The organism is Streptomyces sp. NPDC025793, from assembly GCF_055558375.1.
On record NZ_JBVHMR010000004.1, the window covers coordinates 1 to 112,557 of the forward strand.

Annotated in this window: 104 protein-coding genes, 5 pseudogenes and 1 riboswitch (1 of these 110 only partly in view); of the genes and pseudogenes, 46 read left to right on the forward strand and 63 right to left on the reverse strand. The window is 71.9% G+C overall.

Annotated features, from left to right (window positions below; all coding sequences use genetic code 11):
* Positions 1-89 (forward strand): annotated as a pseudogene (locus tag ACZ4MF_RS10185) (transglycosylase SLT domain-containing protein); the annotation flags it as partial.
* 379 nt (positions 90-468) lie between these two features.
* Positions 469-1,146: a class F sortase gene (locus ACZ4MF_RS10190; protein ID WP_467491580.1), complete on the forward strand. Its 678-nt coding sequence runs from the start codon at positions 469-471 to the stop codon at positions 1,144-1,146.
* A gap of 50 nt (positions 1,147-1,196) precedes the next feature.
* Here ACZ4MF_RS10190 and ACZ4MF_RS10195 read toward each other — a convergent pair whose 3' ends face one another.
* Positions 1,197-2,027, reverse strand: a complete 831-nt coding sequence (locus ACZ4MF_RS10195) for a polysaccharide deacetylase family protein (protein ID WP_467491581.1) — start codon at positions 2,025-2,027, stop codon at positions 1,197-1,199.
* Positions 2,028-2,282: 255 nt separating this feature from the next.
* Here ACZ4MF_RS10195 and ACZ4MF_RS10200 point away from each other — a divergent pair, with 255 nt between their 5' ends.
* Positions 2,283-3,716: an MFS transporter gene (locus ACZ4MF_RS10200; RefSeq protein ID WP_467491582.1), complete on the forward strand. Its 1,434-nt coding sequence runs from the start codon at positions 2,283-2,285 to the stop codon at positions 3,714-3,716.
* Here ACZ4MF_RS10200 and lysX read toward each other — a convergent pair.
* The gene (gene lysX / locus ACZ4MF_RS10205) at positions 3,652-6,930 is read right to left on the reverse strand and encodes a bifunctional lysylphosphatidylglycerol synthetase/lysine--tRNA ligase LysX (protein WP_467491583.1); all 3,279 of its coding nucleotides are present in this window, start codon (positions 6,928-6,930) and stop codon (positions 3,652-3,654) included. The two genes, ACZ4MF_RS10200 and lysX, sit on opposite strands and share 65 nt — an antisense overlap.
* A 91-nt stretch (positions 6,931-7,021) precedes the next feature.
* Here lysX and ACZ4MF_RS10210 point away from each other — a divergent pair, with 91 nt between their 5' ends.
* On the forward strand, positions 7,022-7,504 hold the full coding sequence (locus ACZ4MF_RS10210) for a universal stress protein (protein ID WP_467491584.1): 483 nt from the start codon (positions 7,022-7,024) through the stop codon (positions 7,502-7,504).
* A 627-nt stretch (positions 7,505-8,131) separates the two neighbouring features.
* Positions 8,132-9,568, forward strand: coding sequence for an amino acid permease (locus ACZ4MF_RS10215; RefSeq protein WP_467491585.1), 1,437 nt, complete (start codon positions 8,132-8,134; stop codon positions 9,566-9,568).
* Here ACZ4MF_RS10215 and ACZ4MF_RS10220 read toward each other — a convergent pair whose 3' ends face one another.
* Positions 9,569-10,726, reverse strand: a complete 1,158-nt coding sequence (locus ACZ4MF_RS10220) for a CapA family protein (RefSeq protein WP_467491586.1) — start codon at positions 10,724-10,726, stop codon at positions 9,569-9,571.
* A 214-nt stretch (positions 10,727-10,940) separates the two neighbouring features.
* Between ACZ4MF_RS10220 and ACZ4MF_RS10225 the strand changes: the two genes are divergently transcribed.
* The 3 genes from ACZ4MF_RS10225 (at position 10,941) to ACZ4MF_RS10235 (ending at position 12,987) form a co-directional block, all read left to right on the forward strand.
* Positions 10,941-11,510, forward strand: a complete 570-nt coding sequence (locus ACZ4MF_RS10225) for a sigma-70 family RNA polymerase sigma factor (RefSeq protein WP_467491587.1) — start codon at positions 10,941-10,943, stop codon at positions 11,508-11,510.
* 150 nt (positions 11,511-11,660) lie between these two features.
* Positions 11,661-12,176, forward strand: a complete 516-nt coding sequence (locus ACZ4MF_RS10230; RefSeq protein WP_467491588.1) for a hypothetical protein — start codon at positions 11,661-11,663, stop codon at positions 12,174-12,176.
* A gap of 151 nt (positions 12,177-12,327) precedes the next feature.
* Positions 12,328-12,987, forward strand: a complete 660-nt coding sequence (locus tag ACZ4MF_RS10235; protein WP_467491589.1) for a zf-HC2 domain-containing protein — start codon at positions 12,328-12,330, stop codon at positions 12,985-12,987.
* A gap of 30 nt (positions 12,988-13,017) precedes the next feature.
* Here ACZ4MF_RS10235 and ACZ4MF_RS10240 read toward each other — a convergent pair whose 3' ends face one another.
* The 3 genes from ACZ4MF_RS10240 to ACZ4MF_RS10250 all read right to left on the reverse strand — a co-directional run bounded on the left by ACZ4MF_RS10240 (position 13,018) and on the right by ACZ4MF_RS10250 (position 17,295).
* Positions 13,018-13,881, reverse strand: coding sequence for an Fpg/Nei family DNA glycosylase (locus tag ACZ4MF_RS10240; protein ID WP_467491590.1), 864 nt, complete (start codon positions 13,879-13,881; stop codon positions 13,018-13,020).
* 31 nt (positions 13,882-13,912) lie between these two features.
* Complete coding sequence (locus tag ACZ4MF_RS10245; RefSeq protein WP_467491591.1) at positions 13,913-16,000, reverse strand: SpoIIE family protein phosphatase; 2,088 nt, start codon at positions 15,998-16,000, stop codon at positions 13,913-13,915.
* Positions 16,001-16,083: 83 nt separating this feature from the next.
* Positions 16,084-17,295 carry a DUF6777 domain-containing protein gene (locus ACZ4MF_RS10250; protein WP_467491592.1) on the reverse strand — a complete coding sequence of 404 codons (1,212 nt, stop codon included), beginning with the start codon at positions 17,293-17,295 and terminating at the stop codon, positions 16,084-16,086.
* Between the two features lie 128 nt (positions 17,296-17,423).
* Here ACZ4MF_RS10250 and ACZ4MF_RS10255 point away from each other — a divergent pair, with 128 nt between their 5' ends.
* A complete protein-coding gene (locus ACZ4MF_RS10255) occupies positions 17,424-18,845 on the forward strand; it encodes a lipase maturation factor family protein (RefSeq protein WP_356033927.1) in 1,422 nt (473 codons plus the stop codon).
* On the opposite strand, the gene ACZ4MF_RS10260 is transcribed toward ACZ4MF_RS10255, so the two are convergent.
* The 8 genes from ACZ4MF_RS10260 to ACZ4MF_RS10295 are packed head-to-tail and all read right to left on the reverse strand — an operon-like array spanning position 18,833 to position 26,713.
* On the reverse strand, positions 18,833-19,666 hold the full coding sequence (locus ACZ4MF_RS10260) for an amidohydrolase family protein (protein WP_467491593.1): 834 nt from the start codon (positions 19,664-19,666) through the stop codon (positions 18,833-18,835). The two genes, ACZ4MF_RS10255 and ACZ4MF_RS10260, sit on opposite strands and share 13 nt — an antisense overlap.
* On the reverse strand, positions 19,663-20,013 hold the full coding sequence (locus ACZ4MF_RS10265; RefSeq protein ID WP_467491594.1) for an L-rhamnose mutarotase: 351 nt from the start codon (positions 20,011-20,013) through the stop codon (positions 19,663-19,665). The genes ACZ4MF_RS10260 and ACZ4MF_RS10265 overlap by 4 nt, the downstream gene beginning before the upstream one ends.
* Positions 20,010-20,981 carry an aldo/keto reductase gene (locus tag ACZ4MF_RS10270; protein ID WP_467491595.1) on the reverse strand — a complete coding sequence of 324 codons (972 nt, stop codon included), beginning with the start codon at positions 20,979-20,981 and terminating at the stop codon, positions 20,010-20,012. The genes ACZ4MF_RS10265 and ACZ4MF_RS10270 overlap by 4 nt, the downstream gene beginning before the upstream one ends.
* Entirely contained in the window at positions 20,978-21,733 is a 756-nt protein-coding gene (locus tag ACZ4MF_RS10275) for an SDR family NAD(P)-dependent oxidoreductase (RefSeq protein WP_467491596.1), read from the reverse strand. The genes ACZ4MF_RS10270 and ACZ4MF_RS10275 overlap by 4 nt, the downstream gene beginning before the upstream one ends.
* Positions 21,730-23,070 carry an L-fuconate dehydratase gene (locus ACZ4MF_RS10280; RefSeq protein ID WP_467491597.1) on the reverse strand — a complete coding sequence of 447 codons (1,341 nt, stop codon included), beginning with the start codon at positions 23,068-23,070 and terminating at the stop codon, positions 21,730-21,732. Before ACZ4MF_RS10280 ends, ACZ4MF_RS10275 begins: the two co-directional genes overlap by 4 nt.
* A 52-nt stretch (positions 23,071-23,122) precedes the next feature.
* Positions 23,123-24,151, reverse strand: a complete 1,029-nt coding sequence (locus ACZ4MF_RS10285; RefSeq protein ID WP_467491598.1) for an ABC transporter permease — start codon at positions 24,149-24,151, stop codon at positions 23,123-23,125.
* Positions 24,144-25,634, reverse strand: coding sequence for a sugar ABC transporter ATP-binding protein (locus tag ACZ4MF_RS10290; RefSeq protein WP_467491599.1), 1,491 nt, complete (start codon positions 25,632-25,634; stop codon positions 24,144-24,146). The genes ACZ4MF_RS10285 and ACZ4MF_RS10290 overlap by 8 nt, the downstream gene beginning before the upstream one ends.
* Entirely contained in the window at positions 25,631-26,713 is a 1,083-nt protein-coding gene (locus ACZ4MF_RS10295; RefSeq protein ID WP_467491600.1) for a sugar ABC transporter substrate-binding protein, read from the reverse strand. Before ACZ4MF_RS10295 ends, ACZ4MF_RS10290 begins: the two co-directional genes overlap by 4 nt.
* A gap of 163 nt (positions 26,714-26,876) precedes the next feature.
* On the opposite strand from ACZ4MF_RS10295, the gene ACZ4MF_RS10300 reads away from it, so the two are divergent.
* Positions 26,877-27,581, forward strand: coding sequence for a FadR/GntR family transcriptional regulator (locus ACZ4MF_RS10300; RefSeq protein ID WP_467491601.1), 705 nt, complete (start codon positions 26,877-26,879; stop codon positions 27,579-27,581).
* 157 nt (positions 27,582-27,738) lie between these two features.
* Here ACZ4MF_RS10300 and ACZ4MF_RS10305 read toward each other — a convergent pair whose 3' ends face one another.
* From ACZ4MF_RS10305 to ACZ4MF_RS10325, 5 genes are all read right to left on the reverse strand, one after another.
* A complete protein-coding gene (locus ACZ4MF_RS10305; protein ID WP_467491602.1) occupies positions 27,739-30,768 on the reverse strand; it encodes an alpha-mannosidase in 3,030 nt (1,009 codons plus the stop codon).
* A gap of 64 nt (positions 30,769-30,832) precedes the next feature.
* Positions 30,833-32,098, reverse strand: coding sequence for a glycoside hydrolase 5 family protein (locus tag ACZ4MF_RS10310; protein WP_467491603.1), 1,266 nt, complete (start codon positions 32,096-32,098; stop codon positions 30,833-30,835).
* Positions 32,099-32,123: 25 nt separating this feature from the next.
* Positions 32,124-33,032, reverse strand: coding sequence for a carbohydrate ABC transporter permease (locus tag ACZ4MF_RS10315; RefSeq protein ID WP_467491604.1), 909 nt, complete (start codon positions 33,030-33,032; stop codon positions 32,124-32,126).
* Entirely contained in the window at positions 33,029-33,949 is a 921-nt protein-coding gene (locus ACZ4MF_RS10320; protein ID WP_467491605.1) for a carbohydrate ABC transporter permease, read from the reverse strand. The genes ACZ4MF_RS10315 and ACZ4MF_RS10320 overlap by 4 nt, the downstream gene beginning before the upstream one ends.
* Before the next feature lie 6 nt (positions 33,950-33,955).
* The gene (locus ACZ4MF_RS10325) at positions 33,956-35,242 is read right to left on the reverse strand and encodes an ABC transporter substrate-binding protein (RefSeq protein WP_467491606.1); all 1,287 of its coding nucleotides are present in this window, start codon (positions 35,240-35,242) and stop codon (positions 33,956-33,958) included.
* Between the two features lie 259 nt (positions 35,243-35,501).
* Between ACZ4MF_RS10325 and ACZ4MF_RS10330 the strand changes: the two genes are divergently transcribed.
* Positions 35,502-36,533, forward strand: coding sequence for a LacI family DNA-binding transcriptional regulator (locus ACZ4MF_RS10330; RefSeq protein WP_467491951.1), 1,032 nt, complete (start codon positions 35,502-35,504; stop codon positions 36,531-36,533).
* A gap of 101 nt (positions 36,534-36,634) precedes the next feature.
* Here the strand turns inward: ACZ4MF_RS10330 and ACZ4MF_RS10335 are convergent, their stop codons facing one another.
* On the reverse strand, positions 36,635-38,983 hold the full coding sequence (locus tag ACZ4MF_RS10335) for an alpha-L-fucosidase (protein ID WP_467491607.1): 2,349 nt from the start codon (positions 38,981-38,983) through the stop codon (positions 36,635-36,637).
* 197 nt (positions 38,984-39,180) lie between these two features.
* On the opposite strand from ACZ4MF_RS10335, the gene ACZ4MF_RS10340 reads away from it, so the two are divergent.
* Positions 39,181-40,527 carry an amidase gene (locus tag ACZ4MF_RS10340; protein WP_467491608.1) on the forward strand — a complete coding sequence of 449 codons (1,347 nt, stop codon included), beginning with the start codon at positions 39,181-39,183 and terminating at the stop codon, positions 40,525-40,527.
* 84 nt (positions 40,528-40,611) lie between these two features.
* Here ACZ4MF_RS10340 and ACZ4MF_RS10345 read toward each other — a convergent pair whose 3' ends face one another.
* Positions 40,612-40,785 (reverse strand): hypothetical protein, encoded by a 174-nt coding sequence (locus ACZ4MF_RS10345; RefSeq protein WP_467491609.1) that lies wholly within the window; start codon positions 40,783-40,785, stop codon positions 40,612-40,614.
* A gap of 422 nt (positions 40,786-41,207) precedes the next feature.
* On the opposite strand from ACZ4MF_RS10345, the gene ACZ4MF_RS10350 reads away from it, so the two are divergent.
* Both ACZ4MF_RS10350 and ACZ4MF_RS10355 read left to right on the forward strand, forming a co-directional pair.
* On the forward strand, positions 41,208-41,606 hold the full coding sequence (locus ACZ4MF_RS10350) for a hypothetical protein (RefSeq protein WP_467491610.1): 399 nt from the start codon (positions 41,208-41,210) through the stop codon (positions 41,604-41,606).
* Positions 41,607-41,661: 55 nt separating this feature from the next.
* Entirely contained in the window at positions 41,662-42,480 is an 819-nt protein-coding gene (locus ACZ4MF_RS10355) for an SDR family oxidoreductase (RefSeq protein ID WP_467491611.1), read from the forward strand.
* A gap of 54 nt (positions 42,481-42,534) precedes the next feature.
* Here the strand turns inward: ACZ4MF_RS10355 and ACZ4MF_RS10360 are convergent, their stop codons facing one another.
* From ACZ4MF_RS10360 to ACZ4MF_RS10385, 6 genes are all read right to left on the reverse strand, one after another.
* Entirely contained in the window at positions 42,535-44,037 is a 1,503-nt protein-coding gene (locus tag ACZ4MF_RS10360; RefSeq protein ID WP_467491612.1) for an SDR family NAD(P)-dependent oxidoreductase, read from the reverse strand.
* 172 nt (positions 44,038-44,209) lie between these two features.
* On the reverse strand, positions 44,210-45,541 hold the full coding sequence (locus ACZ4MF_RS10365; protein ID WP_467491613.1) for a wax ester/triacylglycerol synthase family O-acyltransferase: 1,332 nt from the start codon (positions 45,539-45,541) through the stop codon (positions 44,210-44,212).
* Positions 45,542-45,705: 164 nt separating this feature from the next.
* Complete coding sequence (locus tag ACZ4MF_RS10370) at positions 45,706-48,027, reverse strand: GH92 family glycosyl hydrolase (protein WP_467491614.1); 2,322 nt, start codon at positions 48,025-48,027, stop codon at positions 45,706-45,708.
* A 208-nt stretch (positions 48,028-48,235) separates the two neighbouring features.
* Positions 48,236-49,456, reverse strand: coding sequence for a glucose-1-phosphate adenylyltransferase (gene glgC, locus ACZ4MF_RS10375; RefSeq protein ID WP_356033862.1), 1,221 nt, complete (start codon positions 49,454-49,456; stop codon positions 48,236-48,238).
* 51 nt (positions 49,457-49,507) lie between these two features.
* Positions 49,508-50,659 carry a glycogen synthase gene (gene glgA, locus ACZ4MF_RS10380; RefSeq protein ID WP_467491615.1) on the reverse strand — a complete coding sequence of 384 codons (1,152 nt, stop codon included), beginning with the start codon at positions 50,657-50,659 and terminating at the stop codon, positions 49,508-49,510.
* 34 nt (positions 50,660-50,693) lie between these two features.
* Positions 50,694-51,464 (reverse strand): (2Fe-2S)-binding protein, encoded by a 771-nt coding sequence (locus ACZ4MF_RS10385; RefSeq protein WP_467491952.1) that lies wholly within the window; start codon positions 51,462-51,464, stop codon positions 50,694-50,696.
* Between the two features lie 185 nt (positions 51,465-51,649).
* On the opposite strand from ACZ4MF_RS10385, the gene ACZ4MF_RS10390 reads away from it, so the two are divergent.
* Positions 51,650-52,918 (forward strand): DMT family transporter, encoded by a 1,269-nt coding sequence (locus ACZ4MF_RS10390; protein WP_467491616.1) that lies wholly within the window; start codon positions 51,650-51,652, stop codon positions 52,916-52,918.
* On the opposite strand, the gene ACZ4MF_RS10395 is transcribed toward ACZ4MF_RS10390, so the two are convergent.
* Positions 52,888-54,081 carry a transglycosylase family protein gene (locus tag ACZ4MF_RS10395; protein WP_467491617.1) on the reverse strand — a complete coding sequence of 398 codons (1,194 nt, stop codon included), beginning with the start codon at positions 54,079-54,081 and terminating at the stop codon, positions 52,888-52,890. The genes ACZ4MF_RS10390 and ACZ4MF_RS10395 overlap by 31 nt on opposite strands.
* 271 nt (positions 54,082-54,352) lie before the next feature.
* Between ACZ4MF_RS10395 and gndA the strand changes: the two genes are divergently transcribed.
* A complete protein-coding gene (gndA, locus tag ACZ4MF_RS10400; protein WP_467491618.1) occupies positions 54,353-55,795 on the forward strand; it encodes an NADP-dependent phosphogluconate dehydrogenase in 1,443 nt (480 codons plus the stop codon).
* 456 nt (positions 55,796-56,251) lie between these two features.
* Here gndA and ACZ4MF_RS10405 read toward each other — a convergent pair whose 3' ends face one another.
* Both ACZ4MF_RS10405 and panD read right to left on the reverse strand, forming a co-directional pair.
* Positions 56,252-56,596 carry a GNAT family N-acetyltransferase gene (locus ACZ4MF_RS10405; RefSeq protein ID WP_467491619.1) on the reverse strand — a complete coding sequence of 115 codons (345 nt, stop codon included), beginning with the start codon at positions 56,594-56,596 and terminating at the stop codon, positions 56,252-56,254.
* A gap of 56 nt (positions 56,597-56,652) precedes the next feature.
* Positions 56,653-57,072 carry an aspartate 1-decarboxylase gene (panD, locus tag ACZ4MF_RS10410; protein ID WP_467491620.1) on the reverse strand — a complete coding sequence of 140 codons (420 nt, stop codon included), beginning with the start codon at positions 57,070-57,072 and terminating at the stop codon, positions 56,653-56,655.
* Between the two features lie 471 nt (positions 57,073-57,543).
* Here panD and ACZ4MF_RS10415 point away from each other — a divergent pair, with 471 nt between their 5' ends.
* A complete protein-coding gene (locus ACZ4MF_RS10415; protein WP_467491621.1) occupies positions 57,544-58,506 on the forward strand; it encodes a ribonuclease BN in 963 nt (320 codons plus the stop codon).
* Between the two features lie 714 nt (positions 58,507-59,220).
* On the opposite strand, the gene ACZ4MF_RS10420 is transcribed toward ACZ4MF_RS10415, so the two are convergent.
* The 7 genes from ACZ4MF_RS10420 to ACZ4MF_RS10450 form a co-directional block, all read right to left on the reverse strand.
* Positions 59,221-61,215, reverse strand: a complete 1,995-nt coding sequence (locus tag ACZ4MF_RS10420; protein ID WP_467491622.1) for an acetoacetate--CoA ligase — start codon at positions 61,213-61,215, stop codon at positions 59,221-59,223.
* Positions 61,212-61,835 carry an RBBP9/YdeN family alpha/beta hydrolase gene (locus tag ACZ4MF_RS10425; protein WP_467491623.1) on the reverse strand — a complete coding sequence of 208 codons (624 nt, stop codon included), beginning with the start codon at positions 61,833-61,835 and terminating at the stop codon, positions 61,212-61,214. Before ACZ4MF_RS10425 ends, ACZ4MF_RS10420 begins: the two co-directional genes overlap by 4 nt.
* Complete coding sequence (locus tag ACZ4MF_RS10430; RefSeq protein ID WP_467491624.1) at positions 61,832-63,106, reverse strand: MFS transporter; 1,275 nt, start codon at positions 63,104-63,106, stop codon at positions 61,832-61,834. The genes ACZ4MF_RS10425 and ACZ4MF_RS10430 overlap by 4 nt, the downstream gene beginning before the upstream one ends.
* 91 nt (positions 63,107-63,197) lie before the next feature.
* Entirely contained in the window at positions 63,198-64,103 is a 906-nt protein-coding gene (locus ACZ4MF_RS10435) for a TauD/TfdA dioxygenase family protein (protein WP_467491625.1), read from the reverse strand.
* A gap of 62 nt (positions 64,104-64,165) precedes the next feature.
* Positions 64,166-65,140, reverse strand: a complete 975-nt coding sequence (locus ACZ4MF_RS10440; RefSeq protein WP_467491626.1) for a quinone oxidoreductase family protein — start codon at positions 65,138-65,140, stop codon at positions 64,166-64,168.
* Between the two features lie 72 nt (positions 65,141-65,212).
* A complete protein-coding gene (locus ACZ4MF_RS10445; protein WP_467491627.1) occupies positions 65,213-66,271 on the reverse strand; it encodes a beta-keto acid cleavage family enzyme in 1,059 nt (352 codons plus the stop codon).
* 300 nt (positions 66,272-66,571) lie between these two features.
* Entirely contained in the window at positions 66,572-67,594 is a 1,023-nt protein-coding gene (locus ACZ4MF_RS10450; RefSeq protein WP_467491628.1) for an AraC family transcriptional regulator, read from the reverse strand.
* A 188-nt stretch (positions 67,595-67,782) separates the two neighbouring features.
* Here ACZ4MF_RS10450 and ACZ4MF_RS10455 point away from each other — a divergent pair, with 188 nt between their 5' ends.
* The 4 genes and pseudogenes from ACZ4MF_RS10455 (at position 67,783) to ACZ4MF_RS10470 (ending at position 70,314) form a co-directional block, all read left to right on the forward strand.
* Positions 67,783-68,889: a TauD/TfdA family dioxygenase gene (locus tag ACZ4MF_RS10455; RefSeq protein ID WP_467491629.1), complete on the forward strand. Its 1,107-nt coding sequence runs from the start codon at positions 67,783-67,785 to the stop codon at positions 68,887-68,889.
* 54 nt (positions 68,890-68,943) lie between these two features.
* Positions 68,944-69,054 (forward strand): annotated as a pseudogene (locus tag ACZ4MF_RS10460) (AMP-binding protein); the annotation flags it as partial.
* A 62-nt stretch (positions 69,055-69,116) separates the two neighbouring features.
* A complete protein-coding gene (locus ACZ4MF_RS10465; protein ID WP_467491630.1) occupies positions 69,117-69,806 on the forward strand; it encodes an AMP-binding protein in 690 nt (229 codons plus the stop codon).
* Positions 69,807-70,089: 283 nt separating this feature from the next.
* On the forward strand, positions 70,090-70,314 hold the full coding sequence (locus tag ACZ4MF_RS10470; RefSeq protein ID WP_467491631.1) for an AMP-binding enzyme: 225 nt from the start codon (positions 70,090-70,092) through the stop codon (positions 70,312-70,314).
* 594 nt (positions 70,315-70,908) lie between these two features.
* Here ACZ4MF_RS10470 and ACZ4MF_RS10475 read toward each other — a convergent pair.
* Positions 70,909-72,069, reverse strand: a complete 1,161-nt coding sequence (locus ACZ4MF_RS10475; protein ID WP_467491632.1) for an Lrp/AsnC family transcriptional regulator — start codon at positions 72,067-72,069, stop codon at positions 70,909-70,911.
* A 60-nt stretch (positions 72,070-72,129) separates the two neighbouring features.
* Here ACZ4MF_RS10475 and ACZ4MF_RS10480 point away from each other — a divergent pair, with 60 nt between their 5' ends.
* Together ACZ4MF_RS10480 and ACZ4MF_RS10485 are read left to right on the forward strand one after the other, a co-directional pair.
* Entirely contained in the window at positions 72,130-72,846 is a 717-nt protein-coding gene (locus ACZ4MF_RS10480) for an SDR family NAD(P)-dependent oxidoreductase (RefSeq protein WP_467491633.1), read from the forward strand.
* A gap of 56 nt (positions 72,847-72,902) precedes the next feature.
* Positions 72,903-73,268 carry a hypothetical protein gene (locus ACZ4MF_RS10485; RefSeq protein ID WP_467491634.1) on the forward strand — a complete coding sequence of 122 codons (366 nt, stop codon included), beginning with the start codon at positions 72,903-72,905 and terminating at the stop codon, positions 73,266-73,268.
* 85 nt (positions 73,269-73,353) lie between these two features.
* On the opposite strand, the gene ACZ4MF_RS10490 is transcribed toward ACZ4MF_RS10485, so the two are convergent.
* Entirely contained in the window at positions 73,354-73,707 is a 354-nt protein-coding gene (locus ACZ4MF_RS10490; protein WP_467491635.1) for a hypothetical protein, read from the reverse strand.
* An 885-nt stretch (positions 73,708-74,592) separates the two neighbouring features.
* Here ACZ4MF_RS10490 and ACZ4MF_RS10495 point away from each other — a divergent pair.
* Positions 74,593-75,765 carry a PP2C family protein-serine/threonine phosphatase gene (locus ACZ4MF_RS10495; protein ID WP_467491953.1) on the forward strand — a complete coding sequence of 391 codons (1,173 nt, stop codon included), beginning with the start codon at positions 74,593-74,595 and terminating at the stop codon, positions 75,763-75,765.
* Positions 75,766-76,434: 669 nt separating this feature from the next.
* Positions 76,435-76,932, forward strand: coding sequence for a hypothetical protein (locus ACZ4MF_RS10500; protein ID WP_467491636.1), 498 nt, complete (start codon positions 76,435-76,437; stop codon positions 76,930-76,932).
* Positions 76,933-77,070: 138 nt separating this feature from the next.
* Here ACZ4MF_RS10500 and ACZ4MF_RS10505 read toward each other — a convergent pair whose 3' ends face one another.
* The 8 genes from ACZ4MF_RS10505 to ACZ4MF_RS10540 form a co-directional block, all read right to left on the reverse strand.
* A complete protein-coding gene (locus ACZ4MF_RS10505) occupies positions 77,071-77,205 on the reverse strand; it encodes a hypothetical protein (protein WP_467491637.1) in 135 nt (44 codons plus the stop codon).
* A gap of 51 nt (positions 77,206-77,256) precedes the next feature.
* Positions 77,257-79,167 carry an ATP-binding protein gene (locus ACZ4MF_RS10510; protein WP_467491638.1) on the reverse strand — a complete coding sequence of 637 codons (1,911 nt, stop codon included), beginning with the start codon at positions 79,165-79,167 and terminating at the stop codon, positions 77,257-77,259.
* An 80-nt stretch (positions 79,168-79,247) separates the two neighbouring features.
* Positions 79,248-79,412, reverse strand: a complete 165-nt coding sequence (locus tag ACZ4MF_RS10515) for a hypothetical protein (RefSeq protein ID WP_467491639.1) — start codon at positions 79,410-79,412, stop codon at positions 79,248-79,250.
* A 502-nt stretch (positions 79,413-79,914) separates the two neighbouring features.
* A complete protein-coding gene (locus tag ACZ4MF_RS10520) occupies positions 79,915-80,169 on the reverse strand; it encodes a hypothetical protein (RefSeq protein ID WP_467491640.1) in 255 nt (84 codons plus the stop codon).
* Positions 80,170-80,174: 5 nt separating this feature from the next.
* Complete coding sequence (locus tag ACZ4MF_RS10525; protein WP_467491641.1) at positions 80,175-81,800, reverse strand: SDR family oxidoreductase; 1,626 nt, start codon at positions 81,798-81,800, stop codon at positions 80,175-80,177.
* 95 nt (positions 81,801-81,895) lie between these two features.
* Positions 81,896-82,438, reverse strand: coding sequence for a hypothetical protein (locus ACZ4MF_RS10530; RefSeq protein ID WP_467491642.1), 543 nt, complete (start codon positions 82,436-82,438; stop codon positions 81,896-81,898).
* The gene (locus tag ACZ4MF_RS10535) at positions 82,435-82,830 is read right to left on the reverse strand and encodes an ANTAR domain-containing protein (RefSeq protein ID WP_467491643.1); all 396 of its coding nucleotides are present in this window, start codon (positions 82,828-82,830) and stop codon (positions 82,435-82,437) included. The genes ACZ4MF_RS10530 and ACZ4MF_RS10535 overlap by 4 nt, the downstream gene beginning before the upstream one ends.
* Before the next feature lie 194 nt (positions 82,831-83,024).
* Positions 83,025-84,338 carry a PP2C family protein-serine/threonine phosphatase gene (locus ACZ4MF_RS10540; protein ID WP_467491644.1) on the reverse strand — a complete coding sequence of 438 codons (1,314 nt, stop codon included), beginning with the start codon at positions 84,336-84,338 and terminating at the stop codon, positions 83,025-83,027.
* A gap of 178 nt (positions 84,339-84,516) precedes the next feature.
* On the opposite strand from ACZ4MF_RS10540, the pseudogene ACZ4MF_RS10545 reads away from it, so the two are divergent.
* Positions 84,517-84,824: pseudogene (locus tag ACZ4MF_RS10545) on the forward strand (PP2C family protein-serine/threonine phosphatase); the annotation flags it as partial.
* A gap of 93 nt (positions 84,825-84,917) precedes the next feature.
* Here the strand turns inward: ACZ4MF_RS10545 and ACZ4MF_RS10550 are convergent.
* The 4 genes and pseudogenes from ACZ4MF_RS10550 to ACZ4MF_RS10565 all read right to left on the reverse strand — a co-directional run.
* Positions 84,918-85,394 (reverse strand): annotated as a pseudogene (locus ACZ4MF_RS10550) (DUF5994 family protein); the annotation flags it as partial.
* Positions 85,395-85,601: 207 nt separating this feature from the next.
* Positions 85,602-85,967: a hypothetical protein gene (locus ACZ4MF_RS10555; protein WP_467491645.1), complete on the reverse strand. Its 366-nt coding sequence runs from the start codon at positions 85,965-85,967 to the stop codon at positions 85,602-85,604.
* Positions 85,967-86,638 (reverse strand): Asp23/Gls24 family envelope stress response protein, encoded by a 672-nt coding sequence (locus ACZ4MF_RS10560; protein ID WP_467491646.1) that lies wholly within the window; start codon positions 86,636-86,638, stop codon positions 85,967-85,969. Before ACZ4MF_RS10560 ends, ACZ4MF_RS10555 begins: the two co-directional genes overlap by 1 nt.
* Positions 86,629-87,177: an RNA polymerase sigma factor gene (locus ACZ4MF_RS10565; protein WP_467491647.1), complete on the reverse strand. Its 549-nt coding sequence runs from the start codon at positions 87,175-87,177 to the stop codon at positions 86,629-86,631. Before ACZ4MF_RS10565 ends, ACZ4MF_RS10560 begins: the two co-directional genes overlap by 10 nt.
* 197 nt (positions 87,178-87,374) lie before the next feature.
* On the opposite strand from ACZ4MF_RS10565, the gene ACZ4MF_RS10570 reads away from it, so the two are divergent.
* The 8 genes from ACZ4MF_RS10570 (at position 87,375) to ACZ4MF_RS10605 (ending at position 91,431) form a co-directional block, all read left to right on the forward strand.
* Positions 87,375-87,860 (forward strand): Asp23/Gls24 family envelope stress response protein, encoded by a 486-nt coding sequence (locus ACZ4MF_RS10570; protein ID WP_467491954.1) that lies wholly within the window; start codon positions 87,375-87,377, stop codon positions 87,858-87,860.
* A 28-nt stretch (positions 87,861-87,888) separates the two neighbouring features.
* Positions 87,889-88,104, forward strand: a complete 216-nt coding sequence (locus ACZ4MF_RS10575; RefSeq protein WP_467491648.1) for a hypothetical protein — start codon at positions 87,889-87,891, stop codon at positions 88,102-88,104.
* Positions 88,101-88,508, forward strand: a complete 408-nt coding sequence (locus tag ACZ4MF_RS10580; RefSeq protein ID WP_467491649.1) for an Asp23/Gls24 family envelope stress response protein — start codon at positions 88,101-88,103, stop codon at positions 88,506-88,508. The genes ACZ4MF_RS10575 and ACZ4MF_RS10580 overlap by 4 nt, the downstream gene beginning before the upstream one ends.
* A gap of 112 nt (positions 88,509-88,620) precedes the next feature.
* Positions 88,621-89,247 (forward strand): DUF6286 domain-containing protein, encoded by a 627-nt coding sequence (locus ACZ4MF_RS10585; RefSeq protein WP_467491650.1) that lies wholly within the window; start codon positions 88,621-88,623, stop codon positions 89,245-89,247.
* Positions 89,248-89,277: 30 nt separating this feature from the next.
* Complete coding sequence (locus ACZ4MF_RS10590) at positions 89,278-89,883, forward strand: alkaline shock response membrane anchor protein AmaP (RefSeq protein ID WP_467491651.1); 606 nt, start codon at positions 89,278-89,280, stop codon at positions 89,881-89,883.
* An 85-nt stretch (positions 89,884-89,968) separates the two neighbouring features.
* Complete coding sequence (locus ACZ4MF_RS10595) at positions 89,969-90,124, forward strand: DUF6131 family protein (protein WP_467491652.1); 156 nt, start codon at positions 89,969-89,971, stop codon at positions 90,122-90,124.
* Positions 90,125-90,790: 666 nt separating this feature from the next.
* On the forward strand, positions 90,791-91,213 hold the full coding sequence (locus ACZ4MF_RS10600; RefSeq protein ID WP_467491653.1) for a PP2C family protein-serine/threonine phosphatase: 423 nt from the start codon (positions 90,791-90,793) through the stop codon (positions 91,211-91,213).
* 95 nt (positions 91,214-91,308) lie between these two features.
* A complete protein-coding gene (locus ACZ4MF_RS10605) occupies positions 91,309-91,431 on the forward strand; it encodes a hypothetical protein (RefSeq protein ID WP_467491654.1) in 123 nt (40 codons plus the stop codon).
* A gap of 81 nt (positions 91,432-91,512) precedes the next feature.
* Here the strand turns inward: ACZ4MF_RS10605 and ACZ4MF_RS10610 are convergent, their stop codons facing one another.
* Entirely contained in the window at positions 91,513-91,713 is a 201-nt protein-coding gene (locus ACZ4MF_RS10610) for a hypothetical protein (protein ID WP_467491655.1), read from the reverse strand.
* Positions 91,698-92,324 (reverse strand): DUF5994 family protein, encoded by a 627-nt coding sequence (locus ACZ4MF_RS10615; protein WP_467491656.1) that lies wholly within the window; start codon positions 92,322-92,324, stop codon positions 91,698-91,700. The genes ACZ4MF_RS10610 and ACZ4MF_RS10615 overlap by 16 nt, the downstream gene beginning before the upstream one ends.
* A 354-nt stretch (positions 92,325-92,678) precedes the next feature.
* On the opposite strand from ACZ4MF_RS10615, the gene ACZ4MF_RS10620 reads away from it, so the two are divergent.
* The 3 genes from ACZ4MF_RS10620 to ACZ4MF_RS10630 all read left to right on the forward strand — a co-directional run bounded on the left by ACZ4MF_RS10620 (position 92,679) and on the right by ACZ4MF_RS10630 (position 96,080).
* Positions 92,679-93,368 carry a DUF5994 family protein gene (locus tag ACZ4MF_RS10620; protein WP_467491657.1) on the forward strand — a complete coding sequence of 230 codons (690 nt, stop codon included), beginning with the start codon at positions 92,679-92,681 and terminating at the stop codon, positions 93,366-93,368.
* 441 nt (positions 93,369-93,809) lie between these two features.
* A complete protein-coding gene (locus ACZ4MF_RS10625; RefSeq protein WP_467491658.1) occupies positions 93,810-94,661 on the forward strand; it encodes a slipin family protein in 852 nt (283 codons plus the stop codon).
* A gap of 150 nt (positions 94,662-94,811) precedes the next feature.
* On the forward strand, positions 94,812-96,080 hold the full coding sequence (locus tag ACZ4MF_RS10630) for an ATP-binding protein (RefSeq protein WP_467491659.1): 1,269 nt from the start codon (positions 94,812-94,814) through the stop codon (positions 96,078-96,080).
* Between the two features lie 38 nt (positions 96,081-96,118).
* Here ACZ4MF_RS10630 and ACZ4MF_RS10635 read toward each other — a convergent pair whose 3' ends face one another.
* The 7 genes from ACZ4MF_RS10635 to ACZ4MF_RS10665 form a co-directional block, all read right to left on the reverse strand.
* On the reverse strand, positions 96,119-96,604 hold the full coding sequence (locus ACZ4MF_RS10635) for a DUF5994 family protein (RefSeq protein WP_467491660.1): 486 nt from the start codon (positions 96,602-96,604) through the stop codon (positions 96,119-96,121).
* Between the two features lie 283 nt (positions 96,605-96,887).
* A complete protein-coding gene (locus ACZ4MF_RS10640) occupies positions 96,888-97,160 on the reverse strand; it encodes a hypothetical protein (protein ID WP_467491955.1) in 273 nt (90 codons plus the stop codon).
* Between the two features lie 251 nt (positions 97,161-97,411).
* Complete coding sequence (locus ACZ4MF_RS10645; protein ID WP_467491661.1) at positions 97,412-97,957, reverse strand: DUF5994 family protein; 546 nt, start codon at positions 97,955-97,957, stop codon at positions 97,412-97,414.
* Between the two features lie 188 nt (positions 97,958-98,145).
* Positions 98,146-99,123 (reverse strand): magnesium transporter CorA family protein, encoded by a 978-nt coding sequence (locus ACZ4MF_RS10650; RefSeq protein WP_467491662.1) that lies wholly within the window; start codon positions 99,121-99,123, stop codon positions 98,146-98,148.
* A 28-nt stretch (positions 99,124-99,151) separates the two neighbouring features.
* Positions 99,152-99,454, reverse strand: coding sequence for a hypothetical protein (locus ACZ4MF_RS10655; protein WP_467491663.1), 303 nt, complete (start codon positions 99,452-99,454; stop codon positions 99,152-99,154).
* Between the two features lie 205 nt (positions 99,455-99,659).
* A complete protein-coding gene (locus tag ACZ4MF_RS10660) occupies positions 99,660-100,052 on the reverse strand; it encodes a hypothetical protein (protein ID WP_467491664.1) in 393 nt (130 codons plus the stop codon).
* A gap of 94 nt (positions 100,053-100,146) precedes the next feature.
* Positions 100,147-100,599, reverse strand: a complete 453-nt coding sequence (locus ACZ4MF_RS10665; protein WP_467491665.1) for an ATP-binding protein — start codon at positions 100,597-100,599, stop codon at positions 100,147-100,149.
* A 316-nt stretch (positions 100,600-100,915) separates the two neighbouring features.
* On the opposite strand from ACZ4MF_RS10665, the gene ACZ4MF_RS10670 reads away from it, so the two are divergent.
* The 3 genes from ACZ4MF_RS10670 to ACZ4MF_RS10680 all read left to right on the forward strand — a co-directional run bounded on the left by ACZ4MF_RS10670 (position 100,916) and on the right by ACZ4MF_RS10680 (position 102,927).
* Positions 100,916-101,782, forward strand: coding sequence for a helix-turn-helix domain-containing protein (locus tag ACZ4MF_RS10670; protein WP_467491666.1), 867 nt, complete (start codon positions 100,916-100,918; stop codon positions 101,780-101,782).
* A 29-nt stretch (positions 101,783-101,811) separates the two neighbouring features.
* The gene (locus ACZ4MF_RS10675) at positions 101,812-102,030 is read left to right on the forward strand and encodes a DUF397 domain-containing protein (RefSeq protein WP_373462466.1); all 219 of its coding nucleotides are present in this window, start codon (positions 101,812-101,814) and stop codon (positions 102,028-102,030) included.
* Positions 102,031-102,111: 81 nt separating this feature from the next.
* On the forward strand, positions 102,112-102,927 hold the full coding sequence (locus ACZ4MF_RS10680) for an SAM-dependent methyltransferase (protein WP_467491667.1): 816 nt from the start codon (positions 102,112-102,114) through the stop codon (positions 102,925-102,927).
* A gap of 72 nt (positions 102,928-102,999) precedes the next feature.
* Here ACZ4MF_RS10680 and ACZ4MF_RS10685 read toward each other — a convergent pair whose 3' ends face one another.
* Positions 103,000-103,254, reverse strand: a complete 255-nt coding sequence (locus ACZ4MF_RS10685) for a hypothetical protein (RefSeq protein ID WP_356034676.1) — start codon at positions 103,252-103,254, stop codon at positions 103,000-103,002.
* Positions 103,255-103,471: 217 nt separating this feature from the next.
* Here ACZ4MF_RS10685 and ACZ4MF_RS10690 point away from each other — a divergent pair.
* The 6 genes and pseudogenes from ACZ4MF_RS10690 to ACZ4MF_RS10715 form a co-directional block, all read left to right on the forward strand.
* Positions 103,472-103,664 (forward strand): annotated as a pseudogene (locus ACZ4MF_RS10690) (DUF1684 domain-containing protein); the annotation flags it as partial.
* A gap of 54 nt (positions 103,665-103,718) precedes the next feature.
* Positions 103,719-103,832: riboswitch (SAM riboswitch) on the forward strand.
* 33 nt (positions 103,833-103,865) lie between these two features.
* Positions 103,866-103,982, forward strand: a complete 117-nt coding sequence (locus tag ACZ4MF_RS10695; protein ID WP_467491668.1) for a putative leader peptide — start codon at positions 103,866-103,868, stop codon at positions 103,980-103,982.
* Between the two features lie 195 nt (positions 103,983-104,177).
* Positions 104,178-105,797 (forward strand): ABC transporter substrate-binding protein, encoded by a 1,620-nt coding sequence (locus ACZ4MF_RS10700; RefSeq protein ID WP_467491669.1) that lies wholly within the window; start codon positions 104,178-104,180, stop codon positions 105,795-105,797.
* Positions 105,798-105,800: 3 nt separating this feature from the next.
* Entirely contained in the window at positions 105,801-106,976 is a 1,176-nt protein-coding gene (locus ACZ4MF_RS10705) for an ATP-binding cassette domain-containing protein (protein WP_467491670.1), read from the forward strand.
* Entirely contained in the window at positions 106,973-109,831 is a 2,859-nt protein-coding gene (locus ACZ4MF_RS10710) for a SpoIIE family protein phosphatase (RefSeq protein ID WP_467491671.1), read from the forward strand. The genes ACZ4MF_RS10705 and ACZ4MF_RS10710 overlap by 4 nt, the downstream gene beginning before the upstream one ends.
* Positions 109,832-109,996: 165 nt before the next feature.
* The gene (locus ACZ4MF_RS10715; protein ID WP_467491672.1) at positions 109,997-111,139 is read left to right on the forward strand and encodes an ABC transporter substrate-binding protein; all 1,143 of its coding nucleotides are present in this window, start codon (positions 109,997-109,999) and stop codon (positions 111,137-111,139) included.
* Positions 111,140-111,195: 56 nt separating this feature from the next.
* On the opposite strand, the gene ACZ4MF_RS10720 is transcribed toward ACZ4MF_RS10715, so the two are convergent.
* Both ACZ4MF_RS10720 and ACZ4MF_RS10725 read right to left on the reverse strand, forming a co-directional pair.
* Positions 111,196-111,804 carry a 2'-5' RNA ligase family protein gene (locus ACZ4MF_RS10720; protein WP_467491673.1) on the reverse strand — a complete coding sequence of 203 codons (609 nt, stop codon included), beginning with the start codon at positions 111,802-111,804 and terminating at the stop codon, positions 111,196-111,198.
* A gap of 40 nt (positions 111,805-111,844) precedes the next feature.
* On the reverse strand, positions 111,845-112,557 hold the 3' end of the coding sequence (locus ACZ4MF_RS10725; RefSeq protein ID WP_467491674.1) for a SpoIIE family protein phosphatase. The gene runs 1,357 nt beyond the window's last position; the window shows 713 of its 2,070 coding nt (coding positions 1,358-2,070); the start codon falls outside the window, past its right edge; the stop codon is at positions 111,845-111,847.

Sequence of the window (112,557 nt, forward strand, 5' to 3'; positions counted from 1 at the left end):
TCACGGACCCGGTCGCCAACATCACCGCGGCCGCCAACTACGCCGCCCACCGCTACGGCTCCATCGACCACGTCAACTCCGCCTACTGACCCCGGAGTCGGACGACCGCGAAGGCCGGTACGAGCAGCGACACCCGCTGCCGCACCGGCCTTCGCGCATGCGCAGGACCGCGGGCGTCACCTCGGCCTCCACCGCCCGGAAGCGGCCCTCGGACCCCCGGAACACGCCCGCATGCCGAGAATGGTCCGTCCTGGTGAGACAACACGCCGGACCAAAAGCACACAATCAGATATTCCCGCAGGTCACGGACCGTCAGAAAAGTCCCCGAAACGGCAACTCGGATGGCGCACCGAGGGCCCCGCGGGCCACTCGTTCGCCGCTCGCCCCGTCGTCCTCGGCCCGCGCGGGATTTAGCGTTTTCCCATACGCGACGCACGCGGCGGCGACCGCGGCGAGAAGGGAAGGCGAATGTCTGCGTCCGGTTGGTCCGAGCTTGCCGAAGAAGAGGAGCGGCGGCGTCGGCACGCCCCGTGGGGTGTGCTGGCGCTTGTTCTGCTGACCGGGCTGGCACTCGTCCGCAATGGTTCCGGGGACTTCGACGCCGGCCCGCCGCAGCCCGCTTCGGCGGCCGCCCCGGACACTCGCACCAGCACCGGCACGGGCGTCCGGGCCGCGCATGCGGCACCGCTCCCGTTCTCCGGGGCGGACCGCGTGCGGATCCCCGCGATCCGGGTCAACGCGCCGGTGGTGCCGGTCGGCCTGGACGCCGCCGGCTGGATCGGCGCGCCCCCGCCCGACGACGCCGGCCTCGCGGGCTGGTTCACCGGTGCCGCCTCCCCCGGCGAGAAGGGCACGGCCGTCATCGTCGGGCACGTCGACAACCGGCGGGGTCCCGCCGTGTTCTACGGACTCGGAACCCTCAGGAAGGGAAACCGGATCGACGTCCTGCGCAAGGACGGGAAGACCGCGGTGTTCGAGGTCTACGGCATCGAGGTGTTCCCGAAGGCCCATTTCCCCGGTGACCGGGTGTACGGCTCGAAGGGCACCGCGGAACTGCGCCTGATCACCTGCGGCGGCGGCTTCTCGAAGCGGCACGGCTACGACGGGAATCTCGTCGTCTTCGCCCGCCTGGTCGCGGTGGACTGACATCCACCACGGCCGGGCCGGCGCATCCCCGGGGACGGGCCGCGCACCCCTCACACGCGTCTGCTCGGCACGGTCAGGTGATATCCGGAGTCGAGGAGATGGGGCAGCCATTCACGGATGGCGCGGACGGTCTGCGACCGGTCGCCCCCGGCGTCGTGGGAGAGCACGACGACACCGGGGGCGGCGCCGCTCTCCACCCGGTCGACGATGGTGGAGGTGCCCGGCATCGTCCAGTCCGTGGTGTCCACGGTCCAGGCCATCGGCTCCATGCCCATCGCGGCGCCGAGCTGGAAGGCGGCCCGGTTCCAGGCGCCGTAGGGGGCCCGGAACCACTGGGGGCGTTCGCCGTAGGTGTCCTCGATGGCGTCGCTGGTGCTCGCCATCTCGTCGCGGATCTCCCTGCGGCTGAGGGCGGTCAGCAGCGGATGGGTCCAGGTGTGGTTGCCGACGACATGGCCCTCCTCGGCCATCCGGGCCACCAGTTCCCTGTTCTCGACGACGCACTCGCCGCACAGGAAGAACATGGCCCGCACGTCGTACTTGGCGAGGGTGTCCAAGATGTGCGGGGTGTAGTCCGGGTTGGGGCCGTCGTCGAAGGTCAGCATCATGTGCCGGCCGCGCCCGGAGATCCGGAGCACGGGCTCGGTGCGGACCTTCAGCCTGCGGGGTGAGGCGCGCGGCGGGCCGTAGCCGGTGAGCGGCTGGAGCCGGAAGGCGGAGGACTTGGGCACCTGACGAGCCTGCGGGCCGGGGGCGGCGGCCGGCGGGGCGGTCTCCTCGTCGCCGCCCGCGAGGACGGCCCCGGCGGCACCCGCGGCCCCCAGCGCGGCGGCCCCGGCGAGGAGCATCCGGCGCCGCGTGAGCAACTGATCCTTCTGCATGAGTCATCAGTCGCCCCGCCGGACTCCGGCGCACCACAACGACACTGGTGCGGCGGCGGGAAAGCACCCGGTCGGCCGAGCACGGGAGCCGCTGTGGCCCCGCGCGTAAGCGTCTGATAAGCAATCAGTCCACAGCGACTGCCATGACACACAGGGGGGCGAGCCGAGTTGGCCGCGCACGGGGGAACGACCGCGGGAAGTACCGGGGGAACGAACGGGGCGTCGGATCGGGGAGCACGCGGCACACCGGCCGTGGTGCTGCTGGCCGTCGCGCAGATCCTGGTCGTCTTCGACACGACCGTCTTCGCGGTGGGGCTGCCGCTGATCCAGCACGACCGGGAGCTGTCGTTCTCCGGGCTGACCTGGCTGCTGTCCGCGTACAGCGTGTGCTTCGCCGCGCTGCCGGTGCTCGCGGGGGCGCTCGGCCGGGCGTTCGGGCACCGGCGGGTGCTGATGGGCGGGCTCGCGCTGTCGAGCCTCGCCGCGGCGGCGCCCGCGCTGTCGTCCGACGCCTCGGTGCTGCTCGCCTCACGGGCGGTGCAGGGTGTCGCGGCGGCGGTCATCACGGCGGGCGCGCTCGCGCTGATCGACGCCACGCACCCCGAGGGCCGGGACCGGGACCGGGCGCTGAACGTGCACTTCGCGGTCGTCGCCTGCGCCACCCCGGCCGTACTGCTGCCGTGCACCGTGCTGCTGGACACCGTCGACACGGAGAACACGGTCTTCTGGGTCCAGGCCGCGGCCGGGCTGGCGCTCCTGGTGCTGACCCCGGTGGCGCTGGCCGAGACGGCGCCCGCGCCCGCCGCCCGGGCCCGGTTGGCCGGTGCCGCGCTGGCCGTCGTGCCGCTGGGCTTCCTGGCCTGGTTCGCGGACTGGCTCGGCGGTCGCAGCGTGTCCGTCACGACGGTCGTCCTCATCGCCGTGGGCGCCGCGGTGCTGCCCTCCGTGCTGGGCCTCGCGTGGCGCGGCGAGCGGGTGCCGGCCCTGCTGTCCCGGGAGCGGGCCGCGTTCGGTGCCTACACCGTGGTGGCGCTGCTGGCGGCGAGCCTGGCCGGGGTCGTGCTCCTGCTCACGTTCGTCCTCCAACTGATCGGCGGGCTCTCGCCGATGCGGGTCGGCTGGGCGCTGCTGCCCGCCGTGGCCGGGGTGGTGGCGGGCAGCGCGGTCCTGCCGCGCCTGGCCGCCCGTGTCGGTCTGGCGGGGACGGTGGCCGGGGCCTGTGCGGTGGCGGCCGTCGGGTTCGTGCTGCTGAGCCTGCCGGGCGCGGGCTACGGCTTCGGCGCGGTGCAACTGCCGCTGCTGCTGATCGCCTTCGGCTGCGGTGTGCTCGCCCTGCCGGCCGGTTTCGCGCGGTCGGGCAGCGGCGCGCTCCCCCGGGCCCTGAACTCCTCCCGGCAGCTCGGCGCCGGTCTCGGCACGTCGCTGTTCGCCGGCGTCATGACGGTCACCCTGCAGCACACGCCGACCACCGGGCCGCACGGTCCGGCGGAGTACCAGGCCGCCCTCGCGACCGAGGTCCGGCACTGCTTCGGCCTCGGAACGGCGCTGTGCCTGGCCGCCGCGCTGGTCGCGCTGCTGGCGCTGCCCCTGCGCACCGCCCGCACGACGGACCCGGAGCCGGGCCTCAGCGGCGGCGCACCAGCGGGAACGGCAGGGTCTCCCGGATCGTCAGCCCCGTCAGGAACATGACGAGCCGGTCGACGCCGAGGCCGAGGCCGCCGGTCGGGGGCATCGCGTACTCCAGTGCCTCCAGGAAGTCCTCGTCCAGCTCCATCGCCTCCGGATCGCCGCCGGCGGCCCGCAGCGACTGCTCGGTGAGCCGTCGGCGCTGCTCGACCGGGTCGGTCAACTCCGAGTAGGCGGTGCCGAGTTCGGTGCCGAAGGCGACGAGGTCCCAGCGCTCGGCGAGCCGCGGATCGGCGCGGTGCGGGCGGGTGAGCGGGGAGACGTCGGTCGGGAAGTCCTTGTAGAAGGTGGGCAGCCGGGTGCGTTCCTCGACGAGCCGCTCGTACATCTCCAGCACGACGTCGGCCGGGGTGTCGTCGGCGGTGTACGGCACCCCGGCGCGGTCGCACAGCCGGTGCAGCCGCAGCAGTTCGGTGCCGGGACCGATCTCCTCGCCCAGCGCCTCGGAGACCGCCCCGTACACGGTCTTGACCGGCCAGGCGCCGGAGATGTCGTACTCCCGGCCGTCCTTGCGGGCCACCGGGGAGCCGAGGGCGGCGCTCGCCGCGCCCTGGATCAGTTCGCGGGTGAGGTCGAGCATCACCGTGTAGTCGGCGTGCGCCTGGTAGGCCTCCAGCATCGTGAACTCGGGGTTGTGCTTGTAGGAGACGCCCTCGTTGCGGAAGGTGCGGCCCAGTTCGAAGACCTTCTCCAGGCCGCCGACGCACAGCCGTTTCAGATACAGCTCGGGGGCGATGCGCAGGTAGAGGTCGAGGTCGTAGGCGTTGATGTGGGTGGTGAAGGGGCGGGCGTTGGCGCCGCCGTGGATCTGCTGGAGCATCGGGGTCTCGACCTCGACGTAGCCGCGGTCCAGCAGGCCCTGGCGCAGCGCCTGTACGACGGCGGAGCGCACCCGGATCACCGTGCGCGCGGCGGGGCTGGTGGCGAGGTCGAGATAGCGGCGGCGGACCTTGGCCTCGGGGTCGGCGAGGCCGCGGCGTTTGTCGGGCAGCGGGCGCAGGCACTTGCCGGTGAGCTGCCAGGAGGTGACGAAGACGGTGGGCTCGCCCTTGTCGCTTCGTCCGGCCCGGCCGGTGACCGTGACGTGGTCGCCGATGTCGGCGTCGGCGGTGAAGCGGTCCAGCTCGGGCCCTGCCGCGCTGCGGCCGAGGGCGATCTGGTGGTCGCCGGACCAGTCGCGCAGCACCGCGAAGACGATGCCGCCGAAGTCGCGGACCAGCATGACCCGGCCGGCGACGGTGACGTCCTGGCCCTCGGGGACGTCGGCGAGGGCGTGGGTGGGGGCGGGGACGCCGACCGGGTAGGGATCGGTGCCGGCGGCGCGCAGCCGGTCGAGGGTGCGCCGGCGGACGCGGACCTGGTCGGGCAGGCCCGGGCCGCCCGCCAGGGCCCCGGCGCGGTCCCCTTCTTCGAGGCCGAGCACCGTCAGGGGCGGCAGCCCCGCGGTGGTGGCGGGCCGCTGCCCGGCCCTCGGGTGCCCCTTTCCCCAGAGTTTGCGCAGCGACGGTACGGAGACGAACCCTTCGGCGATGCCGGAGGCGAGGCCGATGCGGGCGAGGGCGGCGGTGTCGCCGTAGCAGATGAAGCGCGGGTACCACTCGGGGTGGTACTTGGCGTTGGAGCGGTAGAGGGCCTCCAGCTGCCACCAGCGGGAGAAGAACAGCAGCAGGCGGCGCCAGAGCCGCAGGACGGGTCCGGCGCCGATGCGGGCGCCCTCCTCGAAGACGGAGCGGAAGACGGCGAAGTTCAGCGAGATCCGGCGCACGCCCAGCTTGGGGGCGGCGGCACACAGCTCGGCGACCATGAACTCCATGACCCCGTTGGGGGCGGCGCGATCGCGGCGCATCAGGTCCAGGGAGATGCCGTCGCGTCCCCAGGGCACGAAGGAGAGCAGGGCGAGGAGCCGGCCGTCCTCGCAGAGGGCCTCCACGAGCAGACAGTCGCCGTCGGCGGGGTCGCCGAGCCGGTCCAGGGCCATCGAGAAGCCGCGTTCGGTCTCGGTGTCGCGCCAGGCGTCGGCCTTGTCGACGATGTCCTCCATCTCCCGTTCGCCGAGGCTGGAGTGGCGGCGGATGCGGCAGGTCGCACCGGTGCGGGCGACCCGGTGCGCGGCCTGCCGGGTGACCCGCATGTCGCGGCCGTCCAGGTCGAAGGAGGCGATGTGCACGATCGCCTCGTCGCCGAGCTGGAGGGCGCCGAGCCCGGCGCGGGCGTAGGCGCGGGCTCCGTCCTCCGAGGCGCCCATCACGGCGGGCGCCCAGGCGTAGCGGCGGGCGAGGTCGAGCCAGGCGGCGATGGCGTGCGGCCAGGCCTCCATGTCGCCGACGGGGTCGCCGCTGGCCAGGCACACCCCGGCCTCGACGCGGTAGGTGACGGCGGCCTTGCCGCTGGGCGAGAAGACGACGGCCTTGTCCCGGCGGGTGGCGAAGTAGCCGAGGGAGTCGCGCTCGCCGTAGAGCGCGAGGAGGGCGCGGATGCGGGCCTCCTCGTCGTCGTGCAGGGCGGCCTCCAGACGCTGGGAGCGGAAGAGCGTGGCGGCGGCGTTGAGCAGGGCGAGGGCGCCGAACAGGCCGAGCACGAAGCTGACCTGGCGGGGCGGGCGGCCGGTGAAGGTGCCCTCGGAGACCAGTCCGCCGCACACCCGGTCGGCCGCCCAGGCCAGATGCTCGCTCGCCGGGAGCGTGCCCGGGAACAGCAGGACCAGGCCCCAGCCCAGCAGGGTCGCCACGACGAGGCCCGCCACCAGCACGCCGAGGGCCCGGCGTACGGCGGCGCGGCGGGAGGCGGCGTAGAACTCCGCGCGGGCCACGACGAGCAGGACCAGCAGCAGGGCGGACACCACCAGGGACAGCAGCGCGTCGGTGTACATGCCGACACCCACGGCGAGCGCGTCGGTGAGGACGAGAAGGCCGAGGTAGACGACGATCAGCCACCAGGCGACCTTCTTGCGGGCGGCGGTGGCACCGGCCAGCAGGAAGAGGAAGACGGCGTAGGCGAGGTTGGCGCTGATGGGCACCAGGAGCACCTCAAGGGCCTCCGCGACCGGGCGGAACAGGCGCCGCAGGGGCTCGATGAGCGCCAGCAGGGCACACAGCAGGCCGACGGCGCCGAAGAGGGTCGCGAAGGCCTCGGGCACCCAGCCGAGGCGCCCGCCTGCGGGCGGGCGTACCGGCGCCGTGGGGTCCCTCTGTGCGGCGGGCTGCGCGCTCGCGGTCATGGTTCCGACTGTAGGAAGAGCCCGGGCGGATCGCCCGTCGAGAGCCCGCCCGTGTCCGAGCGGGAAGGACGGGTTCCGATAGCCTCGGACCGTGACGGAACAGCAGGGACAGCACTCGCATTCGCACGCGCACCAGTTCGAGCGGGGCACGGACGGGCCGAAGGTCATCGTGGTCGGTGTGGACGGCTCCGACTCCTCGATGCGCGCCGCGTCGTACGCGGGCGGGCTCGCCCGGCGTCAGCACGCGCTGCTGGCCGTGGTGTACGTGCAGCCGGTGCTCGCGGCCGGGGCGGCGCTGGGGGCGCCGGTGGCGGAGACGACCGACGAGATCGCCGAGGACCTGGTGGCGCAGATCCGGGAGGCGGCGGAGCGGGTCAAGGGGATATTCGAGGTGCGCTGGGAGTTCCACACCTTCCGCGGCGACCCCTACACCGGCCTGGTGAAGGCGGCCGACCAGCTGAAGGCGGACGCGGTGGTCGTCGGCGCCTCGGAACAGGCCGGGCACCGGATCATCGGCTCGGTGGCGGTACGCCTGGTGAAGGCCGGCCGCTGGCCGGTGACGGTCGTCCCGTAGCCCGAGCCGAACGCCACGGGGCCCTGTGCCCGGGCCGGTGCCCACCGGTCGGCGGCCCCCGCGGGACGGTGTCGGGGCCGGCTCCGCGATGGCCTCGCCGGCACCAGGCCGAGTGGCGCGCGGGTGCGGGCCGCACGGCCTGGCGGGGCGGCGCCGAGAACGGGGGCGAACACACCGGCAGGGGCGGACCAGGCCGGCGCGGGCGATCAGGCGGGCCGCTGCCACCGTCCCCACACGCGGACGCCGGTGAGCCCGAGCGGGGCCGAGAGCGCGGGGCACGCCAACGGCGAACGGATCCGACAGCATCCGCGGCGGCGCGGCCGGGAGACGATCGGCCCAGCCGCTGCCGCGATCCCCGCACGGGGAGCAGGCAAGGCCGGACGGACGCCGGTGAGCCCGAGCGGGCCGAGGGCGCGGGGTACGGCGACGGTGGGGCGGCCGGGAGGCGGTGGCTCGGCGGGGGACGGCGCGGCGAGGGGCCGCTGTCGTGGCGGGAAGGGCGGGTGGCGGTCTCCGGGGCACCCGCCCCTGCCCGACGCAGTCGTGCGTGGCGTCTTCCGTACGGGTCGTGGCTGAGCCATCATGATCCGCCGTCAGCCGTTTGCCTTCGGCGAAGAGGTGAGGCTCATGGACAGGCTCCGCGCGGGTGAAGGAATTCTCCGCCGCAAACCCATCGAGCACATCGAGGACACGGAGGTCCGGGAGGGACCGCGGCTGGACCGGTCGCTCGGGCTGTGGCAGCTCACCGCGATCGGCGTGGGCGGCATCATCGGCGCCGGCATCTTCACCCTGGCCGGCACGGTGGCCAACGGCACGGCCGGCCCCGCGGTGCTGGTGTCGTTCCTGATCGCCGGCGTGGCGAGCGCGTGCGCGGCGCTGTCGTACGCCGAGTTCGCCGGGCTGATCCCGAAGGCGGGCTCGGCGTACACCTACGGCTACGCGGTGCTCGGCGAGTTCGCCGGCTGGTTCATCGGCTGGGACCTGCTGCTGGAGTACACCGCGATCGTGGCGGTCGTGGCGATCGGCATCTCGGGCTACTTCAGCTTCCTGGTCGGGGAGACCGGCGCGCGCCTGCCGCACTGGATGCTGGGCGCGCCCGGCACGGGGGACGGGCACCGGGTCGACCTGTTCGCCGCGATCCTGTGCCTGCTGATCGCCTGGCTGCTGAACCTGGGCATCCGCAGCGCGGCCCGCTTCGAGACCCTCGTCGTCGGGCTGAAGGTGCTGGTGGTGCTGCTGGTGATCGCGGTGGGCTTCTTCCACATCGACACCGCGAACTACCACCCGTTCTTCCCGTACGGCATCGGCGGCGCCTTCACCGGCGCGGCCACGGTGTTCTTCGCCGTGTTCGGCTACGACGCCATGTCGACGGCGGCCGAGGAGTCGAAGGACGCGCAGCGGCACATGCCGAAGGCGATCCTCTACTCGCTGGCGATCTCGATGGTGCTGTACGTGGCGGCGTGCCTGGTGCTGACCGGCATGCAGAACTACCGGCACATCAACAAGGAGAGCGGCTTCGCGACCGCGTTCAAGTCGGTGGGTCTGGACCGGCTGGCGGACGTGATCGCGGTGGGCGCCATCATCGGCATCCTCACCGTGATGTTCACGTTCATGCTGGGCGTGACCCGGGTGTGGTTCTCCATGTCCCGCGACGGGCTGCTGCCGAAGTGGTTCGCCAAGACCCACCCGACCCGGCATGTGCCGACCCGGGTGACCTGGATCGTCGGGGCGGGCTCGGCGGCCATCGCCGGGTTCGTGCCGATCGGTTCGGCGGCCGAGCTGACCAACATCGGCATCCTGCTGGCGTTCGTCGTCGTGTGCACGGCCGTGATCGTGCTGCGCTACCGGCAGCCGGAGCTGCCGCGCACCTTCCGCACCCCGGGGATGCCGGTGGTGCCCGCGCTGGGCGTGGTCTTCTCGATCTGGCTGATCACGTATCTGCAGTGGGAGACCTGGGTGCGGTTCGCGGTGTGGTTCGTGATCGGGTGCGTCATCTACTTCGGCTACTCCTACCGGCGCTCGGCGCTGGCCGGGCAGCCGTCCGCCGGGGGAACGACACGCTGATCACTCCCCCATGGTCAGTCCGTCCTCGCCGGCGCCGCGGCTGAGCACCACGTCCCGGATGCGGTCGCGCACCGCCTCCAGCCGGGCGCCGTGGGCGATGGCCCGGTTCACGTCGAGCACGCGCCCGGAGTCGAGGTCGTACCACTGCGGGACGAACTCGGCCCTGGTGACCCGCCAGCGACCGCCGGGCCGGGCGGGCGGGGCGAAGGCGAAGCGGCCGAGGGTGGACGCGTTGCCGCGCGGGCTCCGGATCCCCCGGCGGTCGGCCAGCTCGCCGGCGATCTGTTCGCCCATGCCGTAGATCACCCAGGTGCCGTTGACCTTCTCGTAGGCCTGCGGGTCATGGGGATGGGTGCCGAGGATCAGGTCGATGTCCGGGCGGCCGGCGGTGGCGGAGGCGGTGAGCCGCCGGGCGAGGGCGCGCTGCTGCAGGCTCGGTTCGTGCTGCCACTCGGTGCCCCAGTACACGGAGACCACGACGACGTCGGCGCCGGCCCGCCGGGCGGCGCGGGCGTCGGCGATCATCCGGCGCTCGTCGATCACGTTGACCGCCCAGGGCTCGCCGGCCGGCCGCGGGCGGCCTTCGGTGCCGACGGCGTACGACAGGTGCGCGACCCTGGCCGGGCCGGCCCTCAGGAGCGTGACCGCGCGGGCCTCGGCCGCGCTGCGGGCGGTGCCGACGTGTTTCAGCCCGGCCGCGTCCATGGCGTCCAGGGTGCGCCGGACGCCGGCGGGGCCGTCGTCCAGGGCGTGGCTGGAGGCGGTGGAGCAGCCGGCGTAGCCGGCCGCGGCGAGGCCCCGGGCGAGCTGCGGCGGCGACGCGAAGACGGGGTAGCCGGAGTAGTGGCCGTCGGCACCGAAGGCGGTGTCCATGTGACACAGCGCCAGGTCCGCGCGGGAGAGGACGGGTTCGGTCTCGGTGAGCATGGGCCCGAAGTAGTAGCCGCGCCCGCCGGCGTAGTAGGCCGCCTGGTCGATGACGGAGGTGTGCGGCAGGATGTCCCCGGACGCGACGAGCGTGAAGCCGCGGCCGAGGGAACGGGCGGAGCCGGCCGGGGCGGGGTGCCCGGACTCCTGCCGTAGGTGGTTCGCGCCGGCGGCCGCGGCCGTGAGGGCGGCGGTGAGGGCCAGGGCCACCAGGTGTCTGCGTCCGAACATCAGCTCACCCCATAAAATCGTATTTACTGACTATCCATCACCTTCCTATGGGTACGGAGTCGGCTCCGCGGATAAACGGACCAGGGCCCTGCTTAGCCCATCCGGTTCCCTGCGCAGGCCGCCCGTCCGACCGTTCGCCGACGCGATCGACCGCCCGTCGCACGGCCGTGCCCGCCCCCTGTCCCCCGGCCGCGCGCCGCGCTGGCATACGGCCATGACGGCCGCATCCCCGCTCACCCACCGGCCGGGCGCACCGGCCCGTGGGACGACGACCGCCGAACACGAACTGGCCGCGCTCCAGCGCGAGCACGGCGGGCCCCTGTTCGCCCTGCTGCTCCGGCTCTGCGACGGGGACCGGCAGCGCGCCGAGGACCTCGTCCAGGAGACCCTGGTGCGCGCCTGGCAGCATCCGGAGGCCCTGCACGCCGACGACTTCGACTCGGTACGGCCCTGGCTGCTGACCGTCGCCCGGCGGCTCGCGATCGACGCCCGGCGGGCCCGGCAGGCCCGGCCGCCCGAGGACGGCGGCGAGGTCCCCGAGACCGCCCGGGTGACCGCCGATCATGCCGAACGGGCCGCGCAGATGCTCGATGTGCGCGAAGCTGTGAAGACACTCACGCCGGAGCACCGTGACGTCCTCGTACTGGTGTATTTCCTCGGGGCCAGTGTGGCGGAAGCGGCGCAGACCCTGGGCGTACCACCCGGTACCGTGAAATCTCGCGCGTTCTACGCGCTGCGCGCGCTGCGCCGGGTCCTGCCGGGTTACGCAGCCGACCTGCGCTGAAACCGGGGGCTGGGTCAAACTTCGGCAAAGCGCCTTGCTGAGCCCCCCATTGGGGCAATGGGCTGTCCTCATCCGCGTTTCCGGGCGGGCCGGGGCTCCGCCCCGACGGGGTCGGGCCACGCGCACGCACCAAAGGAAGGGCAGGAAGGGATGCTGCACAGAGGGCACGAGAGCACGGACGGCACCGACGGCGGTGAACTGGCCGTCCCCATGGCCTGGTTGTACGCCGAGTACATCGCCGACGAGCTGCTGCGCACCGGCGACCTCATGCCGCCGACGTCCTTCGAGTTCCGGGCCGGCCGGGACGCGCTGGCGCTGACCGTCTTCCTCTCGGACACCGACGGGGAGCTGTCCGGCATCCGCGTGATCTCCCAGCTGGAGACCTGGCTGTCGCTGACGGCGTACGACCAGCAGTGGCAGGAGTGGGTGCGCACGCGCATGGCCGAGCTGACCGCCCGGGCCGAGGGGACCGGCACCCGCTCGCCCGACCTCGCCCTCGCGGCTCAGGCCTGGCGCTGGCTGGAGGAGACCGAGCTGCTCGCACCGGACCTGGACGCGGTGCCGGGCGGCCCGGGGGCGCCAGGCGAGGACGACGGGCCGAAGGTGTGGACCGCGGCCTGGCGGCTCGGGCTGCCGCTCGGGCACCTGGCGATCCATCTGTTCTGACTTTTTTGGAAACCGGACCAATCCGGGGACCGGGCCGCTCCGAATCTCCTCTCCGGGATTCTGCGGGTGGCTTGAGTGTTTCGGCTGTCGGCTGCGTACGGGTGGGAGCACGGAGTAACCCCACCCGCACCCATCGGCACGAGGATTCGGCATGAGGTCCCAGGAAAGGCATCGCGACGTCGGCGCGTACGCGCTCGGCGTGCTGAACGAGGCGGACGCCTTCCGCTTCGAGGACCACCTCATGGAGTGCCCTCAGTGCGCGGCACAGGTGACCGAATTCGGCCCTGCCGCACGGCAGTTGATGCTGTACCGCCGGGCCACGCCGCGCTTTGTGCACCCCATGACGCAGCCCGGACCCCGGCTGCTGGAGCGGCTGCTCGGCGAGGTCGCGCGCCGGCAGCGGGTACGCCGCCGCCGCTTCCTGTACGGCCTGGCCGCCTCCGTGGTGCTGGCCACGGCCGGCTCCGGGCTCATGGCCTTCACCGCGCATGACGAGCCGGCCGCCCACGCCACCGCGGCGACCGATCCGAAGACCGGGGTGTGGGCCGAGGTCACGGCCGACGACGAGGACTCCGGCAGCCGGCTGCTGCTGAAGGTCAAGGACCGCACCGGCCCGCACACCTGCCGGTTCGTGATCGTCGGCCGGGACGGCTCCGAACAGGTCGCCGGCACCTGGACCCAGTCCGGGCGGGCCGCCGGCACCTTCACCGCGCTCGGGTCCTCCCCGCTGCATCCCGACCAGATCGCCCGCTACGACGTCCGCACCACCGACGGCCAGTCCCTGGTGAGCCTCAAGGCGCCGCAGGACTGAGGCGCCTTGAGGACCGGGGCGCCACGGGACTCACTTCAGCAACCGGGACAGCCTGCGGTCCGCCAGCGGCTTGCCGCCCGTCTGGCAGGCCGGGCAGTACTGGAGCGCGGAGTCGCTGAAGGAGACCTCGCGGATGGTGTCCCCGCACACCGGGCAGGGCTCGCCGGTACGGCCGTGGACGCGCAGCCCGCTCTTCTTCTCGGCCTTCAGGCGCCCGGCGGCAAGGCCCCGGGACCGCTCGACGGCCTCGGTGAGCGTGGTGCGCAGGGCCCCGTAGAGGTGCCGGGTCTCCTCCGGGGTGAGGGAGGAGGCGAGCTTGAACGGGGACATCTTCGCGGCGTGCAGGATCTCGTCGCTGTAGGCGTTGCCGACGCCCGCGATCAGGGACTGGTCGCGCAGGGCGCCCTTCAGCTGCCGCCGTTCGCCCGTGAGCAGGGCGGCGAAGCGCGCCTCGTCGAAGCCGTCGGCGAGCGGGTCGGGGCCGAGCCGGGCGATGCCCCCGACCTCGTGCGGGTCGCGGACGACGTACACCGCGAGGCGCTTTTGGGTGCCGGCCTCGGTGAGGTCGAAGCCCTCGCCGGTCTCCAGTGCGACGCGCAGCGCGAGCGGGCCCTTGCCCGGCTTGGGCGGACCGTCGGGGAGCCGGTCCCGCCACTGGAGCCAGCCCGCGCGGGCCAGATGGGTGACGAGGTGCAGGCCGGAGCTCCCCGCGAGGTCGAGGAACTTCCCGTGCCGGTGCACGGCGGTGATCCGGCTGCCCTCGAACGCGCCGACCGGTGGGTCGTACGTCTTCAGGACGCTGACGGCGAGGGGCAGCACCCGCACGACCTCGTGGCCGACCAGGTGCTCGGTCAGGAAGTCCCTGAGCGCTTCCACTTCGGGCAGTTCCGGCATACGTCCAGGGTGCCATCCGGGGCCCGTGGGATCACGTGTGCTCGGGCATCCGGAACTCGCACCACACCGCCTTGCCGCTGCCGCGTGCCTCCACGCCCCAGCTGTCGGCGAGCCGGTCCACGAGGAGCAGCCCGCGGCCGCAGACGCCGTCCTCACCCGCGTCGCGGCGCCGTGGCAGGGCGCTGGAGGAGTCCTCGACCTCGATGCGCAGCCGGTGGTCGCCGCCGCCCAGCGCCCGCAGGGTGACGATCGCGGAGCCCTCGGTGTGCAGCAGGGCGTTGGTGATCAGCTCGTCGGCGGCCAGCTCGATCTCGTCGGACCGGTCCCGGGCGCCCCAGGCGCGCACCGCGGCGCGGATCATGTGCCGGGCCTGGGCCAGGGCCTCCGGGCAGCCGGGGGCCACGTGCTGCTGGAGCCGCCCGCCGGCCCTCGGCGCCTCCGGGACGCGGCGGCGCAGCAGGAGCAGCGCCACGTCGTCGTCGCCGCCGCGCTCCTCGGCCAGCCGGATCAGCCGGTCGGCGAGGTCCCGCACGTCGTCCGGGCCCGCGCCGACGAGTCGGACGAGGCCGCGCATGCCGTCGTCGAGGTCGGCGCCGGGCCGCTCGACGAGGCCGTCGGTGCACAGCAGCAGGGTGTGCCCGGGGTCGAGTTCGAGGGTGGTGACGGGATACTCCAGCCGGCCGAACTCGGCGGACAGGCCGAGCGGCAGCCCGCCGTGGACCGGGACCCGGCGGCAGCTGCCGTCGCCGTCCCGGATCAGCGGGTCGATGTGCCCGGCGCGGACGACCTGGACGACCCCGCTGGCGAGGTCGGCCTCGGCGTACAGGCAGGTGGCGAAGCGGTCGGTGTCGAGTTCGTGCAGGAAGACCGAGGCGCGGGCCATCACGGTGGCCGGGGTGTGTCCCTCGGCGGCGTAGGCGCGCAGCACGATGCGGAGCTGGCCCATGACGGCCGCCGCGTGCGTGTCGTGCCCCTGGACGTCGCCGATGACCGCGCCGACCCGTCCTCCGGGCAGCGGGATCAGGTCGTACCAGTCGCCGCCGATGTCCCGGGCGAGGGCGCCCCCGGCGGTGGCGGCACGGTAGCGCACGGCGATGTCGGCGCCGCGCACGCTGGGGATGGTGCGCGGCAGCATGGCCTGCTGGAGGCCCTGGGCGAGGTCCTTCTCCTGCTCGTAGAGCATGGCCCGCTGGAGGCTCTGCGCGATGCTGCTGCCGAGGGCGACCAGGACGGCGCGTTCCTCGGCCGAGAAGCCGCGCCGGTCGTCGTAGAGCAGACCCATCGCGCCGATCGGGCGGGCCTGGGCGATCAGCGGCAGATAGGCGGCCGAGGTGATGTGCAGGTCGGTGAGGTGCGGCCAGAGGATCGGGTAGCCCTCGGCGAACTCCTCGGGGGACTCGATGAACCGCGGCTGCAGCGTGCGCACGACCTCGCTCATCGGGTACGGCTCGTCGATGCGGTTCACCTTGTCGGCCGGGACGAAGCTGCCGACGGGGGCCTCGGCGACGAGCCGTATCCGGCCCGCCTCCACCAGCCCCATCACGAGGCTGGCCGCGCCGAGCCGGCGGATGCCGTGGGTGTCCTTGAGGACGTCGATGACGTCCCGGACGGTGCGGGCGTGGGCGAGGGCGGCGGAGACGGCCTGGACGACGCCGGCCTGCTGGCGGAACGCCTCGTCCTGGGCGGCGCGCAGGCTGCGGGCGGAGCTGTCGGCGAGCTCCTCGGTGGCGTCGCGGACGATGCCGACGACCCGGCGCGGGCGGCCGGTGGCGTCGCGGCGGATGTAGCCCTGGGTGCGGGTCCAGCGCGTGGTGCCGTCACGGCGGCGGATGCGGAAGTAGGCGCCGTAGTTCTCGCTGCCGTCCTTGATGGCCCGGGCGACCACCGCGTCCAGCCGGGCGGCCTCCGGCGGGGGCACCCGGACGGCGAGCGACTCGGGGCGCCCGTCGTACTCCCCGGGCAGCAGGTCGAAGACCTCGTGGGCCTGGGCGTCCATGTGGAACAGGCCCGTGTCCAGGTCCCAGTCGAACGTCCCCATGCGGTTGAGCGCCAGAATCGGGTCCGGGTGGGCGGGCCAGTCCGCCGGGAGTGACAGGGCACGCGCTCCCCGATCAGCCATGGGGACACCTTGCCAGCATTTACCGGATTCCTCGACCTGATCGGAGAGCTTTCGGGACCTGTTCGGGCGGAGCGTGCCGCCGCTCACGCGCCGGGGCCGCCGGGCGGGTCGTCGTGCCGCGGGTCGGGGTCGTCGGGTGTGTCCAGGGTGAGGCCGAGGGACGGCGAGGGCTGCGGGCTGACCAGCCCGGGGGCCGGGGTGGCCGGGCCGGTGGGCGCCCCGGTGCTCGACGGGGAACCGGGCAGCAGGCCGTACGACGGCGCGCCGACCGTCGCAGTGGTGCCGTCGTGGTCGGGGTCGGCCGGGGGCAGCGCGGTGGCCGAGGAGGCGGGGGCGGGGACGATCCGGTCGTGGCGGACGTCGCGGCCGATCCGGCGTTCGATCCAGGTGCGTGTCAGGACGTCGACGATCGTGATGCTGGCGACCGCGCGAGGGGCCGGGGTCACGGCGACGACCTGGTCCGGCCGGTAGTCGGGCCAGGCGAGGCCGCGGGCGCCGATGCCGCCGTGGCCCGGGGCGGGCGGCCCGAGCGGGTTGCCGCAGGCGCAGCGCAGCCGGGGCATGCCCCGGTCATCCACGAGGACGGCGGTGCCGGCCTGGAGCACGGCCTGGTAGGCGGCGGCCTGCCCGTCGCGGTAGCCGTGGCCGGTGACCCGGGTGTCGGCGCGCAGCAGGACCGGGGCGAGGCCGCGCAGATAGCCGGGGAGGGCCGCCGCGGAGATCCCCTGCGCGCGGGCGAAGGCCCCGGCGCGGTCCCGGTCGGACCTCAGATAGGCGATCTGCCGTTCGATGTCGCAGCCGGAGACGCGCGCGGTGCCGCCGTAGAGGCCGGGGGTCGCCCCGGACAGTGAGCGCACCGCCCGCAGGGGCAGGACGGCGAGCACGGCGGGCAGCACCGGCTGGGGGATCGCGGCTGCGGCCGGTCCGGTGACGCTCGCACCGGGGACGGTCGGGGCGGCGGGCGCGGCGGGGACGACGACGCCGGGTGCGCGTGCGGGTGGGGCGGGAACGGCGCTCACACCCGGGTCGGCACCGCCCGCACCCGCGGACGCGCTCGGACGGCCGCTGCCCGCGCCGGGGGACGTGGCCGGGCCGGTGGTCTCCGGCCGGGCCGGGGGGATCGGTTCGGTGACCGTGGAGGCGGTGAAGGGGTCGGGACCTTGGGCGGCGGCGGGCTGGAGGTAGACCTCCACGCCCACCTGGGCCACCTTGTCGCCCGGGCGGACGCAGCCCGCCACGACGAGCATGACCGAGAGAGCCAGGGCCGTGACGATGGATCCGGCGGGTATCCGCACCGTACACTCCGCATCACTATGGGTTACTTCCCCCCTATTGTCTGCCTTGCACCCGTTTGGCTGGCAACTCGGGAGCGGTCATGATGGAGACGGCCCCGCGGTGTGGCCGCGACGAAGGGCGCGCAGCCGTGAACTGGTTCACCGCTCCCGACTACGGGATGAGCCGGCTGGTCCTCCAGCGGGCGCTGGCCGGGCTGTACCTCGTCGCCTTCCTGACGGCGGCCCGGCAGTTCCGCGCCCTGCTGGGCGAGCGGGGCATGCTGCCGATCCCCCGCTTCGTGGCGCGGGCGCCGTTCCGGCAGGCGCCCGGCTTGTTCCAACTGCACTACTCGGACCGCTTCTTCGCGGGCTGCGCCTGGACGGGCTGCGCCGTGTCCGCGGCCCTGCTGGCCGGGGCGGACTCCCTGCTGCCGCTCTGGGCCGGGATCCTGCTGTGGCTGGTGCCCTGGGCGCTGTATCTGTCGATCGTCAACGTGGGCCAGACCTGGTACGCGTTCGGCTGGGAGTCGCTGCTGCTGGAGACGGGGTTCCTGGCCGCGTTCCTCGGCAACGACGCGGTGGCGCCGCCGGTCGTGGTGCTGTTCCTGCTGCGCTGGATCCTGTTCCGGGTGGAGTTCGGCGCCGGGCTGATCAAGATGCGGGGCGACGCCTGCTGGCGGAAGCTGACCTGCCTCTACTACCACCATGAGACCCAGCCGATGCCGGGCCCGCTGAGCTGGTTCTTCCACCACCTGCCGAAGCCTCTGCACCGGGCCGAGGTCGCCGCGAACCACGTCACCCAACTGGTCGTCCCGGTGCTGCTGTTCACCCCGCAGCCGGTCGCCTCGGCCGCCGCCGCGCTGATGATCGTCACCCAACTGTGGCTGGTGCTGTCCGGCAACTTCTCCTGGCTGAACTGGATCACCATCGTGCTGGCCCTGTCGGCGCTCCGGCTCCCCGGCTCTCCGCCGTCCGCGCCCCCGGCTCCGCTCTGGTACGAGATCGTGGTGCTCGCGCTCGCCGCGCTGCTGCTCTTCCTGAGCTACCACCCGGTGACGAACATGATCTCGCGCCGCCAGGTCATGAACCGGTCCTTCGACCCGCTGCACCTGGTGAACACCTACGGCGCGTTCGGCAGTGTCAGCCGGATCCGTTACGAGGTGGTCGTCGAGGGCACGCTGGACGACGCGCTGAGCGAGGACGCGGACTGGCGGGAGTACGAGTTCCGCGGCAAGCCCGGGGACGTGCGGCACTGGCCGCGCCAGTTCGCGCCCTACCATCTGCGGCTGGACTGGCTGATGTGGTTCGCGGCGCTGTCCCCCGCCTACGCGGGCGACTGGTTCGGCGCTCTGGTGGAGCGGCTGCTGGAGAACGACCGCGACACCCTGCGGCTGCTGCGCCGCTCCCCGTTCCCGCCGGACACCCCGCCCCGCTTCGTCCGGGCCCGTCTCTTCCGCTACCGCTACACCACGTGGCGGGAGCTGCGGGAGACGGGCGCGTGCTGGGAGCGGACGTATGTGCGCGAGTACCTGCCGCCCGTCCGGCTGGCCGAACCGGCTCAGAGGCCGTAGACGCGCCGGGCCGTGCCCTCGAACACGGCCGTGTGCTCCCTCGCACCGAGTCCCGCGGTCAATTGCCTTGTCGATTCAATCACTTGGGCGTAGGTCGCCGACTGTGTACACACCGGCCAGTCCGAGCCGTACATCACGCGCTCCGGCCCGAAGGCCGCCAGGGCGGTCTCGGCGTACGGGCGCAGGTCGGCGACGGACCAGGTGGCGGGGTCGGCCTCGGTGACCAGGCCGGAGAGTTTGCAGACGGTGTTGGGCAGAGCCGCGAGGGCGCGCAGGTGCGTGGCCCAGGGTTCGAGGGCGCCGGAGGCGATGGGCGGCTTGCCCACGTGGTCGAGGACGAAGGTGAGTCCGGGGGCCGACCGGGCGGCCTCGACGCAGGCCGGGAGCTGGTGGGGCAGGACGACGAGGTCATGGACGAGACCGGCGTCCGCGAGCGCGGTCAGGCCCCGGCGTACGTCCGGGCGCAGCAGCCACCGCGGGTCGGGTTCGCCCTGCACCTGGTGCCGGATGCCCTTCAGGTGGGCGCCGCCCGGGAGCCGGCGCAGCCGGGCCAGTTCGTCGGCGATGTCGGGGCGGGTCAGGTCGGTCCAGCCGACGACGCCGGCGATCAGTTCGTGGCGGTCGGCCAGGGCCAGGAGCTCGGGGGTCTCCTCGGGCACGGTGACCGTCTGGACGAGGACGGTGCGGGTGACTCCGGCGGCGCTCGCCTCGGGTTCGAGGTCGGTGAGGGCGAAGTCCCGCCGCAGCGGGCTGTGTTCGGGGATCCAGTCCTGGTCCCGCACCGAGAGGTCCCAGACGTGGTGGTGGGCGTCGACGGTCACAGCAGCTCCCAGACGACGGGCAGCCCGGCGTCGGCGCCGCCCCGGGAGCAGTCGTGCACGGCGTCGAGCAGTTCGGCCATGCGGGCCTGCCAGGCCACGTTGACGGGCAACTGCTCCGGTTCGGCGAGCGGCCGGGCGCAGTCCTCGCATTCCAGCAGAGGGAACAGGTCGGTGCCTCCCCCACCCTCGGCTGCGCTCGCGCGGGGGGACCCCCACCGCCAGAGGGTGCACGAGGTGGCACCGGCGGCGCGGATGGCGGCGGTGAGCTCCTTCGGGACCTCGCGGTGGGCGGCCTCGTAGTCGGCGATCCGGTCGCCGCGGACCTTGGAGTGCAGGGCGACCCTCATGACGGGCCCTCCTCTCGGGGCAGCAGGCCGGACTCCCGCAGCTCCGCCCAGAGCGCGGCGGGCACGTCGGTGGCGAACTGATCGGCACCATCGTGCACCTCGGCCGCCGAGCGGGCGCCGACCAGCACGGAGGCGACGGCCGGGTGGGCGCCGGAGAAGGCGAGCGCGGCGGCCCGCAGGGTGGTGCCGTGCCGCTCGGCGATCGCCTTAAGGCGCCGGGCGCGCGCCAGCAGCTCGCCGGGCACCTGGGTGTAGTCGTACGTGGCTGTCGGCCTCGGGTCGGCCAGCAGGCCCGAGTTGAAGACGCCGCCGAGGACGACCGACACCCCGCGCTCGGCGGCCAGCGGGAGGAGTCCGGTGCCGGCGCTCTGGTCGAGCAGGGTGTACCGGCCCGCGCACAGGACCACGTCCACGTCGGTGTCGCGGACGAACCGGGTGAGCATCTCCGTCTGGTTCATGCCCGCGCCGATCGCGCCCACCATGCCCTCGGCGCGCAGCTTCTCCAGGGCCGGGTAGCCCTCGCGGAAGGCCTGTTCGGCGTGGTCGTCGGGGTCGTGCAGGTAGACGACGTCGACGCGGTCCAGACCGAGGCGGGTCAGGCTCGCCTCCAGGGAGCGGCGGACGCCGTCGGCGCTGAAGTCCCACACGCGGCGGTGGGTCGCGGGGACGGCGAAGCCGCTCGCGAGGTCGTCGCCGGTGCCGTCGGAGGGTTCGAGGAGCCGGCCGGCCTTGGTGGAGAGGGTGTAGTGGGTACGGTCGTACGCCCGCAGGGCCGCGCCGAGGCGGCGTTCGGACAGGCCGAGGCCGTAGTGCGGGGCCGTGTCGAAGTACCGGATGCCCCGCTGCCAGGCGGCCGTCACGGCCTGTTCCGCCTGCTCGTCGTCCAGCGGGGTGAAGAGGTTGCCGAGCGGCGCGGCACCGAGGCCGAGCGGGGTGACCGCGACGCCGCTGCGGCCCAGCGTGTTCACCGTCCCGCCGGGCGCAGCCGCAGGCCCTGCATGCCGCCGTCGACGGCGAGCGCGGTGCCGGTGGTGGCGCCGGACAGGGGGCCGGCCAAGTAGGCGATGGCGCCCGCGACTTCGGCAGTGGAGACGAGGCGACCGGTGGGCTGGCGGGCCGCCAGGGCGGCGCGCTCGGCGGCCGGGTCCGGGGCCGCGTCCAGCAGCCGGCCGACCCACGGGGTGTCCACCGTACCGGGGTTGACGCAGTTGACGCGGATGCCCTCGCGGACGTGGTCGGCGGCCATGGCGAGGGTCAGGGAGTACACGGCGCCCTTGGTGGCGCTGTACAGGGCGCGGTGCGGGAGTCCGGCGGTGGCCGCGATGGAGCAGGTGTTGACGATCGCGGCGTGGGAGGAGCCGCGCAGATGTGGCAGGGCGGCGCGCGTGGTGCGCACCATGCCGAGGACGTTGACGTCGAAGACGCGGTGCCACTCGGTGTCGTCGTTGTCCTCGACCGTGCCCTGGGCGCCGATGCCGGCGTTGTTGACCAGGACGTCCAGCCCGCCGAGGTCCTCGGCGGCGCGCTCGACCGCGGTGCGCACCGAGGTGTCGTCGGTGACGTCGGCGCGGTACGCCAGGAGCGGCTTGTCGACGCCGCTGAGGTCCCGGTCGAGGACGGCGACCTGGGCGCCGCGGGCGGCGAGGAGGTCGGCGGTGGCCCGGCCGATGCCGGAGGCGCCGCCCGTGACCAGGGCCTTCATACCCGCGAAGTCGCTCATGCGGCCTGTCCCTTCTGGGTGTCGGGGTCGGCGGCCCAGTAGGTGCCGCCGGGGTACGTGTAGCGTGCGACGGACTCCGGGCGCAGGGCGGCCGAGAAGCCGGGCCCGGTGGGCGCCGTGTAGTGGCCGTCGCGGATGACGACCGGGGTGACGAAGTGCTCGTGCAGGTGGTCGACGTACTCGACGACCCGGTCGTCGGTGGTGCCCGAGACGGCCAGGTAGTCGAACATCGAGAGGTGCTGGACGAGTTCGCACAGTCCGACGCCGCCCGCGTGCGGGCAGACGGGCACGCCGAACCTGGCGGCGAGCAGCAGGATCGCGAGGTTCTCGTTGACGCCGGCGACGCGCGCCGCGTCGATCTGGACGATGTCGAGGGCGCCGGCCTGGAGCAGCTGCTTGAACATGATCCGGTTGTGGACGTGTTCGCCGGTGGCGACCTTCACCGGCGCCACGGCTCGGCGGATCGCGGCGTGGCCGAGGACGTCGTCCGGGCTGGTGGGCTCCTCGATCCAGTACGGGCGGAACTCGGCGAGGGCCCGGGTCCAGCGGATCGCCTCGTCCACGTTCCAGCGCTGGTTGGCGTCGACGGCGAGCCGGATGTCGGGTCCGATCGCGGCGCGGGCGACCCGGCAGCGCCGGATGTCGTCGTCGAGGTCGGCGCCGACCTTCAGCTTGATCTGGGTGAAGCCGTCGGCGACGGCCTGCGCGGCGAGGCGGCCGAGCTTGTGGTCGTCGTAGCCGAGCCAGCCCGGAGAGGTGGTGTAGGCGGGAAAGCCGCGCTCCAGCAGCCTCGCCCGGCGCTCCTCGGCGCCTTCTCTCCCCCTTCTGAGCAGGTCGAGGGCCTCGTCGGGGGTGAGGGCGTCGGTGAGATAGCGGAAGTCGATCTGGGCGACCAGCCACTCGGGCTCGGCGTCGGCGAGCAGTTGCCACAGCGGTTTGCCGGCCCGGCGGGCGGCGAGGTCCCAGACGGCGTTGACGACGGCCCCGACCGCCATGTGCATCACGCCCTTCTCGGGGCCGAGCCAGCGCAGCTGGCTGTCGCCGATCAGGTCCCGGAAGAGCGAGCCCGGGTCGGCGCACAGCCCGGCCACGTCCCGGCCGAGCACATGGTCGCGCAGCGCGTCGATCGCGGCGACCTGGACGTCGTTGCCCCGCCCGATGGTGAAGACGAATCCGTGTCCCTCGATCCCGTCGGCGGCGTCGGTGCGCAGCACGACGTAGGCCGCCGAGTAGTCGGGGTCCGGGTTCATCGCGTCGGAGCCGTCCAGCTCGCGCGAGGTGGGGAAGCGGATGTCGTGGGTGTCGACCGCGGTGACGCGGGCGGGGGCCTGGGACACTGAAGTCCTTTCGGTCGTCGGATTCGTGACGGTCCGTCGTCTGCGGCAGGCGTCAGTCCTGGGCGCGGCCCGTCGTCACCCGGGCGATCATGAGGGCGACGAGGATGATGCCGCCGTAGATGGCCTGGATCCAGAACGAGGGGACCTGGGCGAGCGTGAGCAGGTTCTGTACGACGCCCAGCAGCAGGACGCCGGTCAGGGCGCCGAACATGGTGCCCTTGCCGCCGTCCAGGCTGATGCCGCCGATCACCGCGGCCGCGAACACGGTGAAGATCATGTTCTGGCCCTGGTTGGCACTGATCGCGCCGACGTAACCGGTCTGGAGCAGGCCGCCGATCGAGGCGAGGACACCGGCGACGACGTACACGCCGAGCATGACGCGGTCCACGCGGACGCCGGCTGCGCGGGCGGCGTCCGCGTTGCCGCCGATCGCGTAGAGGGCGCGGCCGGTGCGGTGGTACTTGAGCAGGAACCCGGTGACGGCGAAGGCGACCGCGGCGAGCCACACGGACAGCGGGACGTTGAGGAAGGTGGTGGTGGCGAGCGAGTAGAAGCTGTCGGGCATGCCGAACAGGGTCTTGCCCTTGGTGGCGCCGACGAGCAGGCCGCGCAGCACGATGAGCATCGCGAGGGTGACGATGAAGGCGTTGAGCCGGAGCTTGACGACGAGGACGCCGTTGAAGGCGCCGATGGCCGCGCCGACCACGGGGATCGCGAGGAGGGCGAGCGCGGTCGGCCACGCGGTGCCCCAGCCGGACTGGGCGGCGGGCAGCACCAGCAGGGCGCCGACGGCCGGGGCGATGCCGACCACGGACTCCAGCGACAGGTCGAACTTGCCGGTGATCAGGACGAGCGACTCGGCGAGCACGACCATCGCGAGCGCGGCGGAGGCGCCGAGGACGGAGATCAGGTTGCGCTCGGTCAGGAAGGAGTCGTTGACCATGGCGCCGAGCACCATGAGCAGCAACAGCGCGGGGACGAGAGCGAGTTCGCGGGCCCGGCGCAGCAGCACGGTGCGGGCCGACCGCGCGTCCGGGGTCTTGGTCGGCGCGAGCGGCGGGGCCGCCCGGGTCTCAGCCATGGTCAACTCCTTCGATGGAGGCGATCAGCTCGTGGTCGCGCCAGCCGGCCCGGTGCTCGGCGACGACCCGGCCGTGGAAGAGGACGAGGACGCGGTCGCAGCGGCGCAGGTCGTCGAGTTCGTCGGAGACGACGAGGACGGCGGTGCCGTCGTCACGGGCGTCGTCCATGCGCGCGAGCAGCGACTCCTTGGACTTCACGTCGACGCCGGCGGTGGGGTTGATCAGGACCAGCAGGCGGGGGTCGCAGGCGAGGGCGCGGGCCATGACGACCTTCTGCGCGTTGCCGCCGGACAGGTCGGACACGGGCTGGTCGGGACCCTCGGTGTGGATGTCGAGGCGGTCGATCAGGCCGGCGGCGAAGCGGCGCCGCCGGTCGGTGGCGACGAACCCGGCCCGGCCGAGCCGGTCCAGCACGCTGAGCGTGGCGTTGTCGCCGATGCTCATGCCGGACACCAGTCCCTGTTCGTGCCGGTCGCGCGGGACGCAGCCGATCCCGGCCCGCAGGGCCGCCCGTACGTCGCCGAACGGCAGCCGCTCGCCGTCCAGTCGGGCGGTGCCGCCGGTCGGGGTGTGCAACCCGGCGAAGGATTCGGCCAGTTCGGTCTTGCCGCTGCCGCTGGAGCCTGCGAGTCCGACGACCTCGCCGCGCCGCACGGTGAGGTCGACGTCGTCGTACGCCGGTGAGGAAAGTCCGCTCGCCTCCAGCAGGACCGGGGCGTTCTCCCCGGCCCGCCGCCGCGGTACGGCCTGTTCGGCGACGGACTCCCCCGCCATGGCCTCCACCAGGGCCGCCTTCGGCAGGTCGGCGACCGGGGCGGTGGTGATCCACCGGGCGTCGCGCAGCACGGTGACGGTCTGGCAGACCTCGTACACCTCCTGGAGGTGGTGCGAGATGAACAGGAAGGTGACGCCGGAGTCCTGGAGGGAGCGCATGCGGGTGAAGAGCCGCTCGATCTCCCGGTTGTCGAGCTGGGCGGTGGGCTCGTCCAGCACGATGAACCGGGCGCCGAGGCTCAACGCCCGTGCGATCTCGACCATTTGACGGTCCTCGACCCGGAGGTCGGCGGTGCGGGCCTCCGGGTCGACGTGCACGTCCCAGGTGCCGAGCAGCTCGGCGGCCTCGCGGCGCAGCCGGCGCCAGCTGATGAGACCGCGGCCGGTGGGCTGCCGGTTGAGGAACAGGTTCTCGGCGACGGTCAGTTCCGGGACGACCGTCGGCTTCTGGTAGACGCAGGCGACCCTGCGGCGCCAGGCGTCCCGGTCGGCGAGGGCGGGCGCGGGCGAGCCGTCGAAGCGGACGGTGCCCTCGTCCGGGGCCTGGAGTCCGGTGAGGACGCCCACCAGGGTGGACTTGCCGGCACCGTTGCGGCCGACGAGGGCGTGGGACTCGCCGGCCACGACGGTGAGGCGGCCGTCGGCGAGGGCGACGGTGGGGCCGTACCGTTTGACGATGCCCTCTGCTTGCATCAATGGCGTGGTCATTCGACGGTGTTGCCCCACAGCGCGGGGTCGTCGACGTTCGCCTTGGTGACCAGCGGCGCGGGCAGTTGGTCCTCCAGGATGCCGCTGGGCAGTCTGACGATCGTGGAGCCGTGGTCGGTGGGTCCGGGCTGGAACGCCTTCCCGGCCATGGCCGCCTTGATGTAGTACAGGCCGTAACGGGCGTAGGCGTCGGCGGGCTGGGAGACCGTGGCGTCGATCTGGCCCTTGCGGATGGCGTCGAACTCCTGCGGGATGCCGTCGTTGGAGACGATGGTGATGTGGCCCTGCTGCCCGGCCGTCCTGAGCATGTTCTTGGACTTCAGGGTCTGCAGGGTCGGCGCGAGGTAGACGCCGCCGGCCTGGAGGTAGATGCCCTTGATGTCGGGGTTGGCGTTCAGCAGGGTGTCGAGCTTGGCGGCGGCGGTGTCGGACTCCCACTTGGCGGGGATCTCCAGCACCTTGAGCTTCGGGTACTTCTTCCGCACGCAGGTCCGGAAGGCCTCGGAGCGGTCGCGGCCGTTGACCGAGGCGAGGTCGCCCATGATCTGCACGACCTTGCCGCCGCTCACATGCTGTCCGAGGTAGTCGCAGGCCTTCGTGCCGTAGGCGACGTTGTCGGCGCGCACCACCATGGCGACCTTGCCCTTGTCGGGCGCGACGTCCACGGCGACCACGGGGACGCCTCTGCGCTCGGCCTGGTCGAGCCCGGCCTGGACGGCGGCGCTGTCCAGCGGGGCGACCACCAACCCCTTGACGCCCTGGGTGAGTTCGTTGTCGATGTCGGTGATCTGCTGCGAGGGGTCGCTGTTGGAGTTGACGGTCTTCAGCACCTGGACGCCCTCGGACTTCGCCATCTTGGGCACGTAGTCGTTGTACGACTGCCAGAACGGCGAGGTCAGCAGCGGCAGGATCACCCCGACCTTGCCGGTGCCCCCGCCGCCCCCGCCGCCCGCGCCGGCCGCGCCGGCCGTGTCCTTGGTGCTGCCGCAGGCGGCGAGCATGAGCGAGGCGCCGGCGGCCAGGGCCGCCACGCCGATGATCCGTGACCGCTTGCGCTTCCTCACTGTGCTGGCGGGCATCTCGCGGCTCCTCGTTGAGGGTGTTCGAGCAGACGCCGCATACTTATCAGACCAATGAGCCGAGTCAACACCCTCGTGCACGGATAATTCGAGGATTTCGGCCGTAGTGGTCGGACCACTCGGCTGGTTAGACTGCGGCACACCGGGGGGAAGGAGGAGCGACGTGGACGCGGAAGAAGTGCCGCAGAAGGGCACGGTGACCCAGCGCGCCATCGAGGAGATCAAGGCGATGATCGCCGAGGGCCGGCTGGAGCCGGGCCAGCGGCTGCCCACGGAGCGGGACCTCGCGGCCCGGCTGGGGATCTCGCGCAGCTCGATGCGGGAGGCGATCCGCGCGCTGACGGTGCTGGGCGTCCTGGAGGCCCGGCACGGCTCCGGCATCTACGTCACCGCGCTGGAGGCCGGCGATCTGCTGGAGACCTTCGGGGTGGTCGCCGACCTGTCCCGGGGGCCGCGGCTGGTGGAGCTGCTGGAGGTGCGGCGGATCCTGGAGTCGACGGCGACGGCACTCGCGGCCGCGCGCATCACCGACAGCCAACTCACGGCAGTCGAGGAGCACTTGACGGCGATGAACGCCACCGACGACCCCGAGGAGATCCTCGCCCACGACCTCGCCTTCCACCGCGAGATCGCCGCGGCGGCGGGCAACGAGACGATGGCCGCGATCCTGGAGGGGCTGTCGTCGCGCACCTTCCGGGCCCGGGTGTGGCGGGGCTACCAGGAGGAGGGCGCGTTCGCGCGCACCCGGCGCGAGCATGCCGCCATCCACCGGGCCCTCGCCGCCCGGGACCCGGAGGCGGCGAGGGCCGCCGCGGCGGCCCACGTCGGCGAGGTGGAGGAGTGGCTGCGGGCCCAGCTCGGGAGCTGAGCGCTCCGCTGGAAGTACCGCGATGGGCCGTCGTTCGTCTGCGGCGCCGTCGTGGCCGGTCGCGCCCACGCGGCGGAGCCGCATGTTGATGGAGCCCCGGGCCCCTCGGGGCACGGTCGAACCGCAGCGGACTTCGCCGACCCCGCTGAGGAGCCGATCACGACCTGCGGAGCCGGAGCGTCACCAGTTCGAACGGCCGCAGCCGTACGGTGACGCGCGCGCCCTCGCGTGTCGGCGGCTCGCTGTCGCCGAGCGGCCGTTCCAGCAGGTCCGTCACGGTCACGTCCGCCACCTCGAAGCCCGCCGTGAGCGTGGCGCGGGCCCGGCCTCCGTGCGCCTCGTGGAAGCGGACCACCACATCGCCGCTGCCGTCGTCGGCCAGCTTCACGGCCGTGACGACCACGGCGTCGTCGTCGACCGTGACCAGCGGAGCGACCGCGTGCGCGCCGGTGATCCTCCGCTCCGGGAGGTTGAGCCGCCAGCCCTCGCGGACCGCGTCCCCGATCCCCGCGCCGGGCACGAGTGCGTGCCGGAAGCGGTGGACGCCCTGGTCGGTCTCGGGGTCGGGGAAACGCGGGGCGCGCAGGAGAGAGACGCGCACCGTGGTCGTCGTACCCCGGTCGCCGTCGGTGCGTACCGTGCGGGTCACGTCGTGGCCGTACGTCGAGTCGTTGACGACGGCGACGCCCCAGCCGGGTTCCGCCAGGTGGACGAAGCGGTGGTTGCACGCCTCGAACTTGGCGGCCTCCCAGGAGGTGTTGGTGTGGGTCGGCCGGTACACGTGGCCGAACTGGGTCTCCGACGCGTACCGTTCGGCGTGCAGGTCGAGCGGGAACGCCAGTTTGAGGAACTTCTCGGTCTCGTGCCAGTCGACCTCGGTGTCGATCACCAGCCGCCGCTCACCGGGCGGCAGGGACAGCACCTGGGTGACGCGGGAGGCACCGAAGGCGCGGGTGACCCGCACCGATACGCCGCCGTCGGCGGGCTGGACCGACTCCGCGTCCGTGAGGTCCGTGACGGTGTTCCGGTAGAACTCGTCCACGTCCCAGGCGTCCCACATGTTCGGGAAGTCCGGGTGCAGCTGGAGGAGGCCCGCGGCCCGGCCGGGGGCGACGGTCTCACGGTCGGCCTGGATGTCGTACGCGGACACGACGAGGCCGCGGGCGTCGATCTCGACGCGGAGCAGGCCGTTGTGCAGGACGTGTCCGCCTCCGGTGCGGGGCGACAGCGTCGTACACGTCGTGCCCTGCGGCAGGCCGGCCGCCCCGGCACCTCCGGCGGGCACGCCCTTGTGGCCGTGCGGCGCCGAGTTGAAGAGCAGCTCCGCGGTCCCCTCCCCCGCCAGGGCCCGCTGGGCCGCGTCGATGACGCCGTTCAGCTCCCCGGCGATCCGGCCGTACGTCGCCCGGGCCTCCCGGTGCACCCAGGCGATGGACGAGCCGGGCAGGATGTCGTGGAACTGGTGCAGCAGGACCGTCTTCCAGATGCGGTCCAACTCCTCGTAGGGATAGGGGAATCCGGTGCGGACGGCGGCCGTCGCCGCCCACAGCTCCGCCTCGCGCAGCAGGTGCTCGCTGCGCCGGTTGCCCTGCTTGGTCTGGGCCTGGCTGGTGAGGGTCGCGCGGTGCAGTTCGAGGTACAGCTCGCCGACCCAGACGGGCGGCTCGGGGTACTCGGCCTCGGCCTTCTCGAAGAAGGCACGGGGTGTCTCCCATGCGACGGTCGCGGAGCCTTCCAGGTCGCGCAGCCGGGCCGCCTTGGCGATCATCTCGCGGGTCGTGCCGCCGCCTCCGTCGCCCCAGCCGGTGGGTGCGAGGGAGTGCCGGGCGCGACCCTTGTCCTTGAAGTTCCGTGCCGCGTGGGCGATCTCGCCGCCCTTCATGGAGCAGTTGTAGGTGTCGACGGGCGGGAAGTGGGTGAAGATCCGGGTGCCGTCGATGCCCTCCCACTGGAAGGTGTGGTGCGGGAACGTGTTCGTCTGTGACCAGGAGATCTTCTGTGTCAACAGCCACTTGGAGCCGGCCGCCCTGATGATCTGCGGCAGGCCGGCGGCGAAGCCGAAGGTGTCGGGCAGCCAGGCCTCCTCGTTCTCGATGCCGAACTCGTCGAGGAAGAACCGCTTGCCGTGCACGAACTGACGGGCCATCGCCTCCGAGCCGGGCATGTTGGTGTCCGACTCCACCCACATCCCGCCGGCCGGCACGAACCGCCCGCCGGCCACGGCCTTCTTCACCCGCGCCCACACCTCGGGCCGGTGCTCCTTCACCCACGCCCACTGCTGCGCCTGGGACATGGCGAACACGAAGTCCGGCTCGTCCTCGATCAGCGCGGTCATGTTGGACGTCGTACGGGCCACCTTGCGGACCGTCTCGCGCAGCGGCCACAGCCACGCCGAGTCGATGTGCGCGTGCCCGACGGCGCTGATCCGGTGCGCGGACGGCACGGCGGGTGCCGCGAGGACTCCGGTGAGCTGCTGCCGGGCCCGGTCCGCGGTGGCGCCCACGTCCTGGAGGTCGACGGCGTCCAGGGCCCGCTCGACGGCGCGCACGATGTCGTACCGGCGCGCGGAGTCCGCCGGCAGCTCCGCCATCAGCTCGCCGAGCACCTCCAGGTCCATGACCAGCTGCCACACGGCCTCGTCGAAGACGGCGAGGTCCATGCGGGTGAGCGTGTACTGGGGCTCGCTGCCGGCGGTCTCCTTGTCGCCGAGCCGGGTCGGCAGGAAGGGGTGGTAGTCGAGGACGACGGGGTTGGAGGCGGCCTCGATGTGCAGGACCACCTCCTCCCCGCCCGCCACCGGGGCGCCGATCCGCACCCACTGGTTGCGCGGGTTGAGGCCCTTCACCGGGGTGCCGTCGGGCCGGTGGACCAGGCCCTCGCACTGGAAGCCGGGCATGTTCTCGTCGAAGCCGAGGTCGAGCAGGGCCTCGACGGTCCGCCCGGCCCACGCCTCGGGCACGGTCCCGGTCACCCGGAACCAACTCGTGCCCCATGGAGCACCCCACCGCGCGCCCACCTCGATCGGCCCGGGCTCGGCGGCGAGTCCCTCCTCGACCGGTACGGGTTCGCCGGGGGCGTGCCACACCGCGACCTGCAGCGGGATGGAATCGGGGTACACGGCGGGACGGATGCGCTCGTCGAGGACACGCCTGAGGCGGGCTTCCACCAGCGTGCGGTCGTCATGCATACGGGCTGCTCCCTGCGGGGTTCCGGGTGCGGTTTCCGGGTGGGTTGCCAGGGGTGGGTCACGGTCACGGGTTCGAGTCGTCGTACGGCTCCCCCATGGTGGGGAGTACCTGGTCGGGAGTGACGACGTCGGTGATGCCGCGCGCGGCGAGGTGGTCCTCGTCGTCCGCGCGGGTGTCCAGGACGGTGCTGGGGCGGGCGCCGTCGGCGACGAGCCGGAAGAAGGCGTCGAAGACGGGGCCGCCGGGGGCGCAGTGGGAGCGCAGGGCCGGATCGCCGGGGACGACGAGGGCGGTGGTGCGCGGCGCGGGGGCCCGGCCGGCGTCGCGCGCGGCGTCGGCCAGCACGCGGGCGATGTCCTTGGGCGCGCGGCCGTCCGTGAACAGGCCGAGTCCGTATTCGAGTTCGGGGAAATCGGCGAGGTCGCGCGAGACGTCGTACGCGCACCACCAGGTGATGCCCCACAGGTCGGGGCAGTCGAGGGCGTGGGCGATGGTGGCCTCGGCGAAGGCGGCGGCGTGCTCGGGGGGCACGAGCGGTGCGGGTGCGCCGACCTCCTGGAGCCACACCGGCCGGTGCGGCGCCTCGGCCCAGGCCTTGCTCAGCTCGACCAGGTAGGCGGCGTGGTGCTCGCTGGGCACGGAGCTACGGCCGTGGCGCTGGGCGGTGCCGTTGAACACCCAGGAGTGCACGGCCGTGACGTCGCCGAGGCGGGCCGAGTGGCCGGGGGTGAAGGGCTGGTCGTCCTGGTACCAGGCGGCGTCGTAGGACGCGTGCAGATGGAGCCGGTCCGGGGCGCCCTCGGCGCAGGCGGCCAGCATCTGCACGAGCCAGCGCCCGGCCTCGTCCGCCGTGATGCGGTCGGGGTCGGGGTGGGGGCCGGCGGCGAACTGGTTGACCTCGTTGCCGACGGTCATGCCGAGGAAGCCCGGGCGGTCGGCGAGGGCCGCGGCGAGGGTGCGCAGATAGGCGGCCTGGCCGGCCACCACGTCCGGGTCGGTGAAGAGGTTGCGCCGGTGCCAGGTGCGGGTCCAGGCCGGCAGGAAGTCGAAGCTGCTCACGTGCCCTTGCAGACCGTCCACGTTGACGTCCAGGCCGCGTTCGGCGGCCGCGTCGACGAGGGCCACGAGCTGTTCGACGGCGCGGGGGCGGATCAGGGTGCGGTTGGGCTGGAAGTACGGCCACAGCGGGAAGACGCGGATGTGGTCGAGGCCCAGCGCGGCGATGGCGTCGAGGTCGGCGCGCACGGAGTCGAGGTCGAAGTCGAGCCAGTGGTGGAACCACCCTTCGCTCGGGGTGTAGTTGACGCCGAAGCGGACGGCAGGAGGCATGGAGATCCTTGTGGCATACGGGTGTTCAGCCCTTGACGGCGCCCTCGCCGACGCCGCGGAAGAAGTACCGCTGGAGGCAGGCGAAGAGGGCGATGAGCGGGGCCACGGCGATCACGGTGCCGGCGGCGACGAGGCGTTCGTCGTTGGCGAAGGTGCCGTGCAGATAGTTGAGGCCGATGGTGAGGGTGAACTTGGAGGGGTCGCTGAGGACGATCAGCGGCCACAGGAAGTCGTCCCAGGCGCCCATGAAGGCGAAGATCGCGACGACGGCGAGCGTCCCCTTCACCGCGGGCAGCGCGACGCGCAGGAACCGCTGCCACACGTCGGCGCCGTCGACGTAGGCCGCCTCCTCGATCTCGTAGGGAAGATTACGGAACGCGCCCCGCATCAGCAGGACGTTCATGGCGCCGATCGCGCCGGGCAGGACGACGCCGATGAGCGTGTTGTTCAGGCCGAGTTCGCGCATGGTGGTGAACTGGGCGATGACGATGCCCTCGACGGGCACGAGCATGGCCAGCACGAACACGAGCGTGGTCACGCGCCGGCCGCGGAAGCGCAGCCGGGCCAGGGTGTATCCGGCGAGGGCCGAACCGACGCAGTTGGTCACGACGTTGGCGGCCGCGACCTTCAGGGAGTTCAGGGCGTAGTCCCAGACGGGGACGGTGTCGGCGACCCGCGTGTAGTTGTGCAGGGTGGGGTGGGCCGGCAGGAAGCTCGGCGGGGAGCTGTAGATGTCCTCGGTGGTGCCCTTGAGGGAGGTGGACAGCTGCCACAGGAACGGGCCGACGGTCAGGGCGAGGACGGCGAGCAACAGCAGGTAGCGCAGGGTCAGTTCGCCGACGCGGATCCGGCGGCCGTGCTCGTCGGTGACGCGCGGCGGCCTGCTCCGCGAGGCGACGGGCCGCTCGGGCCGTGCCTTCTCCAGGACGCTCACGCCTCCTCCCTGCGGTCGGCACGCAGCACGAGCAGCATGAGCGCGACGGTGACGACGAAGACGACGACGGAGAGGGCGGAGGCGTAGCCGACGCGGCCGGTCAGGCCGGTGCCGGTGCGCTGGACCAGCATGACGAGGGTGGTGTCCTCGCCGGCCGGGCCGCCGTCGGGGCCCGCCATCAGGTACACCTCGGAGAACACCTTGAACGCGGCGACCGAGGAGAGCGCGGCGACCAGCACCATGGTGGAGCGCACGGCGGGGACGGTGACCGTGAGGAAGCGGCGCACCGGTCCCGCTCCGTCCACGGCGGCGGCCTCGTGCAGCTCGCGGGGCACGTCGGCGAGCGCCGCCAGATAAATGATCATGTAGTAGCCGAGGCCCTTCCACACCGTGACGGCCATCGCGCTCAGCAGGAGCAGCCACTGGTCGCTGAGGAAGCCGACCCGGCCGATCCCGACGGTCTCCAGCAGCGAGTTGACCAGTCCGCGTTCGTCCAGCAGCCATACCCAGACCAGCCCGACGACCACCATCGAGGCGACGACCGGGGTGTAGAAGGCGGAGCGGAAGAAGGTGATGCCGGGGATGTTCTTCTGCACCAGCAGGGCGAGCAGCAGCGGCAGGACGACCAGGGCGGGTACGACGCCGAGGACGTAGAGCGTGCTGTTGCGCAGGCCGGTCCAGAACATGTCGTCGTGGAGCAGCTCGCGGAAGTTGGCGAGGCCCACGAAACGGCCCGGGAGCAGGGTGCGGCGGTCGGTGAAGGAGTTCACCAGGGTGGAGGCGAACGGGTAGAGCACGAACGCGCCGGTGACGAGCAGCCCGGGGGCCGCGAACAGCCAGGGGCTGACCGGAAGTTGTCGCCGGATCCTGGTCCCGGCCGGCGCGCGGCCCGTGACGCGGACGGGGGTGGCGGCCATGGCGGGTCAGCCCTGCTGGAGCAGCCGGTCGGCGGCCCTGACAGCGTTGTCGAGTGCTTCCCCGGGGCTCTCCTTGCCCTGGAGCGCCTTGGCGACCTCGTTGCGCAGAGCGGTCTTCATCTGGTCGCTGAACAGCACGGGGGTGTAGTTCACCGCGCTCTTCAGGGACGTGGCCGCGGCGATGCGCACCCGGGTCTCGTCGGTGCCGTCCTCCTTGGTGAAGTACGGGTCGTTCAGGGAGCCGGCGGTGCTGGGGAAGATGGCGACCTTCTTCGCGAAGGACATCTGGTTCCGCGCGTCGGTGACGAAGTGGGCGAAGGCGACGGCGGCCGGGGTGTGCCTGGTGCGGGAGTTGACCATCACGCCCATCACGTACATGTTGACGTGCCCGGTGCTGGTGATCTGGTCGGTGATGCCGATGTTCTGGTAGAGGCCGGGCGCGTTCTTCTTGAAGTTGTCCAGGTCGAGGGCGCTGCCGGGGTTCATGGCGACGGCACCGGTGAGGAACTTCTTGCCGGAGGACTCGGGGGTTGCGGTCAGCGCCTGCGGCTCGAGGGCCCTCGCGTCGTACAACTCCTTGTATTTGCCGAGGAGTTCGACACCCTTGGCGTCGTTGAAGGCGAACGCGGTGCCCTGCCGGTTCATCAGCGGGACGCCGTAGCGGCCGAAGTCCTCGATGGTGGGCACATTGGCGAGGGTGGCGACCTTGCCACCGCTCTTCCTCGCCATCTGGAGGGCGTCGGCGAAGAGTTCGCCGTACGTCCTCGGCGGCCGGCCGGGGTTCAGTCCGGCCTGGGAGAACAGGGACTTGTTGTAGAAGAGCGGGCCGGTGTTCAGGTACCAGGGGAAGGCGTACGTGCCGCTCATGCCCGGGATCCGGTGGCTGGCCCACGCCCCGGCCAGATACTCGGACCTGTACGTCGCCGCGGCCTTGTCGAGGTCCATGGCGAGCCCGGCCCTGGCGAGCGGGGCGACCAGGTCCGGGGAGACGTTGACGACGTCGGGCAGGGTGCCGCCGGCGGCGTCGGCGCTGAGTTTGTCGGCGTAGCCCTCGGCGGGCTGGTCGATCCACTTCACGTGCGTGCCCGGGTACTTCTTCTCGAAGTCGGCGATCAGGCCCTGGAAGTACGGCGTGAAGTTGGCGCGCAGGTTCCAGGTCTCGAAGGTGATGTTCCCCTCGACCTTTCCGGAGGCGTCGGTGGAGCCGCCGCCCCCGCCGCCCGAACCGCAGGCGCTCAGCGGCAGGACGAGGGCGGCGGCAGCGGCGAACAGGGCTCTGCGGGGCATGGGCACGGTGACACGGCTCCCTTGCTGTGTCGGGCTGTTGGCGGCGTGAGAGACCATGCACGGGCCGTTCGGAGAAAGTCAATGCAGTCATCCGAACTAAAGAAATCCACGCTTCATTAGTGCAGGTCGGAGGAGTTCCGCCGCAAGCTTGCCGTAGTTCGCTAATGCGCTTTAGGGTCTTGACACTCAAGCGCATTAGCCAAATCGCCCGGGAGGGAGGGGAAACGTGCCGCCGACCAGACGGTCACCCGCACGCCGGCCCACGATGAAGGACATCGCCCGGCGGGCCGGGGTCTCCGAGAGCGCCGTCTCCTTCGCGCTGAACGACCGCCCCGGCGTCTCCGAGGCCACCCGGGCCCGGGTCCGCCGGGTCGCCGAGCAGCTGGGGTGGCGGCCCAGCACGGCCGCCCGCGCGCTGTCCGGCGAGGGCGCGGCGACGGTCGGCTTCGTCCTGGCCCGCCCCGCGCACACCCTGGGCGTCGACTCGTTCTTCCTCCAGCTCGTCTCCGGCATCCAGGAGGTGCTCGCCGAACGCCATCTGGGCCTGCTGTTCCAGGTGGCCGAGGACGTGGCCGACGAGTGCGCGGTCTACCGGCGCTGGTGGGCGGAGCACCGGGTGGACGGCGTGCTGGTGGTCGACCCGCGCGCCACGGACCCGCGCCCCGCCCTGCTGGACGAACTGGGCCTGCCCGGCGTGGTGATCGGCGGGGAGCCCGACGGGTGCCACCCGGGGTTGTCCACGGTCTGGGCGGACGACGCGGGCGCGATGGCCTCCGTGGTGGACGAGCTGACGGCGCTCGGCCACCGCCGGATCGTGCACATCGCCGGCCTGCCGGACCTGGCGCACACCCAGCGCCGTACCGCCACGCTGCGCGCGGAGGCGGAGCGGCGGGGCCTGGGCGAGGTCCGGTCGGTGAGCACCGACTACTCCGACACGCAGGGCGCGGCCGTGACCCGCCGGGTGCTCGGCGCCTGCCCCGCCCCCACGGCGCTGATCTACGACAACGACGTGATGGCCGTGGCGGGCCTCGCGGCGGCGGCCGACCTGGGCTTTCGCGTCCCTCAGGACGTGTCGGTGGTCTCCTGGGAGGACTCGGCCCTGTGCCGCATGGTCACACCCCGGCTGTCCGCCCTGTCCCGCGACAGCGCCGAGTTCGGCCGCACGGCCGCCCGCGAGCTGCTGGCCCTGCTGGACGGCGGCGCGGCCCGCTCGGCGGGGGTGCCGGTGCCGAGGCTGACGGGGCGGGGCAGTACGGGGGCGGCGGCGCGGGGCGCGGCGGGCCGGTCAGGTACGTGACCGGTACAGCCCGAACTCCGCGATCCGTACGGCCGACCGCGCCGCCGTGACCCGGCGCGGCGAACAGCGCCGGCAGCGGCCGGTGCGGTCTCTGCCGGGCCTCAGCCATGCCACTCCACCTTGAACACCCACGCGTACCGCCCCGCCCTCCGGGCCGCCTCCGGCACGTCGACCACCAGCGACCCGCCGGTGACGGTCCAGGTCAGGGGCCGGTCGTGGCCGAGCATGGTCACCTTGTCGCCGGGCTGGACGGGCACCGGTGCCTCGACGGTCAGCCTGGCGCCGGGCTCGGCGAGGGAGTGGATGTAGAAGGCCTCGTCCGGGCGGACCGTGAAGCGCAGGTCGTCGCCGAGCTGGGCCGTGCGCGACCAGTACGTGGTGTCGTACACCGCCTCCCCGTTCACCTTCAGCCACTGTCCGGTCTCGCGCAGCCGGGTCTGCATGATCTCGGGGATGGTGCCGTCCGCGCGCGGGCCGATGTCGAGGAGGAAGTTGCCGTTCTTGGAGACGATGTCGACCAGGGTGTGCACGACCTCCTCGGCGGTCATGTACGCGGAGTCGGGCGTGGCCCGGTTGTAGCCGTAGCTGAAGGGGTCCAGGCCACGGCTGGCCTCCCACTTGGCGACGACGGTGTCGGCGTACGTCGTGTACTCGGGGGTCGTGAAGTCGTGGAAGGCGATGCCCGAGCGGTTGTTGACGGTCACGTCGACCGGACGGGCCCGGTTCTTGGCGTGGTTGAAGTACTCGGCGAGGACGTGCAGGCTGTCGTTGGCGCCGCCGATGTCGCACCAGATGATCTCGGGGTCGTACCCGTGGATCAGCTCCAGCAGCTGCGGGGCCTGGTAGTCGTGCACGTAGTCCTTGCCCGCGGTGTATCCGGTGTACGGCACCGGGGCGAGCGTGTAGGGGTTGCGCGGGGCGTGGCCCATCCAGGGGTTGTCGGGGTTGAACCATTCGGGCATCGAGAAGTACAGGCCCCGGTGCAGCTCGGGGGCGTAGCGGCGGCTCGCCTCGAAGAGCTCCCCGACCAGGTCCCGCTTCGGGCCCGCCTTCACGGCGTTGCGGTCCGAGACCCTGGTGTCCCACAGGGCGAAGCCCTCGTGGTGCTTGGAGGTCAGCACGTGGTACTGGGCGCCGGCGTCGCGGAAGAGCTCCACCCAGGCGCGCGGGTCGAACTTCTCGGCGGTGAAGCGGGGGATGAAGTCGTCGTAGGCGAAGTCCTCGCCGTAGGTGTCCCGGTGGTGGGCGTACACGGCGTCGGCCGGGTCCTGCATGTGGTCCCAGTACCACTCGGCGTACTCCTTGCCGACCGGCGACCAGGCGGGCACGGAGTAGACGCCCCAGTGGATGAAGATGCCGAACTTGGCGCCCTGGAACCAGTACGGCGCCCGGTGGGCGGCGAGCGAGGCCTCGGTGGGGGCGTAGTCGGCGGTGCCGAGCGTCAACGAGGCCTTGCTCGTGGCCACTTGGGTGCCCCGGCCGGTGACGGTGACGATGCCGTCCTGCCGGGTGCCCGGCGCCGTGCCCGGTCGGTTGCGGATGCCGATGCGGACCCGGGCCTGTTCGCCGGGGTCGAGGCGGCGCACGCGGGCGGGCTGGACGGTGCGGGCGCCGGGTACGTCGACGGCCACCGAGACGCCGTCGGCGGCGAGGACGGCGACGGTGCCCGCGTTGACGACGGTCGCCTCGACGCTCTGCGCGCCGGAGGGTTCGAGGAGGGAGGGCGTGGAGTGCGGCCCGCGCAGGGCCAACGCCCGCCCGTCGGCGACCGGTTGGAGGGTGAGGGCGAAGACGTGCAGGGAGGTCTGGTTCGCCTCGGCGGCGTGGGTGACGGGCAGGGTGACCGCGATCGCCTCGCGGCGGGGATCGAGCCATACCTCCGACACGCCGATGCCGACAGCGTGCTCGTCCTTGCCGCCGTCCGGCCGGTAGCGGTACGGCGCCGACAGCGGGCCGCCCGTCGCGTACCAGTCGGCGCCGCCGAGGCCTGCGGTGGTGGTCGTGCCGTCGGCGTAGTGCACGGTGGCCGTTCCGGAGGCGTCGCCGTAGCTGGCGGCGGCGAGGAAGAAGGCCGACAGGTAGCGGCCCCGGGGGAGGGCGAGGCGCTGGCCGAGGGCGACCAGGTTGTTCCTGGTGCCGGCGGCGTGGGCGGGGAAGAGGAAGGGGACGCCGTCGACCTCGACGCGGCCGGCCGGGAGTTCCTCGCCGGGGAAGGTGTAGCCGGATCCGTCGAAGTCGCCGCCGCGCGCGGAGGCGGTGCCGATGCCGTCGTTGTCGTAGCGGGCGTCCAGCGGGACGGGCACCGGGGCGGGGACCGCGGCCCAGGGACCCGGGCGTCCGGCGGCGCTCGCGGGGGTGACGGCGGTGGCCGTGGCGGCGGGCGGGAGGGCGGTCGCGGCCGCCGCTCGCGCGGCGGTGGCGAGGACCGTTCGTCTGGGATACGTGCTCATGAGCGGCTCCCATACACTTCCGATTCATCGGACGTCTGATGATTGTGTGGGCGTCACGGGACTGTCAACGGGCCTGCGGTGCACAGATTTTGAGCCATTGATCGGATGAAAGATCAGCCCCTCGACGTGCCCCGCCCGACCGTGCACAGTTCTTCCTGCACGCTCGATTCATACCGACGAGTAGCCAGGGAGTGCCCGTGACCGAGTGGGTCGGCCGGACCGCCGCGGACATCGCCGCCGCCGTACGCGCGAAGGAGGTCACGCCCCGCGAGGTGGTGGCGGAGCACCTCGCACGCATCGAGCGGCTCGACGGGCGGATCGGGGCGTTCCGCACGGTGCGGGCCGAGGCGGCGCTCGCCGAGGCCGACACCGTCGGCTCACGGGCCGATCTGGCCGAACTGCCCCTCGCGGGCGTGCCGTTGGCCGTGAAGGACAACCTGGCGGTGCGCGGCGAGTCGCACCGCGACGGCTCGGCCGCGACGGACGACACCCCGGCCGCCGAGGATCACGTCACGGTGGCACGGCTGCGCGCGGCCGGGGCGGTGGTGGTGGGTCTGACGAACGTGCCCGAGCTGTGTGTCTTCGGCACGACGGAGGGTGTGTTCGGCACCAGCCGCAATCCGTGGGACCTCTCCCGCACGGCGGGCGGCTCCTCCGGCGGCAGCGCGGCCGCCGTGGCCGCCGGGCTGGTGCCGCTCGCGCTCGGCAACGACGGCATGGGCTCGCTGCGCATCCCCGCGGCGAACTGCGGTCTGGTCACACTGAAGCCGGGGCACGGGGTGGTGCCGGCCGGGATCGGCAACGGCGACTGGTTCGGCATGTCGGAGAACGGCCCGCTGGCCACGACGGTCGAGGATCTGCGGCTGATGCTGGACGTCCTCGCGGACGGCGCCCTGCCCCTGACCCGGGAGCCGGGGTCACTGCGGGTCGCGGTGTCCCTGCGCAGTCCGCTGCCCGGGGTGGTCGTGCACCGGTCCTTCACGAGCGCGGTCCGCGAGGCGGCCGGGGCGCTGGCGCGGGGCGGGCACCAGGTGCGGCGGGCCGATCCGCCGTATCCGCCGTCCCTCGGCGCGACCGCGATACGGCACTGGACGGCGGGCACGGCCGTGGACGCCGAGGGCCTGGATCCGGCGCGGCTGACCCGGCGGACCCGGGTGCACGCCGCGCTGGGCCGGCGGTTCGTCGCCTCCGTGCGAGGCGGCGACGGCCGCGAGCGGCTGCGCGCCCGTATGACCCCGTTCTTCACCGCTCACGACGTGCTGCTCACTCCGGCCCTCGCCCGGCGCTCCCCCGCGGCGGGCCCGTGGCACGAGCGAGGCTGGCTGCGCAACATCGTCGCGAACACGTATACCCCGTTCACCCCGCCCTGGAACCTGACCGGGTGGCCCGCGATGTCGGTCCCGTGCGGCGCCCTGCCCTCGGGCGCCCCCTGTGCCGTCCAGCTCGTCGGACGCCCGGGCTCGGAGGACGTGCTGCTGGGGCTCGCCGCGGAGCTGGAGCGGCGGCGGCCGTGGCGCCGGACGGCGACGGTGGCGGGTTTCTAGCCGGGGCCGCACGGGCGTGCGTGGGCCGGGTCGGCGCCGGCGGCCACGCGCGTGCGTACGGCGATCGGGAGCGGTCCGGCCGGCTCAGTCGACGCTGGGCAGGATGTGCGGCTCGGCGAGGTCTTCCTCGTAGCCCGCGAGGCGGATCGGGGCCGAGCGGGCCCACACGTCGAGGCTGCCGAGTTCTCCGGGGCGCCGGCCCCCGCGCTGCGGGCATTCCTCGGGGCGCTGTTCGCGATTCGTCTTCTCCGGTGTCACCGCGCACTCCTTATGTGTCGGGTCACCCTCGGGGGCCTGCCGCAAAGCCTGCGCTCCGGCGCTCGACACCCGCTCGGGTCTGGATGGAAGGCCAGTTCGGACGCGGTGGCGTCGGTGCGTACGGACGGGTGGGTGTGGGTGGAACCCAGTGCTGCTGTCCGTCCCTTCCAGATTAACCAAATGAGCGGGCTCCCGCTCGATAGGGAGTGCAAACAAGGTGTAACGGCTGTGCTTCGTACAGCTCTCCAACACCCCCCAATATGCCGGTATTTACCACGGCGCGCATCACCGGCCCCGCGCCGCCGTTCACCCACATGGGCTACTTCACGACGCTGCACGGTTCAAGTGCCGTTGGCCGGGGCGCAAGCTCGCCATGATCTGCTGACCTGCGGGCAACGGCTGTCTCGCGGAAGGACTGACGCATGGAGCTGCGCAGCGTCGAGGAGCTGATGGATCTGCTGTACGCCGGCCGGCACCAGCACGCGCTGCGGACCGCGGCGCTGCTGCGCCGCAGCCGCCCCGCCGACAAGGAGCTCCAGGTGGCGGGGCTGGTGCACGGGATCGGGCCGGTGCTGTGCCCGTCCGACGAGGCGGGCCGGGCCCGCGGCGCGGCCGAGGCGGTGCGGGCCCTGCTCGGGGAGCGCGTGTTCCGGCTGGTGCGCGGGGACGCGGGCCCCGCCGCCGAGGACGACGTCCAGCGACTGCGCCTCGCGGACGAGGAGGGCCGGGTGGCGGGGTTCGACGCGGGCGTCCTGGAGGACTGGCGCACCGTACTGGAACTGGTGGCGGCCCGGCACTCCCGGCTCGGCGCCGTCGACTGACGGCCCGGCGGCCGCACCCCTGTCCTCTGACGGCCCGTCATGAGACGGTACGGCGATGACGTCGTGGTACGGACTCAGGGGCAGGGCGGCCGTCGTCACCGGCGGGACACGCGGCATCGGGCGGGCCGTGGCCGAGGGACTCGCGGCCGCCGGGGCGCTGGTGTGCGTGACCGCGCGGGACGCGGCCGGGGTGCGGCGCACGGCCGCCGAGCTGGGCGGGATCGGGCTGGCCGGGGACGTGTCCGCCCCCGGGCACCCGGAGGCGCTGACGGAGCTGGTGCTGCGCGAGTTCGGGCGGCTGGACGTCGTCGTCAACAACGCGGCGACGAATCGGCCGTACGGCCCGCTGATGGACGCCGACCCGGACGCGTGGCGGCAGGCGTTCGCCGTGAACGTCGAGGCACCGCTGCGGCTGGTGCGGTGCGCGTGGCGGGGGTGGATGCGCGCACACGGCGGGGCGGTCGTCAACGTGTGCACCGAGGGCGCCGGTCACGTGGGCCCGAACGTGGGGGCGTACGGCACGACCAAGGCGGCCCTGCTCCATCTCACCGGGCAGCTCGCGGGCGAACTCGCGCCCCGGGTGCGGGTCAACTCCGTCTCCCCCGGGCTGGTGCGCACCGAGATGGCTCGGTTCGTGTGGGCGCCGGGGAAGCCCGGGGAGCCGGGTGAGGAAGAGGTGGCCGCGGGGCTGCCGCTCGGGCGGATCGGGGAGCCTGCGGACGTGGCGCGGGCGGTGCTGTGGCTGGCGTCCGACGCGGCCGAGTGGATCACGGGCGCGGATCTGCTGGTGGACGGCGGGACGCGGGTGCGGGCCGCGTCCACGGCCGCGCCGTACGCGGTGCACCGGCGGCTGCGCGGAGCGCCCGGGGTCTAGGAGGTGTCGGGGCCCGGCCCCCGAAGGGGCCGCGGCCGCGGTCGCACGGGGCGGTCACCACTTGCCGGGTGCGTAGTCCTTCATGAAGACGCCGTACAGGTCCTCGCCCGTCTCGCCGCGCACGATCGGGTCGTAGACGCGGGCGGCGCCGTCGATCAGGTCGAGCGGGGCGTGGAAGCCCTCCTCGGCGAGGCGCAGCTTGTCGTAGTGCGGGCGCTCGTCGGTGATCCAGCCGGTGTCGACGGACGTCATGAGGATGCCGTCGGTGTCGAACATCTCCTGGGCGCTGGTCCGCGTGACCATGTTCATGGCCGCCTTGGCGGCGTTGGTGTTCGGGTGCCCCGCACCCTTGTAGCCCCGGCCGAAGACGCCCTCCATCGCCGAGACGTTGACGACGTAGGCGCGCTTGCTGGCCGCCTTCCTCGCGGCATCGGCCATGGCGGGGCGCAGGGCGCTGATCAGGATGAAGGGCGAGGTGTAGTTGCACAGCTGGGTCTCCAGCAGCTCGACCGGCGAGATCTGGTCGATGGTCTGCACCCAGGTGTTGGTGTCGACGACGTCGGGGACGAGGCCGCCGGCGTCGATGGCGGTGCCCTCGACGTGCCGGGCGATGCTGGCGTTGCCCGCGACCAGGGCGAGGTCGGCGACCTTCTGCGCGTCCAGACCGCTGGTGCCGATCGGCAGCGCGGCGATGCCGTCGACCGCGCCGGAGTTGAAGGCGCCGATGACGTGGTGGGCGGGGAGTTCACCGGCGGGCAGCGGGGCGCTCTCGCCGTCGACCAGGGCCGCGTAGGCGCTGGGCAGGCGGCGTACGGTCTGCGTCGCGTTGTTGATCAGGATGTCGAGCGGTCCCGCCTCGGTCACCTGCTCGGCCAGGGCGACGGCCTGCGCGGGGTCGCGCAGGTCGATGCCGACGACCTCCAGGCGGTGGATCCAGTCCGCCGAGTCCTCCATCGCCTTGAAGCGGCGGATGGCGTCCTTCGGGAAGCGCGTGGTGATGGTGGTGTGGGCGCCGTCGCGCAGCAGCCGCAGCGCGATGTACATGCCGATCTTGGCGCGGCCGCCGGTGAGCAGGGCGCGCTTGCCGGTGAGGTCGGCGCGGGCGTCGCGCTTGGCCCGGTTGGTGCGGGCGCAGTCGGGACAGAGCTGGTGGTAGAAGTAGTCGACCTCGACGTAGCGGCCCTTGCAGGTGTAGCAGGAGCGCGGGCGCTGGAGTATGCCCGCGATCTTGCCCTCCCCGACCCTGGAGGAGGGCAGCAGGCCCTCGGTCTCGTCGTCGATGCGCTCGGCGGAGCCGGTCGCGGTGGCCTCGGTGACGGCGCGGTCGTGCGCGGTCTTGGCGGCGCGGCGCTCCTGACGGCGGCGCTGCTTGACCGTGCGGTAGATGTGCGAGGTGGCCCGGCGCACCGCGATCGCGTCGGGGTGGTCGACCTCGATGGTGTCCAGTTCCTGGAGCACGCTCAGGCAGACGGCCAGCCGCTCGGGGTCGATACCCGGCCCGTAGACCACCTCGTCCATGGCCGCGCAGGCCATGGAGCCGTCCTCTGTCACCGTCATCGCGCTGCCGCTTCCCTGATCACCCGCACGGCGCGCCGACTCGCGCCCACTGTCGAACGAGGAATTTTACGGAGCACACGGTCCCCCCGCCAAACCCGCCCGCCCCGGCACGGACAGTGACGACCAGGCACCGCACCGGGGACTGCTGCGGAGGCGAGCGGGCGGGGGATCCTCAGACCGCGCAAGCGGTCAGCAGGGTCTCCAGTTCGGCCGAGACCGCGTGTGCGAAGCGGTCCAGGTCGGGCACCGACGCCGCGTCGGCGACCAGGCCGTAGTGCACGCGGCCGCGGTACGTCGAGATCGCCACCGCCAGGGACTGGCCGGGGGCGAGGGGGGCCAGGGGGTAGACCTCGGTCAGTTCGTGGCCGCCGAGGCGCAGGCCCAGTGACGGCATCGGCACGCTGGTGACCAGGATGTCGAACCAGAGGCGGGCGGCCTGGCCGACCAGCGGGCCGCCGAGGCGGTGGCCGAGGGCCGGGACGTGGTCGGCGAGCAGGGCGACCGCGCCGGCGCCCCGGTCGGGCCCCGCGTCCTTGTGCCGGACCATCGCCGTGCGCACCGTGTCGAGGCGGCCGAGGGGGTCGGACTCCCCCACGGGCAGCGGTATCAGATAGCCGGAGAGCCGGTTGCCCTGTGGGTGGGCGGTGCGCGGGCGGCGCCGGGAGACGGGGATGAGGGCGCGGGGCGCCACGCCCCTGGTGGACTCGCCGCGCTCCTCCAGCCAGCGGCGCAGGGCGCCGGCGACGACGGCGATGAGGACGTCGTTGACGGTGCCGCCCACGGTCTTGCGCACCCGGTGCACGTCGTCGATGTCGAGGACCACCCCGGCGGTGCGGCGCGTGCCGCTCGGGGTCGAGGTCAGCGCGGAGGAGGGCCGCATGCCGAGTGTGGAGCGGGCGAGGGAGGCGCCGATGTCCAGGGCGCGGCCCGCGTCGGACAGGGCACCCCGGACCAGCGCGGGCAGCAGCCCCGGCAGCCGACGGACGTCCGACAGCAGTCCGCGCGGCGGTTCGATGGCGCGCGGCGCCCGCGCGGGCAGGTCCACCGGGTCGAGGACACCGGCGGCGAGCTTGAGCGCGCGCAGCCCGTCGGCGAGGGCGTGGTGGAACTTGAACAGCACCGCGAAGGACATGCCGTCCTCGCCGGGCAGGACGTGCGCCTCCCAGGGCGGCCTGCCCCGTTCCAGCGGTCGTTCCATCAGCCGGCCGGCGACCGCGTGGAAGTCGGCGGTCGGGGCGTGTAGCCGTACGTGGTTCAGCGGGTCGAAGTCCGGATCGGTCTCGCGGACGGCGGCGCCGAAGGCGAGCGGTTGCCACACGTCGCGGATGCGCAGGCGGAGTCCGGGGACGGCGGCGGCGCGGGCGGCGAGCAGGTCGGCCGCGTGGGCGCCGGCGGTGGGCGAGTGGGCACCGAAGACGCCGAGCGCGCCGAGGTGCATGGGATGCCGGTCGGACTCGATGTTCCAGAACGCCAGGTCGAGGGGAGCGAGCAGATCGGAAGTCACGGGCTTGCCTCACGCATCGACGACGGGGGACGTGCGATCCATCGCACGTCAACGCAGTGAATCTCTGTCACCCGATTACGGTCAAGTACGATCAGGCTACGCTCAGTTAACGGCAGGTTAAGTCCCGCCCCTCGATCAGGGGCGGGACCATGGCTTACGCCGGATCACCTCAGGACGGGCTGCGCCGCCTCGGGTGACGTACCCCACTCAGACGGGCGCGAGCCGACCGTGAACGCGAGCGAGCGCATCGCGCGCAGTGCGTCGTTCGTCACGTAGGTCCGCCCGTGCGCGCGGCCGTCGGTGCGGACGGACTGGATGTAGCGGTCGGCCGCCGAGGTGCCGGGCGCGGTGATCGTCAGCCGGCCGCTGGGCCAGTAGCGGCGGTCCAGCGTGAGGTCGACGCGGTCGAAGACGGGGGTGGACAGGCCCCAGGTGCCGTAGCCGGGCTGGATGGGGAACAGACCGATGGACGACAGCACGTTCCAGGCGGACATCGTGCCCAGGTCGTCGTTGCCGGTGATGCCGGTGGGGCCGTCGGTGAACAGGGTCAGCGCGGCGTGCACCACGTCGGTGGTCTTCCAGGGCTGGCCGGTGGCGAGGTAGGTGTACGGCGCGATGAGGTCGGGCTCGTTCATCGGGTTGTACTTGGTGGCGTTGTAGTAGTCGTACGCGTCCCCGTGCACCCACCCCTCGCGCGCCGTCTTCGCCGGGTCGGCCAGCAGCTTGTCGTAGGCGAAGAAGGAGTCCAGACGGTCGTTGGCCACGCGCTCGCCGCCGATGAGCCGGACCATGCCGGGCACGTCCTGCGGGACGAGCCACTGGTACTGCCAGGCGGTGCCCTCGTGGAAACCGGTGCCCTTGGCCGGGTCGGCGGAGCCGTAGAAGGCGCCGGAGCCGTCGCGGGCGCGGAAGAACCCGGTCGAGGGGTCGAAGATGTTCCGGTAGTTCTGTGCGCGGGCGGCGTACCGGGCCGCGTCCGCGTCATGGCCGAGACCGCGGGCCATCTGGGCCAGCATGGCGTCGGCGAGCGCGTACTCCAGGGTGACGGAGGCCCCGTGGTGGTAGTCGGAGTCGCCCATCTTGGCCAGCGGACGGTTCCAGATGTAGGGGGCGAAGCCGTGCGCGAGGTAGTCGGCGTTGGCCTCCCGGCCGATGCCCGGGTACGCGGCGGGCGGCACGCCGTCGGCGTTCTTGCGCAGCGCGCGGTAGGCCCGCTGCTCGAAGCCCTTGAGCAGGCCCGCCTGGTACGCCGTGGTCAGGAACGGGGTGACCGGGTCGCCGCTCATGACGTTCGTCTCGACCGGGCCGTAGCCCCACTTGGGCAGCCAGCCGCCGTCCTCGTCGACCGCGACCAGCGAGCGGGCCATGTCCCGTGCCTCGCGCGGCGCGAGCAGGGCGAGCAGCTGCACCTGGGTGCGGTAGGTGTCCCACAGCGACCAGTTCTGGTAGTACGTGAACCCGTCGGCGTGGTGGATGCGGCGGTCCCAGCCGGTGTAGCGGCCGTCGGTGTCGTTGCCGATGTTCGGCGCGAGGAACGAGCGGTACAGCGAGGAGTAGAAGGTCCGGCGCAGCGTGTCCGTGCCGCCCCGGACGTGGATCGCGGCGAGCCGCCTCTCCCAGGCCGCGCGGGCCGCCTCGCGCACGGCGCCGAAGGACCGGCCGCCCTCCGCGGCGAGGTTGCCGGCCGCGCCGCGCGCGTCGACGTACGACAAGGCCGTGGTCGCCTCGACCGTACGGTCCTTGCTGGTGTCGAAGCGGACGTAGGCGCCGCCGGAGCCGGTGCGCGAGCCCGGGGTGACCTGCTTGCCGTCCCAGGTGCCGTAGGCGGTGAAGGGCCGGCTGAAGCGGGTGACGGTGTAGACGGTGTAGGGGCGGGTGTCCCGGCAGAAGCCGTGGCCGGTGATCGCGGTGCGCACGGTGTGGTCGTCCAGGATCTCGACCGTGCTGGAGACCGCCTTGTGCAGCGACTGGGCCGCGTTCAGCAGGACGTTGGCCTTGTCGGTGGCCGGGAAGGTGTAGCGCTGCACCCCGGTGCGCGCGGTCGCGGTCAGCTCGGCGCGGATGCCGGAGGCGAGGCCGACGCGGTAGTAGCCGGGGCTCGCCGCCTCGTCCCGGTGCGCGAAGCCGGTCGCGTAGGCGGTGTAGTCCGTCTGCGTCACGTCGCCGGTGGTCGGCAGCACGGGCAGGTCGCCGCCGATACCGCAGCCGACGCCCGAGAGATGGACCAGCGAGAAGCCGCGGATGCGCGCCTGCGTGTAGTCGTAGCCGGAGAAGTGCCCGGTGTCCGGGGAGAGCTGCACCATGCCGAAGGGCACGGCCGCGCCGGGGAACGTGTTGCCCTCGTCCTGGCTCCCGATGAAGGGGTTGACCAGGTCGGCGAGGTGGCCGTCGGTCCGCCCGGCGGCGCCCGCGGCGGGGGTGGCGATCAGCGTGGACGCTGCCATCACACCGGCCAGGCACAGCCGTGTGCGCCGGGTCCCTCTCATGTCGCATGACCTCCGCAGGTTCGACGTCGTTCCCTGCATCCTGAAGGGCGAACGACTCAAACCCGGGCATTCCCTGGGCGTCAGGCCCGACGCGTCGCGATCGGGGTCACACGCACGAGTGGTGACGGACCATCAGTTCGTATCCACCCCATCGTGATGCGGTCCGGCGTCCGCGATCCGCGGGCGCGCAGCGTGGCCCGAGGAAACCTCAGGACACCCGCTGTCCCTTCCCCAGCGCGATCACGCCGCCCGTCGACACCGTGTACAGCTCCGCGTCCCGCTCCGGGTTGACGCCGATCGTCGCGCCGGGCGGGACCTCCACGTTCTTGTCCAGGACCGCGCCGCGCACCACCGCGCCCCGCCCGACGCGCACGTTGTCGTGCAGGACCGAACCCTGCACCACCGCCCCGGGATCGACCCTGACGCCCGGGGACAGCACGGACCGGGTGACCTGGCCGCGGATCAGGCAGCCCGCGCTGATGATGGACTCGCTCGCGATGCCGCCCGCGCTGAAACGGGCCGGGGAGAGCTGGCCGGAGTGGGTGTAGACGGGCCACTGCCGGTTGTAGAGGTTGAAGGCGGGGCGCTCGGCGATGAGGTCCATGTGCGCCTCGTAGTAGGCGTCCAGGGTGCCCACGTCCCGCCAGTAGCCCTGGTCGCGGGTGGTCTCGCCGGGCACGTGGTTGTCACCGAAGTCGTACAGCTGAGCCTCGCCGCGCGTGGTGAGCTGGGGCAGGATCGAGCCGCCCATGTCGTGCACGGACTGCCCGTCCTCGGCGTCCCGGTGCAGCGCCTCGACCAGGGCCTTGGTGGTGAAGACGTAGTTGCCCATCGAGGCGAAGACCGTGTCCGGCGCGTCCGGGAGTCCGGGCGGGTCGGCCGGCTTCTCCAGGAAGCGGCGGATCGTACGGCCGTCCGTGCCGGGCGTGATGACGCCGAAGGCCGAGGACTGCTCGCGGGGCACCCGGATGCCGGCCACGGTCACCCCGGCGCCGCCCTCGACGTGCTGCGCGAGCATCTGCCGCGGGTCCATCCGGTACACGTGGTCGGCGCCGAACACCGCGACGTACTCGGGCTGTTCGTCGTGCACGAGGTTCAGGGACTGCAGGATCGCGTCGGCGCTGCCCAGGTACCAGCGCGGGCCGAGGCGCTGCTGGGCGGGGACCGGGGTGACGTAGTTGCCGAGCAGACTGGACATCCGCCAGGTGGTGGTGATGTGCCGGTCCAGCGAGTGCGACTTGTACTGGGTCAGTACGCAGATGCGCAGCACGTCGGCGTTGACGAGGTTGGACAGCACGAAGTCGACGAGGCGGTAGGTGCCGCCGAAGGTGACCGCGGGTTTGGCGCGGTCGGTGGTGAGCGGCATCAGGCGCTTGCCCTCCCCGCCCGCCAGCACGATCCCGAGTACGGAAGGCCCTCCACGACGCATGGCCGCTCCCCTCACCCTGGTAGAACCATGGATGCCCGCAGCCCGCCGGGCTCAAGCCCCCTTGCGGATCTCCTCGTACAGCGCGGCGGTGCGCCGGGCCACCGCGTCCCAGCCGAACTCCCCCACCGCGCGCACCCGTCCGGCCTCCCCCATCCGGCGGGCCGCCGCCGGGTCGCCGAGCACGGTGTCCAGCGCCCGGGCCAGATGCGCCTCGAAGCCGTCGTCCACGTCCACCAGCAGGCCCGTCGCGCCGTCCGCGACCACCTCGGGGATCCCCCCGACCCGGGAGGCCACGACCGGCGTGCCGCACGCCATCGCCTCCAGGTTGACGATGCCGAGCGGCTCGTACACCGACGGACACACGAACACGGCGGCCCGGGTGAGGAGTTGGATCACCTCCGTGCGCGGCACCATCTGCGGGATCCAGAACACGCCCGCGCGGGCCCGGCTCACCTCCTCGAACAGCTCCCGGAACTCGCGGTCGATCCCGGGGGTGTCGGGGGCTCCCGCGCACAGCACGACCTGGGCGCCCGGGTCGATGTCCCGTACGGCGCGCAGCAGATGGGGCACGCCCTTCTGGCGGGTGATCCGGCCGACGAACAGGACGTAGGGCCGGGCGGGGTCGATGCCGTGGCGCAGGAGGGCGTCGGTGCCGGGGTCCGGGCGGTACAGGCGGGTGTCGATCCCGTTGTGCACGACGTGGACGCGCGCCGGGTCCAGCGCCGGGTAGCAGGTGAGGATGTCCTCGCGCATGGCGCCGGACACGGCGATCACCGCGTCGGCGGCCTCGACGGCGGTGCGTTCGGCCCAGCCCGACAGCGCGTATCCGCCGCCCAGCTGCTCCGCCTTCCACGGGCGCAGCGGCTCCAGGGAGTGCGCGGTGACCACGTGCGGGATGCCGTGGAGCAGCTTGGCGACATGGCCGGCGAGGCCCGCGTACCAGGTGTGGGAGTGGACCAGCTCGCGGCCCTCCAGCGCGGCGGCCATCGACAGGTCCACGGAGAAGGTGCGCAGCGCGTCGTTGGCGCCGTCGAGCGCGGACCAGGACCGGTGGCGTACGACGCCGACCCCACGGCCCTCGCCCCAGCAGTGCACCTCCAGGTCGACCAAGGAGGCCAACTCCCGTGCCAGGAACTCCACATGGACACCGGCGCCGCCGTACACGTCCGGGGGGTACTCCCGGGTCAGCAGTCCCACTCGCACCCGACAACCCCCTTGTCCCGGCGGCAGCTTCCCCTCATGGTCGCCCGAATGCGGCCCCCGGGGAAGAGCGCGGAGGCCGCGTGAAGCAGCAGTCGCCGCAGACCCCGCCGCCGGGCACGCGGTAGTACAGACAGCAGCTGCGGCGGCGGAACGCGGTGCCGGTGCGGGTGCGGGTGCCGGTGGGGCGCAGCAGGGGGTGGGCGAAGAGCGCGTCGGTCAGCGCGTGGGCCCGCTCGGCCACGTCCCCTCGGTCGTGCGCCCGGGCCCAGCGGTCCAGTTCCCGGGCCGCTCCCGCGAGCGCCGAGCCCGCGTTGCCCCACAGCAGCCCGGTCGCGATCCCGTAGCGGGCCGTCAGGGTCCGTGCCAGGGGTTCCAGATGCCCGTGCAGGACGGCGGTGCCGAGGTCGGGGTCCCCGGGCAGCGCACGGACCTCGGCCAGCCACAGGTCGTCGGGGGCGGATCCCAGGGGGTCCCAGCGCAGCAGTCGGGGGTCGAGGTCGGGCAGCCGGCCGTACCGGGCGGCGCAGCCGAGGGCCGCCGACCACAGCCGGGCGGCCAGTCCCTGCTGCGCGACGGAGACGGCGACCCGCGCCTCGGGGGCGCGCAGCCGCCGCGCGACCAGGGCGATCCGTGCGGCGAGGGGGTCGCGGTGACCGTCCGGGGGCGGCGTCGCGTACGCGTGCGCGAGCGTCGTCGGCGGCCGGCCGGCGGGCGCCGCTCCGGCGGTGCGCAGGACGAAGAAGCCGCCGAGCGGGCGGAGGGCGGCGAGTTCGGGGTCGAGGTCCACGACAGGCAGTAGTACCAGGGACACCCGTCCCAAGGATGATCAGGTCACGGCCGTACTCCATCGGCAGTAGGACGCATTGGGTGCTCAGGTACGACGACGGGAACGGCCCGGACCGGCAGAGTGTTCGCCATGGAAGCCGACCGTACGCCGCACCGGGCTCCGGGCCCGCGCCCGCGCCCGTGCCCGCCGCAGTGGAGACGCCGATGAGCGCCCTCGCGCTGTCCGTGCTGCTGTCGGTCGTGTCCGCCCTCGCCTACGCGGGCGGCGCGATCGTGCAGGAGCAGGTGGCGGTCTCCTGCCCGGACAGTGCCTGCATGCCGCTGCGCCGCCCGAGTTGGTGGGGGGCACTGGCGCTCAACGGTCTCGGCGGCGTCCTGCACGTGGTGGCGCTGGCCTACGGTCCGCTCAGTCTCGTCCAGCCGCTCGGCGCGCTGACCATCGTCTTCGCGCTGCCGATGGCGGCACTGTTCGTCGGCCGCGGGGCCGGGGCGACCGCCTGGCGCGGCGCCCTCATGGCCACGGTGGGCCTCGCAGGTCTGCTGTCCCTCGTCGGCTCCACCGACGCCCACTCCCTCGACACGGCCCAGCGGATCGCGGTGGTGCTGGTCACCGGCGGCGCGACCGCGGGGCTGACGCTCGCGGGACTGGCCGCCCACCGGCACCCCGCGGTGCGCGGCGTGCTCCTCGCCACGGCCTCCGGCGTGGCGTTCGGCATGTCGTCGGTGTTCACCAAGGCGGTCGCCGAGGACTGGACCCGCGGCATCGACCTCCACGACCTGCCCTCGCTCGCCGTGATCGCCCTGTTCGCCGGCGCGGGCGTGGTGCTCTCCCAGGCCTCCTACCGGGGCGCCGGACTCGCCGCCCCGCTGGCCACGCTGACGGTGGTCAATCCCGTGCTGGCGGCCGCCGTCGGCATTCTGATGTTCGGCGAGACGTTTCGCTACGGCGGTGTGGGCAGCGGACTCGCCCTCAGCTGCGGCGTGGTCGCGGCGGGCGGTCTGGTCATGCTGACGACCGAACGGATCGAGCGCACGGGCCCGCCCGCGGCGGCGGACGGCCCGACGCCGGGCGCGGGCCCGGTGGCCGCGCAGCCGGAGGCGCTGCCGGGCCTGCCCCCGCAGCGCGTGCCGGCGCCGGGCGAGGCGGAGCCGCCCGCACCCGCCGAGGACGGCGGCGGGCTCGACGCGCCGGTCGTGCCCGACCTGCTGGTGCCGGCCCGGGTCCGCCCCGTCGACCCGGCCGCGGACGGGGACGGTGCCCTCGGTGTCCGCCCCGCCGCGCGTGGCGGGGCGGACACCGAGGGCACCGAGGGCACCGAGGGCACCGAGGGCACCGAGCCGCCCGGCCCGCCCGCGGGCCGCGTGTTCCCCGTGGCGTACACGGCGCAGGCCGCGGGCGCGGTCGTGTCGCTGCAGGTCCTGCGCCCGAACCGGTGCGGGGGTCAGATCGTGACGCCGCCCGCCCGCAGATAGGCGAGCGGGTCGATGTCCGTGCCGAAGTCGGGTCCGGTCCGCATCTCGAAGTGCAGATGCGGACCGGTGACGTTTCCGGTCGCCCCCGAACGGCCGATGCCCCGGCCGGCGGTGACGCTCTGCCCGATCCGCACGGTGATCGCCGACAGATGGCCGTACTGGCTGTAGCGGCCGTCGGCGTGCCGGATCACCACCAGGTAGCCGTAGGAGCCGCCCCAGCCCGCGGCCACCACCTGCCCGGCCTCCACGGCCTTCACGGAGGTGCCGGTCGGCACGAGGAAGTCGACACCGGTGTGGTAGCCCTTCGACCAGTGCGCGCCGGCCACCCGATAGCCGGTGCCGATCGGGGCGTTGACCGGGGCGACGAGCGTACGGCCCGTGCCCGTGGTCCGGTGCGGGGTGCTCGTGTGCTCCGAAGGGGCCTTGCGCTTCGGGGACTTGGTGCCGACGGCGGCCGTGCCGTGCAGGCTGAGCCGCTGGCCCGGCAGGATCAGGTCCGGGTCGGCGCCGATCGTCCCGCGGTTGCCGGCGTAGAGGCCGCGCCAGCCGCCGCGCACCTGGTGGTCCTGCGCGATGCCGGAGAGCGTGTCGCCGCGCACCACCGTGTACATCTCGGCGCGGCCGGCCCGCGACTGCGGGGTGGTCTGGGGCGTCACGTCCCGTACGGACGTCCTCCCCCCGGTGCTCCGCCGCGCGCTCTTCCCGGTGCTCTGCTCGGTGCTCTCCTTCGCCGCGGGCACCGGGCGCGTCGCGGCGCTGTCCGTGTGGGCGCCGGGCTCGGCGTCCCCGCGGTCCAGTCCGGCCCGCACCGAGCAGACCGGCCAGGCGCCGGGCCCCTGGGCGTCGAGGACCCGCTCGGCGACGGCCATCTGCTGCTCGCGGCTCGCGAGGTCGGCGCGCGGCGCGTACCGCGTGCCGCCGTACGCCTCCCAAGTGGACCGGGTGAACTGGAGTCCGCCGTAGAAGCCGTTGCCGGTGTTGATGCTCCAGTCGCCGCTGGACTCGCAGGCGGCGACCTTGTTCCAGGTGGAGGCGTCGGCCGCGTCGGCGGTGCCGGCGGCGACCAGCGGAATCGCGAGTCCGGCGCCGCCCGCCGTGACGGTGAGTGAGGCGCGGTTGATCCTGTTCGGCTGGTACCGGCGATGCCGGCCGCGTACGGCCATGTCCGAATTCCCCTCGGCATGCGTCAGGAGGGGCAAAACTAAGCGCGGCGAACAGGCCATGACAAGACGGAAATCCGGCCTCCCACGCCCCTCAAGTGGCCGGGAACGGCCCCCTCTTGGCCTGATCGGCGACGGAGTGAGGCTTCCGGCGCCGCCGCCGCGTACTCAAGCCTGGCGGGTCTCATGTGCGCTCGCCAGGTCGGCAGGTCAAGATGGGCGAGGGCCCGTACTGACGGAGCCGTAGTCACGAGGCAACCAGGAAGCAGGCGGCATGAGCACTTCAGCGCAGATCGGTGTCACGGGCCTCGCGGTCATGGGCCGCAACCTCGCCCGGAACTTCGCCCGCAACGGCTACACCGTCGCCGTGCACAACCGTACGGTGGCGCGGACCAAGGCGCTGGTGGAGGGGTTCGGCGGCGAGGGCGACTTCATCGCCGCGGAGACCGCCGAGGAATTCGTCGCGGTGCTGGAGCGTCCGCGCCGCCTGGTCATCATGGTCAAGGCGGGCGGCCCGACGGACGCGGTGATCGAGGAGTTCGCGCCGCTGCTGGAGCCCGGCGACATGATCATCGACGGTGGCAACGCGCACTTCGCGGACACCCGGCGCCGCGAGAAGGCGCTGCGCGAGCAGGGCATCCACTTCGTCGGCATGGGCGTCTCCGGCGGCGAGGAGGGCGCGCTGCACGGGCCGAGCATCATGCCGGGCGGCCCGAAGGAGTCGTACGACTCACTGGGCCCGATGCTGGAGAAGATCTCCGCGAAGGCGGAGAAGGACGGCGCGCCCTGTGTGACGCACGTGGGCCCCGACGGCGCCGGGCACTTCGTGAAGATGGTCCACAACGGCATCGAGTACGCCGACATGCAGCTGATCGGCGAGGCGTACCAGCTGCTGCGCGATGTCGCCGGGTACTCCCCCGCCGAGATCGCGGACATCTTCCGCACCTGGAACCAGGGCCGTCTCGACTCCTACCTGATCGAGATCACCGCCGAGGTGCTGTCCCACGTGGACGCGGCGACCGGCAAGCCGTTCGTGGACGTCGTGGTCGACCAGGCCGAGCAGAAGGGCACCGGCCGCTGGACGGTGCAGATCGCGCTGGACCTGGGCGTTCCGGTGTCCGGCATCGCGGAGGCGGTCTTCGCCCGCTCGCTGTCCGGGCACGCGAAGCTGCGCGCCGCCTCGCAGGGGCTGACCGGCCCGAAGGCGGCGCCGCTGGGCAAGGAGGAGGCGGCCGCCTTCGCCGACCAGGTGGAGCAGGCGCTGTACGCGTCCAAGATCGTGTCGTACACGCAGGGCTTCCACGAGATCACCGCGGGCAGCGAGGAGTACGGCTGGGACATCGACCTCGGCAAGGTCGCGTCGATCTGGCGGGGCGGCTGCATCATCCGGGCGGCGTTCCTGGACCGCATCCGCGCGGCGTACGACGCCCGCGCCGACCTGCCGAGCCTGCTGTCGGACGAGACGTTCGCCCGGGAGATCGCGGGCGCGCAGGACGACTGGCGTGACGTGGTGATCGCGGCGGTGCGGGAGGGCGTGCCGACGCCCGGCTTCTCGGCGGCGCTGGCGTACTACGACGCGTTGCGGGCGGAGCGGCTACCCGCGGCGCTCACACAGGGGCAGCGGGACTACTTCGGGGCGCACACGTACCGGCGGGTGGACCGGGACGGGGCGTTCCACACACTGTGGGGCGGGGACCGCAGCGAGGTCTCCGCGTAAGGGCGCGGGCGCTTCGTGCGGCATCGGCACAGCCCCGCGCCCCTTCGTTCCCGCCCCGGGTCTTCAGGTGAGCGGCGGTCCCGGCTCCGGGTTCGGGACCGGTTCCGGGCCCGGGGGGATCGGGGACGGCGACGGTTCCGGTGGGACCGGGGCCGGGGGCGGCGGGGGCTGTGGGGGCTGTGGTTCCGGCTCCGGCGGGGTCGGCCGGGGCGGGGGTGTCGGAGGTGGGACCGGGGTGGGGTAGGGGTCCGGGGTGGTCATGGGGGCCTCCGGGCGATCGCGGGGCATGGGCCTTGTGGACTCATCGTCCCTCCGGACCGGTCCCCCCGTCTGCCCGGCGGCCCCGGGTCACTCACCCGACAGGGCCACGGGTGTCGTCCGGATCATCCCGGCGTCGCGGGCGGCTCCCCCGCACTCGGCTCCGCTCACGCGCTGGAGACTTCCCTGGCCGTGCGCTCAGAAGCGGCCGGGGTGTTCCCGCAGCCACTGCTTCGCGGCCGACAGCAGCTCCGGATCCGCTGGCGGGGCGACCTCGGGGTGGCGTTCGGCCCACTTGACGACGTACGGGCACAGCGGGGCCACCGGGACGCCCTCGCGCTCGGCGAGGGCGTACAGCTCGCGGGCGAGCGAGCCGGCGATGCCCTTGCCCTCGTGGGCGGGCTCGACGACGGTGTGGACCGGGACCAGGGCGCGCGCGGGCGACTCCAGCACGAAGTACTCGACATGGCCGACGACCTCGCCCGCGCCGACGGCCTCCAGACGGCCCGCCGCCCGGTCGTCGCGGATCTCGATCTCGCTCATGGGCTCACACGCTCCTGGTCTCGTCCTGGTCCGGCGGACCCGTCGGGCCGGGCCCGTCAAGCCGGGCGGGCCTGCGGGCTGCGCCGCTGGTCCGAGCCGGGCACCGGCTCGGACGGGTCGGCGCCGAGGGACACGATCCGGTTGCCGCCGTCGACGTGTACCACCCGCGGCCGCAGCTGTCGTGCCTCGGCGTCGGTGACCTGAGCGTAACTGATGATGATCACCAGGTCGCCGGGGTGCACCAGATGGGCCGCGGCTCCGTTGATCCCGATGACCCCGGAACCGCGCTCGCCCTCGATGACGTACGTCTCCAGCCGGGCGCCGTTGGTGATGTCGACGATGTGCACGAGCTCGCCGGGCAGCAGGTCGGCGGCGTCGAGAAGGTCCGCGTCGATGGTCACCGATCCCACGTAGTGCAGGTCGGCCTGGGTGACGGTGGCGCGGTGGATCTTGGACTTGAACATGGTACGAAACACGAAGAAACTCCCGATTCGTCTGCTCCCTGCCTGCTTCTGCAGGTCAAGGGCGGTCTTCGGAGGCTACATCGTTTCGCACGTGTGGTCAGCTGTCCCCAGGTGTTTGAGGACTCACACTGACTCGTTGCTGACTTTTCTGACACCGCGCCAGTCGGCTACGCACGCGTCAGGAATCGAGGAACCGGCCGACGGCAGGCAGCCGAAGACCGGCGTCGTCAACTCGGCGGGCGCCGCCGACAGCTGGACTGCGAGCGACAGCAGCAGGAGCGGGCCGACACGGCAGCCGACGGGCGCCGGCCGGCCCGCCATGAGGACGCCGCCCGGACCGAATGGGCAGCTGACGTACGAGCAGTTGGACGAGGAAAGCGCCCGGCTCGCCACCCTCAGCGGGATACGGGTACGGACACCTGCAGGCCGGTGCCTCTCGGGTCTGCGCGACAACCGGCCACTCAGCGCGGTGTACTGCTTGATGTGCACCTTTGGAGGAGATCGCCCGGGAAGGGCTGCCCAACGGCCTTCTTCTGGACCCGGCTGGGCCACGCGTGGCAGGCCGCAGGCAGGCGTTTCGAGGCAAGTGCGGCAGGACGTCTGTGGGGACGCCTCAGCGCGGCGGACTTCTTCGGCCATTCGTTCCAGCTGGCGTCGCTTGCCTTCCTCTGCTTCTTCCCGTTCCTGATCCTCGTCACCGCTGGGTTCGGCCAGGACGCGGCGAAGGTCATGGCGGGATGGCTCGGACTGAACGAGCAGGCGGCCCAGGCCGTGGCCGGTCTTTTCAAACCCAATCCTGGTTCGGTCAGCCTCACGTTGACGAGCGCTCTGTTGTTGATCGCGGGCGCGGTCGCCGTGGCCGGTACCTTGCAAGGCTGGTACCAGTTCCTCATCGGCGTGCCACCACGTCGGTGGCGGGATCTGGGGGCTCAGCTCGCCTGGCTGGCGACGCTGGTCGTCTACAGCGCGTCCCGGGCCGGGATCGGCGCAGCGCTCGGATCGCGGCTGAGCAGTCTGTCCGATGTCGTCCTGGCGCTCTTCTTCTGGTGGGCGACCATGCGACTGCTGCTCACCGGAGCGGTCACCTGGCGCTTCCTCGTGCCTTCGGCTGTGGCCACCGGTGTCGCCTGGATCGGCCTCGGGTGGTTCTCCTCCCGCTTCTTCTCCGAAACGATCGTGGCCAACAATCAGAAATACGGCCCTGTGGGCGTCGTCATGGTCATCCTTTCCTGGCTGGTGGCGGCCGGGGGGATACCGGCGCATGTGACCTCCTGCGACTGCGCGCCCGGCAGGCCCCTTTCCCGGACCCCCAGGACCAGGGTTCCGGCAGCACGGCGGATGGTGCCTCACCCATCGGGGGTGAAAGCATTGTCCGGGCACAGCCGCACGGGTACGGGTCGGCGGCGGCGCGATGAGCTCCCGCACGGATGCGGGCGGCCTTGGTGATGCTGCCCGGCGGACAGGCCGCTCGGACCGCGCGGGAGACAGCCCTCCTTCGATCTCCACCAGGAAACGCTCGACCACGATCGGCGTGACCGAGTTCAGCTTCCGCGAGCCAAGACGGGGGCGGTGTGCCCGTCGATGGAGCTGTCCACGTCCCAGCCCGTGGAGTGTTCCGTCATCCTCCGCTGCCGGGGCGCCACTGCTTGGCGTACTCCGCGACCGTCCGCTGACCGGGTTTCCCGGCGGGCCGCAGGGCCTGAACCGATGGACGGGTGCGGGCAACGGGTCGGGGACGCTCCTCGACGAACAACCCCATCCCACGGGAGAGCTGTCCAGCCACGCCACGAGCCTTCCGAGCAGGGCGCCGGGCGGCGCGGCAGGCCCCTGACACGGGAACAGGTCAGCAAGCCGGGACACCGGCCGGCCTCATGCTGACCATTTGCTGACCTGGACGTGACGATCACTGCCCTGACCTGCGGAAACACCTAACGCTAGGTCTTGGACCTGACCATGGTGCGCAGCAATCAGCACTCCTAGAGGTCTGCCCCCTGCCTGCTTGGCGCAGGTCAAGGGCGTTTCCTCACTCTACAACGACACGTTTCGCCGATGGCTGGGCGACCGCTGTTCAGGGACGGATGCTGACCGATGGCTGACTTACCTGATGGTGGCTCAGCGGTGGGGTGATGCTGTTGCAGTGCCCGATCATTACGTCTGACCTCACATGTTCCCGCTCGAGTTCGGCCGTGCTCGGAATGCCGCGAACCAGTCCAGCATGTAGCCATTCGTGACGGCTCCAGGACCGGTGACCTCGGCCACACCGGCGCCTTGCAGAATCCGTTTGACCGGCACTTCGAGTTTCTTGCCGGTCAGCGTGCGGGGCAGGGCGGGCACTCGCGCGATCACATCGGGCACGTGGCGCGGGGAAAGCTGCTCTCTTATGGCCGCTGTGATCCGTTCCCGCAGGCCGTCTTCGCTTTCTCCACAACCATCGGTCACGACGAAAAGTGGCATGAAGTACTCACCGTCGGCCTGCTCGACGCCGACGACGAGGCTGTCCGAGATGCCGGGCAGTTGCTCCACCACGGCGTAGATGTCGGCGGAGCCCATCCGCACTCCCATGCGGTTGAGCGTGGAGTCGGACCGGCCGGACACGACGACCGACAGGTCCGTATCCATGGTCACCCAGTCGCCGTGTCGCCAGACGTCTGGATAGGTGTCGAAGTAGCTGGCCCTATAGCGTGCGTCACCGGGGTCGGCGACGAAGCGCAGTGGCATGGATGGCAGGGGGGCGGTCACGACCAGCTCTCCCTGCTCCCCGGTCACAGGCCGCCCCGTCTCGTCCCAGGCGGCCAGCGCCACGCCGAGTGCCGGGCACTGCATGCGGCCTGCGCGCACCGGGAGGAGCGGGGAGCCGCCTGCGAGGACGGAGCAGACGTCGGTTCCGCCGCAGATCGACTGCAGCCACACGCCGGGAGTGAGCCGGTCGTGGACCCACTGCCAGGCGCTTGGAGCCATGGCCGAACCTGTCTGCAGTACCGAGCGCAAAGCGCCGAGGTCGAGGTCTGCTGCCGGGTTCAGGCCCGACTTCTCCACGGCCGCGAGATAGGCCGCGCCCACCCCGACCATCGTCGCCCTGGTGCGTTCGGCGACCCGCAAGGCGCCAGCTGCGTCGGGAAAGGTGGGGCTGCCGTCGTAGAGGACGATCGTGCTGCCGTGCAGCAGCCCGCCGACCAGGAAGTTCCACACCATCCAACTGGTGGAGGTGACGAAAAGGTACCGGTCCTCGGGGCGCAGGTCGACACCGAGCCCCAGCGCCTTCAGCAGTTCCACGACGATGCCGCCGTGGCTCTGCACGATGCCCTTGGGGACGCCGGTGGTTCCCGATGACCAGAGGATCCAGAGTGGGTAGTCGAAGGGTACGTCGGCGAAGTCCGGTGCCTGGTCGGTGGACGGCAGCGTGGACCATGCGTGCACGGTGACGTCGGATCGTACGGGCCATGCGTCCGTCTGTGGTGGGAAGAGGTTGTCGACGGTGAGGAGGTGGCGGACGGTCGGCAGCCCGTCCAGGAGTTCAGTGACCGTGGCTCGTTTGTCGTGCTCCTTGCCCCCGTAGCGGTAGCCGTCCGCGGCGACGAGAACCGTCGGCCGGGCCTGCCGCAGCCGGGCGAGCACGCTGGGGGTGCCGAAGTCGGGTGAGCAGGCCGTCCACACGGCACCGATCGCCGCGGTCGCCAGCAGTGCCACCACCGTCTGCGGCAAGTTGGTGACGTAGCCGGCGACGCAGTCACCGGGCTTCACACCCATGCGCCGGAGGGCGGCCGACACATCGGCGACCTCGCGGCGCAGCTGCGCCCACGACGTCTCGACGGGCTCCCCGCCCTCGGTCACGCTCACCAGTGCAGGACGTGCGTCGGTGGCCTGGGCCAGGCACCGTTCGGCGAAGTTCAGCCGGGCGCCGGTAAACCAGCGGGCGCCCGGCATGGTGGCGTCGGCCAGCACCTCGTCGTATGCGGTGACGGTGTCCAGTCCGTAGTACTCCCACACCGCCGACCAGAAGGCCGCCAGTTCCGTGGAGCTCCACCGCCACAGCCCGGCGTAGTCGGCGAAGCTCCAACCGCGGGTCTCGTCCAGCCATTCCATGAACACCGCGACGTTGGAGTCCTCCAGTTCGCGGCGCCCCGGTGTCCACAGCAGTTCGGTGTCGGGACTCATGGGTGCCCTCCGGAGAGCGTCGCCCCGAGCGGTGCGCTGCAGGTGTCGGACTCCAGCACGCCGAGCAGTTCTTCGGCCTGGGGCCATTCGCCGTATCCGGAGGCCGGATTCAGGTGGCCGACTGCGCCCAGTCGCACAAGCCGGCTGCCCCAGCTGTGGGCCAGTTCGGCGACGCGTTCGGGTGCACCCAACGGGTCGTCGTCGCTGGCGGCGAGGATGCTGGGGAACGGCAGCCGTGCGCGGGGCACGGGGGTCCAGCCGTGTACCGTCAGTTCGGCGGGGGTGGGGTAGCCGTCCGGCAGCGGTGTTTCGAGGTCCGCTGGCGTGGCGAGCAGCGCGCCACGTACATCAGCGCTGTGGCGGGCGGCCCAGTGCACCGTGGTGATGACGCCGGCGCTGTGGGCGACCAGCAGGACCGACCCGTCCAAGGGCGCCAGCGTCGCGGCCAGGTTGGCAATTTGAGCGTCCAGAGGGAGTCGTTCCCCGGCCAACGGTGGAACGGTGCGGACGACTCGACCGGCCTCGGCGAGACGTCTGGCCAGCAGGGTCTGCCAGTGGTCCGCAACGTGGTCGCGCAGACCGGGGACGATGACCACGGTGGGTTCCACTGTGGCGGTCATGAGGGGACCTCCGAGGGGTGCTTGGGCTCCGCCTTCGTGGTGAGGTCGGCCAGGCGGAGGAGGTCGCGTTCGTACCAGTGCCTGCCGACCAGGAAGGCCAGGGTGGCCAGGACCGCGACGAGGGGCACGAGGCGCAGGGCGCCCAGCAGGCCGAAGCGGTCCGCGAGTGCGCCCGTGACTGCGGGGCCGGGGGCCAGTCCGAGCAGGCTGTTGGCCAGGGTGAGGGTGGCGAACGCGGTAGCCGCGATGGAGGCGGGGGTCAGGTTCGCCACCATGGCGGCTGCGGGCCCGGCGGAGCCGGCGGACAGCAGGCAGCCGACGGCCAGAGCGAGCAATTGGGCTGGTCCGCTGGGAAGTTGGAAGGCGAGGGTCAGCATGAGGAGCGCGCCGAGGCTGCAGACTGCCGCGACGGCCCATTTTCGGATGGGGGCGGTGGAGCTGATGCGGTCGGAGGCCACGCCTCCGAAGATCATCCCCAGGCCGATAATCATGGCGAAGGCGCCGGCGGCTCCGCCTGCCTCGGCCGGGGCCATGTGGTAGTAGCGGTTGAAGAAGCTGGGAAGCCAGGCCAACAGCGCGCCGGCGATGAACAGTTGCAGTCCGCTGCCGACATAGGCGCTGATGACCGAGACGGACGAGAAGAGGCGGGGCAGGTGAGTGCGCAGCCGGCCGCGCGCCTCCCCGCCGGTGGGCCGTCCGCCCGGCGCAAGTCTGCTCTCCTTGACCACGACGCCGTACACGGCGGCGAGCACCAGGCCGAAGATCCCCATCGCGGCGAACGCCCAGCGCCAGCCGGCCGCCTGGGCCACGGCGCCTCCGACGGCCACGCCCAGCACCGAGCCGAAGGCGCCACCGGCGATGAAGGCGCCGGAGAGGGTGGCCCGCAGGGTGACCGGGAAGATGCTGAGGACCACGGCGATGCCCACGCTGCCGTAGGCTGCCTCGCCGATGCCGACGAAGAGACGGCCGACGAACATCTCGCCGTAACTTGCCGATACGGCGCAGCCGAGGGTGGCCAGGCTCCACATCGTGGCGGCCAGCAGCAGGCTCCGGACCCTCCCCCACCGGTCGGCCATGAGGGACATGGGGAAGGTGAGCACGCCGACCGCCAGTGCCACGATGCCGCTGAGCGAGCCCAGGGCGGCGTCGGACAGCAGCCATTCGGCCTTCAGCATCGGGAAGACGGCGTTGAGGACCTGGCGGGACATGTAGTCGGACAGCAGCAGGCCGAAGCCGAGTGCGAAGACCGTCCAGGCATAGCCTTTGGACACGGGCCAGGCCGACGCGGACGCTGTCGGGGCCGTGGACTGCGCAGTGGTGTGAAACTCCATTGTCATCACCTCGACTGCTTGAAGGGGAAGGTCAGAACGGTCTGTCGCCGACGATTCCGGCGCGCTCCATCCTGCGGACGGCGGGCCAGTAGTCCTGGACTGCGTAGTGCTGGGTGGAGCGGTTGTCCCAGATGGCCACGCTGTTGGGAGTCCAGCGCCAGCGCACCTGGTACTCGGGGATTGCCGCCTGGCTGATCAGATAGGTGAGCAGGTGGCTCGCGCCGGGCGCGTAGTCCTGGCCGAAACGCACGTTCTCGGGTGTGTGGTAGTTGACGAAGTGCGTCGCGAACGCGTTGACGAAGAGGATCTTCTCGCCCGTCTCGGGGTGGGTCCGCACAACCGGGTGTTCGGCGTCGGGGAACCGCTCCTTCAGCGCGTGGCGCTGTTCCTCGGGCATGACGGCGCCGAAGGTGGCCTCGATGCTGTGCCGGGCGCGCAAACCGTCGATCCGGGTCTTGATGTGCTCGGGGAGCCGGCGGTAAGCCTCGACCATGTTCACCCAGATCGTGTCGCCGCCGACCGGGGGTGATTCGACGCAGCGCAGTACGGCTCCCATCGAGGGGTTCACCCGCCAGGTGCCGTCCGTGTGCAGGGCGTTCTCGTAGTGCTCCGGCGGGCTGTCCAGATCCTTGTAGATCCGGACCAGGCCGGGGTGGTCCGGGTCGCTGCCGGCTACCGGATGGTCCTCCAGTGCGCCGAAGCGGGAGGCGAAGGCGACGTGGTCGGCACGCGTGACGTCCTGGTCCCGCAGGAAGAGGACCTTGTGCTGCAGCAGCAGGTTCTTGATCTCGGCGAAGAGATCGTCGTCGCGGGCCGCGTCGGCGAGGTTCACGCCGCTGAGCTCGGCTCCGATGGTGCAGGTCAGCGGCTCGGCCTTCACGGTGGTCCGGCGCACGAGCGCCGGGGTCTGCCGCGCGGACGAGAGGGTGTCTGGCATGGGGTGCTCACTTCCTGGGGTGCAACGACGTGCCTTCCTGGGGTGGAACGAGGTGTGCCCTGTCACAGGACGAAGACGGAGGACCCAGTGGTCCGGCCGGCTTCCAGGTCGCGGTGCGCCTGCTCCGCGTCCCCGAGGGCATAGCGCTGATTGATCTCGATCTTGATGCGCCCGGAGGCGACGTGCTCGAACAGCTCGCCGGCCAGCGCGGCGCGCTCGACAGGCTCGGCGATGTAGTCGGCCAGAGCGGGCCGGGTGACGAACACCGAGCCGTGCAGGGCGAGTTGCATCGCGTCGATCTGCGGGACGGGGCCGGAGGCGGTGCCGAAGCACACGAGGAGCCCGCGGCGGGCCAGTGAGGCCAGAGAGCCCGCGAAGGTGGCCTTGCCGACGCTGTCGAACACGACCGGGACGCCTGCGCCGCCGGTCAGCTCGCGGACCCGGTCGGCGACGTTCTCGTGCCGGTAGCGGATGACGTGCTCGCATCCGTGTGCTCGGGCGATGTCAGCCTTCTCCTCGCTGGACACCGTTCCGATCACACGGATGCCGAGCAGTGCGGCCCACTGGCTCACGATCAGGCCCACTCCGCCCGCCGCGGCGTGCAGCAGCACGGTGTCGCCGGGCCTCAGGGGGTGGATCCTGCGCAGCAGATAGGCGGCGGTCAGGCCGCGCATGGTCATCGCGGCCGCCGTCTCACAGCTGATCTCGGGGGGCAGTTTGATCAGGTGCGAGGCGGGCATGACCCGCTCGGTGCTGTAGGCACCGAGCGGACTTCCGGTGTACGTCACCCGGTCGCCCTCGGCCACGTCGGTGACGCCCTCGCCCACCGCCTCCACCACGCCTGCGGCCTCGACGCCGATGCCGTCGGGCAGGCGGACCGGATAGAGCCCGTTGCGGAAGTAGGTGTCGGCGAAGTTGAGGCCGACGGCCTCGTGCCGGATGCGTACCTCGCCGGGGCCGGGGGCGCCGACGGTGACCTCCTGCCACTTCAGGACGTCGGGGCCACCGGTTTCGTGGAAGCGGACGGCGTGTGCCACAGAGTGCTCCGAAGGATTCGCGGGGGTGGGTGTTGCCTGCGTGCGGGACCGGCCTGGCTCGCCGGGTACGGGTCAGGCCGTGGCGTCGCGGAGCATGAAGCCGCGCTGTCCCGGGCGGCGGTTGGGCACCATGCCGAGCCGGGCGAGGGTCTCGTCGGCGTCGGCGTAGTACTCGCCGAGCTTGTAGATCCGCTTGGCGTCGGCACCGGTGGCGATCTCACGGCCGAGTGCCTCGGAGATCTTCACCATCTGCTCGACCTGGGCCACGGAGGACATCCGCTCGCCCTTGGCGCGCCAGAGGTTGTCCTCGTTGCCGACGCGCACGTGCTGGCCGAGGGCGATGGCGACGGCATTCATCGGGGCCACGGCGCGCATGGAGCTCTCGATGGTCAGGACGGCACCGTCCGGGACGCGGCGGATGAACTCGATCAGGTCCGCGGGGTGCCGGCCGGCGAAACCGCCGCCGATGGCCACGTAGTTCAGGATCAGCGGCCCCGTGTAGAGGCCCGCGCGGATCAGCCGCTCCTCAGTCTCCAGCTGGGCCAGGTGGGCGAGCTGGAAGTGCGGCTGGATGCCGTTCGCGTGCAGGCGCTTGAGGTGCTCCAGGTAGAACTCCGGACCGGCCTCGACGACCATGTCGCGGTAGGCCCGGTAGTAGTCCGACTTCGCGATCGACGTGCCCTCGAGGTCGTCGTCGTTCATGATCTCGACGATGTTCATCTGGCTGGTGTTGATCGCGATCGTCACCTGGTCGGGCGCCGGGGTGAGTTCGGCGAGCAGGTGCCGGGTGTCGTAGGCGAGCCACTTGGCGTCGCCGCCCTCGCCCTCGGGGGCGAAGGAGATCGACCCGCCGATCTGGAGCACCATGTCCGGCACGGCCTCGCGCAGCCGTCCGAGCAGTTCGTTGAACATGGACATCCGCTTGGAGCCCTTGCCGTCGAGCTCGCGGACGTGGATGTGGAGCACCGTCGCGCCGGCGTTGTAGCAGTCCACGGCAGCCTGTACGTGCTCGTCCATGGTCAGGGGCAGGTCGTCCGCGTCGCCGGGAAGCCACTCGGGGCCGTACGGCGCGGCCTGGATCACCAGCTTCTCCTGGTTCTCCGGGAAGAGTGAGTCGTCGTGGAAATGCACGGGGCTTCTCCTTGGCGTAGGGGTGATCGCGTCACGGAGCAGGCGGCGGACGCGACCAAGGGGTCTGCGACGGCGGAAGTCGGGACCGGTGGCCACAACTGGCCCGCCATGGCCGCGATCCGGAGGGAGTGCCCTCAGGGGAGCTGCAGAGCGCCCCCTCCGGAAGCCGACCGCCTGCGCGGTGGTGCCAAGGTAGGGCGGATGGCACGCGCTCGCTTTTCCTGCAGTGACAGGTGACTTGTCAATCGGGGACACGCGGCTGGACAGACTCGTGCCACGGCCGAAATGCGTCCCGCGGACTCAGCTGCCGCCAGGCGCTTCCGGGCCGCCCCGGCTCTTGCGCCACTCGCGCGGACCGGTGCCGAAGTGCTCGTGGAACCAGCGGGAGAAGGCGCTCAGCGACGAGAATCCCAGCAGTGTGGACACCTCGGTCAGGGAACGGTTGGGGTTGGCGACGAACTGCTCCGCGAGCGCCGTGCGGGTCGACTGGAGCAGCGAGGAGAACGTCTCTCCGGAGCGGGCCAGGTGGCGGTGAACGGTGCGCCGGTCGACGTCGAGGCTGCGTGCGATCTGCTCGATGGAGCAGCGCCCGGTGGGTAGCAGCGCCTCGATGAGGTCGCGGACCCGGTCCACCTCGGATGCTTCCCTGGGGGCGGCGATGGGCTCGAAGTACTGCCGGGTGTAGCTGCGCAGCTGAGCGTCGGCCATGGCGTTGGGGGCGTCCAGGTCCTCGGCGTAGAAGACGATGCCGTTGAAGTCGCGGTCGAACTCCACCGAGGGCCCGAACAGGCGGCGGTGGCCCGCGGCGTCGCGCGGCGCCGGGTGGGCGAAGCAGACCGCCGAGGGACGCCAGTGCGGGCCGAGGAAGCCGCTCAGCACGCGCTGGAACGCTCCCACGGCGAGTTCCGTGCCCTGCCGGGCCGGCTGCGGTTCACCGAGCCGGAGGTCCACCTTGAGCGTGGCCACCCCGTTGCCTTCCGAGAGCCGGGCGTGCAGGACCTCGTTGTAGGTGTGCTGGTGGCGGATGAGCAGGGCCAAGGCACTGCGGACGTCGGGCTCTTCACGGACGAGCAGGCTGATGGGGCCGAGATTGGAGAAGCGCCGCCACTCGGTCAGCAGCAGACCGAAGTCCTCCCGCCCGGACGCGGCGGCCGACAGCTCCAGCAACTTGACCACCGCCGTGCCGGAGATCCACCGGTCCTGCACTGCCAGGTCCGCGGTGTCCAGGCCGACGCCCTTCATCAGGGCGCGGGGGTCGAGACCGAGGGATCGGCTCAGCTCGACGTAGCCGTTCAGCGCGGCGGTGCGGGCAAGGGGCCTCATGGGCACGCTCCAGGGGCAATGAGTCCCCAGAAGTTAAGTTCCTCGTCCCCGCACGTCAAGCATGCCGGGCGAGTGATTCGTAGCATCCCCGTTCAACGCGGTCCGTACGGCGGTGCGGCTGCCGTGCCGCCCGGCCGCCGCACCGCCGGCAGAAACTGCCCGGCACACCAGACCTCGCGGAGGCGACCATGGCCAAAGCCCCAGACACGCTGACGATGCCGGTCGAACCGTTCACAGGCCCCGCCCTGTGGTACGGACCCGACCTGGCGGGCCGTGACGACTGGGTCCTGAGTCTGTCCGCCGGGGACCGTGACGAATTGCGCAGGGCGCTGCACACCGCCCGCGCCCGCGCCGCCACCCTGCTGCGGATGACCACCGCCGACTTCCCGCTGCCCACGCTCGCAGCCGAGCTGGATCGCACTGCGAGAACACTGTCCGAGGGGCGGGGCCTCCTTCTGATCAAGGGCGCCCCCGAGGATCTGCTCGGAGAAGCCGAAGCCAGCACCGTGCTGCGCGGCATCGGCCAATACCTCGGCAGACCCGTCCCGCAGACCGTCGACGGCCACACCCTCTGCCACATCCGGGACGTCGGCCCGACGTCGGACGCCCCGGCGCCGCCTGCGTGCCTTACCTCGGCCGCGGTGTCGTTCCACACATCGGAGTCCGACCTGCTCGGCCTGCTCTGCCTGCGGCCGGCCCGCTCAGGCGGCCGAACGCTGCTCGCCAGTGCCGCTGCCGTGCACAACGCCGTGCTCGAAACCCGCCCGGATCTCGTCGCGCGCCTCTACCGCCCCCACCTCTTCGACGGCCAGGAGGAGCAGGCGCCCGGCGACGGGTCTTACCTGGCCTGCCCGCTTGTCACCAGGCACGGAGACCGGCCCAGCATGCGGTACGACCGCACCCGCCTGGACAGCGGCGCACACGCTGCCCGAGGCGGTGGCCCGGACGGCGCCCAGGCCGCCGACGAAGAGCTGTACGACTTCATCGACACGACGGCAGCCTCGCCCACCCTCCGGCTCGAACTGGATCTCCAGCCCGGTGATCTGCTCCTGCTCGACAATCACGTGGTGCTGCACGCCCGCTCGGCGTACGAGGACTTCGACGCCGTGGAGCAGAAACGCCACCTGCTGCGCCTGTGGCTGGCCCGCCCCGGCGAGGCCACCCCGGCCGACCAGGCAGCCGGAGCACACGTCCGCCGGACGACACGCACCGGAGTCGTCCCACGCGATGTCGTCCGCCCCCGGAGCCTGCGCACGGCAGGCCCGGGCTGCGGCTGCCCGCTGCGCACCCACTGAGACGAATCGACGTACGAGCAGCTCGACGAGGCGAGTGCCCGGCTCGCCGGTGTTCTGCAAGACCGAGGTGTCCGGCCGGGTGACGTCGTCACGATGACCATGCCCAATGTGCCGCTCTTCCCGGTCGTGTACTACGGCATCCCGCGGGCCGGTGGCGTTGCCGTGCCGATGAATCCGCTACTCAAGGCGCGTGAGGCAGCGTTCGTGCTGCGTGACTCGGGGCCCGGATGGCGCTGGCCCATCCGATGTGCGCCGAGGAGGTGGCGAAGGCGGCCGCTGAGACCGGAGCGGCGTGCCTGGTCACGGATTCCGACAATTTCCACACGCTGCTGCTCGCTGCCCAGCCTCTGGCCGGCGTCGTCGAACGGGCCGACGACGACACCGCCTTGATGCTTTACACCTCGGGCACCACCGGCACGCCCAAGGGGGCCGAACTCACTCACCGCAACCTGCTGACCAACACGGCCACCACCGCACAGACCCTGCTTCTGCTCGGTCCGCAGGACGTCCTGCTCGGCGGTCTGCCGCTGTTCCACGCCATCGGGCAGGCCTGCGCCATGAACGCCTCCGTGGCCGCCGGCGCGACGCTCACGTTGCTGCCCCGGTTCGATGCGGGGCAGGCTCTGGATGTCATGCGCCGGGACGGGGTCACCGGCTTCCTCGGCGTGCCGACGATGTACTCCGCGCTTCTGCAGGCCCGACGCCCGGACGGGCATGCCGCCTCCCGGCTCCGGCTCGCGGTCTCGGGCGGCGCCGCCCTGCCGGTCGAGGTACTGCACGGCTTCGAGCGGACCTTCGGGGCGACCGTGCTGGAAGGCTACGGCCTGTCGGAGACCTCTCCGGTGGCCGCCTTCAATCATCCGGCCCGACCGCGCAAGGCCGGCTCGATCGGCACCCCGTGCGGGGAGTCGAAATGAAACTCGTGGCGGACGACGGTACTCCCGTGGAGCCCGGCGCTGTCGGTGAGATCGCCGTCCGCGGTGAGAACGTGATGAAGGGCTGCTTCAACTACCCCGACGCCAGCGCCCACGCCTTGCGCAACGGCTGGTTCCACACCAGCGACCTGGCACGCGTGGACGAGGACGGCTTCTACTTCATCGTGGACCGCAAGAAGGACCTGATCATCCGGGGCGGCTACAACGTCTGCCCGCGGGAGATCGAGGAGGACCTCTACGGGCCGCGATCGCCGAGGCCGCGGTCGTGGGAGTTCCGGACCCGCTGCACGGCGAGGAAGTCGCTGCGGTCGTCGTGCTGCGGACCGGCGAGGAGGCGACGCCGGAGGCGATCCGTGACTACGTCGAAGAACATGTCGCGGCCTACAAGTATCCGCGCGTCGTCACGCTCACCGCCGAACTTCCCAAGGGGCCCACCGGCAAGATCCTCAAGCGTGAGATCACCGTCCCGCCGCCGTCGGCCCGCTCGTGAGCTCATGCCTGGGCAAAGATCAGGGGGTGGGTACGGGCCGGCGGTGTGCCTCGTACTCCGCTCCCCGCACCCGCCCACCTCGCCGTAGCCCGAGGCCGGCCAACACATCCGCTTGGAGCAGTCCACAGGCCGAGGGCTGCGACGATGACAGGTATACGTGGCACTTTTCACGCAGGTCAGTGACGCGTGACACCTGTACCACCAGCAGACCAAGAACATTCTCTGTTCTTACAGCCCTCAGAAGCTTGGCTTCTTCTAGATCCCGGAGTCGGTTGCCCGGAGGCATCGTCGCGCAGGCGACCCGACACGGCAGCCACCCTCCGGGATCAACGCAATACTTCGCGCCACTGTCCGAGCTCCAAGTGAGCGTCCCGGACCAGCTCCGGACCGAATGGCGTCCCTGTCGAACCACTTCCCGGCCCGAAAGGCCGGCCAATCTGCAGGTAATGCGCTGCTGTTCGATCGTGTCCGCCGGCATCGCGTCCAACGGCAGACCGGCCGTGAGGGAGTTGCCAGCGGGCGGCGGAACCGTCGAGCTTCGCGTCGGCGACGGCGTCGTGCGGGTCGCCGAGCGGCTGGTCGCGATCCGGCCTCTCAGCGTCGCGCACGAGCGCTGGACGGCCCGACGAGGCGATCGTCGCAGAGCCGCGTGCCGGCCTGCTTGACGTGCCTCAGCACGGGTGAGACCTCCATGCTCTGCAGTCCGGTCAGGGACCCGATGCGATCCGAAGTGAACTCGAACAGTTCGTCGAGGTCCCGGCAGTGTGCGACGGCGTGGATGTTCCAGGGCCCGGAGATGGCTGCGGCGAAGGCGATCTCGGGTTCCTGCGCGAGTGTGCGGCCCGCGCTCTTCACCGCCGACGGGTGCACGCGGAGCCAGAGGTTCGCGCGAGCGTGATACCCCAAGGCCGCTGCGGCGATCTCCACGTCGATGTGGACGACGCGCTGCTGGAGCAGAGCATCAAGGCGTCGCGAGGCACGTCCCGGGGTGAGGTCGGCGGCTGCGGCGAGATCGACGAGACTGGCGCGGCCGTCTGCAGCGAGGGCATCGAGCATCTTCTCGTCCTCGGGGGTGAGGCGCAGTGGCTCGCGGGTGACGACCGGAGACTCGGTGAAGGGGGGCCCGCCGCTCCCCAGCGCTGCTTCCTCCTGCGGGGACAGTGTGCCCTGCAGGGCGGACCAGTAGTGGGCGCGGCCTCCGAGGAACTGGCGGAGCATGGCGAAGGCGTTGATGTCGATCACCGCTGCGGTGCGCGGAAGCCGCTGCCCCAGGAGGTCCTCGCGTTGTTCCCGCGTCCGGGACTGCGTCGCGCAGGTGATCTCGCAGCCCGCCGCGCTCAGCGCTACCCAGTTGATGTCGTCACGCTTGGCGAGCGCCTCGGCGATCGCCGCGACGCTGCCGGGCCGGCAGCGCAGGCGCACCAGCCACCTGCTCTGCCCCAGGGCGCCCGGGTTGACCACGCCGGCCACCCGGATGACGCCCTCGGCGCGCAGGCGGCGATACCGACGGTTGACGGCGCCCTCGGTCAGTCCGAGGACGGTCGCGATCGCGGCGAACGAAGCCCGCGGAGCGATCTGCAGCGCCCGAATGATTCGTACATCGTCAGGCTGTACCGAAGCGGATTCCGTCATGAACACCCTTGCCACGTCACCGATCATACAAACGAGCGCTCGTGGCTCGCCTGCGATGCAGCGCGGACGAAACACTTGAAGCACACGTTGAGGGGCCCCACAGCAGCGGTCACCCGTGCCCATCCCGGGACCTCGACGATGCCCGAACGGAGTACGACGCTCGAAGAACGGAGATGACGCTGCATGTCATCGACCTCCACCGAACAACACCCACCGACCGCTCTCATCGTCGGGGCCTCGCGCGGCCTCGGCCACGCGATGACGGCGGAGTTCCTGGACAGGGGCTGGAACGTCATCGGCACCGTTCGCGACACCACTGCCCGAACGCCGCTGCACGATCTCGCGGACCGCACCGACGGCCGGGTGACCATCGAACGCCTCGACATCAACGACCCCGGCCAACTGCCCCCGCTGCACGAACGTCTGACGCACCGCCGACTCGACGTGCTCTTCGTCAACGCGGGTACCACCAACAACGAGCAGACGCCCATCGGCGCGGTCGCGACAGCCGACTTCATCGACGTGATGGTCACCAACGCGCTCAGCCCCATGCGCGTCATCGAAGCCCTCGAAGACCTGGTGGCCCCGGCGGGGCTCATCGGGGCGATGTCCTCCGGGCAGGGCAGCATCACGAACAACACGAGCGGGGGCCGCGAGGTCTACCGAGGGAGCAAAGCAGCCCTGAACATGTTCCTGCGGAGCTTCGCGGCCCGGCAAGGTGAGACGCAGCGCGCCTTCGTACTCATGGCGCCGGGGTGGATACGCACCGCCCTGGGCGGTCCGGATGCGCCGTTCACCATCGAGGAGAGCGTCCCCTTGCTGGTGGACGTCCTGCTCTCCCGACTGGGCACGCCCGGCCTGGCGTACCTGGACCGCTTCGGCCGGACCGTCCCTTGGTAAACCCTGCGGCCAGCACTCACATGCGCCGGCTTGGGGCAGCCCTCAAGGAGGAGACCGTGCCGATCATCGCCGCCGAAGAACGCTGGAGCACGCCGGATCCGACGGCTGCACTCCGCGCCCCGCCGCACCCGGATGAAAGTCTCCACATCGGGGAAACGGACGACAACCAGGAGTGCCTGGAGGACCTGGAAGCGGGCCGCATCGCGGCGATGGAAACTCAAGGGTTCGACCTTTCGGTCCTCACCCTGACTCCGCCCGGAACCCAGGCGCTGCCCCCCGAAAGCCCGGCGCTGAGAGCGCGAACGGGCAGGGTGTCGGGCGACGGCCGCCACGGCCACGTCGTTCCCAGCCCGTTTCGGCGCGGCGTCGGAAATCGGGCAGCCCGTTTTCACTCACCCTCAACTGCCGTCGAGTGTCCGTGATGCCTCGTACCGAGGGTTCGACCCCGTGACGGAACCCTCCCTGTGCTCCGGCGAGCCGAGGACGCAACCAGTCGTTCCGGACGCTCTACCTGACCGGGCCTTCGTCTTCTCCTCGCTGTTCGTCAGGCAGGTCCAGGATGGCCTCTCGGGTGTAGTGAGGGCTCCCTCGGGGTGGGGCCGCCCCGGGGGCCATGAGGTCGGCGAGGAGTCTGCTCAGGTCATCCGTGGACAGCGCCAGGCCCAGGGTCTGCACGATGCGCAGAGCGCAGTCCCGGATGGACCGGGCACTCTTCTCGGGCGCCGCCGTGCTCCTGATCTCGTCACACACTCGGCCGAACTGCTCAGCGCTGATCGTCGGCCTACTTGCCAGTTGCGCCATGGTGCGCTCCTCCTGGATGAACGGGCCGTTCCACCCGCTCTTCCAGAAAGCGCTGAGCACACCCCGATGGCAACTGGAGAGAGCCGGCGCGCAGGCGATCGGCCAGAGGCGCTCAGACTTCGCCGGCCAGTGCCTGGCCTTGCAGTTCGACCGCTTCGAAACCGGCGTCGTGAACCGTGTGCCCTCTCAGTGGTGTCCCGATGCGGCCGGGCTGAGCTGGTCCGGCGATGTACCGGCCGTGGTCTGGATGGGACGGCGTGCTGCGCGCCACGGCCCGAAAGGCCCCTCCCGGTCGTGCCGGCCCAGCAGGAGGTTCCGGGGGGCGGCGCAGGGCGCCGGTGATCGCGCCGAGGGTGCACGGATCTCGATGAGCGCCCGGGCGACGGGCAGGTGCCACTGCTGGTTCCCACGAATGATCAGCCTTCAGTGCCCGGTGCCTCGGCCCATGCGGTGAACCGCTCCTTGGCGGGGGCGACGTCGGGCGTCTCGGGCCACAGGGCCCACGGGTCGGTCAGGCGCGCTCGGCGAACCGCGCCTCCAAGGGGGCATGGCTTCACCGTGCGGCGCCCACGACAGCTCCTGCCCGTCGATCCGGAGGGCCTCGAACGCGGCAAAGCGGGCCGACAGCTCGGCGTGGAGCCGGATGGCAGGCAGCCCCCGCCTGCGAGTGTGGTGGTGGGGTGGGGGCGGATACGTCAGCGCCTCGTCGGGTCGCGCGACCAGATGGCGGCGCCCCCAGGCGGGCGCCGAGGCCGATTCATCTCCGCGTACGCACAGCCAGACCACGTACGCACAGCTTGGCCACCGGCCGTGATCACGCACGGATTGACGCCTGCTGTGAGGGTTCCCAAGCTGTAGAAGGGGCGGGTGGAAGGGGTCGTGGTCGTGAGCGGTAGGCAGAGTGGACTTCCCCGGCTGCTGACCGCAGCGGAGAGGGCGGCGCCGGTGGACGCCGTCGCGGTGGTCGCTGAGGACCTCCGGCGGCGTTTCGGCGCCACGAAGGTGTCATTCCTCATCGTGGACCTGACGGGCAAGGCGGTGGCGCGGCTGGCCACGGCCGCCGGTGCGGAGGGTGGGCGGGAAGCGGAGCGGATTCCCATGTTCGGCAGCGTCTACGAGCAGGTGATCCGTACCCAGCGGCTGTACCAGGAGAGGACCGGCCAGGGACAGCGGGTGATCGTGCCGGTCACCAACCGGGGGGACGCCATCGGAATGCTGGAACTGCTCCTGCCCGCCGACCCCGGCGACGACGTCCTCGACGAGGTCGGTGAAGCCGCACACATCCTGGCCTACATCGTGATCGTCAACGGACGCTTCACCGACCTCTACACCTGGGGCACACGCTCCAGGCCCCCCACGCTGGCAGCTGAAATCCAGTACCAGCTACTTCCCCCGTCACTGTCGTGCGAGGCTGCGCAGTTCACCTTGTGCAGGAGCTTGGAGCCCTCGGAAGACCTCAGCGGCGACACCTTCGACTACGCGCTGGACCGCGACACCCTGCACGTGTCGGTGACCGACCCCATGGGCCACGACATCGATTCCGCCCTTGCCGCCACCGTACTGGTGGGCGCCCTGCGCGGCGCCCGTCGCGCAGGAGCCGGTCTGGCCGAGCAGGCCCACCGGGCCGACCAGGCCCTGACCGATCACGGCCACGGTCACGCCACCGGGCAACTGCTGCGCATCAACCTCCACACCGGCCACGCCCAGCTCGTCAACGCCGGCCACCCCTGGCCACTGCGCATGCGCGACGGGACTGCGGAAGCGATCACCTGCGAGGTGGACCACCCCTTCGGGCTGCCCGTCTCCGTGCCTCACCCCTACCGTGTCCAGGACCTCGACCTGCGCCCCGGTGACCGTCTGCTCATGGTGACCGATGGCATGCTCGAACGCCATGGGGAGAAGGTCGACCTGCTCGCCCTCCTGAAGCGCACCCGGGATCTGCACCCGCGGGAGGCGGCGCTGACGCTGACGTCCGCGGTCCGGGACGCCGCCGGGGGCCGGCTCGCAGACGATGCCACCGTGATGTGCCTGGACTGGCACGGCCCCCAGCAGACCCTGCGGCACGTCAGCTCCGGCGCGGACACTGAGCAGGCTTCAGCCGGCCGCACGAAGCAGTAGCGGTGACCAGGGCGCTCCCCCGGCCGGTGCCAGACGCCCGGATCGTTGCTCCCGCGCCTCGCCCTTCCTTCCGAGCATGAGCTCTCCCAGCCGCTGTGGGCGGCTCCGGCGACCTGACCGGATGAGACATCACGAGGCGTCCGGAGAGCCGTCCCGCTTCGGCTGGAAAATCGGTTCGCCGGGGAGCGCGCCGACAACGGCAGGCTATCTTGCGCCTGCGCCGGCAGGGGGTCCAGAGGCGGTCGCAGAACCATAAGTCCGGTCTACGGGTCGCCTGGGGGACCCGCTACCCGAAAGCACTCGGCCTGGTGCTTTCGCAGCCCCGCACGCGGCCAGCCGGCAAGGCCGCCGAGGCCCATCGGGCCGACGACGCGGTCCCGCGACTCATCATTTCTGCTCGTTCGCTGGAGACGGTTTGCGGTGCCCGTCCCGGCCCCCGGCCGGGTGGGGGCCGACCCCACCTTTGCGCCTGTTCCTGTGCCTCGCGTGGCAAGTTCCCACGGTGAGATGCGGCCCCCGCAGACTGGCCTGCGTCACGGGATCGATGGAGGATGGAAACAGCCACACGGCGAGCAGACAGGCCGGCTCCCCTGCCTCACGCCGACGTACCGCTGCGGTCCCTGCCGTTCGCGGATCACGCCTACCGGACGCACGAATCCAGGCGCTCTCATGAACAGCATCTACGCGTTGATCCGAATCGACGGCAGCATTCAGTTCCGCGACGGCATCCCGGACCAGGGCGCGGGCACCGGCGCTGCCTTCGCCATCCAGCGGGCCGCATGGGGTGGTCACGGCCTCCACGGCGGCGTCAACGATGTCCGAGGTCCCGGCGGCACCCACCTGCTCAACCGCATCGCCACCCTTGTTGTGTACGCGCTGGGAGGCCCCAACCGGTGCGTTTTCGGGGACCTGACCATCAGCGGCGACCGTTTTGAGTCCGGCTCCGGAAAAGCCACGCCCTGCGGCCTTACAGAGGCACAACAGCACCTGATCCGAGACGTCCATGGCGCGATCTGCGGGAACGCCGACGCGGCCGAGGGCGGGGACGCAGGTCCTTCGGCAGCCTCTGGCGAGAGGGACGACTGGCCCCCCTGGGCTGACTGGCCTGTCGCATCCGTTCTATCCGGGTCGGTCAGCGGCGTTTTTGCTGTCGCGCCTTCCACCTGACTCGGACACCACATCCTTACCAGGGTATGGACACGTGCGGCAGAACCGCTTCGAGATCTGTGTCAGGCAGGCAGGCCCGCCATGACCGGACCGCACTCCGCTCAGCCGCGACAACTCCGTGAGGGTGCGTCCGGCCGGTCACTCGATGCGGATCTCGGCCGGCTGCAGGAAGTACCCGGTGATCTCGCCGGGGGCGGGGGCGCGGGCACCGAGCTCGGTGGCTTGCCGCCGGGTTGGCCTGCCCCGTTCACCGTGCCGACAGCTGAAAGCCAAGACGCTTGTGGTCCGGCCTTGCATGGGCCGAGCTTCTCCTGTTCCAGGTGCTCACCGCCGGGCTGTGCACCCACCCTCGGTCCGTGCGGCCGCCCACAGTGCGATCTGCGTGCGAGAGCGCAGGCCCAGCTTGTCGCGGATCTTGTCCAGGTGCGTGGCGACCGTGTGGACCGAAAGGCCGAGCCTGTCCGCGATCTGCCGGTTGGTCAGCCCTTCGGCGACGAGTTCGGCCACCGTGGACTCCCTTGCGGTGAGCCGGAGCCGCTCGTCGGTGGTGCGGACATCGCCCCTCGACCGGTCATCGCCGTTCCCTGCGCCGAGCGCGTACGCGACCAGCCGCTCTCCGCGCAGCCCATGGGCACCGGCGACGGCAGCCTTCCGCGCGGCAGCCGACAGCCGTGTCCTGGCACGCGCCGCCGCCTGTTCCATCCTGTGCCGCCAGGGAGCCTCGGGCTCGGTGTCCAGGCGGCGCCGCGCCTGCACGCTCGCCTCGTACAGCCTCAGCGCACGCTGCATGTCGCCGCTCTCCGCGGCCACGAGGGCCAGGCCCTCCACGGGGTACAGGGCATGGAAGCTGGCCCCAGGAGCGATCCGCAGCACCTCGGAGAACAAGGTCTCCGCGCTGCGCAGACGCCCCAGGGCCAGCCGTACGGCTCCCGCGGTGTGCAGCGCGGCCGCGATCCGAGGCCACGGCGCTTGTTGCCTCAGCACGGGCAGACACCGTGTCATCAGCACGTCGGCCTCCAACTCGCCGCCGGACTGGAGCAGCGCCCAGGCCAGGTGATGGGTGCACCAAGCAACGTCCTGCGGCCTGCCGAGGGAAGCGACGGCCTCCAGGCACTCCCTCAGATCCGCGACGGCCTCGGCGAACTCACCACGGCACAGGCGCGCCGCCGCCCGGGCGTCCAGGGCGTTGGCCAGTCCGGCGGCGTCACCGCGCATCCGTTCGCTCCGCACCGCCTGCTCCCCCAGGCACACCGCCTCGTCCAGATCGGCCTGCTGGCAGGCCACGCGTGCGGCGAGCGCCGGCACCTGCCCACCCAGCGCCCGGCCCCCGGCTCCCCGCAGTGGTCCGCTGAGCAGCGCACGGGCGGCCGACGGCTGCTCCTGCTGGTAGTGCACACGTGCCAGCTCCAGTGTCAGCCGCGCCAGTACGGCATCGCCGTGGCCGGCGCTGCAGGCCAGTACCGACACGAGATTGTCCCGTTCCGCCGCGAGCGGGCTGCCGGCCTGGTCGGCGAACACCTCCCTGCGGCCTCGCCCGGTCAGCTCGGTCAGCTCGGTCAGCTCGGTCAGCTCGGTCAGCTCGGTCAGCCACGCGAGCGCCCGGCGCAGGGTGGCGTCAAGCTCGCCGGATGCACGCAGACGGTCCAGGGCGCAGGCACGGACGGCACTCAACTGCCTGAAGCGTGTGGGCGCCGTCTCTCCCGGCAGACGAACGACGAGCGACTTCGCTTCCAGGGCGCACAGGATGCGCAATACCTGCCGCCGGCCAATGCCGTCACCGGCGCAGACTGATTGCGCGGCGGTCGCGTCGAACCCGCCGACCAGGACCGAGAGGCGCCGGAAGACCGCCTGCTCGGCCGGATCCAGCAGCCGATGGCTCCAGTCGACAGCTGCGGCGAACCCACTGGGGCGTGCGGGTCCGGTTCTGCTTCCCCCGGTCAGAAGGTCCAACTGGCAGAACTGGTCGTCCAGCCCGGCCAGGATGTCGCTCAGCGCGAGCGCACCGACGTGGCAGGCCGCGAGTTCGACCGCGAGCGCCAGGCCGTCCAGGCGCCGGCAGATCTCGACCACCAGATGGCCGTTGCCGCGATGGAGCGCGAACCCTGGGGAGTTGCTCGCGGGCCGGTCGACGAAGAGCCGTACGGCATCGGACTGCATGAGGGCCGTCGCATCGTCTCCGGCGTCGGCCGGCGGCAGGGACAGCTCGCCGAGCCGGAACACGGTCTCTCCGGGCACCCTCAGGCCTCCCGGCTGGTGGCCAGGATCCGCAGACGGGGGCAGCGACCCAACAGGGTCGCCGCCAGCCGGGCGCACGGCTAGGCCAGATGCTCGCAGTTGTCCAGAATCAGCACCCGGGAGGCGTCACCGATCGCCCGGACCAGCACGTCGACGCCGGTCCAGCCCGCTCGTTCGCCCACCCCCAGCACGGCGGCCACGGACTGCGTCGCCCACGCGCCGTCCTGGAGTGAGGCGAGTTCCACGAGGTCGACTCGTGCGAAGCGCCTCGGTAATCCCTTGGCGAACTCCAGCGCCAGCCGGGTCTTGCCCACACCGCCCGCACCGGTCAGCGTGAGGAGGCGCGAGCTCCTCAGGAGGGTACGCAGGGCCGACAGCTCGCTCTGCCGGCCGACGAAGGAGTCGAGCGCCGACGGCAGGACGCTGCCACCGGCCGGCGAGACCGCAGGCGTGACACCCGAAGCCGCCCGTCGCCGCAGCGCCCGCTGCCGACAGGCGCTGGAGCAGTATCGAGCCGGCCGACCCCCGTGCTGCCTCACGGCCAACGTCGCACCACACACTTCACACGTCCGACTCCGGCTCATGTCCGACTCCTGGCCGCACCGCCCCGGAACGAAACCATCGCCTTCGGCCATGTGTCTCCACGAAGTCCGAGCCGGTCGGCTCCGGCAGGAGCAGTGCGGCCGGCGTCGCCCGCGCGATGGCCGACACGGTGGCAGGGCCGGCCACTGCAGGCGTCCGGGTGCGTCAGGGTGTGGCGACGGGGTCGATGCCGAGCACGACGGTTCCGGTCACTCCCTTGCCGAGGTCGCTGCCTGCCTGGGTGAGGGTCAGCAGGGTCGAGGACCCGCCGTTGCGGTAGATGCCGTCCCGCGCGTTGAGCGTGCGGGTGACCGGACGAAGGAGCGGAACGACCGAGCCGGCGGTCTCCACCGCCGCACCGAGCGGCGGATGGTCGTGCAGGCACAGGTCGGAGGCGAAAAGAACCACCGAGACACGCATGGTTGTCAGCTTCGTTCCGGCGGGCGGCGTCGGCGGGTGTGGACGGCACTGTCTTCCGGTGGCGTGGGGGGTCCGGAGGCGGGGCGGCCGTTCGTCGCCGGTTCAGCGCCGTCGGAGGCAGCACGCTGGACGCGGGCGGCTGCACGGACGATGTTGCGGGCCATCCCGCCGAAGACGACCGCGTGAAAGGGCGAGACGCTCCACCAGTACACGTGGCCGAGCAGCCCCCGCGGATGGAACACCGCCCGCTGCCGGTAGCGCACAGGCCCGCCCTCGTCTCCGTCGACGCGCATCTCCAGCCAGGCCAGACCCGGCAGCCGCATCTCGGCGCGCAGCCGCAGCAGCCGCCCGCGCTCGATCTCCTCCACCCGCCAGAAGTCCAGCGAGTCGCCCACCCGGAGCCGCCCGGCGTCCCGCCGACCGCGGCGCAGGCCCACACCGCCCACCAGACGGTCCAGCCAGCCGCGCGCCGCCCAGGCCAGCGGGAAGGAGTACCAACCGTTCTCGCCGCCGATCCCCTCGATCACCTGCCACAGGGCGTCGGGCGACACGTCCGCCTCACGTTCCCGGACGTCGGTGTACAAGCTGCCGCCGGCCCAGTCAGGGTCGGTCGGCAGCGGGTCGCTGGGCGCGCCGGGCACGGAGGCGGACGACCAGCGAGTGCTCACCTGCGCGTCACGTACCCGCTGCAACGCCAGGGCGACGGCCCGGTCGAAGCCGAGCGGGTGTCCCGGCGGGCTGGGCACGTACCGCTCGATGTCCCGCTCTGTGCAGACCACTTCGTGGCGCAGGGACTCTGTCAGCGGGCGGGCGATCGACGCCGGCACCGGGGTCACCAGGCCGACCCAGTGACTCGACAGGCCGGGCGTGAGCACAGGAACGGGCACGATGAGCCGCCGGGGCAGGCCGGCGACGGCGGCGTACCGCTGCATCATCTCCCGGTAGGTGAGCACCTCCGGGCCGCCGATGTCGAAGGCGCGGCTGACGTCGGCCGGCAGGCCGGCGCAGCCCACCAGGACACGCAGCACGTCCCGCACCGCGATCGGCTGGATGCGGGTCCGCACCCAGCGCGGGGTCACCATCACCGGCAGCCGCTCGGTCAGGTACCGCAGCATCTCGAAGCTGGCCGAGCCGGAACCGATGATGACGGCGGCGCGCAGAACGGCGGTCGGCACACCCGAGGCCAGCAGGACGCGGCCGACCTCGGCGCGGGAGCGCAGGTGCGGGGAGAGCCGTGATGCGTCGACGCCGGCGGGCGTGAGACCACCTAGGTAGACAAGGCGGCGGACGCCTGCCTGGTGGGCCTGCTCGCCGAAGACGTGCGCGGCGTCGCGGTCGGTCCGCTCGAAACCGTGACCGCTGCCGAGCGCGTGCACCAGGTAGTAGGCGACGTCCACACCTTCCATGGCGCGCGCCACGGACCCGGCATCGGTCACGTCGCCCCGGACGATCTCCACCCGGTCCGCCCACGGATGGTCGCGCAGCTTGCGCGGCGTGCGGACCATACAGCGCACCCGGTGACCGGCGTCCAGCAGCTCCGGCACCAGTCGGCCGCCTATGTATCCGCTCGCGCCGGTCACCAGACACGTCAGCGCTTCGCGGGCCGTCGCTTCGTCCTCGGTCGTCATCATGGCTGCCTCATGTGCAATGGTCCCCGTTCCCGCGCTCGCTCGATCACACGGTGCGCCGCACCGGACTTCTCCACTTGCCTCTACCGTGCCGTCGGTCAGGCCGGATGCACTCCGTGCGCGTGGCAACCGGGTGACGTGCCCGTCGGAGAGGAGGACGCCTCAGCGGGGCTCCGCACAGACGCCCGGCGGTCGCGTCGTTCCGTAGTCTGCGGGCGAGGATCTCTCGCCCTGGCGCGTCGGTTCGCGTGGGCACGGGAAGCCTGTGTACGCGCGCCGGGGCCCGCCGAGACCGCATACGAGCACCGGGCGCCAGGCCGGGCCGAACAGCCGCTCAGCGTGCCTTGCGCGCTGTGCGCTATGCGCTGTGCGCTGGAGATCCTCCAGAGCGTCCTGGATGACGGTGCGTCGGTGCCATGCCAGCCAGCGGCCCACCGCGTCGGCGGTTTCGTGCAGGGCGCGAGCTGGCTGCGGGTGAATCCGGCGATCGGCCGCGCGTGGTGCGACGAGATCACTCCCAGCAAGGCACCATGCTCGTCGAGCAGCGGGACGCTGTGACAAGCGCGGCTGCCGGCGTGCAGGATCACGTGCCCGGAGTCCTCGTCGAAGACGGTGGCACTGGCGCCGTCGCGAATGGTCACCTGCCGGCGATCACGGGCGGCCTGCGCGCATGCGGTGCCGGAGTGGCCGACGAAGGCGAAGAAGTCCGTGAACGCCGACCGAGCCCGGAGTGCTTCTCCAGGCGCAGCAGTCCGCCCTCGGCGAGCTGCACATTGCCCATGGCGGTCTCGGTGATCTCCAGTATCCGGCGCAGCCCCGCGCCGAGGACCGCGCCCTGCGGAGCCGTCGGGCTTGTGCTGCCGGGCAGCCGGAGGCCGGGAAGCCGGGGAGCACCGGCCCGGGCGCGGTGGGGAAACCAGGCACCGGTCCGCTCGTCCGGCCCGGCGATACGGATGACCGCGTCCGCAAGAGTATGGAGCTTGACGTTGTGCCGCTGAGAAGTACGGCGCAGCAGCTCGAACCCCTCCTCCAAGGAGGGCGAGACGGTATCGCTCCTTGAGGATCCCCTGGGCGGCGGCCACGGCCGCGTGCGCGAGCATCCGATTGCGCAGGGCGACGTTCCGCCGCCCCACATGATCCGGGCTCTTGCGTTGTCTCCTTTCCAGCGCGCGCACCTAGGCGTCACAGTCGCAGGATCATCGCGTACGGCGAGCATTCGACGTGGCCTCAGGGCGAGACGCCGTCGTCCGACCGTGGCAGTCGCAGGGCGAGCAGGGCGATGTCGTCGTGGGCCCCTGCCACGAGTGCGTTCATCAGCTCGTCGCCCAGCTCGTCGAGGTCCTGGTCGACCAAGACGGCAGCGTGCTGCCGGAGCCGGGTCATACCGTGATCCATGGATTCGCCGCGCCGTTCGATCAAACCGTCCGTGTACAACAGCAGGGTGCTGCCCTCGGGCAGGGGCAGGCAGGCACTGGGCCGTTCGGCGTGCGGGTCGACGCCCAGCAGCAGGCCGTGTGCTTCGTGCAGGTAGGCGGTGTCGCCGTCTGCGGTGACGAGGAGGGGCGGTGGATGTCCGGCACTCGCCCATTCCAGCTGGTACGGCCCTCCTTCCTGACCCTTGAGCAGCGCGTACACGCAGGTGGCGGTCCGGTGTCTGTAGAGGGCGTCGACCGCGAGGTCCAAGCGGCGCAGGATCATGCCGGGGGGCTCCCGGCGGTCGCAGGCGATGCCACGCAACATGTTCCGCATCTGGCTCATGGTCACGGCGGCACGCAGATCGTGGCCGGTGACGTCGCCGATGATCAAAGTGGTGTCACCGCTTTCCGGCAGGACGAAGCTGTCATACCAGTCACCGCCGATCTGCGCCGTGGTGCCCGCCGGGGAGTAGCGGGCGGTGATGCGCAGACCCGGTACGACGGGCAGGTCCGGCAGCAGGGAGCGCTGGAGGCGCTCGGCGACCGCCTGGGTCTCGGCGTAGAGCCTGGCGTTGTCGAGAGCCAGCGCGATGCGGTGGGTCAGGTCCTCGACCAGCGCCAGTTCCGCCTCGCCCCATGGCGGGTGCCCCTCGCCCCTGACCAGGGTCAGCGCACCCAGCACTCTCCGGCGTGCCCGCAAGGGTGCCACGATCACGGAGTCTCCCCCGAGTCGGGCGAACGGCTGCAGGGATGCCGCATGCAACGGATCGGACGCCTCCTGCCCGGTCGGCAGGCGCCCGGCCGACAACAGCAGCGGGCCGGCGCCGCGAAGCACCCGGGACAGCGGGCCTGTCGCCGTCTCCGGCACCGGCGGCAACGGTCCCGTCAGGCCGGTCAGGGCGGCGTTGGGGTCACGGTGCGAGACACAGACCCGCTCGACGGCGCCGTCCTCGTCCATCAGGTCGGCCGCGGCCCAGTCGGCCAGACCCGGCACCAGCACCCGGCACACCCGCCTGAGCCCCTCGACCGCGTCCAGCGTGCTCGACAGCGCCGCCGCGCTCCGGGTGGCGAACGCCAGCTGGTCGAGCGCCGCTCGCAGCGCCGCGTCCGCGTCATCCTCGTTCATGCCGACCACCTACCCGCCTGGTGGCCCTACGGCCGCTGCCGCCCTGGGAAACCACTCCCCGGGCAGTGCACTGCGTCCGTGTACGGCACGGGGCCCAGGCATGTCCTTACGGTCGCACCGGGGCCGCGTCTCCTCCTTACGGCTCTGGTCGGCCGGCCGGGCCGAGACCTATGCGTTCATGGACCGGGCCGTCGCGGAACCGTTTCGGCCCGACCACTTCGTCACCGCGCAGATGATGCGCCTGAACATCGCAACGGGCCACCTGCAGTGGGTCAACGCGGGCCACCCCGCACCGCTGCTGATCCGCAACCACCAGGTCGTGCGGCAACTGACAGGCCCGACCACCCTGCCGGTCGGCTCGGCGGTGAAGAGCCCCGGATCAGCGAGCAGATGCTCCAACACGGCGACCGGGTGCTGTGCTTCACCGACGGCCTGATCGAGGAACGCGAAGCAGGCGAAGAGCAGTTCAGGGAGGAGCAACTCACCCACTGGGTCACCCGACGACGCGACCCTCTTCCTGATCGAACGGCGCGGGGGCGCCGCCGACGCCTCCCGGATCAAGTCCGAGCCGGCCGCTGCCTCCGCCGCCCGGAAACGTTCGGCCTCGTGAATCAGGCCGGTCGCCGTGAGGCTCCGCGACGGGTCGGGGGCCGTAGCCATGAGCCGGGCCGCGGTGGCCGGCCCTGTCTCCGGTGGATCACCAGCAGGTCCCAGCGGCCGACGGTATAGGAGAGCAGCAACAATCTGTGCGGGTCTGGCTCGGCTTCGAACCAGCCGACGTGCACCACGTGCCCTTGGACGGGCACCTTTCGCGGGATGACGGGCCAGAACGTGGGATTCACCGTTACTCGGGTGATCAGCCCCCACAGCGGATCGAGGACCTCGATGAGCGCCGGAAGCTCCCCCGTCAGGTCGCGGGAGCGGGGCCACCAGGCACCGTCGAATCAGGGCCGGAGCGGTTCCGGGGGGTGCCAGGACGAGCCGGAGGGGCGACGAAGAAGGAGTCCGGCCTTCGCCCGCGGGCGTCAACAGAATGGTCGCGGTGGTCGCGGTCATGACGCGGACCCAACGCCGGGCCGGTCGTGGCCTACCCGGATGTCGTGAATCGCCGAGAACGACGTCGGCGTGGAAGCTGGCGTGCGGAATGCTCTCGGCAATGACCAGGCTGCTCCTCGTCGGAGCCCGGCGGACCGATGCGGAGCGATGGGTTGAACGAGAGCACGAAGGAGCGACGGTTCGCGGGGCCCGTGCCCGCGCCGCCGCTCATGCCGCGTCGTGCCAGGCGGCAATACCGGTCACCGTGACCACGACGGTGACCGGCTCCGCGGCACCGTGGGTGGCGAGGTGGGTGATGAGGGCGGCTGTCACCCGGTCGTGGACGTTTCTGGCGATGTCCAGCGCCCGCCGGCCCTCCGCCAGGACGCACCGCACCTCGATGTGCCATCCCGAACCGTCCGGCGCCCGGTCGGCGCGAATGCCGGCCTCGGGCGGCGTGGTGTCCGCCCGGGCGGGCGCGGCGGCTGCCGCGAGGCGCCGGGCGAGGCGGGGTTGCAGGCCGACTACGCCAGGGACCGCGAGGGCTCCCTCCGCCGCGACGCCGAGGAGCGCGGTGGTGCCGGTGGCGGTCATCACGGGCCACCGCCCGTCGGGAGGCGGGGGCCGAGGGTTGGCCCCGGCCCCACTACGTCGACCACGGTGATGTCGACGGCTGTCACCGTGAGCCCCAGGTCCTGTCCGGCCGAGCGGAGGACCGATCGGCGTACCTGATGGACCCGGTCGGGCAGCGGGCGGTCGAGGGCGGCGGCCAGGGTCATGGTCACCCGCACGTCGGTGCCGGAGCCCTCGGCTACCAGCCGGCAGGTCGCGGCCCGGACGCCGGCGACCGTGTCCGCGGCCTGCCTCAGTACCTTCGCCGCGGCGCTCTCGGTGATCCGTAGGTCCAGGTCCGGGTCGGCCAGGGGCAGCAGCCGCCCGAACCGGACCTCTGCCCTGACGATGTTCATGACGCGGTCGGCGAGTGCGTGGAGGCCGGGCGTGTCCTGGGCACGCAGCGCTCGGGTGGCCGCGTCGACCGCGGCCAGTCCCTCGGCGGCCTCACGGCAGTGAGGGCAGGAGAAGGTGTGCGGGTCCGCGGCCGGCGTCGTGTCGCGGGCCTGTTCCCAGACCCGGCTGAGCAGTTGGCCGCAGGGCAGGACCTCGTCACCTGCGAACGGGGGGACGTCGGTGGCACCCGGCCTGGGACCGGTCCCGTCGCCCCCGAGAGGCTCGGAAGGCCGAGCGCGCGGGTCGTCTAGCGCCATGGGCCCATCGCCTCCTGCAGGGATCGGCGTGCCCTGAACAGTCTGCCGCGCACCGTCTGTTCGCTGGTCCGCGTCACGTGGGAGATCTCCTTGTAGGACATGCCCTGCACCTCCCGCAAAATCCAGCAGAGTCGCTGCCCGGCGTCGAGATCGCCGAGTGCGCGGGACAGGGCGGCGGCGGCCGCGTCCTGCTCGGCGGACCGGGCGGGTTGGCTCCAGACGTCTCCCGCCGCGGGCTCGGCGACGGCGTCCAGGGGGAGGGGCGGCTGCCGGCGATGGCGCATGGTCAGGCAGCGGTTGACGGTGATCCGGTACATCCAGGTACGGAACTCCGCGCTGTGGTGGTATTCCGGCAACCGGCGCCAGGCGCTGACGAAGGCGTCCTGAACTGCGTCCTCGGCATCGTGGGGGTTGCCGAGCATGCAGCGGGCCAGGGCAAGGAGCGGTCGGCCGTGCCGCTGGACGAGAACTGCGAAGGAGTCCTCGTCCCCCTCGGCTGCCCGTACGGTCAGCAGGTCGTCCGGCAGGTCGCGTCCCATCAGGTCACGGCCCGGCGATGGGGAAACAGCGCTTTCGATCACGGCACTCCCGCACACGGCTCGGACCGTCCGCGTACCCAACTGGTCGCATGTGATGCACATCACATGCAATGCGCGTGAGGAACGCGGCGCCCGATATGTCCAACCTTTCGAAGGGCACCGCACCGGTGTCCGAGGGACCGATCGAGGCGACCGCCATGACGGACAACATCACCAGCGTCGGCGGGGGCAGCCGACCCGAGGCGGGCGTGAGCGCGCTCAAGGGCCGCACCGGGGCCGGGGCTCCGGCCGAGACACGGGGGAGGACCACCATCGCGGACGGTGTGGTGGCCAAGATCGCGGGCATGGCGGCCCGCGAGGTACCGGGCATCCACAGCCTGGGAGCGGGGATGGCGCGCGCCTTCGGCGCCATGCGGGAACGCGTTCCCGGAGGCGGAGGCGGGGCCGTCACGCGGGGAGTGAAGGTCGAGGTCGGCGAACGTCAGGCCGCCGTGGACCTGGACGTCGTCGTCGAGTACGGCGTCTCCATCGTCGACGTCGCGGGCGACGTGCGCACCAGTGTGATCAGCGCCGTGGAGCGGATGACGGGCCTGGAGGTCGTCGAGGTGAACATCGCCGTCGACGACGTCCACCTGCCCGACGAGGAGGCAGAAGCCGAAGCGGACGAGGGGCGCGTGAGGTGATCCGCCGCCGCGCCCCTGGCGGGCGCGGATGATCGCGCGCACGGCGACGCCCCTGCGCGAGACGGGTGAGTACGAGATGAACGCAGCAATGACGGGCCTCGCGGCCGGTATGGCCCTCGGCTTCGCCGGTTACTTCGGCGGCTTCTGGGCCTTTCTGCTGGTGCTGGTCCTGGGTGCGGCGGGGCTGATCGTCGGCCTCGTCGTACAGGGCGACCTCGACCTCCGGACACGGAGGCAGCGGTGAGGACCCGGCCCGCTCCCCCGGGGGAGGGGTCGAGGCCACCGGCGCCGACCGCCGGGCTGCCGCCCCCGGCCGAGCGGGGCGCCACCGTCATCCCGGACAGGGTGGTCGCCCGTATCGCCGCCCAGGCCGCACGCACGGCCCAGTCACGGCGCGCCGCCGTACCGCCCGACCGCGGCGGACCGGCGGCACCCCACGCCTCCGCCGCCGTCCGTACCGGGTCGGTGCGCCTGCATCTGACGATGGACCTGCCCTACCCCACCGACATCCCCCGTGTCTGCGCGCGGATCCAGCAGGACGTCGCCGAACGGGTCGCCCAGCTGACCGGCCTGCGGGTGGGAGAGGTCCTCCTCACCGTCCGGCGGCTGGTGACCGCCGCCGGCGCGAGCCGGGGGCGGGTCCGGTGAGCGGCCACGCGGCCCGGGTCGCACAGCACGCCATGGAGGAAGGGCGATCGCGATGACACCTGATCCCGGTCCTCCCGACCGCAGCGGCACGCCGTCCCCGCACCGTGGCTCCGTGCCGCTGACGAAGGAGCCCGACCCGCCCGAACGCGACGTGCCCACCTCGGACCTCCCACCCGGTGAGCGCGGCAGAGGGCACCGAACCCACCGCAGGTGGTCCGCGCGTCGCATCACGGCGGCACTGGTCGCCGTCGTGATCCTCGTGGCCGCGGTCGCGGCGCTGGTCGACGTCATCGCCGTACGGGCGGGACGTCCGGCAGCGGCCTGGAGACGGCATCTGGCCGACGAACTGGCCACCCGCCCGGTGGACGACGTGTGGCTGCTGACGGGAGCCGCCGTGGCCGCCGCCGTCGGCGTCTGGCTGATCATCCTGGCCCTCACCCCCGGTCAACGCCGCTGGCTCCCCCTGTGCTCCCCCACCGACTGCCCCCGTGTGCGGGCCTTCCTGGACCGCGACGGCGCCTCCGGTCTGCTGCGCGACGCCGCGATGCGGGTTCCCGGAGTCGGCTCGGCGCGCGTCCTCGTAGGCCGCCACCGCATCAAGGCCCGCGCGGACGTCCGCTTCCGCGACCCCCAGCGGGTGAAGGACGACCTCACCGCCGTCCTCGGCGAGGAACGCGACCAGCTGGCCCTCGCTCGCCCTCCCCGCATCGTCGTACGGGTACGGCGACGCACCGACTGACCGACAACCGCACCACCGGGAGCCCGCACCATGACGCCGCGATCCGCACTCAACCGCAGTCTGCTGGCCCTCACCGGACTGGTTCTGCTCGGCGGCGGACTGCTGGTTCTCTTCGCCGGGCTCGACCTCTACCGGCGGCACGATCTGGTCCCGCCCGCCGGCTGGCCTCTGACCACGCCGGCCGACGTCCTGCTCGGCTCCGCCGACCGGGCCCGCTGGAGCAGCCAGGGCTGGTGGTGGCCCGCGGTCATCGCCGCCCTCGTCCTCACCGCCGTACTCGCCCTGTGGTGGCTGCTCGCCCAGCTGAGCCGACACCGCCCCGGCTCCCTGCCCGTCGGCGGCACACCACCGCAGGAGGGCGTCGAACTGCGCGACCGCGCGCTCAGCGACGCGATCGCGAACGAGGCCGGCGCCCTACCGGGGATCGAACACGCGGCCGTGCACATCACCGGCCGACCAGCCCACCACCACACCCACGTCAGGCTCACCCTCACCCCCGAGGGCGCGCCCGGCGCCGCTCTCGGTGCCCTCTGCGAAGGCCCGCTCAGCACCGCTCGCCGGTCCACGGGCCTCCCTGACCCGCCCACCGAGGTCCGCGTACAGGTCACCCGCCACAGACCACACCGCGTGGAGTGAGGGGAAGACCGGCCGTTCCCGCCCCAACGCTCTTGCGGATCATTGCGGTTCGCAGGGAACAGCACTGCTCCCCGAAGGAGAGATCATGCTCGTCCTGGGCGTCATTCTGCTCGTCGTCGGCTTCCTCACCGGCATTTCCATCCTGTGGACCATCGGGATCATCCTGGCGGTCGTCGGAGCCATCCTGTGGGTCCTCGGCGCGATGGGACACGCCGTCGCCGGTCGACGCCACTACTGGTAATCGAGGTCGGGCGCTGAAGGGCAGTGACCCTGGCAACGGGCAGGCCGGCAGCCGGCGCGGCCCCCACAAGCGTTCGCGGCGGCGGATGACGGCGGCGGAGAGCCCCGATCCGGCTGCGGTCTCCGCCGTGCCGGGCACAAGCGGGGCGCGCCCGATGGCCGTTGTGCCGGTCCTCGCCGCACGAGCGCACGGCCGACTCGGTCGGGACGGTGGATGAGCCCCCGGCCCGGTCGGAAGTTTCCACGCCGCGTCGGCCTGTCAGGCGGCGTCGGGAGTTCGCCTGCACAGCGCCTCCGTGAAGATCCGCCAGAACATCCCCCCGAGCCACGGCAAAGACGTGCGGTGAGCGGCAGGCCGCGGGGAAGGCTCCGACCGGTCGGGGCTTCGGGGAGGAGTTGCTGGGAGCCTTGCTGGACCAAGGGCACGAATTGCCGCCGTACCAGCTCGTCGCGCGGCAGATCGGCAGGCGCGACGGCCGCGGGACCTCGGTCTTCCTGCGGGACTACGGTCAGGTCTGGTTCGTCCCTCTGCCGGGTGACGGGCTGGCGGCCGGGGAACCGCAGCCGATCGACGGATCCGACGGTCATGCCCACACCCCGGTTCAGGTTGGACGATCATGTCCACGCCCCGGTTCAGGTTGGCCGGGATGCTGGAACCCGCTATGACGTGGCCGGCGACAGCTTCGACTACGCCCTCAACGGCGATGCCCCGCATGTGGCCATGGTCGATGCGATGGGCCACGGCCTGGACGCCGCCGCGATGGCCACGGTGGTCATCGGGGCCTACCGGCATGCCCGGCGGACCAGCTCGGCCTGTCGGAGATCCACGCGTTCATGGACCGGGCCGTCGCCGAGCAGTTCGGCCGAGCACTTCGCGACCGCTCAGATGATGCGGCTCAACGCGGCCACGGGCCGGTTTCAGTGGGTCGACGCCGGACGTCCCGCTCCTGTGCTGATGCATGGACACCGTGTCGTACGGCGACTGCACGGCCCCACGACGCTGGCCATCGGCTTCGACGGTCACGAGCCCCGGCTCAGTGAAGTGACGCTCGCCCCTGCGACCGGGTGCTGTACTTCACCGACGGCCTGATCGAGGAACACGAAGCAGGCGAAGAGCAGTTCGGCGAGGAGTAACCCGTCCACTGGGTCAACCGCGTCGAACACACCGAGGAGGGAGTACGCGCGGTGGTGCGCGCACTCTCCCACGCTCTGAAGCAGCAACGGGGCGGACGCACCAGCGATGACGCGACCCTCTTCCTGATCGAATGGCGCGGGGGCGCCGTCGACCACCTCGCCATCCTGGAGTGAGCCCGCAGGCGCACCACCATGGACATGGCCAACTGCACGCTGCCCCTTCCGCTCCCGCTCCCGCCGCTGTTTGCGAACGCCCTACCGGTGGAGCCGGCTCCGCGATTCTCCCTGGGGCGGGTTCACTTCTCTGCGGCGCCATGGCGAGAACCGCCACCGCCGGGTACGGCCTGAGGCCAGGATCTCCATGCGATCATCGTGGCTCGCGGTGAACAGCTGAATCACGATCACACCAAAGACGATCATCGCGAGGAGCACACTCACCGTCACGAAGGTGTCCATGTCTCCCACACCCTTGCTGCGCGGATCGGCACGTGGTAGATGACCGCTTCAGCAGGAGTACATGAGGCCGGGTGGCGGGCGTCGTGTCCGCCTTCCGAGTCCCAGACCGCCTCCCGCAGCGAGTCCGAGTCGGCCGCTGCCTCTGCCGCCGCCCGGAAACGCTCGGCCTCATGAATCAGGCCGGTCGCGGTGAGGCTCCGCGACGGATCGGTGGCCATGGCCATGAGCCGGGCCGCGGTGGCCGGCCCCGTCTCCGGTGGGATCACCAGCAGGCTCCAGCAGTCGAACGTGCAGGACAACAGCAACAGCTTGTGCGGGTCTTGCCCGGCGTTGGACCAGCCGACGCGCACTATGTGGCCGTGCGCGGGCACTTCTCCCGGAATGACCGGCCAGAACGTGCGGCTCACCGCTGCCCGGGTGATCCGCCCCCACAGCGGGTCGAGGCATTCGACGAGCGCCGGGAGCTGCTCCGTCAGGTTGCGCGAACGGGGCCACCAGGCACCGTCGATCAGAGCCGGAGGGGCGCCGGCCGGCGCCAGCGTGAGTCGGAGCGGTGACGAGGAAGGGGCCCGGCCTTCGACTGCGGGTGTGAACGGAATGGTCGCGGTCATGGCGCGGACCCAACCCCGGGCCGGTCACGGCCGGCCCGGTTGTCATGAATCGCCGAGAACGACCCGGCGTGGAAGCCGGTGTACGAGATGCTCTCGGTAGTCACCAGGATACTCCTCGCAGAAGCCCGGCGGACTGATGGGGAGCGACGGTGCGGACGGAACACGAGGAACACCTCCCACGCAACACGGCCCAGGAGTGCTGGGCCAGGGCACGCGAGCCGTCGTGGGTGGGACCGGTCCGGGAGCCGGCATACGAAGTGCCCCGGCGTCCTCGGCCCTCTCCCGCCGGTATCGACAGCCGCTTCACGGATTGCGGCGTCGTCTCCGCAACCGCCCCGGCGTGTGCGGAGTACGGTGGACAACACCGAGGGCATTTCGCACACCGGCTTCCACGCCGGGTCGTTCTCGGCGAGAGATGAAACCCGGGTCGCCGCGAAGGCGGCCCGGAGACGGGTCCGCATCATGTCGGCGACCTTGCACCAACCCCTGCCGCACCACGAGCACGCCGAAGCCCCGGCCGCGCGTCTCGCGCTGAAGACCGACGGAACGTCGCGCGGCCTCCTGGACGGTGCCTGGTGGCCCCACTGCCGGGACCTGCCGAGCGAGCTGCCCGCACTGACCGACGTGCTGGACCCCCTGTGGGGCCGCATCACCCGCATCGCCGTCAACCCGAAGTACTGGCCGGTCATCCCGCACGAGATTCCCGTGGGCGGTCATGTCGTCAAGGTCGGCTGGTTCACCCCGGAGATCGACCCGCACAAGCTGCTGCTGCTCTCCTACGGCACCGGCCGCTGGGATCTGCTGGTCATCCCACCCGAGACCGGGGCGGAGTCGGCGGCCCGCCTGATGGCGGCCGCGTCCGACCACGACGGTCCACCGATGACCGCAAGCGCTCTCATCGCCGCGGACGAGACCCGGAGTGCCGTCTCCGCTGCCGACCGGCCACTCGAACCGGACGAGGCAGGGACGTACGAGAGCGGCCCCTCCTCTGCGGCCGTTCCGGCACTGACCCATCCCGTCAGTCGCCTGATCATCGGCATGTGAGACAACCGCCATGAACACCTTCCTGACGACCGGCGTCTTCCTGGTCCTCATCGCAGCGGCGGCATTCGTGATCCACCGGCTCGACATCGAGCACGCGGAAAGGATCGCCGCGCACCGGTACAGTCGCGTCCTGCCCGGCGGTCCGCGTCGCGGCACCGACACGGCACGACCCCTGCGGGACCACCGCGGTCCACCTCGCCGACCGTCGGCGAACGACGTGACCACCGCGACGGGGGTCGCGGCCGCTTCCCACCGCGCCTCCGCCGCGACCGCACCACTCACCACGGGTGACGAGGCGATGTCCCCAGCCCCGCGCACCGACCGTCGGCGCGGCCCGTACCGACGGGTTTCGGCCCTGCCCCACGAACCGGCGCAGGCACATGCAGGGGTCTCGACCGGCGGGTCCCCGCCCCACGTGGTCCGCGTCCCGAGGAGCAGCACATGCAAGCCCTGATCGTTCTCATCGTCGTGATCGGCCTCCTGGCCGTCCTGGTCCTCGCCCTGTCCGTGAAGGTCGTCAAGCAGTACGAGGAGGGAGTGCTGTTCCGTTTCGGCCGACTCGTCGGAACACGCTCCCCGGGACTGCGGTTCATCATCCCGTTCGTCGACACCCTGCACCGGGTGTCGCTGCGGGTCGTCACCATGCCGATCCAGTCCCAGGGCATCATCACCCGGGACAACGTGAGCGTCGACGTGTCGGCGGTCGCCTACTTCCGCGTCGTCGACGCCGTCAAGTCGGTCGTCGCCGTGGAGAACGTCAACGCGGCGATCAATCAGATCGCCCAGACCACCCTGCGGAAGGTCGTCGGTCGGCACACGCTCGACGAGACGCTGTCGGAGACGGACCGCATCAACCTGGACATCCGCCAGATCCTCGACGTCACCACCGTCGACTGGGGTGTGCAGGTCACGCTGGTCGAGCTCAAGGACATCCAGCTGCCCGACACCATGAAGCGCGCCATGGCCCGCCAGGCCGAGGCGGAGCGGGAGAAGCGAGCGAAGATCATCAACGCGGAGGGCGAGTCCCTGGCCGCAGCCGCGCTCGGCGACGCCTCGGACACCATGATGGCCCACCCCCTGGCGCTTCAACTGCGCAATCTCCAGAGCCTGGTGGAGATCGGTGTCGACCAGAACACCACCGTCGTCTTCCCAGCCCCCCTCATGAGCACGATCGGCGAGCTCAGCTCCTTCCTCGCCCGGGAAACCGCGGCCGCCGCACCCGCCGCGGCAACACCACTGGCCGCCACCGGCCGCACCGACAAGTCCGTCAGCCCGGCCGGCAACGCAGCATGACCCGACTGCCCGCACCACCACCGCGTGCCGCAGTGGTGGTGCGGACGAGCGATCCGGGCCACCAGGGCGGACTCGTGGACGACGCCTGTCGTGCGCGTCCTCCGGGCATCAGCTGATGATGGGAGTACGGCCGAACACACGGAGCTGATCATGACGGGTTGGCGCGTCAGGGACTACTCCCAGGACGATCTCGAAGCGCTGATCCGTGTCGACATGGAGAGCGGCACCACCGAGGAGCCGCCGCTCTTCCCGCTCTCGGACGCGGTGACGGCCCTCCAGACCCGTCACCCGGCTGTGGTGGCCACGGCCGACGACGTGCTGATCGGCGCCGCGGTGAGCAGGGTGGAGGGCGAACGGGCATGGATCCTGCGCATCTGCATGGCGCCCGGCTGGCGGCAGCGCGGACTGGGCAGTGCCCTGATCACCGCCCTTGAGCAACGGCTCTTCGCCGCCGGCGTCCGCGCGGTGCACGCCGCCCTGCCCGAGGGCGAGACCGGTGCCACCGCCCTGCGCAACTGCGACTTCGGTGCTCGCCCCGGCCTGGTCTTCTTCGAGAAACGCGGACCGGTCACCCCGCAGTCGGCCGGCACGCTGTCCTCGCTCGGAGCGGAGCTGCCACCGGGGGGACTGTGGCAGAAGGTCGCGGGCATGCAACGGGAGAAGCAACTCATCGAGCGGCGCCTGGTCCTGCCGCTGGCCCATCCCGAACTGGCCGCGCAGCACGGAGTGGAACTGCCACGGGCGGTGATGCTGTTCGGCCCGCCCGGGACCGGCAAGAGCACGTTCGCGCACGCGATCGCCAGCCGCCTGGGATGGCCCTTCCTCGAACTGTTCCCCGCCCGTCTGGCCGCCGAGTACGGCCTGGCGACCGGGCTGAACCGGCGCTTCGACGAGATCGCCCGGCTCGACCACATCCTCGTCTTCATCGACGAGGTCGAGGAGATCGCCGGCCAACGCGGCGGCGCGGACGCGACCGCTGTGGGCGTCGTCAACGAACTGCTCAAGGCGATCGTCCGGTTCCGTAGCCAGGACGGGCGGCTGCTCGTCTGTGCCACGAACAACGTGACCACGCTCGACTCCGCGTTCCTGCGGCACGGCCGCTTCGACTACGTGCTGCCGATCGGCCCTCCCGACCACACCGCCAGGACCGCGCTGTGGGAGAGCTACCTGGCCCGAGCGGGCGCGCGGGCCGACAGCGCGGCACTCGCGTCCGCCAGCGAGGGGTTCACCCCCGCCGACATCGCCCACGCGGCGCGAACCGTCTCCCAGGCCCAGTTCGAGCGCACCTTCGACACCGGAACCCGGACCACCCCCACCACCGACGACTATCTGGACACGATCCGCGACACCAAGCCCACGGTCAGCGCCGCCATGGCCCAGGAATTCGCCCAGCAGACGGAGAAGTTCGCCCGCATCTAGCGTCCAGGCCGATGGGGAGTCGGTCTGCGGCGGATATGTCAGGCCGGCGTAGGTGGCGTGTCGCTGCCCGTTTCGATGAGGATCTGCCTGGCCTCGGTGACGTTGTCGGCCCGTAGGGCCCTGGCCATCGCGGCCCGTGCCGCGTCGGGCGACGTGTCCGGAGGGACCAGCATCAGGGAGAAGTGGTCCCGGTCGCCCCGGGTGATGAGGACGGTGTCGTCACCGACCGGGAAGGAGTCGATGTGGACGACTCGGCCGTCGACCATCACCCGGGTCGGCAGTCCGTCCCAGGCGCTGCCGTCCAGACCGACCCGGGTGACAGGTCCGAGATGCTCGGTCAACGCGGAGATCAGCGAGGGGAGCTCGGCAGCTATGTCCCGGGACCGCGGCCACCATGCACCGTCCAGGATTCCCTCGCGTGCATGCGTCGTCTCCAGCCGCAGCAGGGCCGTGCCGGGTTTCACCGACCGGTGGACGGCGTCCGGCAGGAGCCTGGGGAGGTCGGGGGTGTCTGAGTCGGCCATGATGTCCGCCCGTCCGCAAAGATCAGTGCGACCGCAGAGCATGCGACCGCGATACGACCCTGCAACCTCACCGTACTCCGCACGACGCTCGCGCGAGCGCCTAGCCGCACGGCACGGTTACGGAAACAGGCAACGGCTCCGGCGTATACCCGCCGGAGCCGCCCTTCCGGGTCATTGCACGTGAGCGTGCGCCGACCCGCTATCCACATTACGCCAACGGGCTTAATCCGACATGAACAACCTTGTGGAGGTTCGCTTCGGTCCGAGAAGCCGACGCGGCGGCTCAGCCACGCCCTTCCTCTTCCGTCTCCATCTGCCGGATCCCCTGGTGCGTCAGCGTGATCATCGCGGGCGTGTTGCCCCTCGCCCAGTCCACGACGACCCAGCCTTCGCCCGCCAGGTACATACAGGCAGCGGCCATGTCCTGCTCAGGGATACCGAGGTCGGTGCGGAGCTTCGCCCCATCGACGCCGAGAAGACGATTGCCCTCGGCGGCTTGGTACAGAGCCTGCATGATCCTCTCGCGGTACGTCTTCCGGTCTCGCAATATCGCCATGACGCGCCTTCCTCTACTGCCCACGGTCGGGCCGAAGTCGATGTCATCCGCGGCCGCCGTCGCGGTGGGGCGCGTCGGAACGCTCGCGTCCACCGCCGACCGACGGTGCCTCCGGGGCCGACGCCCGATCCCCGGCAGAACATCGCTGTAGTGGAAGGCAGCGATCCGTTCGTCGTGCTGACCATTGAGCTGGTGGATCAGAACGACTCCGACGGCGACCAGAAGGAGCAGTACGGCCACGGCGATGAGGGTCATGGTTCTCTCACCTCCGCCGACCGCCGAGCGAAGGCCCTGTCGAGCCGATGGGCCGGGGCGGGGCACGACGGCCCACCTGCTCCGCCGTCGGTCTCCCACGCTTCTTCCCTGCTTCGGGCGGCGATCCTTTCTGCTGCTTGCTCCCGCGCCGGGACATCGATGCCGTCGCCGGCCATCAGCTGCGCGGCGGCATCCGCACCGGTTTCCGGCGGAAGCACCAGCACGTCCCGGCGGCCGTCAGCGGAGAAGAGAGTCAGTCTGTGCGGATCCTGCTCCTCGGTGGACCAGTCCACCTGCACGGTGCGCCCGGCGTCGGACACCCAGTGCGGCAGGACGGGCCAGTAGGCCGGGTTCACGGTGACACCCGTGATACGACCCCAGCGATCGCCCAATGCGGCCGTCAAGGACGGCAGCTCACGGGTGAGGGCACGGGAGCGGGGCCACCACGTGCCGTCCAGCCCGCCCGGCGCGGGCGTCAGGGACAGCCGGGCCGGCGGCGGCGCGCGTCTGCTCGATGTCGTACGGTCAATGGTCACGGCCATGGCGCGGACCTGTCCCCGGGCTCGGGTGCGGCCCGGCGCTGTCGATCACCGGAAACGGCACCCGCAGAGGAGCCGGTGCGCGAAGAACTCCCGGTGCCTTCACACTACTCCGCTCACCGACCCGAAAGCCGCGGATGACCAGGTAGTTTTCCTGCCTTCGGGACCTGGTCGCCGGTGCCCGGTGCCGGTCAGAGCCAGTCCTTGCGCTTGAACGTCAGATACAGCAGTGCGGACAGGAGCACGATGACGGCGGCGGAGGTGATGAATCCCGACTCGCGGCCGAAACCGGGATAGGGGAGATTCTGGCCGTAGTAGCCGGTGATCGCGGTGGGGACGGCGATGATCGCGGCCCAGCTCGTCACCTTCTTCATGACCAGGTTCATGCTGTTGGCCTGGACCGAGAGGTTCGTCTCCATGACCGAGGCCACCAGGTCCCGCAGTGATTCCGTCCATTCGGTGGCGCGCAGCACGTGGTCGTAGACGTCCTGGTAGTACGGGACGAGAGGGTCGGTGATCAGGTGCAGGCCGGGGCGCATGAGCCCGTTGACCACCTCGCGCATCGGGAGCACGACGCGGCGCAGCCGGACGAGCGTTTTGCGCAGTGCGAAAACCCGGCGCTGCACGGCTTCGACCTCACGGCGCCCGGCCGCGAAGAGCAGACCCTCCAGCTCCTCGATGCTGTCGTCCAGCTGCTGGACCGCGGCGAAGTGCCCGTCCACGAGGTGGTCGAGCAGACCGTGCAGCAGGAATCCGACGCCGTGGCCGGCCAGGTCCGGGCTCTCGTCCCAGCGGGCGACGACGTCCTCGATGTCGAGACCGTCGTCCTTGCGGACGGTGATCATGGCCTGACTGGTGAGGAATACGGCGATCTCGCTGTACGACAGTTCCGCACCGTCCGGGCTGACGGTCACGGCGTAGGCGCTGAGGAACTCGTGGGTCCGATAGCGGTCGAGTTTCGGCCGCTGCCCACGCTGTGCGGCGTCCTCCAGAGCCAGTTCGTGGATGCCGAACTCCTGGCCGAGCATGGTGAACTCGGCAGGCCCGGGCCGGTACAGGTCCAGCCACAGGACCGAGGCCGGATCGGCGAGATGCGCGGAGACGTCACTGGCGGGAAAGTTCTCCAGGACGAGAGTGCCGTCGTGATACAGCCGGGTGCGCGTCACCATGGCCCGAGGTTAGTGTCTTACGCCCAGATCATGCCGCTTCACCCCCATTGATCCTGACCGGCAAGGACCGCCCGACTTCGCGCACCGCCAGGTCCTCACCGCACGTGACGTCCCGGGCGGCCTGTGCACGTTGACGGAGCTGTCCACGTGCCAGCCCGTGGAGCACTCCGTCATCCTGCGCTGCCGCGGCCACCACCGCTTGGTATTCGGCGACCGTCTGCTGATCGAGTTGCCGGCGCGCCTCGGCCACGGACGGCGCCGTCTTCTTTTTCTCCGCGTGGATCTGCGCAAGGCGCTCGATCACGTCGTCCTGCGCGTCGTAGCCGGACACGGCCCGGCCTCATGCTGACCTTGTGCTGACCCTGACGCGACGATCACCGCTCTGACCTGCGGAAACACCCGAACGCTAGATCTTGGACTTGAACATGGTACGCAGCATTCAATGCTCCCAGAATTCGGCTCCCTGCCCGCTTTGTGCAGGTCAAGGGCTGCGTGCCACTCTACAGCGGCTGCGTTTCCGGCCGGCCTCGGAGAGTTCATCCGGGATGCGGTGGATCCGGTGCGCTCCTCGACGACAAGGGCGCCCACGTGTAGCAGACGCGCACGCCGTGGTCGTGGAGCCAGGCGGTCTCGCGGTGCCGGAGTTCGTGCGCGGACTCCGGGGCGATGGCGCTGGGCCAGCGGACGAGCACCGCGGTGACGTGGCCCGTCTGTACCAGCTGTCTCACCCGCCGCCACCCTCTGCGCCGGGCCGGGTCGGGCTCACCGTACGTGTCGGTGACGACCTCGGCGATCGTCAGTCCGCGCTCCCGGGCGAACGCGTGACCTTCCGACCGCGCGCACTGCGTGGCCGACCCGGACGCGCCCCGGGCCCGGTCGGCGCATACGTACAGCACGACAGGAGGAGCGGTTTCGCCGTGGCGGGTCATGGGCGCCTTCTGTAGGTGGATCGAGGAGAAGGGACTCCTCGCAGCGCGAAGGGGACGTAGCGGGGCCGCGCGGGGCCGGCCGGTGCCCACGGCATCAGGGGCAGGCCGTCAACTCCGCCCAGACGACCTTTCCTTCGGCCCGCGTCGAACATGCGGAGCCCCAGCGGTCGGCGAGTTGCTGCACGAGGAACAGGCCCCGCCCGTTCTCCTCGCCGGGGCCGGCGTGGCCCTCGGGCGGGCGGACCGGGGTGCGGCCGTCGTCGTGGAGTTCGATCCGCAGGCGCCGCGCGTCGCCGGTCAGCGTGAGGCCGCACAGGACATGACCGCTGTCGGTGTGGAGTACGGCGTTCGTGGTCAGCTCGGAGACCAGCAGCACCGCGTCGCAGCATGTGTCGCCGGGTACCTGCCAGGCACGGAGCCGGTCGCGCACGGTGTCGCGGGCGGATCTCACACTGGTGCGCAGGGCGGGCAGGCCGAACCAGTACTCCCGGCGAGGCAGGGTCGTGGCCAAGGCGGGGGCCGGGGCTGAGGGCGTGGGCAGAGTCACGGATGTCGCCTTCCAGTGCCTTCTCGGGGGCGGGCTCGGTGGGGGGATGCGGGCTCCAGCACGAGCGGTGAGAGGCGTATGACGAGGCAGGCGCCCCGCGACGGGGTGCCGACGACGGCATCGGCATCGCGTGTCCCGTCCGGGCCGGATGCCGCGTCAGAGCTGTGACTTGACCGCTCACATGTCAACTATGCGCGTGATCGCGCTCACGCTGCAACCGACTCCCTGATAATTTCAGCAGTGCGGGTATCACCCTGGCGGCACCATCAAGCCACTGACAGAATGGCGGCGTTGACAGTTCTTCAGGAGGTTGGGCGTGAGCGAGGCCCGTTCCGGGACCAGCGCACCGACGGTCCTGCGTATGATCCTCGGCCGTCGGCTGCAGGACATGCGGCTCGACGCCGGTGCCTCGCTGGAGGACGCGGCAAGAGCCCTGCGCGTGAAGACCCTGACGATCCGCCGGCTGGAAAAGGCCGAGGTCGCGCTGAAGCCTCTCTACGTGGAGAAGCTCCTGGAGACCTACGGGGCGGACCGCCAGGTGATCGACGAGTTCGTCGACCTGGCCGAGCAGGCCAACGAGCCCGGCTGGTGGCACTCGTACCGCGACGCCGTCCCCAGCTGGTTCACCGCGTACGTCAGCCTGGAGACCAGCGCCAAGACCCTGCGCACCTATGAACCCCTGTACGTCACCGGCCTTCTGCAGACCCCCGACTACGCCCACGCCGTACTGCGCGGCGGGTTGCCGAACGGGAGCGAGGAGGAGCTCGCGCGCCGCGTGGAGCTGCGGCTGCGCCGCCAGAGCCTGCTGGAGCGGGAGGACGCCCCCACGTTGTGGGTGGTGATGGAGGAAGCCGTCCTGCACCGGGTGGTGGGCGGCCCGGACGTGATGCGGGAGCAGATCGAGCGGCTGCTGGACATGTCCGAGCTCGCGCACGTCAGCATCGACGTCGTGCCCTTCGCCGCGGGTGCGCATGTCGGGGCGTGTGCCCCGTTCACGTATTTCCGGTTCGAGGAACCCGAGCTGCCCGACATCGTCTACAGCGAACTTCTGTCCGCCTCCGTCTACCTGGACCAGCGCGCGGACGTCGTCTCCCATCTCGAAGCGCATTCCCGTATGGCGCTGCTGACGTCGTCGGAGGACAGCAGGGCGCTCTTGAACCGCATACGCAAGGAGTACTCGTGACATTCACCGACGAGGGCGTCTACAACGGGATGCCGGCCCGCGACCTCGGGGAACAGGGCTGGGAGCGCCCCTGGAGCGGACCGAACGGCGGTCAGTGCGTCGAGACGAAACTGCTCGCCGACGGCCGTGTGGCCGTACGGCAGTCGACCGACCCGGCCGGGCCGGCGCTGATCTACGCGCCGGAGGAGATCGCCGCGTTCGTCCGCGGGGTCAAAGAGGGCCTGGCCGATCACTTGGTCGCCGGGTGACCGGCGGCGGACGCACGGGACGACGACACCGGTCCCGCTCCTGGCCTGCGGGCCGACAGACACACACGTGAAGGGGAGAACATGACCACCAGGCAGGCCGGCCGGGATCTCGACACGAGCAAGGCGCACTCGGCCCGGATGTACGACTACTTCCTCGGCGGCAAGGACCACTTCGAGATCGACAAGGAGGCGGCCCTGGTCGCCGCCCAGGCCCACCCCGGCATCTACGTGACGGCCCGCGAGAACCGGGCGTTCATGCACCGGGCCACCCGGGTCCTGGCGCAGGAGCACGGCATCCGCCAGTGGCTGGACATCGGCACGGGCATCCCGACCGAGCCCAACCTGCACCAGGTCGCCCAGTCCGTCGCGGTCGACGCCCGCGTCGTGTACGCCGACAACGACCCCCTCGTCCTGAAGTACGCCGAACGCCTCATGCGCAGCACGACGCAGGGACGCACGGCCTACGTCGAGGCCGACGTCAGGGACCCCGATGAGCTGATGAGTGCCGTGGAGGCCTCGGAGGTCCTGGACTTCGACCAGCCGATCGCGCTCTCCCTCAACGCGCTCATGCACTTCATCACCGACCCGCACGACCCGTACGCCATCGTCCGCCGGCTGCTCGACCCGCTCCCGGCGGGCAGCGCCCTCGCCATGAACCACTGCACGCCCGACTTCGACCCCGTCACCTGGAACAAGGTCGCGGAGGTCTACACCAAGTCCGGGTCTCCGGTGCAGTTCCGTTCGCACAGCGACGTCCGCCGCTTCTTCGACGGACTCGACCTGATCGACCCCGGCATCGTGTGCTGCCACCGCTGGCGGCCCGCCGGACCGGCCGACGGGACGGAGCCCACGGACGCCCAGATCAGTCTGTGGGCGGGCGTGGGCATCAAACGCTAGCCGGGGCCCGGCCGGGTCGTTCGACCGGCTGGGCACCAGCGACGTCCGCGCGCCCGACGTCGGTCGGCCGCGTCACGCCGACGGGGCGGCGTACTGCGGTTGACCGTACTGGTATCCGCCCCACGTCGCCACGGCGTTGGCCTGCGAGTTGGCCACCGCGGTGCCGCCTCCGACGGCTACGGCGCGGGCCTGTGAATGGGCCACGGCGGTGATCTGCGGAGGGCTGGGAGGGGCGTCGTAGCCGTCGGCGAAGCTGGCGCCGGCGCCGAGGGCGGACAGCCCCGTGACCACCGCGGCCACGACGGCAGCGCGCTGAATCCTACGCATGGTTCGACCCTTTCTTACGGGGAACGCAGTCCTGAATTGACGCGATATGAGCCTATACGCGGGTCTTTTAGCAATTTGGGATCAGCGGCTCTTCGAGCGCCGTGTCGGTGGTGGCGACGCCCCGGCAGGAACGCCCTTGTCCGGCTCCGCGGGCCCCACCGGGTTCGCGCCCGTCGCACCGGTCACAAATGCCGAACCCTTCCGCGTCTTCGGCCGGTTGGCGTCCTTGGCGCCCGCCGCCGACGGTACGGTCGTCCTGGACTTCGAACCGCGCCGCGAACCTGCCGTGCGCCTACACGGACCTGGCCACCTGCCCGCTGCCACCGGCCGAGAACCGACTGCCGGTGGCGATCGAGGCAGGTCAGAAGATTCCCCGCGAACGCGGCGGATCCCGAGCCGGGCGGTCGTAGGGCGGCCGGTGACGGCATTGACGTACGCCGAGACCGCTCCGTAGCATCGCGATCGACATCGAGTGTCGGCGTGAAGCCCTGGCTCGCTGACCGGCAACCCTCCCACGCGGCGGGGTACTCCAGGTGACAGCCCGGCGGAATCACCGACGATCCCCGCAAGCGCGTGGCCCCTTGACCGGGCCGGAGACACGGAGGAGGGTCATGCGGCGCAGCGACGGCCCCCGTGCCTCCTTCGCCGTCGCGATGGTGTTCTCCCGGCTTGCGCGCCGCCGCCACATCGACCTGAAGCGCTCGACCAGCTGCTTCTGTCAGGACTGACGGGCCTTCCCGCCGCCGGTCGACGGCCGGGAGCGGCCGTGGCCGCTCCCGTCTCCGTCTGATCCCCGTCCCGCGCCTGATCCCCGTTTCCGTCTGATCCCCGTTTCCGCCTGTCGGCCGGGGCCGCACGCCCGTGCGCGGCCGTGCCTCGGACGGCACCCCGTGCCTGGTGACACGAGTAGGAGAAACCCTTCCGTGACTGCACTTGCCGATGTCAGATCCTCCCGATGGACGGCGCTGGCCGCCCTTCTCACCGCCAGTGTGCTGCTGACCGCGTGCGGGTCGAGCACCGCCGGCTCCGGCTCGGGCAGCGGCCGGGCGAGGTCCGGCGGCACCCTGACCTTCGCGGTGGGTTCGGACGCCGGCTGCGTGGACCCCCAGCAGGTCGCCAGCAACGACACCATCTACTCGGTGCGCCAGATCGTGGACTCCCTGACGGACCAGGACCCCAGGACCGGCAAGATCGTGCCGTGGCTGGCGAAGAGCTGGGACATCAGCTCCGACGCGACCACGTTCACCTTCCACCTGAGGTCGGGCGTCACCTTCAGCGACGGGTCCGGGCTGACCGCTCAGGTGGTCAAGGACAACTTCGACGCGGTGCCCAAGCTCGGCGCGCTGGGCACGCTGGCCGAGGGCTACCTGAGCGGCGTCAGGAGCACCACAGTGGTCGGCCCCCTCACCGTCAGGGTGGCTTTCAGGAAGCCCAACGCCCAGTTCCTGCAGGCCACTTCGACACACTCGCTGGGAATCGAGTCATCGGCGAGCGTGCACAGGACACCGCAGCAGAAGTGCAGTGCCGGAGTGATCGGCTCCGGACCCTTCACGCTGCAGCGGTACGTGCAGAACCAGTCGATCACCCTGGCCCGGCGCAGCGGTTACGCCTGGGGTTCCTCGCTGTGGAGCAAGAGGGGCGAGGCGTACCTGGACAGGCTGGTGTTCAAGGTCGTCCCCGAGGCGGGGGTACGGACCGGCAGTCTGCAGTCCGGCCAGGTGGACGCGATCGGCAGCGTCGGCAGGGCCGACGAGGCGGCGCTCGGAGGAGGCCGGGTCACTCTCCAGCGGCGGGCCAACCCCGGTGTGGTGTTCGGCCTCGGGTTCAACAACGCGCGACCGCTGCTGAAGGACGCCCGGGTACGCCGGGCGATCGTGTTCGGCATCGACAGGCAGCAGATCGCCGACACGGTGTTCCCCACCGGCACCCGGGCGGCCACCAGCATCCTCGCGCACACCACGCCCGACTACACCGGCCTCGGCACGGATCTGGCTTTCGACGCGGCGAAGGCGAGGTCCCTGCTGGACGCGGCCGGCTGGAAGACCGCCGGCGACGGCATCCGGACCAAGGACGGCACGAGGCTGAACCTGACCATCGACTGGTTCCCCAACGCGGCCACCAACCAGCCCGCGCTGGAACTGGTCCAGCAGCAGCTCAAGGCCATCGGCGTGGCCGTGACCCTCAAGCAGCTCCAGGTCACCCGGTTCGCCCCGACGCTCCAGTCGGGCGACTACGACGCGGCCTGGGGCAACGGCACCCGTGCCGACCCGGACATCCTGCGCAGCTCCTTCTCCACCGGGCTCGCCAACTTCTACCGCGTGCCGGCGGGGGATCTGGACACGGCGCTGTCCGCGCAGGCCACGACCACGGCCCCGGCCGAACGCGAGCAACTGGTCGCCCGGGCGGAGCAGTTGATCGTGAAGAACGCCTACTACGCGCCGGTGGTGGAGCTGCAGACCCAGCTGGGCGTCTCGAAGAGGGTGCACGACCTGGACTTCGACGCCTCCAGCCGGATCCAGCTGCACGACACCTGGATCGGCTAGCCCGTGCGCCGCTATGTGATCAAACGGCTCGGCCAGGCGGCCGGGGTGCTCTGGGCGGCCTGCACGGTCTCGTTCCTGGTGCTGGACTACCTGCCGGGCGACCCGGTCACGGCGATGGCCAGTGCCGGAATGGACTCGGGGCAGGTCGACCCCCGGCAGATCGCCGCCCTGCGGCACGAGTACGGCTTCGACAAGCCGGTACTGGTCGAGTACGCCGAGTACCTCGGCCGGACGGTGCGCGGGGACTTCGGCGACTCGGTCGCCACCGGCCGGCCGGTCACCAGGGCCATTGCCGACGCGCTGCCGCAGACCGTCCGAATGGTCCCGGCAGCGATGACCGATGAACGGGAGAACCGCGGTGGCCGTGAGAAGCGCGCTGAACGGGAGAACGACGAGGACGGTGACGACGTGACCGCACCCCTGCCGGAGATACGCGGCCTGTCCGTGTCGTACCGCACCCGGGGCGGCGCGGTCGCGGCCGTCCGGGGCGTGGACCTCGACGTCCGGCCGGGGCAGGTGACGGCGGTGGTCGGTGAGTCCGGCTCCGGCAAGAGCACGACCGCCCACGCCATCACCCGGCTCCTGCCGGGCAACGGCGGCATCGACGCCGGCACGATCCGCTTCGGCCGCCACGACCTCGCCGCGCTGTCCGAGGCGGAGCTGCGTACCGTGCGCGGAGCGCGGATCGGGCTGGTGCCCCAGGACCCGGGCGGTCTCGCTCAACCCGGTGAAACGGATCGGCGAACAGGTCGCGGAGGTCCTGCGTATCCATGGTCTGGCGACCCGCCGCTCGGCCCCCGCCGAGGCGGTCGCCGTCCTGGACCGGGCCGGGCCGGGCCGGGCTGCCCGATGCGGCCGTCCGCGCCGGGCGTGGCGTACCTCTTCATCTCGCACGACCTGGCCGTCGTACGACAGATCGCTCACCAGGTCGCCGTCATGCGGGCCGGCCGCGTCGTCGAGACGGGCCCTCCGGAAGAGCTGTTCACCCGCCCCCGCCACGCGTACACCCGTGAGCTGCTCGCGGCGATCCCCGGCGGTCGCGCCCCCTCCTGCGACCGGGACCGCCTCGGCGGCCCGGACACGGTGATCCACTCGCCGTCGTCACGGCGTCCCCGAGCAGACCCGTCTGCCCTCGCCGCTTCGTGGTCACCCCCTCGAAACGATAGAAAGGTGGTATGAGCGGAGTTTCCGGTCAATCCGGGCAGGATGCGGCCGGCGCGTCCGATGCGGCCGACGCGTCCGACGCCTCCCTGCGGACCCGTCGGCCCGGTCGGCGCCGTCGGGCGGTAGCGCCGTGGCGGTCGGGCTCGCTGCTGAGCCTGCGCAGCCTCGCGGGCCAGGTCTTCCTGCTCCAGCTGGCGGTTGCGATGCTGCTCGTCGCCGCCGCCCTGGTGGCGCTCGTCGTGCAGGCGCAACGCGGCGTGCGGGCGGACGCCCGCAACCGGACGCTCACCGTGGCGCAGACGTTCGCGAACGCCCCGGGGACCGTGGCGGCACTGGACAGCGCGAACCCGACCGCGGCGCTGCAGCCGTACGCCGAGGCGACCCAGCGGACCACCGGCGTGGACGCCGTCATCGTGTACGGGCTGAACGGGATCACCATCGCCCACAGCGACCCGCGCCAGGTCGGCAAACGCGTGATCGGGCCCTACGCGGCGGCGGCGACCGGGCAGCCGTTCACGAGTACGTTCCAGGGCGCACTGGGGCTCTCCGTGGTCTCGGCGGTGCCCGTCAAGGATCCCGGCGGTTCGGTCATCGCCATCGTCTCCGTGCCCGTCAGGGTCGAGAGGGTGCAGCACCGGGTGAACCGGCAGCTGCCGGTCCTCCTCGTCGGCGCCACCAGCGCCCTGGTCGTCGCCGCGGGCGGGTCGGCCCTGGTGAGCCGGCGGCTGCGGCGGCAGACCCACGGACTGGGGCCGACCGAGATGACCCGGATGTACGAGCACCACGACGCGGTGCTGCACGCGGTGCGCGAAGGTGTGCTGATCGTCGGCGGTGACGGCCGGCTGCTGCTGGCCAACGACGAGGCCCGACGGCTGCTGGGCCTGCCGGCGGACGCGGAGCGGCGGCACATCACCGATCTGGGGCTGGACGAGGACCTCGCCGACCTGCTGGCCTCGGACCGCCCCGCCACCGACGAGGTGTACCTGGCGGCCGACCGGCTGCTCGCGGTCAGCAAGCGGCTCACCGCACCGCACGGACCGGGCGGCAGCGTCGTCACGCTCCGGGACACCACCGAACTGCGGGCCCTCACCGGCCGGGCGGAGGTGGCACGCGAACGGCTGCAGTCCCTCTACGACGCCGGAATGCGGATCGGCACCACGCTCGACCTGAAGCGCACGGCCGAGGAACTGGCCGAGGTGGCGGTGACCCGGTTCGCCGACGTCGCCACCGTCGATCTGCTGGACCCGGTCCTGCGCGGCGAGGAGACCGCCTATGCGCCCGCCGAGATCACCGAGCTGCGCCGCAGCGCCGTCGCGGGACTCGACGCGGACCATCCCCTCCACCCCGTCGGCGAACTGATCCGGCCCGTCCCGGCCCACCCCGTCTCCGTGGCGATGGCCGAGGGCCGCCCGGTCCTGGTCGGGGACCTGGGCACCGCCGGCGCCTGGCAGGCCCAGCAGCCCGAAGGTGCCCGGCGGATCCTTGAGCACGGTATCCACTCCATGCTCGCGGTGCCCCTGCGCGCCCGCGGCGTGGTGCTGGGCGCGGTGGTCTACTGGCGCGCGCGGGGCTCCCCGCCGTTCGAGGACGAGGACGTGTCCTTCGCCGAGGAGCTGGCCGCCCGGGCAGCGGTGTGCATCGACAACGCCCGCCGCTACACCCGCGAGCACTCCATGGCCGTCGCCCTCCAGCACAGCCTGCTGCCCCGCGCGCTGCCCCAGCAGGCCGCCCTGGAGGTCGCCTACCGCTATCTGCCGGCCCAGTCCGGGGTGGGCGGGGACTGGTTCGACGTCATCCCGCTGTCCGGTACCCGGGTGGCGCTGGTCGTCGGCGATGTCGTCGGCCACGGTCTGCACGCCGCGGCGACGATGGGCCGGCTGCGCACCGCCGTGCACAACTTCGCCGGCCTGGACATGCCCGTGGAGGAGCTGCTGGGCCGGCTGGACGAGCTGGTGGCACAGATCGACGCCGAGGAGGCCGGCGCGGCGGAGCACGAGCAGGATGTGATCACGGGGGCGACCTGCCAGTACGCCGTCTACGACCCCACCTCCGGGCGACTGGCCGTCGCCAGCGCCGGCCACCCCGGACCGGCGGTGGTCCGGCCCGACGGGACCGTCGACTTTCCCCGGCTGTCCGTCTCCCCGCCGCTGGGACTCGGCGCCGGCCTGCCGGTCGAGACCACCGAGCTCACCGTGCCCGAGGACGCCCGGCTGGTGCTCTACACCGACGGGCTGATCGAGGACCGCACCCGCGACCCGGACGCCGGCACGGCGGCCCTGCGCGACGCCCTGACCGGGCCCGCGCGCACGCCGGAGGCCACCTGCACGGCGGTGATGGAGGCCATGCTGTCCGACCGGCCCCGGGACGACATCGCGCTGCTGGTGGCCCGCACGCGCCGGCTCGGACCGGCTCAGGTCGCCGAGTGGGAGGTGCCCCGTGACCCGGCGGCGGTGGCCCCGGTACGCACCGCCTGCGCCCGCCGGCTGACGGAATGGGGGCTGGAGCAGGTCGTCTTCACCGCCGAACTCATCCTCAGCGAGCTGATCACCAACGCCGTCCGCTACGGAGCCGAGCCCATCACCGTACGACTGCTCCGTACGGAGCCGGACGGCAGCCCCGAGGCGGGCACCCTGATCTTCGAGGTCGCCGACGGCAGCAGCACCTCGCCGCGGCTGCGCCGGGCCAAGCTCACCGACGAGGGCGGCCGCGGACTCTTCCTGGTCGCCCGCTTCGCCGAACGCTGGGGGACCCGCTACACCGCCACCGGCAAGGTCATCTGGGCCGAGCGGTCCCTGGCGCACGACGCCACGCCGGAGGCGGAGGGACTCGGCGACTCCCTGCTCGACCAGTGGGACGACATCGCGCTGTAGAAGGCTGGAGAAGACGGCGATCCCGGGCTTCCCGGACGGCATTCCGCCGTCGAGGCGGCCGGGTACCCTGGCCTCGATGACCACTTTGTCGGTGTTTGTCGGCGCCGTGGAGCCGAGCAGGCGGGGTGAGGTGACCGCCTCGTCCCCCCACGTCCGGGAGCAGCCGTGACCGTACCGTGTGCCCGAGCAGCGGCGGTCTTCGGCTGCTTCGCCCTCGCACTCGGTCTGAGCGCGTGCGAGGGCGCACCGCCCGCCGGCCCCGTGAAGCCGTCGGTGGCCACGTCCGCCGAGAGCGTGGGCGGCCTGCGCGCACTGATCGCCGCGGCGAGACACGAGGGCGCGCTCAGGGCGATGGCGCTGCCGCGTGACTGGGCCGGCTACGGCGGTCTGATCGACGGCTTCGAGAAGAAGTACGGGATCAGGGTCACGGTCGAGAACCCGCTGGGCCACAGCGAGGACGAGATCGACGCCCTGGCGAAGAGGGGGAACCGGCCGACAGCGCCGGACGTGATCGACGTGGGCGACACGTTCGCCCGCAAAGCGGCGGAACAGAACCTTCTCGCACCGTACAAGGTGGCCGCCTTCGACCAGATCCCCGCCAATCAGAAGGACGCGAACGCCCGCTGGACCAACAACTACGGCGGCTACATCTCCATCGGCTGCGACGCCCACCGGGTCACCCCCTGTCCGCAGACCTTCGCCGATCTGCTGAAGCCCGCCTACCGGGGCAAGGTCGCGCTCGAAGGCGACCCGCCCCGGTCGGCCACCGCCTTCGCCAGCGTCTACGCGGCGGCGCTGGCGAACAACGGGTCGTTCGACGACATCCAGCCCGGCCTCGACTTCTTCGCCGAACTCCACAAGCGCGGCAACTTCAACCCTGTCGGCTCCGACTCGGCGACGATCACGAGCGGCCGGACCCCGGTCGGCATCAACTGGGACTACGTCAACCTCGGCTACGCCGACCAGCTCCGCGACCAGGGCGTGAACTGGCAGGTCGCGATCCCGTTCGACGGCAGCTTCGCCCAGTACTACGCGCTGGCGGTCAACAAGCGCGCCCCGCACCCGGCGGCGGCCCGCCTGTGGCAGGAGTACCTCTTCAGCGCCGAGGGCCAGAACCTCCGGCTGCGCGCATACGCCCGCCCGGTGCTCATGGACGTCATGCGGCAGGACGGCACCCTCGACAAGGCCGCCGCGGCACGACTGCCGACGGTCGAGGGAACGCCGCAGTTCCCGTCGGACGCGCAACTGGAGAAGGCGCGGAAGACGGTCACCCGGGGCTGGGCGAAGGCCGTCTCCGGCCGGCCGTGACGGTCCCCGCCGCCCATGAGGGGTGCGACGAGCGGACCCGGTCGGGTGCGAGCCGCTCAGAGCCCGGGCGGCGGGCGTGGACGGCAGATCTCGCCCGTGCCCAGAGCGACGACGGCCCGGGGGCGCATCGGTTCGTCACCGTGCCGGGAGAGCAGGACCACGTCCTCGACCGTGGCCGACAGGGTGCCGAGCCGGGCGGCGCACTCGGCGGCGAGCCGCCGCGGGTCCTGTGTCCGGCCGAGCGACAGATGCGGGGTGAAACGGCCGCCACGTCCGCCGCAGAGCGGGAACCGCGCCTCCAGCGCCCTGTACAGCCGGGCCCAGGGTGCCGCCCCCGCCGACGCCGGATCGAGCCACACCGTCGCGTAGTGCCGGTGCCGGAAGTACCGCGCCCCGGCCAGTCGCGCCGGGAACGGCGCCGTCTGCGCCGCCCCGGCGCGCAGCAGCGGCAGCGCCCGCGCGAACTCCTCCTCCGGCACGAAGCCGAACAGCAGATTCACATGCGGCGGCCAGCGCCGTACCTGCGGATCGTGCTCCAGGCGGATCTCCTGTATCGCCGGCCAGAGCTCCGGCGGCGGCAGCCACGCCACCGCCGTCCGGGCCGTCGGCGCCGCGGCGAGCACGTCCACCGGCTCGGCCCCGCCGGTATCCGCGATCCCGTCCACACCGCCATCCTCCGCGGCACGCCCCGATCGGGTCCAGGGCTCAGGTCCGCGCCCGGGCGATGAGCAGCGCCACGTCGTCCTCACCGCCGGGCGAGCGCAGAAGCTCCAGGATGCGGTCGCAGGTGCACTCCAGATCGTGGCCGCAGGTCGCGGTGAGGGCGTCGAGGAGGGCGTCCAGGCGGGCGTCGATGGGTTCGCTCCGGCTCTCGACCAGGCCGTCGGTGTACAGGACCAGCGCGTCGCCGGGGCGGAAGGCGATCGTGGCGGCCTCGAAGGGCACCCCGCCGACGCCCAGCGGCGCGCCGGTGGGCAGGTCCAGCAGCCGTGCCGCCCGCCCGGCAGGCAGCAGGGCCGGGGGCAGATGACCGGCGAGACAGATCTCGCACTCGCCCCGGTGCGGGTCGTAGACGCAGTAGATGCAGGTGGTGATGGTCTGCTCGATGCCTTCGGTGAGGCGGTCCAGGTGATGGAGGGCCTCGGCGGGGGCGAGGGACAGCTCGGCGAAGGCACGGGCGGCGCTGCGGAGTTGGCCCATGGTGGCGGCCGCGTTGATGCCGCTGCCCATGACGTCCCCGACGACCAGGGCGGTGCGGTCGCCCTGGAGCGGGACGGCGTCGTACCAGTCGCCGCCGATCTCGCTCGCGGCGCCTGCGGGTTGGTAGCGGCAGGCGACCTCCAGGCCGGGCAGGTGCGACGGGCGCTCCGGAAGCAGGCTGCGCTGGAGGGTGAGGGCCGCATGGCGCTGGGCCTGGT

Excerpts from the sequence above, each read along its gene's own strand:
- ACZ4MF_RS10660 (WP_467491664.1), bottom strand. The coding sequence starts at position 100,052 with ATGACCCGCCACGGCGAAACCGCTCCTCCTGTCGTGCTGTACGTATGC.
- ACZ4MF_RS10290 (WP_467491599.1), bottom strand. The coding sequence starts at position 25,634 with ATGACCACGCCATTGATGCAAGCAGAGGGCATCGTCAAACGGTACGGC.
- ACZ4MF_RS10650 (WP_467491662.1), bottom strand. The coding sequence starts at position 99,123 with ATGGTGACGCGCACCCGGCTGTATCACGACGGCACTCTCGTCCTGGAG.
- ACZ4MF_RS10630 (WP_467491659.1), top strand. The coding sequence starts at position 94,812 with ATGACGGGTTGGCGCGTCAGGGACTACTCCCAGGACGATCTCGAAGCG.
- ACZ4MF_RS10215 (WP_467491585.1), top strand. The coding sequence starts at position 8,132 with ATGGACAGGCTCCGCGCGGGTGAAGGAATTCTCCGCCGCAAACCCATC.
- ACZ4MF_RS10230 (WP_467491588.1), top strand. The coding sequence starts at position 11,661 with ATGCTGCACAGAGGGCACGAGAGCACGGACGGCACCGACGGCGGTGAA.
- lysX (WP_467491583.1), bottom strand. The coding sequence starts at position 6,930 with ATGACCGCGAGCGCGCAGCCCGCCGCACAGAGGGACCCCACGGCGCCG.
- ACZ4MF_RS10435 (WP_467491625.1), bottom strand. The coding sequence starts at position 64,103 with ATGCCAGACACCCTCTCGTCCGCGCGGCAGACCCCGGCGCTCGTGCGC.
- ACZ4MF_RS10190 (WP_467491580.1), top strand. The coding sequence starts at position 469 with ATGTCTGCGTCCGGTTGGTCCGAGCTTGCCGAAGAAGAGGAGCGGCGG.
- ACZ4MF_RS10235 (WP_467491589.1), top strand. The coding sequence starts at position 12,328 with ATGAGGTCCCAGGAAAGGCATCGCGACGTCGGCGCGTACGCGCTCGGC.
- ACZ4MF_RS10640 (WP_467491955.1), bottom strand. The coding sequence starts at position 97,160 with ATGGCGATATTGCGAGACCGGAAGACGTACCGCGAGAGGATCATGCAG.
- ACZ4MF_RS10335 (WP_467491607.1), bottom strand. The coding sequence starts at position 38,983 with ATGAGCACGTATCCCAGACGAACGGTCCTCGCCACCGCCGCGCGAGCG.
- ACZ4MF_RS10455 (WP_467491629.1), top strand. The coding sequence starts at position 67,783 with ATGGCCAAAGCCCCAGACACGCTGACGATGCCGGTCGAACCGTTCACA.
- ACZ4MF_RS10225 (WP_467491587.1), top strand. The coding sequence starts at position 10,941 with ATGACGGCCGCATCCCCGCTCACCCACCGGCCGGGCGCACCGGCCCGT.
- ACZ4MF_RS10610 (WP_467491655.1), bottom strand. The coding sequence starts at position 91,713 with ATGGACACCTTCGTGACGGTGAGTGTGCTCCTCGCGATGATCGTCTTT.
- ACZ4MF_RS10635 (WP_467491660.1), bottom strand. The coding sequence starts at position 96,604 with ATGGCCGACTCAGACACCCCCGACCTCCCCAGGCTCCTGCCGGACGCC.
- ACZ4MF_RS10565 (WP_467491647.1), bottom strand. The coding sequence starts at position 87,177 with ATGGGACGCGACCTGCCGGACGACCTGCTGACCGTACGGGCAGCCGAG.
- ACZ4MF_RS10450 (WP_467491628.1), bottom strand. The coding sequence starts at position 67,594 with ATGAGGCCCCTTGCCCGCACCGCCGCGCTGAACGGCTACGTCGAGCTG.
- glgC (WP_356033862.1), bottom strand. The coding sequence starts at position 49,456 with ATGCGTCGTGGAGGGCCTTCCGTACTCGGGATCGTGCTGGCGGGCGGG.
- ACZ4MF_RS10475 (WP_467491632.1), bottom strand. The coding sequence starts at position 72,069 with ATGGGCACGGGTGACCGCTGCTGTGGGGCCCCTCAACGTGTGCTTCAA.
- ACZ4MF_RS10685 (WP_356034676.1), bottom strand. The coding sequence starts at position 103,254 with ATGCGTAGGATTCAGCGCGCTGCCGTCGTGGCCGCGGTGGTCACGGGG.
- ACZ4MF_RS10500 (WP_467491636.1), top strand. The coding sequence starts at position 76,435 with ATGAACAGCATCTACGCGTTGATCCGAATCGACGGCAGCATTCAGTTC.
- ACZ4MF_RS10710 (WP_467491671.1), top strand. The coding sequence starts at position 106,973 with ATGAGCGGAGTTTCCGGTCAATCCGGGCAGGATGCGGCCGGCGCGTCC.
- ACZ4MF_RS10590 (WP_467491651.1), top strand. The coding sequence starts at position 89,278 with ATGACGCCGCGATCCGCACTCAACCGCAGTCTGCTGGCCCTCACCGGA.
- ACZ4MF_RS10615 (WP_467491656.1), bottom strand. The coding sequence starts at position 92,324 with ATGACCGCGACCATTCCGTTCACACCCGCAGTCGAAGGCCGGGCCCCT.
- ACZ4MF_RS10275 (WP_467491596.1), bottom strand. The coding sequence starts at position 21,733 with ATGAGCGACTTCGCGGGTATGAAGGCCCTGGTCACGGGCGGCGCCTCC.
- ACZ4MF_RS10265 (WP_467491594.1), bottom strand. The coding sequence starts at position 20,013 with ATGAGGGTCGCCCTGCACTCCAAGGTCCGCGGCGACCGGATCGCCGAC.
- ACZ4MF_RS10220 (WP_467491586.1), bottom strand. The coding sequence starts at position 10,726 with ATGTTCGGACGCAGACACCTGGTGGCCCTGGCCCTCACCGCCGCCCTC.
- ACZ4MF_RS10350 (WP_467491610.1), top strand. The coding sequence starts at position 41,208 with ATGGAGCTGCGCAGCGTCGAGGAGCTGATGGATCTGCTGTACGCCGGC.
- ACZ4MF_RS10195 (WP_467491581.1), bottom strand. The coding sequence starts at position 2,027 with ATGCAGAAGGATCAGTTGCTCACGCGGCGCCGGATGCTCCTCGCCGGG.
- ACZ4MF_RS10520 (WP_467491640.1), bottom strand. The coding sequence starts at position 80,169 with ATGCGTGTCTCGGTGGTTCTTTTCGCCTCCGACCTGTGCCTGCACGAC.
- ACZ4MF_RS10695 (WP_467491668.1), top strand. The coding sequence starts at position 103,866 with ATGCGGCGCAGCGACGGCCCCCGTGCCTCCTTCGCCGTCGCGATGGTG.
- ACZ4MF_RS10540 (WP_467491644.1), bottom strand. The coding sequence starts at position 84,338 with ATGAACGAGGATGACGCGGACGCGGCGCTGCGAGCGGCGCTCGACCAG.
- ACZ4MF_RS10560 (WP_467491646.1), bottom strand. The coding sequence starts at position 86,638 with ATGGCGCTAGACGACCCGCGCGCTCGGCCTTCCGAGCCTCTCGGGGGC.
- ACZ4MF_RS10425 (WP_467491623.1), bottom strand. The coding sequence starts at position 61,835 with ATGACCGCCACAGTGGAACCCACCGTGGTCATCGTCCCCGGTCTGCGC.
- ACZ4MF_RS10295 (WP_467491600.1), bottom strand. The coding sequence starts at position 26,713 with ATGCCCGCCAGCACAGTGAGGAAGCGCAAGCGGTCACGGATCATCGGC.
- ACZ4MF_RS10285 (WP_467491598.1), bottom strand. The coding sequence starts at position 24,151 with ATGGCTGAGACCCGGGCGGCCCCGCCGCTCGCGCCGACCAAGACCCCG.
- ACZ4MF_RS10240 (WP_467491590.1), bottom strand. The coding sequence starts at position 13,881 with ATGCCGGAACTGCCCGAAGTGGAAGCGCTCAGGGACTTCCTGACCGAG.
- ACZ4MF_RS10320 (WP_467491605.1), bottom strand. The coding sequence starts at position 33,949 with ATGGCCGCCACCCCCGTCCGCGTCACGGGCCGCGCGCCGGCCGGGACC.
- ACZ4MF_RS10465 (WP_467491630.1), top strand. The coding sequence starts at position 69,117 with ATGGCGCTGGCCCATCCGATGTGCGCCGAGGAGGTGGCGAAGGCGGCC.
- ACZ4MF_RS10390 (WP_467491616.1), top strand. The coding sequence starts at position 51,650 with ATGAGCGCCCTCGCGCTGTCCGTGCTGCTGTCGGTCGTGTCCGCCCTC.
- ACZ4MF_RS10245 (WP_467491591.1), bottom strand. The coding sequence starts at position 16,000 with ATGGCTGATCGGGGAGCGCGTGCCCTGTCACTCCCGGCGGACTGGCCC.
- ACZ4MF_RS10575 (WP_467491648.1), top strand. The coding sequence starts at position 87,889 with ATGATCGCGCGCACGGCGACGCCCCTGCGCGAGACGGGTGAGTACGAG.
- ACZ4MF_RS10420 (WP_467491622.1), bottom strand. The coding sequence starts at position 61,215 with ATGAGTCCCGACACCGAACTGCTGTGGACACCGGGGCGCCGCGAACTG.
- ACZ4MF_RS10675 (WP_373462466.1), top strand. The coding sequence starts at position 101,812 with ATGCCGGCCCGCGACCTCGGGGAACAGGGCTGGGAGCGCCCCTGGAGC.
- ACZ4MF_RS10355 (WP_467491611.1), top strand. The coding sequence starts at position 41,662 with ATGACGTCGTGGTACGGACTCAGGGGCAGGGCGGCCGTCGTCACCGGC.
- ACZ4MF_RS10370 (WP_467491614.1), bottom strand. The coding sequence starts at position 48,027 with ATGAGAGGGACCCGGCGCACACGGCTGTGCCTGGCCGGTGTGATGGCA.
- ACZ4MF_RS10595 (WP_467491652.1), top strand. The coding sequence starts at position 89,969 with ATGCTCGTCCTGGGCGTCATTCTGCTCGTCGTCGGCTTCCTCACCGGC.
- ACZ4MF_RS10555 (WP_467491645.1), bottom strand. The coding sequence starts at position 85,967 with ATGACCGCCACCGGCACCACCGCGCTCCTCGGCGTCGCGGCGGAGGGA.
- ACZ4MF_RS10305 (WP_467491602.1), bottom strand. The coding sequence starts at position 30,768 with ATGCATGACGACCGCACGCTGGTGGAAGCCCGCCTCAGGCGTGTCCTC.
- ACZ4MF_RS10525 (WP_467491641.1), bottom strand. The coding sequence starts at position 81,800 with ATGATGACGACCGAGGACGAAGCGACGGCCCGCGAAGCGCTGACGTGT.
- ACZ4MF_RS10330 (WP_467491951.1), top strand. The coding sequence starts at position 35,502 with ATGAAGGACATCGCCCGGCGGGCCGGGGTCTCCGAGAGCGCCGTCTCC.
- ACZ4MF_RS10360 (WP_467491612.1), bottom strand. The coding sequence starts at position 44,037 with ATGACGGTGACAGAGGACGGCTCCATGGCCTGCGCGGCCATGGACGAG.
- gndA (WP_467491618.1), top strand. The coding sequence starts at position 54,353 with ATGAGCACTTCAGCGCAGATCGGTGTCACGGGCCTCGCGGTCATGGGC.
- ACZ4MF_RS10310 (WP_467491603.1), bottom strand. The coding sequence starts at position 32,098 with ATGCCTCCTGCCGTCCGCTTCGGCGTCAACTACACCCCGAGCGAAGGG.
- ACZ4MF_RS10680 (WP_467491667.1), top strand. The coding sequence starts at position 102,112 with ATGACCACCAGGCAGGCCGGCCGGGATCTCGACACGAGCAAGGCGCAC.
- ACZ4MF_RS10645 (WP_467491661.1), bottom strand. The coding sequence starts at position 97,957 with ATGGCCGTGACCATTGACCGTACGACATCGAGCAGACGCGCGCCGCCG.
- ACZ4MF_RS10625 (WP_467491658.1), top strand. The coding sequence starts at position 93,810 with ATGCAAGCCCTGATCGTTCTCATCGTCGTGATCGGCCTCCTGGCCGTC.
- ACZ4MF_RS10405 (WP_467491619.1), bottom strand. The coding sequence starts at position 56,596 with ATGAGCGAGATCGAGATCCGCGACGACCGGGCGGCGGGCCGTCTGGAG.
- ACZ4MF_RS10570 (WP_467491954.1), top strand. The coding sequence starts at position 87,375 with ATGACGGACAACATCACCAGCGTCGGCGGGGGCAGCCGACCCGAGGCG.
- ACZ4MF_RS10395 (WP_467491617.1), bottom strand. The coding sequence starts at position 54,081 with ATGGCCGTACGCGGCCGGCATCGCCGGTACCAGCCGAACAGGATCAAC.
- ACZ4MF_RS10480 (WP_467491633.1), top strand. The coding sequence starts at position 72,130 with ATGTCATCGACCTCCACCGAACAACACCCACCGACCGCTCTCATCGTC.